The sequence below is a fragment of the Cupriavidus pauculus genome, assembly GCF_003854935.1.
GTDB classification, from domain to species: domain Bacteria; phylum Pseudomonadota; class Gammaproteobacteria; order Burkholderiales; family Burkholderiaceae; genus Cupriavidus; species Cupriavidus pauculus_C.
The window spans coordinates 1416506-1527766 of record NZ_CP033969.1 but is presented as its reverse complement, the minus strand read 5'-3'; the positions used below and the strand labels follow the sequence as shown (position 1 = coordinate 1527766).

Annotated in this window: 105 protein-coding genes (2 of these 105 only partly in view); 51 read left to right on the top strand and 54 right to left on the bottom strand. The window is 67.4% G+C overall.

The window, feature by feature from the left end:
* Together EHF44_RS08740 and EHF44_RS08735 are read right to left on the bottom strand one after the other, a co-directional pair.
* A protein-coding gene (locus EHF44_RS08740) for an ABC transporter substrate-binding protein (protein ID WP_124683383.1) crosses the window boundary here: on the bottom strand, window positions 1–622 show its 5' portion. It extends 338 nt beyond the left edge of the window; the window shows 622 of its 960 coding nt (coding positions 1–622); its start codon is at window positions 620–622; the stop codon falls past the left edge of the window.
* 319 nt (window positions 623–941) lie between these two features.
* Window positions 942–1973: an NAD-dependent epimerase/dehydratase family protein gene (locus tag EHF44_RS08735; protein WP_124683382.1), complete on the bottom strand. Its 1032-nt coding sequence runs from the start codon at window positions 1971–1973 to the stop codon at window positions 942–944.
* 10 nt (window positions 1974–1983) lie between these two features.
* On the opposite strand from EHF44_RS08735, the gene EHF44_RS08730 reads away from it, so the two are divergent.
* Together EHF44_RS08730 and EHF44_RS08725 are read left to right on the top strand one after the other, a co-directional pair.
* Window positions 1984–3039 (top strand): CDP-6-deoxy-delta-3,4-glucoseen reductase, encoded by a 1056-nt coding sequence (locus EHF44_RS08730; protein ID WP_124683381.1) that lies wholly within the window; start codon window positions 1984–1986, stop codon window positions 3037–3039.
* A 261-nt stretch (window positions 3040–3300) separates the two neighbouring features.
* Window positions 3301–4488 (top strand): acetylornithine transaminase, encoded by a 1188-nt coding sequence (locus EHF44_RS08725; protein WP_124683380.1) that lies wholly within the window; start codon window positions 3301–3303, stop codon window positions 4486–4488.
* Window positions 4489–4655: 167 nt separating this feature from the next.
* On the opposite strand, the gene EHF44_RS08720 is transcribed toward EHF44_RS08725, so the two are convergent.
* The 7 genes from EHF44_RS08720 to EHF44_RS08690 form a co-directional block, all read right to left on the bottom strand.
* Window positions 4656–5372, bottom strand: coding sequence for an ABC transporter ATP-binding protein (locus EHF44_RS08720; protein ID WP_124683379.1), 717 nt, complete (start codon window positions 5370–5372; stop codon window positions 4656–4658).
* A 17-nt stretch (window positions 5373–5389) separates the two neighbouring features.
* Window positions 5390–6166, bottom strand: a complete 777-nt coding sequence (locus tag EHF44_RS08715; protein WP_124683378.1) for an ABC transporter ATP-binding protein — start codon at window positions 6164–6166, stop codon at window positions 5390–5392.
* A 13-nt stretch (window positions 6167–6179) separates the two neighbouring features.
* Complete coding sequence (locus EHF44_RS08710) at window positions 6180–7334, bottom strand: ABC transporter permease subunit (RefSeq protein ID WP_124683377.1); 1155 nt, start codon at window positions 7332–7334, stop codon at window positions 6180–6182.
* A 13-nt stretch (window positions 7335–7347) separates the two neighbouring features.
* A complete protein-coding gene (locus EHF44_RS08705) occupies window positions 7348–8283 on the bottom strand; it encodes a branched-chain amino acid ABC transporter permease (protein ID WP_124683376.1) in 936 nt (311 codons plus the stop codon).
* Between the two features lie 219 nt (window positions 8284–8502).
* Complete coding sequence (locus EHF44_RS08700) at window positions 8503–9711, bottom strand: branched-chain amino acid ABC transporter substrate-binding protein (RefSeq protein ID WP_124683375.1); 1209 nt, start codon at window positions 9709–9711, stop codon at window positions 8503–8505.
* Window positions 9712–10346: 635 nt separating this feature from the next.
* Window positions 10347–11324, bottom strand: a complete 978-nt coding sequence (ispH, locus tag EHF44_RS08695; protein WP_124683374.1) for a 4-hydroxy-3-methylbut-2-enyl diphosphate reductase — start codon at window positions 11322–11324, stop codon at window positions 10347–10349.
* Complete coding sequence (locus EHF44_RS08690) at window positions 11324–11815, bottom strand: FKBP-type peptidyl-prolyl cis-trans isomerase (protein WP_124683373.1); 492 nt, start codon at window positions 11813–11815, stop codon at window positions 11324–11326. The genes ispH and EHF44_RS08690 overlap by 1 nt, the downstream gene beginning before the upstream one ends.
* A gap of 382 nt (window positions 11816–12197) precedes the next feature.
* Between EHF44_RS08690 and rpmB the strand changes: the two genes are divergently transcribed.
* The 3 genes from rpmB (at window position 12198) to nadB (ending at window position 14417) form a co-directional block, all read left to right on the top strand.
* Window positions 12198–12431 (top strand): 50S ribosomal protein L28, encoded by a 234-nt coding sequence (gene rpmB, locus EHF44_RS08685; RefSeq protein WP_008644908.1) that lies wholly within the window; start codon window positions 12198–12200, stop codon window positions 12429–12431.
* A gap of 13 nt (window positions 12432–12444) precedes the next feature.
* Window positions 12445–12615 (top strand): 50S ribosomal protein L33, encoded by a 171-nt coding sequence (gene rpmG, locus EHF44_RS08680; RefSeq protein WP_029051226.1) that lies wholly within the window; start codon window positions 12445–12447, stop codon window positions 12613–12615.
* Window positions 12616–12812: 197 nt separating this feature from the next.
* Window positions 12813–14417: an L-aspartate oxidase gene (nadB, locus tag EHF44_RS08675; protein ID WP_124683372.1), complete on the top strand. Its 1605-nt coding sequence runs from the start codon at window positions 12813–12815 to the stop codon at window positions 14415–14417.
* A 109-nt stretch (window positions 14418–14526) separates the two neighbouring features.
* On the opposite strand, the gene nadC is transcribed toward nadB, so the two are convergent.
* The 6 genes from nadC to purN form a co-directional block, all read right to left on the bottom strand.
* Window positions 14527–15390, bottom strand: coding sequence for a carboxylating nicotinate-nucleotide diphosphorylase (gene nadC, locus EHF44_RS08670; RefSeq protein ID WP_124683371.1), 864 nt, complete (start codon window positions 15388–15390; stop codon window positions 14527–14529).
* On the bottom strand, window positions 15387–16541 hold the full coding sequence (gene nadA / locus EHF44_RS08665; RefSeq protein ID WP_124683370.1) for a quinolinate synthase NadA: 1155 nt from the start codon (window positions 16539–16541) through the stop codon (window positions 15387–15389). The genes nadC and nadA overlap by 4 nt, the downstream gene beginning before the upstream one ends.
* Window positions 16542–16682: 141 nt before the next feature.
* A complete protein-coding gene (locus EHF44_RS08660; RefSeq protein ID WP_124683369.1) occupies window positions 16683–17873 on the bottom strand; it encodes a DesA family fatty acid desaturase in 1191 nt (396 codons plus the stop codon).
* 308 nt (window positions 17874–18181) lie between these two features.
* On the bottom strand, window positions 18182–19537 hold the full coding sequence (locus EHF44_RS08655; protein WP_124683368.1) for a mechanosensitive ion channel family protein: 1356 nt from the start codon (window positions 19535–19537) through the stop codon (window positions 18182–18184).
* A 37-nt stretch (window positions 19538–19574) separates the two neighbouring features.
* Complete coding sequence (locus EHF44_RS08650; protein ID WP_124683367.1) at window positions 19575–20969, bottom strand: RsmB/NOP family class I SAM-dependent RNA methyltransferase; 1395 nt, start codon at window positions 20967–20969, stop codon at window positions 19575–19577.
* Window positions 20966–21625 (bottom strand): phosphoribosylglycinamide formyltransferase, encoded by a 660-nt coding sequence (purN, locus tag EHF44_RS08645; RefSeq protein ID WP_124685040.1) that lies wholly within the window; start codon window positions 21623–21625, stop codon window positions 20966–20968. Before purN ends, EHF44_RS08650 begins: the two co-directional genes overlap by 4 nt.
* Window positions 21626–21862: 237 nt before the next feature.
* Here purN and EHF44_RS08640 point away from each other — a divergent pair, with 237 nt between their 5' ends.
* On the top strand, window positions 21863–22522 hold the full coding sequence (locus tag EHF44_RS08640) for a response regulator (protein ID WP_029051234.1): 660 nt from the start codon (window positions 21863–21865) through the stop codon (window positions 22520–22522).
* Between the two features lie 84 nt (window positions 22523–22606).
* On the opposite strand, the gene EHF44_RS08635 is transcribed toward EHF44_RS08640, so the two are convergent.
* Window positions 22607–24397, bottom strand: coding sequence for an ATP-binding response regulator (locus EHF44_RS08635; RefSeq protein ID WP_124683366.1), 1791 nt, complete (start codon window positions 24395–24397; stop codon window positions 22607–22609).
* Between the two features lie 286 nt (window positions 24398–24683).
* On the opposite strand from EHF44_RS08635, the gene EHF44_RS08630 reads away from it, so the two are divergent.
* The 6 genes from EHF44_RS08630 to dut all read left to right on the top strand — a co-directional run bounded on the left by EHF44_RS08630 (window position 24684) and on the right by dut (window position 32316).
* Window positions 24684–25670, top strand: coding sequence for a bifunctional riboflavin kinase/FAD synthetase (locus EHF44_RS08630; protein WP_124683365.1), 987 nt, complete (start codon window positions 24684–24686; stop codon window positions 25668–25670).
* A gap of 121 nt (window positions 25671–25791) precedes the next feature.
* Window positions 25792–28671 carry an isoleucine--tRNA ligase gene (gene ileS / locus EHF44_RS08625; RefSeq protein ID WP_124683364.1) on the top strand — a complete coding sequence of 960 codons (2880 nt, stop codon included), beginning with the start codon at window positions 25792–25794 and terminating at the stop codon, window positions 28669–28671.
* Window positions 28671–29207, top strand: coding sequence for a signal peptidase II (gene lspA, locus EHF44_RS08620; protein ID WP_124683363.1), 537 nt, complete (start codon window positions 28671–28673; stop codon window positions 29205–29207). The genes ileS and lspA overlap by 1 nt, the downstream gene beginning before the upstream one ends.
* Window positions 29208–29472: 265 nt before the next feature.
* Entirely contained in the window at window positions 29473–30672 is a 1200-nt protein-coding gene (gene coaBC, locus EHF44_RS08615) for a bifunctional phosphopantothenoylcysteine decarboxylase/phosphopantothenate--cysteine ligase CoaBC (protein ID WP_124683362.1), read from the top strand.
* A 15-nt stretch (window positions 30673–30687) separates the two neighbouring features.
* On the top strand, window positions 30688–31707 hold the full coding sequence (locus EHF44_RS08610; protein WP_124683361.1) for an LLM class flavin-dependent oxidoreductase: 1020 nt from the start codon (window positions 30688–30690) through the stop codon (window positions 31705–31707).
* A gap of 114 nt (window positions 31708–31821) precedes the next feature.
* A complete protein-coding gene (dut, locus tag EHF44_RS08605) occupies window positions 31822–32316 on the top strand; it encodes a dUTP diphosphatase (protein ID WP_124683360.1) in 495 nt (164 codons plus the stop codon).
* 20 nt (window positions 32317–32336) lie between these two features.
* On the opposite strand, the gene EHF44_RS08600 is transcribed toward dut, so the two are convergent.
* From EHF44_RS08600 to clpS, 4 genes are all read right to left on the bottom strand, one after another.
* Complete coding sequence (locus EHF44_RS08600; RefSeq protein ID WP_124683359.1) at window positions 32337–33182, bottom strand: VOC family protein; 846 nt, start codon at window positions 33180–33182, stop codon at window positions 32337–32339.
* The gene (locus EHF44_RS08595; RefSeq protein WP_172966029.1) at window positions 33182–34195 is read right to left on the bottom strand and encodes a Bug family tripartite tricarboxylate transporter substrate binding protein; all 1014 of its coding nucleotides are present in this window, start codon (window positions 34193–34195) and stop codon (window positions 33182–33184) included. The genes EHF44_RS08600 and EHF44_RS08595 overlap by 1 nt, the downstream gene beginning before the upstream one ends.
* A 195-nt stretch (window positions 34196–34390) precedes the next feature.
* Entirely contained in the window at window positions 34391–36688 is a 2298-nt protein-coding gene (clpA, locus tag EHF44_RS08590; protein ID WP_124683358.1) for an ATP-dependent Clp protease ATP-binding subunit ClpA, read from the bottom strand.
* On the bottom strand, window positions 36685–37011 hold the full coding sequence (gene clpS / locus EHF44_RS08585) for an ATP-dependent Clp protease adapter ClpS (protein ID WP_049815983.1): 327 nt from the start codon (window positions 37009–37011) through the stop codon (window positions 36685–36687). The genes clpA and clpS overlap by 4 nt, the downstream gene beginning before the upstream one ends.
* Before the next feature lie 566 nt (window positions 37012–37577).
* On the opposite strand from clpS, the gene EHF44_RS08580 reads away from it, so the two are divergent.
* Window positions 37578–37787 (top strand): cold-shock protein, encoded by a 210-nt coding sequence (locus EHF44_RS08580; protein ID WP_124683357.1) that lies wholly within the window; start codon window positions 37578–37580, stop codon window positions 37785–37787.
* A gap of 210 nt (window positions 37788–37997) precedes the next feature.
* On the opposite strand, the gene icd is transcribed toward EHF44_RS08580, so the two are convergent.
* Window positions 37998–39248 carry an NADP-dependent isocitrate dehydrogenase gene (icd, locus tag EHF44_RS08575; protein ID WP_124683356.1) on the bottom strand — a complete coding sequence of 417 codons (1251 nt, stop codon included), beginning with the start codon at window positions 39246–39248 and terminating at the stop codon, window positions 37998–38000.
* 125 nt (window positions 39249–39373) lie between these two features.
* Between icd and EHF44_RS08570 the strand changes: the two genes are divergently transcribed.
* From EHF44_RS08570 to EHF44_RS08560, 3 genes are all read left to right on the top strand, one after another.
* A complete protein-coding gene (locus EHF44_RS08570; RefSeq protein ID WP_124683355.1) occupies window positions 39374–39985 on the top strand; it encodes a pseudouridine synthase in 612 nt (203 codons plus the stop codon).
* A gap of 123 nt (window positions 39986–40108) precedes the next feature.
* Window positions 40109–40294 (top strand): hypothetical protein, encoded by a 186-nt coding sequence (locus EHF44_RS08565; protein WP_124683354.1) that lies wholly within the window; start codon window positions 40109–40111, stop codon window positions 40292–40294.
* Window positions 40295–40447: 153 nt separating this feature from the next.
* The gene (locus EHF44_RS08560) at window positions 40448–40897 is read left to right on the top strand and encodes a DUF192 domain-containing protein (protein ID WP_124683353.1); all 450 of its coding nucleotides are present in this window, start codon (window positions 40448–40450) and stop codon (window positions 40895–40897) included.
* 18 nt (window positions 40898–40915) lie between these two features.
* On the opposite strand, the gene EHF44_RS08555 is transcribed toward EHF44_RS08560, so the two are convergent.
* Entirely contained in the window at window positions 40916–41401 is a 486-nt protein-coding gene (locus EHF44_RS08555; RefSeq protein WP_124683352.1) for a YajQ family cyclic di-GMP-binding protein, read from the bottom strand.
* Between the two features lie 107 nt (window positions 41402–41508).
* On the opposite strand from EHF44_RS08555, the gene murB reads away from it, so the two are divergent.
* Window positions 41509–42519, top strand: coding sequence for a UDP-N-acetylmuramate dehydrogenase (gene murB, locus EHF44_RS08550; RefSeq protein ID WP_124683351.1), 1011 nt, complete (start codon window positions 41509–41511; stop codon window positions 42517–42519).
* A gap of 12 nt (window positions 42520–42531) precedes the next feature.
* On the opposite strand, the gene EHF44_RS08545 is transcribed toward murB, so the two are convergent.
* Together EHF44_RS08545 and argF are read right to left on the bottom strand one after the other, a co-directional pair.
* Window positions 42532–42843, bottom strand: coding sequence for a pyrimidine/purine nucleoside phosphorylase (locus EHF44_RS08545; protein WP_124683350.1), 312 nt, complete (start codon window positions 42841–42843; stop codon window positions 42532–42534).
* 79 nt (window positions 42844–42922) lie between these two features.
* The gene (argF, locus tag EHF44_RS08540) at window positions 42923–43846 is read right to left on the bottom strand and encodes an ornithine carbamoyltransferase (protein ID WP_124683349.1); all 924 of its coding nucleotides are present in this window, start codon (window positions 43844–43846) and stop codon (window positions 42923–42925) included.
* Window positions 43847–44286: 440 nt separating this feature from the next.
* Here argF and EHF44_RS08535 point away from each other — a divergent pair, with 440 nt between their 5' ends.
* Window positions 44287–44595, top strand: coding sequence for a DUF3579 domain-containing protein (locus EHF44_RS08535; RefSeq protein ID WP_124683348.1), 309 nt, complete (start codon window positions 44287–44289; stop codon window positions 44593–44595).
* Between the two features lie 151 nt (window positions 44596–44746).
* On the opposite strand, the gene rpsT is transcribed toward EHF44_RS08535, so the two are convergent.
* On the bottom strand, window positions 44747–45013 hold the full coding sequence (gene rpsT, locus EHF44_RS08530; protein WP_124683347.1) for a 30S ribosomal protein S20: 267 nt from the start codon (window positions 45011–45013) through the stop codon (window positions 44747–44749).
* 354 nt (window positions 45014–45367) lie between these two features.
* Here rpsT and murJ point away from each other — a divergent pair, with 354 nt between their 5' ends.
* The gene (gene murJ / locus EHF44_RS08525; protein WP_124683346.1) at window positions 45368–46918 is read left to right on the top strand and encodes a murein biosynthesis integral membrane protein MurJ; all 1551 of its coding nucleotides are present in this window, start codon (window positions 45368–45370) and stop codon (window positions 46916–46918) included.
* Window positions 46919–46935: 17 nt separating this feature from the next.
* A complete protein-coding gene (locus EHF44_RS08520) occupies window positions 46936–47784 on the top strand; it encodes a SirB1 family protein (RefSeq protein ID WP_124683345.1) in 849 nt (282 codons plus the stop codon).
* Between the two features lie 36 nt (window positions 47785–47820).
* Here EHF44_RS08520 and EHF44_RS08515 read toward each other — a convergent pair whose 3' ends face one another.
* Window positions 47821–48516, bottom strand: coding sequence for a VTT domain-containing protein (locus EHF44_RS08515; RefSeq protein ID WP_409558978.1), 696 nt, complete (start codon window positions 48514–48516; stop codon window positions 47821–47823).
* Window positions 48517–48600: 84 nt separating this feature from the next.
* On the opposite strand from EHF44_RS08515, the gene mutL reads away from it, so the two are divergent.
* The 3 genes from mutL (at window position 48601) to EHF44_RS08500 (ending at window position 52104) form a co-directional block, all read left to right on the top strand.
* The gene (gene mutL, locus EHF44_RS08510) at window positions 48601–50577 is read left to right on the top strand and encodes a DNA mismatch repair endonuclease MutL (protein ID WP_124683343.1); all 1977 of its coding nucleotides are present in this window, start codon (window positions 48601–48603) and stop codon (window positions 50575–50577) included.
* Window positions 50578–50589: 12 nt separating this feature from the next.
* Window positions 50590–51543 (top strand): tRNA (adenosine(37)-N6)-dimethylallyltransferase MiaA, encoded by a 954-nt coding sequence (gene miaA / locus EHF44_RS08505; protein WP_124683342.1) that lies wholly within the window; start codon window positions 50590–50592, stop codon window positions 51541–51543.
* Window positions 51544–51609: 66 nt separating this feature from the next.
* Window positions 51610–52104 (top strand): GNAT family N-acetyltransferase, encoded by a 495-nt coding sequence (locus EHF44_RS08500; RefSeq protein WP_124683341.1) that lies wholly within the window; start codon window positions 51610–51612, stop codon window positions 52102–52104.
* Between the two features lie 70 nt (window positions 52105–52174).
* On the opposite strand, the gene purM is transcribed toward EHF44_RS08500, so the two are convergent.
* Window positions 52175–53227: a phosphoribosylformylglycinamidine cyclo-ligase gene (gene purM / locus EHF44_RS08495; protein ID WP_124683340.1), complete on the bottom strand. Its 1053-nt coding sequence runs from the start codon at window positions 53225–53227 to the stop codon at window positions 52175–52177.
* A 205-nt stretch (window positions 53228–53432) separates the two neighbouring features.
* On the opposite strand from purM, the gene hda reads away from it, so the two are divergent.
* The 6 genes from hda (at window position 53433) to panB (ending at window position 58668) form a co-directional block, all read left to right on the top strand.
* Window positions 53433–54146: a DnaA regulatory inactivator Hda gene (hda, locus tag EHF44_RS08490; protein WP_124683339.1), complete on the top strand. Its 714-nt coding sequence runs from the start codon at window positions 53433–53435 to the stop codon at window positions 54144–54146.
* Between the two features lie 98 nt (window positions 54147–54244).
* Entirely contained in the window at window positions 54245–54919 is a 675-nt protein-coding gene (locus EHF44_RS08485; protein ID WP_124683338.1) for an HAD family hydrolase, read from the top strand.
* Window position 54920: 1 nt separating this feature from the next.
* Window positions 54921–56540 (top strand): polynucleotide adenylyltransferase PcnB, encoded by a 1620-nt coding sequence (gene pcnB, locus EHF44_RS08480; protein WP_124683337.1) that lies wholly within the window; start codon window positions 54921–54923, stop codon window positions 56538–56540.
* A 1-nt stretch (window position 56541) separates the two neighbouring features.
* The gene (gene folK, locus EHF44_RS08475) at window positions 56542–57060 is read left to right on the top strand and encodes a 2-amino-4-hydroxy-6-hydroxymethyldihydropteridine diphosphokinase (protein ID WP_124683336.1); all 519 of its coding nucleotides are present in this window, start codon (window positions 56542–56544) and stop codon (window positions 57058–57060) included.
* A 21-nt stretch (window positions 57061–57081) separates the two neighbouring features.
* Complete coding sequence (locus EHF44_RS08470; RefSeq protein WP_124683335.1) at window positions 57082–57723, top strand: deoxynucleoside kinase; 642 nt, start codon at window positions 57082–57084, stop codon at window positions 57721–57723.
* 123 nt (window positions 57724–57846) lie between these two features.
* Window positions 57847–58668 (top strand): 3-methyl-2-oxobutanoate hydroxymethyltransferase, encoded by an 822-nt coding sequence (gene panB / locus EHF44_RS08465; protein ID WP_124683334.1) that lies wholly within the window; start codon window positions 57847–57849, stop codon window positions 58666–58668.
* A gap of 713 nt (window positions 58669–59381) precedes the next feature.
* On the opposite strand, the gene pabB is transcribed toward panB, so the two are convergent.
* From pabB to EHF44_RS08445, 4 genes are all read right to left on the bottom strand, one after another.
* Entirely contained in the window at window positions 59382–61292 is a 1911-nt protein-coding gene (gene pabB, locus EHF44_RS08460; protein WP_124683333.1) for an aminodeoxychorismate synthase component I, read from the bottom strand.
* Between the two features lie 60 nt (window positions 61293–61352).
* Window positions 61353–62492 (bottom strand): molecular chaperone DnaJ, encoded by a 1140-nt coding sequence (gene dnaJ / locus EHF44_RS08455; RefSeq protein ID WP_124683332.1) that lies wholly within the window; start codon window positions 62490–62492, stop codon window positions 61353–61355.
* A gap of 174 nt (window positions 62493–62666) precedes the next feature.
* A complete protein-coding gene (gene dnaK / locus EHF44_RS08450; protein ID WP_124683331.1) occupies window positions 62667–64613 on the bottom strand; it encodes a molecular chaperone DnaK in 1947 nt (648 codons plus the stop codon).
* Between the two features lie 166 nt (window positions 64614–64779).
* Entirely contained in the window at window positions 64780–65340 is a 561-nt protein-coding gene (locus EHF44_RS08445) for a cob(I)yrinic acid a,c-diamide adenosyltransferase (protein WP_124685038.1), read from the bottom strand.
* A 209-nt stretch (window positions 65341–65549) separates the two neighbouring features.
* On the opposite strand from EHF44_RS08445, the gene EHF44_RS08440 reads away from it, so the two are divergent.
* The 10 genes from EHF44_RS08440 to EHF44_RS08395 all read left to right on the top strand — a co-directional run bounded on the left by EHF44_RS08440 (window position 65550) and on the right by EHF44_RS08395 (window position 75425).
* Entirely contained in the window at window positions 65550–66968 is a 1419-nt protein-coding gene (locus EHF44_RS08440; protein ID WP_124683330.1) for an FAD-binding oxidoreductase, read from the top strand.
* A 9-nt stretch (window positions 66969–66977) separates the two neighbouring features.
* Window positions 66978–67868, top strand: a complete 891-nt coding sequence (locus tag EHF44_RS08435; protein ID WP_124683329.1) for a LysR substrate-binding domain-containing protein — start codon at window positions 66978–66980, stop codon at window positions 67866–67868.
* A 203-nt stretch (window positions 67869–68071) separates the two neighbouring features.
* Window positions 68072–69574 carry an FAD-linked oxidase C-terminal domain-containing protein gene (locus tag EHF44_RS08430; RefSeq protein ID WP_124683328.1) on the top strand — a complete coding sequence of 501 codons (1503 nt, stop codon included), beginning with the start codon at window positions 68072–68074 and terminating at the stop codon, window positions 69572–69574.
* Between the two features lie 56 nt (window positions 69575–69630).
* The gene (locus tag EHF44_RS08425; RefSeq protein ID WP_124683327.1) at window positions 69631–70557 is read left to right on the top strand and encodes an ion transporter; all 927 of its coding nucleotides are present in this window, start codon (window positions 69631–69633) and stop codon (window positions 70555–70557) included.
* Window positions 70558–70596: 39 nt separating this feature from the next.
* Window positions 70597–71700 carry a glycolate oxidase subunit GlcE gene (gene glcE / locus EHF44_RS08420; protein WP_124683326.1) on the top strand — a complete coding sequence of 368 codons (1104 nt, stop codon included), beginning with the start codon at window positions 70597–70599 and terminating at the stop codon, window positions 71698–71700.
* 33 nt (window positions 71701–71733) lie between these two features.
* Window positions 71734–72996 carry a glycolate oxidase subunit GlcF gene (gene glcF, locus EHF44_RS08415; RefSeq protein WP_124683325.1) on the top strand — a complete coding sequence of 421 codons (1263 nt, stop codon included), beginning with the start codon at window positions 71734–71736 and terminating at the stop codon, window positions 72994–72996.
* A 128-nt stretch (window positions 72997–73124) separates the two neighbouring features.
* Window positions 73125–73499 carry a CidA/LrgA family protein gene (locus EHF44_RS08410; RefSeq protein WP_124683324.1) on the top strand — a complete coding sequence of 125 codons (375 nt, stop codon included), beginning with the start codon at window positions 73125–73127 and terminating at the stop codon, window positions 73497–73499.
* Window positions 73496–74221 (top strand): LrgB family protein, encoded by a 726-nt coding sequence (locus EHF44_RS08405; protein ID WP_124683323.1) that lies wholly within the window; start codon window positions 73496–73498, stop codon window positions 74219–74221. Before EHF44_RS08410 ends, EHF44_RS08405 begins: the two co-directional genes overlap by 4 nt.
* Window positions 74222–74305: 84 nt before the next feature.
* Window positions 74306–74719 carry a VOC family protein gene (locus tag EHF44_RS08400; protein WP_124683322.1) on the top strand — a complete coding sequence of 138 codons (414 nt, stop codon included), beginning with the start codon at window positions 74306–74308 and terminating at the stop codon, window positions 74717–74719.
* A 13-nt stretch (window positions 74720–74732) separates the two neighbouring features.
* Complete coding sequence (locus tag EHF44_RS08395; RefSeq protein ID WP_124683321.1) at window positions 74733–75425, top strand: helix-turn-helix transcriptional regulator; 693 nt, start codon at window positions 74733–74735, stop codon at window positions 75423–75425.
* Between the two features lie 34 nt (window positions 75426–75459).
* Here EHF44_RS08395 and EHF44_RS08390 read toward each other — a convergent pair whose 3' ends face one another.
* From EHF44_RS08390 to EHF44_RS08380, 3 genes are read right to left on the bottom strand one after another with little or no spacing between them, the layout of a single operon-like run.
* A complete protein-coding gene (locus EHF44_RS08390) occupies window positions 75460–75954 on the bottom strand; it encodes a glutathione peroxidase (RefSeq protein ID WP_124683320.1) in 495 nt (164 codons plus the stop codon).
* Between the two features lie 55 nt (window positions 75955–76009).
* Window positions 76010–77149, bottom strand: a complete 1140-nt coding sequence (locus EHF44_RS08385; protein WP_124683319.1) for a PilT/PilU family type 4a pilus ATPase — start codon at window positions 77147–77149, stop codon at window positions 76010–76012.
* Between the two features lie 9 nt (window positions 77150–77158).
* Entirely contained in the window at window positions 77159–78202 is a 1044-nt protein-coding gene (locus tag EHF44_RS08380) for a type IV pilus twitching motility protein PilT (RefSeq protein WP_124683318.1), read from the bottom strand.
* Window positions 78203–78311: 109 nt separating this feature from the next.
* Here EHF44_RS08380 and EHF44_RS08375 point away from each other — a divergent pair, with 109 nt between their 5' ends.
* Together EHF44_RS08375 and proC are read left to right on the top strand one after the other, a co-directional pair.
* Window positions 78312–79001, top strand: coding sequence for a YggS family pyridoxal phosphate-dependent enzyme (locus EHF44_RS08375; RefSeq protein ID WP_124683317.1), 690 nt, complete (start codon window positions 78312–78314; stop codon window positions 78999–79001).
* A gap of 77 nt (window positions 79002–79078) precedes the next feature.
* Complete coding sequence (gene proC / locus EHF44_RS08370; RefSeq protein ID WP_124683316.1) at window positions 79079–79897, top strand: pyrroline-5-carboxylate reductase; 819 nt, start codon at window positions 79079–79081, stop codon at window positions 79895–79897.
* An 84-nt stretch (window positions 79898–79981) separates the two neighbouring features.
* Here proC and ubiA read toward each other — a convergent pair whose 3' ends face one another.
* The 5 genes from ubiA to recG all read right to left on the bottom strand — a co-directional run bounded on the left by ubiA (window position 79982) and on the right by recG (window position 85209).
* Window positions 79982–80866 carry a 4-hydroxybenzoate octaprenyltransferase gene (gene ubiA, locus EHF44_RS08365; protein WP_124683315.1) on the bottom strand — a complete coding sequence of 295 codons (885 nt, stop codon included), beginning with the start codon at window positions 80864–80866 and terminating at the stop codon, window positions 79982–79984.
* 98 nt (window positions 80867–80964) lie between these two features.
* Window positions 80965–81450, bottom strand: a complete 486-nt coding sequence (locus EHF44_RS08360; RefSeq protein WP_124683314.1) for a Dps family protein — start codon at window positions 81448–81450, stop codon at window positions 80965–80967.
* A gap of 84 nt (window positions 81451–81534) precedes the next feature.
* Window positions 81535–81720, bottom strand: a complete 186-nt coding sequence (locus EHF44_RS08355; RefSeq protein ID WP_124683313.1) for a hypothetical protein — start codon at window positions 81718–81720, stop codon at window positions 81535–81537.
* Window positions 81721–81947: 227 nt separating this feature from the next.
* Complete coding sequence (locus EHF44_RS08350) at window positions 81948–82904, bottom strand: LysR substrate-binding domain-containing protein (RefSeq protein ID WP_124683312.1); 957 nt, start codon at window positions 82902–82904, stop codon at window positions 81948–81950.
* A 121-nt stretch (window positions 82905–83025) separates the two neighbouring features.
* Window positions 83026–85209, bottom strand: a complete 2184-nt coding sequence (gene recG / locus EHF44_RS08345; RefSeq protein WP_124683311.1) for an ATP-dependent DNA helicase RecG — start codon at window positions 85207–85209, stop codon at window positions 83026–83028.
* Window positions 85210–85387: 178 nt separating this feature from the next.
* Here recG and queA point away from each other — a divergent pair, with 178 nt between their 5' ends.
* From queA to secF, 5 genes are all read left to right on the top strand, one after another.
* Window positions 85388–86440: a tRNA preQ1(34) S-adenosylmethionine ribosyltransferase-isomerase QueA gene (gene queA, locus EHF44_RS08340; protein ID WP_124683310.1), complete on the top strand. Its 1053-nt coding sequence runs from the start codon at window positions 85388–85390 to the stop codon at window positions 86438–86440.
* Window positions 86441–86460: 20 nt separating this feature from the next.
* Window positions 86461–87591: a tRNA guanosine(34) transglycosylase Tgt gene (gene tgt / locus EHF44_RS08335; protein WP_124683309.1), complete on the top strand. Its 1131-nt coding sequence runs from the start codon at window positions 86461–86463 to the stop codon at window positions 87589–87591.
* A gap of 219 nt (window positions 87592–87810) precedes the next feature.
* Window positions 87811–88137 (top strand): preprotein translocase subunit YajC, encoded by a 327-nt coding sequence (gene yajC / locus EHF44_RS08330; RefSeq protein WP_124683308.1) that lies wholly within the window; start codon window positions 87811–87813, stop codon window positions 88135–88137.
* Window positions 88138–88346: 209 nt separating this feature from the next.
* On the top strand, window positions 88347–90212 hold the full coding sequence (secD, locus tag EHF44_RS08325; protein ID WP_124683307.1) for a protein translocase subunit SecD: 1866 nt from the start codon (window positions 88347–88349) through the stop codon (window positions 90210–90212).
* Window positions 90213–90236: 24 nt separating this feature from the next.
* Window positions 90237–91208, top strand: coding sequence for a protein translocase subunit SecF (secF, locus tag EHF44_RS08320; protein ID WP_124683306.1), 972 nt, complete (start codon window positions 90237–90239; stop codon window positions 91206–91208).
* 142 nt (window positions 91209–91350) lie between these two features.
* Here the strand turns inward: secF and EHF44_RS08315 are convergent, their stop codons facing one another.
* From EHF44_RS08315 to purB, 8 genes are all read right to left on the bottom strand, one after another.
* On the bottom strand, window positions 91351–92343 hold the full coding sequence (locus EHF44_RS08315) for a response regulator (RefSeq protein ID WP_124683305.1): 993 nt from the start codon (window positions 92341–92343) through the stop codon (window positions 91351–91353).
* Window positions 92340–93470 carry a hybrid sensor histidine kinase/response regulator gene (locus tag EHF44_RS08310; RefSeq protein ID WP_172966099.1) on the bottom strand — a complete coding sequence of 377 codons (1131 nt, stop codon included), beginning with the start codon at window positions 93468–93470 and terminating at the stop codon, window positions 92340–92342. Before EHF44_RS08310 ends, EHF44_RS08315 begins: the two co-directional genes overlap by 4 nt.
* A 10-nt stretch (window positions 93471–93480) precedes the next feature.
* The gene (locus EHF44_RS08305; protein ID WP_253700000.1) at window positions 93481–94890 is read right to left on the bottom strand and encodes a sensor histidine kinase; all 1410 of its coding nucleotides are present in this window, start codon (window positions 94888–94890) and stop codon (window positions 93481–93483) included.
* Window positions 94862–96253 (bottom strand): class I SAM-dependent methyltransferase, encoded by a 1392-nt coding sequence (locus EHF44_RS08300; RefSeq protein ID WP_124683303.1) that lies wholly within the window; start codon window positions 96251–96253, stop codon window positions 94862–94864. Before EHF44_RS08300 ends, EHF44_RS08305 begins: the two co-directional genes overlap by 29 nt.
* A 393-nt stretch (window positions 96254–96646) precedes the next feature.
* Window positions 96647–97237 (bottom strand): YceI family protein, encoded by a 591-nt coding sequence (locus EHF44_RS08295; protein WP_124683302.1) that lies wholly within the window; start codon window positions 97235–97237, stop codon window positions 96647–96649.
* Between the two features lie 78 nt (window positions 97238–97315).
* Complete coding sequence (locus EHF44_RS08290) at window positions 97316–97891, bottom strand: YceI family protein (RefSeq protein WP_124683301.1); 576 nt, start codon at window positions 97889–97891, stop codon at window positions 97316–97318.
* Window positions 97892–97964: 73 nt separating this feature from the next.
* A complete protein-coding gene (locus tag EHF44_RS08285; RefSeq protein ID WP_124683300.1) occupies window positions 97965–98528 on the bottom strand; it encodes a cytochrome b in 564 nt (187 codons plus the stop codon).
* 295 nt (window positions 98529–98823) lie between these two features.
* Window positions 98824–100200, bottom strand: a complete 1377-nt coding sequence (purB, locus tag EHF44_RS08280; protein ID WP_124683299.1) for an adenylosuccinate lyase — start codon at window positions 100198–100200, stop codon at window positions 98824–98826.
* 355 nt (window positions 100201–100555) lie between these two features.
* Here purB and EHF44_RS08275 point away from each other — a divergent pair, with 355 nt between their 5' ends.
* Entirely contained in the window at window positions 100556–101170 is a 615-nt protein-coding gene (locus tag EHF44_RS08275; RefSeq protein WP_124683298.1) for a glutathione S-transferase C-terminal domain-containing protein, read from the top strand.
* A 55-nt stretch (window positions 101171–101225) separates the two neighbouring features.
* Here EHF44_RS08275 and mnmA read toward each other — a convergent pair whose 3' ends face one another.
* The 5 genes from mnmA to EHF44_RS08250 all read right to left on the bottom strand — a co-directional run bounded on the left by mnmA (window position 101226) and on the right by EHF44_RS08250 (window position 105040).
* Window positions 101226–102305, bottom strand: coding sequence for a tRNA 2-thiouridine(34) synthase MnmA (mnmA, locus tag EHF44_RS08270; RefSeq protein ID WP_124683297.1), 1080 nt, complete (start codon window positions 102303–102305; stop codon window positions 101226–101228).
* Window positions 102302–102832, bottom strand: a complete 531-nt coding sequence (locus EHF44_RS08265; RefSeq protein WP_124683296.1) for an NUDIX hydrolase — start codon at window positions 102830–102832, stop codon at window positions 102302–102304. The genes mnmA and EHF44_RS08265 overlap by 4 nt, the downstream gene beginning before the upstream one ends.
* A gap of 58 nt (window positions 102833–102890) precedes the next feature.
* A complete protein-coding gene (gene dapA, locus EHF44_RS08260; RefSeq protein WP_124683295.1) occupies window positions 102891–103799 on the bottom strand; it encodes a 4-hydroxy-tetrahydrodipicolinate synthase in 909 nt (302 codons plus the stop codon).
* The gene (locus tag EHF44_RS08255) at window positions 103786–104049 is read right to left on the bottom strand and encodes a hypothetical protein (RefSeq protein WP_253699999.1); all 264 of its coding nucleotides are present in this window, start codon (window positions 104047–104049) and stop codon (window positions 103786–103788) included. The genes dapA and EHF44_RS08255 overlap by 14 nt, the downstream gene beginning before the upstream one ends.
* 187 nt (window positions 104050–104236) lie before the next feature.
* Window positions 104237–105040: a TorF family putative porin gene (locus tag EHF44_RS08250; protein ID WP_124683293.1), complete on the bottom strand. Its 804-nt coding sequence runs from the start codon at window positions 105038–105040 to the stop codon at window positions 104237–104239.
* A gap of 332 nt (window positions 105041–105372) precedes the next feature.
* Here EHF44_RS08250 and EHF44_RS08245 point away from each other — a divergent pair, with 332 nt between their 5' ends.
* From EHF44_RS08245 to EHF44_RS08230, 4 genes are all read left to right on the top strand, one after another.
* On the top strand, window positions 105373–106497 hold the full coding sequence (locus EHF44_RS08245; protein WP_124683292.1) for a Re/Si-specific NAD(P)(+) transhydrogenase subunit alpha: 1125 nt from the start codon (window positions 105373–105375) through the stop codon (window positions 106495–106497).
* A 157-nt stretch (window positions 106498–106654) separates the two neighbouring features.
* Window positions 106655–106987 carry an NAD(P) transhydrogenase subunit alpha gene (locus EHF44_RS08240; protein ID WP_124683291.1) on the top strand — a complete coding sequence of 111 codons (333 nt, stop codon included), beginning with the start codon at window positions 106655–106657 and terminating at the stop codon, window positions 106985–106987.
* Window positions 106987–108459, top strand: a complete 1473-nt coding sequence (locus EHF44_RS08235) for an NAD(P)(+) transhydrogenase (Re/Si-specific) subunit beta (RefSeq protein WP_409558969.1) — start codon at window positions 106987–106989, stop codon at window positions 108457–108459. The genes EHF44_RS08240 and EHF44_RS08235 overlap by 1 nt, the downstream gene beginning before the upstream one ends.
* A gap of 214 nt (window positions 108460–108673) precedes the next feature.
* On the top strand, window positions 108674–109723 hold the full coding sequence (locus EHF44_RS08230) for a response regulator (protein WP_124683289.1): 1050 nt from the start codon (window positions 108674–108676) through the stop codon (window positions 109721–109723).
* A 54-nt stretch (window positions 109724–109777) separates the two neighbouring features.
* Here the strand turns inward: EHF44_RS08230 and EHF44_RS08225 are convergent, their stop codons facing one another.
* Both EHF44_RS08225 and EHF44_RS08220 read right to left on the bottom strand, forming a co-directional pair.
* Window positions 109778–111040: a THUMP domain-containing class I SAM-dependent RNA methyltransferase gene (locus tag EHF44_RS08225; protein ID WP_124683288.1), complete on the bottom strand. Its 1263-nt coding sequence runs from the start codon at window positions 111038–111040 to the stop codon at window positions 109778–109780.
* A gap of 69 nt (window positions 111041–111109) precedes the next feature.
* Window positions 111110–111261, bottom strand: partial view of a 2-hydroxychromene-2-carboxylate isomerase gene (locus tag EHF44_RS08220; RefSeq protein ID WP_124683287.1) — the 3' portion only. The gene runs 454 nt beyond the window's last position; the window shows 152 of its 606 coding nt (coding positions 455–606); the start codon falls outside the window, past its right edge — the gene reads right to left on this strand; its stop codon occupies window positions 111110–111112.

Sequence of the window (111261 nt, the reverse complement as noted above, 5' to 3'; positions counted from 1 at the left end):
TCGGATAGTCGAGCGTGGTGGCCAGGATGCGGCCCTTGTCCGGGTTGGCGCGCACCGTGGACAGGTACGGCTCGTAGGTCATCGCCGCGTCGTTCTGGCCGGCCACGAACGCCTGCGCGGCGGCCTGCGGCGACAGCGTGGTCAGCTTGACGTCCTTCAGCGTCATGCCGTTCTTCTTCAGCATCCACGCGAGGCCGAAGTACGGCGCGGTACCCGGCGCATCGACGCCGATGGTCTTGCCCTTGAGGTCGGCAAACGACTTCACGTCGCCGCGCACGGCCAGGCCGTCGGCGCCGTACGACTTGTCGAGCTGGACGATCTGCGTGATCGGCACGCCATTGGCATTCCACGCCACGTGCGTCTCGACCGTGGTCGCCGCGCACTGGATCGCGCCCGAGGCCAGCGCCAGGTGCCGGTCCTTCTGCGGGATCATCTTGATCTCCACGTCCACCCCGTGCTTCTTGAAGATGCCGGCCTTGTCGGCCAGCGACAGCGGCGCAAAGCCGGTCCAGCCGCTCATGCCGATGGCAACCGGCGTGTTCTGGGCCTGGGCCGGGGCGGCGGCCACCGTGGCGAATGCCAGGGTGGAAAGGATCAATGCGGCGCGGCGGTGCAGCTTCATGCTGTCGGCTCCCGTTGGGTCTTTTCTGGATGTGGGTCCCGTCTCCTGGACCAGGCGGCGCTGTGTCCGCGCTCGGCCTGACGGGCACTCTAGCAAACCTGTATATACAAGACCAACCCGGTGTTTACCCCGGGCGCCGGCAAAGTGCATCGTCCGCTATGCGGGTGCTGGCGCCCTTTCGGGGTGCATCAGGGGGTGGCGGTGCACCGGGTGGAAGCATGGACATCCGTCCGGCGCACCGTGGCTGTATAGACAGGGTGGCGTGACGGAAGCGTGGCAAGTGTCGTGCCTGGGGAGCAAACCAGCCAGCGGGCGCCGCTCAGCGATCGAAGAACGCCGCCACGGTCGGATACCGCAGCCTGAGCCGCAGCTCGCGCTTCAGCCGGCGGTTGTCCAGCCGGCGGGATTCGCTCATGAAGCTCAGCAGCGTGGGATCGATGGTCTCGCGGGCCTGCTGCCGGCTGATGCGGGGCGGGCGGGGCAGCCCCTTGCGGTCGGCCACGAGGTCGAAATAGTCGGCCATGCGCAGTTCGGTGTCGTCGCTGGCGTGGACCACGCGCTGGGGCCGGCCGCGCCAGAGCGCGGCGATCATCGCGCGCGCCAGGTCGTCGGCGTGGATGTGGCTGGTGTAGACGTCGTCCTGCGGCGCCAGCGCCGGGGTGCGCTTGTGCAGCCGCGCCACGGGCAGGCGGTCGTCGGCATAGATACCGGGGATGCGGACGATGCTGGCGCGCCAGCCGGCATCGCGGCCGAACGCGCGCACCGCCGACTCCGCCGCCACGCGCCGGCGCGCGCGGGCGGTCTGCGGGCGTACCGTGTGGAATTCCTGCACGCGGGCACCGCCGCGGTCGCCGTAGACGCCGGTCGTGCTGGCGTAGACGAAGGCCCCGTTGGCCCGGTGGCGCGCGGACGCCTCGAACGCGCGGTGCCAGCCCCGCTCGGGTAGAATGGCGGCCTCGCCGGGACCGGGGCCGAAGCGCGCAGTGCGCGCCCGGCGCCACGCGGTGCGCCGCAGGGCGGCCAGCAAGGCCCGTGTGCGCGGATCGCCCTCGCCCAGGCCGGGCGGCGGCGCCAGGTTGATGACCCGGTCCGCCAGGCGCGACAGCCGCGCCAGCGTGGCGGGACGATCCAGGTCGGCCACCAGCGGCACCGCGCCGGCCTCGCGCAGCTCGGCCCGCCGGGCCGGTTGCGACGTGACGGCGAACACACGCATGCGCGTGGCCAGCTCCCGCAGGATGCGGGTGCCCACGTCGCCGCAGCCCACGATCAGCAGGCGCGGCCGGCCCAGCCGACGACGCCGGACGCCCCGAGGGGAAGACAACGCCGCTTGCGGCGACAGAATTTGGTTCATAGACCCGATTATGGCTTATCAAGTTACCGTCATGCCGAGTGGCCACAAGTTCGAAGTGGCCGCCGACGAAACCATCCTGGGCGCCGCGCTGCGCCATAGCATCGGCCTGCCCTACGGCTGCAAGAACGGCGCCTGCGGGTCCTGCAAGGGCCGTGTCGTCGAAGGCACGATCCAGCAGGGCGACCACGCTGCCTCGGCACTGACGGCGCAGGAAAAGACCGAGGGCCGCGCGCTGTTCTGCTGCGCCAACGCCACGTCCGACATCACGATCGAATGCCGCGAGGTGCATGGCGCCGGCGACATCCCCATCAAGAAGATCCCGTGCCGCGTCAGTACCATGGAACGGCTGGCCGATGACGTGATCGCGATCAAGCTCCAGTTGCCCGCCACCGAGCGCATGCAGTTCCTGGCCGGCCAGTACGTGGAATTCCTGCTGCGCGACGGCAAGCGCCGCAGCTACTCGATCGCCACGCCGCCGCACGAGGAAGGCCCGATCGAACTGCACATCCGCCACATGCCCGGCGGCGCGTTCACCGACTACGTGTTCGGCGCCAAGGAAGGCATGCCGGCGATGAAGGAGCGCGACATCCTTCGCTTCGAAGGCCCGCTGGGCAGCTTCTTCCTGCGCGAGGAATCGGACAGCCCGATCATCCTGCTGGCGTCGGGCACCGGCTTCGCGCCGATCAAGGCCATCGTCGAGCACGCCGCCTACACCGGCATCACGCGCCCGATGACGCTGTACTGGGGCGGCCGCCGCCCGCAGGACCTGTACATGCACGCGCTGTGCGAGCAGTGGGCGCGCGACCTGCCGAACTTCCGCTACGTGCCCGTGGTGTCCGACGCCCGGCCGGAAGACAACTGGACCGGCCGCACGGGCTTTGTCCACCAGGCCGTGATCGCCGACCATCCGGACCTGTCCGGCCACGAGGTCTACGCCTGCGGCGCCCCGGTCATGGTCAACGCCGCGCGGACCGATTTCACGGCCCAGTGCCGGCTGCACGAGGACGCGTTCTTTGCCGATTCGTTCACGTCCGAGGCCGACCTGCACCCGGCCGGGGCCGCCTGACGCGCGGGCCAAGCCGTTCCGCCGACACAACAATGCCACCCGGGTCTGCCAAATTTCGCTTTGACACCCGGACGCATGCGTCTTATATTGGCCGCCATGAACACCGCCATCCTCCGACGCCGCGCTCGTACGTTGCTCCCCTCCGGGGTGCCGCGCGGCTGACCGTCGACAGCGTCTGTTCAGGTCAACAAGCCACGGGCATCCCCCGTGGCTTTTTGCTTTTGTCCGTCCATCGTTTCATGCCGACCCCAGGAGTCCGCCATGGCATTTGCCGAGTATCCCGTCCAATCGCTGATGTACATCACCAACCGCCCCGAACTGGTCTTCACGGAAGGCAAGGGATCGTGGCTGACGGACCATAACGGCAAGCGATACCTGGACTTCGTGCAAGGCTGGGCCGTCAACGCGCTGGGCCACTCGAACGAAGGCATGATCCAGGCGCTGGAGCAGCAGGCGCGCAAGCTGCTGAACCCCAGCCCGGCGTTCTACAACGAGCCGATGCTGAAGCTGGCCCGCCAGCTGACCGACAACAGCTGCTTCGACAAGGTCTTCTTTGCCAACAGCGGCGCCGAGGCCAACGAGGGCGCGATCAAGCTGGCGCGCAAATGGGGCCGCAAGCACAAGAACGGCGCGTTCGAGATCATCACGATGGACCACAGTTTCCACGGCCGCACGCTGGCGACGATGAGCGCGTCGGGCAAGGCCGGCTGGGACACCATCTTCGCGCCGCAGGTGCCGGGCTTTCCGAAGGCCGAGCTGAACAACCTGGCATCGGTGGAAAAGCTGATCACCGACAAGACCGTCGGCATCATGCTGGAGCCGGTGCAGGGCGAAGGCGGCGTGATCCCGGCCAGCCGCGAGTTCATGCAGGGCCTGCGCGCGCTGGCCGACAAGCACAAGCTGCTGTTCATCGTCGATGAAGTGCAGACCGGCTGTGGCCGCTGCGGTACGCTGTTCGCGTACGAGCTGTCGGGCGTGGAGCCGGACATCATGACGCTGGGCAAGGGCATTGGCGGTGGCGTGCCGCTGTCGGCCCTGCTCTGCAAGGCCGACGTGGCCAGCTTCGAGGCCGGCGACCAGGGCGGCACCTACAACGGCAACCCGCTGATGACGGCCGTCGGAAGCTCGGTGATCGCCCAGTTGACCGCGCCGGGCTTCCTGGACGACGTAAAGGCCAAGGGCGCCTACCTGCGCGAGCAGCTGCTGGCGCTGTCGGCCGAGTTCGGCCTGGGCGGCGAGCGCGGCGAGGGCCTGCTGCGCGCGCTGGTGCTGGGCAAGGACATCGGCCCGCAGATCGTGGAAGAAGCCCGCGAGATGAACCCGACCGGCCTGCTGCTGAACGCCCCGCGCCCGAACCTGCTGCGCTTCATGCCGGCCCTGAACGTGACGCGCGAGGAAATCGACCAGATGATCGGCATGCTGCGCGAGCTGCTGAAGAAGCTGGGCTGAGCCTGAGCCTCGGCCGGAGTGGTCCGGCAATGAGAAACGCCTCGCGGTTGCGAGGCGTTTTTTTTGGTCCTTGCCGACGGCCCTTGCAGCTTGTGCTGCCAGCCCTCTCCCCCGGCCCCTCTCTCGCATTCGGGAGAGGGGAGCAGACCCACCGACGGCTGGCCCGCTTATTCCCCCAGGTACGCGGCGCGCACCTTCGGGTCGTCCAGCATCTGCTTGGCGTCGCCGCTCATCGTGATCAGGCCGGACTCCATCACGTAGCCGCGGTGGGCGGCCTGCAGCGCCAGGCGTGCGTTCTGCTCCACCAGCAGCACGGTCACACCCTGGGCCGACACGGTGCGCACCACCTCGAAGATCTTCTCGACCATGATCGGCGAGAGGCCCATCGACGGCTCGTCCAGCAGCAGCAGCTTGGGCTGGCTCATCAGCGCGCGCGCCATGGCCAGCATCTGCTGCTCGCCGCCGGACATCGTGCCGGCAAGCTGGTTGGCGCGTTCCTTCAGGCGCGGGAAAGTCTCGAACATGCGGTCGATGTCGGCCTTGATGCCGGCCTCGTCGTTGCGCGTGTACGCCCCCATCTGCAGGTTCTCGGTGATCGTCATGCGCGCGAACACGCCGCGGCCTTCCGGCACCATCGCCAGGCCCTGCTTGAGCAGCGTGTAGCTGGGCACGCCCTTGATGGACTTGCCCATGTACTCCACGTCGCCGCCGGCCCAGCCCTGCAGGCCGGTGATGGCCTTCATCGTGGTGGTCTTGCCGGCGCCGTTGGCGCCGATCAGCGTCACCAGTTCGCCGTCCTGGATCTCCACGTCCACGCCCTTGACGGCCTGGATGCCGCCGTAGGCCACCTTCAGGCCGGAAATCTTGAGAATCGTCTGTGTCATGTTGCGTCTCTCCCGCCTTAGTGCGCCGACGCGCCGAGGTAGGCCTCGATCACGGCAGGATTGTTCTGGACTTCGTGCGGCAGGCCCTGGGCGATGACCTTGCCGTAGTCCAGCACGGTCAGCCGGTTGCACAGGCCCATCACGAGCTTCACGTCGTGCTCGATCAGCAGGATGGTCCTGCCATCGTTGCGGATCTTCTCCAGCAGGCCGCGCAGTTCCACCTTCTCGGTCGCATTCATGCCGGCGGCCGGTTCGTCCAGCGCCAGCAGCTTGGGCTCGGTGGCCAGCGCGCGGGCGATTTCCAGGCGGCGCTGGTGGCCGTACGACAGGTTGCGCGACGTGAAATTGGCGTACTTGCCAATGCCCACGTAGTCCAGCAGGTCGTGGGCCATGTCCTCGATGCCCTCTTCCTCGCGGCGCACCGCGGGCGGGCGGAACACGGCGCCGAAGATGCCGGCCTTGGTCCGCACGTGGCGGCCCACCATCACGTTTTCCAGCGCGGTCATGTCGCCGAACAGCCGGATGTTCTGGAACGTGCGCGCAATGCCGGTGCGGGCCACCTCGTGGACGGCCGTGGGCTGGTACGGCGCGCCGTTCAGCACGAACTCGCCCGAATCGGGCGTGTACAGGCCGGTGATCACGTTGAAGAACGTGGTCTTGCCCGCGCCGTTGGGGCCGATCAGGCCGTAGATTTCACCGGGCTTGATCTGCAGGCCCACATCGGACAGCGCCTGCAGGCCGCCGAAACGCTTGTTGACCCCCTGTACGGACAGGAGGAATTCGGATTGGCTCATGTTGTCCTCCTGTTCAGAAACGGCCCACGCTGCCCGCGCGGCGCACCACCGGGCGGTCTTCCTTGCGCGGGGACGGCCAGATGCCGGCCGGGCGATACAGCATCACCACCACCAGCGCCAGGCCGAACAGAAGCTGGCGCAGCACCTCGGCATCGACGATCACGTGGCCGAACAGGCCGGTCTGCATCGGTTCCGCCACGACGCGCAGCAGTTCCTGGAAACCCACCAGCAGGATGCCGCCCAGGATCACGCCCGGGATATGGCCCATGCCGCCCAGCACCACGATGGCCAGGATGTAGATCGATTCCCACAGCGTGAACGATTCCGGCGACACGAAGCCCTGGAACGCGCCGAACACCGCGCCCGAGGCGCCGCCGAACGACGCACCCATGGCAAACGCCAGCAGCTTCATGTTGCGGGTGTTGATGCCCATGGCCTTGGCGGCGATCTCATCTTCACGGATGGCCACCCACGCGCGGCCGATCCGCGAGTTCTGCAGGCGCAGGCAGATGAACACGATCACGATGACCAGGAACACCAGCAGGTAGTAGTACATGAACACCGGCGTGAACTTCATCCCGAAGATCTCGTGCGATTTCGAGAAGTCGAAGCCGAAGATGTGCACCGGGTCTACCGCCGTGATGCCCTTGGGGCCGTTGGTGATGTTGACCGGACGGTCCAGGTTGTTCATGAAGATGCGGATGATCTCGCCAAAGCCCAGCGTCACGATGGCCAGGTAGTCGCCGCGCAGCTTCAGCGTCGGCGCGCCCAGCAGCACGCCGAACGTGGCCGCGATCAGCACCGCGATGGGCAGCACCAGCCACATCGTGAGGTGGACGCCGTTGGGCGCCAGTTGCTGGATCCACTCGAACTGGTTGGCCAGGTGCGGCGACCCGAGCAGCGCCATGCTGTAGGCCCCCACCGCGTAGAACGCGATGTAGCCCAGGTCAAGCAGGCCGGCAAAGCCGACCACGATGTTCAGGCCCAGCGCCAGCATGATGTAGAGCAGCGCGAAATCCAGCACGCGCACCCAGTAGTTGCCGCCAAAGGACTGGACGAAGAACGGCGCGCAGAGCGCCACCGCCAGGAACACCAGCAGCGCGGCCAGCGTCTTGGCCGGCACGCGCGACGGCGCGGCCACGGCCGTGGATGGAATCGGGGTATTCATGGATTCTCTCTCCTCAGGCGCGGTCTGCCACACGTTCGCCCATGATGCCGGACGGACGGAACACGAGCACGGTGATCAGCACGATGAAAGCAAAGACGTCCTGGTAGTTCGAACCGAACACGCCATTGGTCAGGTCGCCGATGTAGCCGGCGCCCAGTGCCTCGATCAGGCCCAGCAGCATGCCGCCCACCATGGCGCCAGCCAGGTTGCCGATGCCGCCCAGCACCGCGGCGGTGAACGCCTTCAGGCCCGGGATGAAGCCCATGTAGAAGTGGGCGTTGCCGTAGTTGGTCGCCATCATCACGCCAGCCAGCGCCGCCAGCGTGGCGCCGATCATGAACGTGGCGGAGATCACGAAGTTGGGGTTCACGCCCATCAGGCCCGCCACCTTCTGGTTCTCGGCGGTGGCGCGCATGGCGCGGCCGAGCTTGGTGCGGTTCACCAGGGCCAGCAGGCCGGCCATGACCATCACGGCCAGGCCGATGATGACCATTTCCTTGCCGGTGATGGTGGCGCCGGTGGAGCCGATGTCGATCGGTTCCGACGGCAGCAGCTGCGGGAACGTCAGCGGGTTGCGCGACCAGATCAGCATCCCCATGGTCTGGAGGATGATCGAGACCCCGATCGCGGTGATCAGCGGGGCCAGGCGCGGCGCATTGCGCAACGGCCGGTAGGCGACCCGCTCGATCGTGTAGGCAAGCACTGCACAGACGGGCATGGCGATCAGCGTGGCGATCACCAGCGTCAGCCATTCGGGCAGGCCGGGGGCGAATTTCTGCAGCCCCATGATTGCCGACAAAGCGGTCAGCGCGCCAATCATCAGGACGTCGCCGTGAGCGAAGTTGATGATGCCCAGAATGCCGTAGACCATGGTGTAGCCCAGTGCGATCAGCGCGTAGATGCTGCCGAGCACCAGACCGTTCACGATCTGCTGGATAAAGATATCCATGAAAACTCCTGCTTCAGCCCCGCTCCGGCCGGCATGGTGTGGATGCCTTGGGAAGGGACGGTAATGTTGGATAGATCGGGTAGGTTGGTAGTGAGTTTGCTGGTGTGCTGCCCGCCCTGTTCCATCCATGGTAAGGATGCTGATAACACGTTGGCGAGACTAAAAAGAACGGCACCGCAAGGTACTCACGGTGCCGTTCGATGGGGCCGGTAAGCCCGATTACATCTTCACGACGTCGAGGACGGACTTCTTCTTGTCCTTGTACTCGTACAGCGTGATGGTGCCTTCCTTCATGTCGCCCTTCTCGTCGAAGGCGATGTTGCCGATCACGCCCTTGTAGTTCGTCTTGGGCATTTCGGCCAGGATGGCTGCCGGTTCGGCGGAGTTGGCGCGCTTCATCGCATCCACGATCACCATGACGGCGTCATAGGTGAACGGTGCGTAGATCTGCACCGGCGAGTTGAAACGGGCCTGGTAGCGCTTCTCGAAGTCGGCGCCGGTTTCCATCTTGGACAGGGCCAGGCCGGCTTCCGAGCAGATGATGTTGGTCACGGCGTCGCCGGCCAGTTCAGCCACCTTGTCGGTACAGACGCCGTCACCGCCGACGATCTTCGACGAGATGCCCAGTTCCTTGGCCTGCTTGGCGAACGGACCGCCGGTGGCGTCCATGCCGCCGTACATGATCACGTCCGGCTTCTTGCCCTTGATCTTGGTCAGGATGGCCTTGAAGTCGGTGGCCTTGTCGTTCGTGGCTTCACGTGCCACGACGTTCACGCCGGCGGCCTTCGCGGTCTTCTCGAACTCGTCGGCCAGGCCCTTGCCGTAGGCGGTGGCATCGTCGACGATGGCCACGCTCTTGGCCTGCAGGCTCTTGGCAGCGTAGTTGGCCAGTGCCGGGCCCTGCTGGGCGTCGGTGGCAACCACGCGGTAGGTCGTCTTGAAGCCTTGCTTGGTGTAGTCGGGGTTGGTCGACGACGGCGAGATCTGGACGATGCCGGCATCGCTGTAGATCTTCGAGGCCGGGATCGACACGCCCGAGTTCAGGTGGCCCACCACGGCCACGACCTTGGCATCCACCAGCTTCTGCGCCACGGCGGTGCCGGTCTTCGGGTCGGCGGCGTCGTCTTCGCCAACCAGTTCCAGCTTGATCTTCTTGCCGCCGATCTCCAGACCGGTCTTGTTCACTTCCTCGACGGCCAGGCGCGCGCCGTTCTCGTTGTCCTTGCCAAGGTGGGCAATGCCGCCCGTCAGCGGCGCAGCGTGGCCGATCTTGACGACGGTTTCACCACCAGCGGCAGCGGCGGGGGCCGCGGCGGCTGCCGGTGCGGATGCTGCCGCATCGGCCGGCTTTTCTTCCTTCTTGCCACATGCAGCGACCAGCGCCACAGCGGCCGCGATCGGCAGAATCTTGGCAAACGTGAATTGCATGAGTGATCTCCTAGGATTCACAAAAACAGGGAAATAACACGCCTCCCGGACGTATTCCCTGGACCGCCTTTGTTTAGTTTCAATTTGAAACGCGCGCATTGTATCCCCTTTCTTTGCGGATGCAATACGCGACGCAACAACCTGAACCATTTACCCGCCAATTGAGCTAGGGAATTTCCCCAATGCACAGATTGGGGCAATCTCCGCCCACTTGGCAGACCCGTCTCCTACGCTTTCAAGAATCATGCCTGCAGCGCCTGCGAAGCCGCTTGCGCGCTGAATCAAGCATTTCCGGCGCCACCTATAATGCCGTCCTATTAATTAGGTATTTCATTCCAAATACCGGGCGCGTTCTCTAATGTGCAGAATGTAGCGCCGCACCATAATAGGGAAAACCCCACTCCCCGGGATTACCCTGATATTGTCTGCGTGTCCGGACAGCCGGTCGGGGATAATCGTCGCAAATGCGCCGCGCACGCGGCAGGGCGCCCGCGCTGACGGGTGGCAAATGTATGCGCGGGCGGGTACGACCGGCCGCACCGCAGCGGTGCAACCGGCCCGGAAAAGCAAAACGCCGCTGGCGGTCAGGCCAGCGGCGTTCAGGGAAACAGCCAGGGCGGCGGGGCCGCCGGGGATCAGGACTGGACCGACACGCTGGCCAGGCCGCGCGGCAGCGGGAACGACATGTTCTCCTCGACGCCTTCCAGCGCGCGCACGCTCTTCACGCCGAACGTGCGCAGGCGCTCGACGATCGCCTGGGCCAGCGCCTCGGGCGCCGACGCGCCCGCGGTCAGGCCGATCCGGCGCTTGCCGGCCACCCACTCGGGCTTGAGCTGGTCGGGGTCGTCGACCATGTAGGCCGGCACGCCCAGGCGGTCCGCCAGCTCGCGCAGGCGGTTGGAGTTCGAGCTGTTCGGACTGCCCACCACGATGACCACTTCCACCTGCGGCACCATGAACTTCACGGCGTCCTGGCGGTTCTGCGTCGCGTAGCAGATGTCCTGCTTCTTCGGCTCGCGGATCAGCGGGAAGCGCGTCTTGAGCGCGGCCACGATCTCGGCGGTCTCGTCCACCGACAGCGTGGTCTGCGTGACGTAGGCAAGCTGGGCCGGGTCCTTGACCTCCAGCCGCTTCACGTCGTCGACCGATTCCACCAGCAGCATGCCGTGCTCGGACTGGCCCATCGTGCCTTCCACCTCGGGGTGCCCCTTGTGGCCGATCATGATGATCTCGCAGCCTTCGGCGCGCATCTTGCCCACTTCCACGTGGACCTTGGTCACCAGCGGGCAGGTGGCGTCGAACACGGTCAGGCCGCGCCGCGTGGCGTCCGCGCGCACTTCCTTCGACACGCCGTGCGCGCTGAAGATGACCGTGGAGCCGGCCGGCACTTCATCGAGTTCGTCGATGAAGATCGCACCCTTCTTGCGCAGGTCGGCCACCACATAGGCGTTGTGCACGATTTCATGGCGCACGTAGATCGGCGCGCCGAACAGCGACAGCGCGCGCTCGACGATTTCGATGGCACGGTCCACGCCGGCGCAGAAGCCGCGCGGCTGCGCCATCAGGATTTCCGCGTCGGCGGCGGTAGTAGGGTCGGGGGCCACGACAGACATCAGAGAATTCCGATCAGCTGGACGTCGAACAGGATTGTCTGTCCGGCCAGCGGGTGGTTGAAATCGAAGAGCGCCGCGGTGTCGCCGTATTCCTTCAGCACACCGGCGTACTTGCCGCCGCCGGGCGCGTTGAACTCGACGAGATCGCCCGGCGTGTATTCCTCCTCGAACGAGCTGTTCTCGCGCAGCGTGGCCAGCGAGACCCACTGCAGCAGTTCGGGATTGCGCGGGCCGAACGCATGGTCCGGGTCCAGCCGGTACGTCATGCGCTGGCCTTCGGGCATGCCCAGCAGCGCCTGCTCCAGCGTGGGCGCCAGCTGGCCCTGGCCCAGCAGCAGCGTGGCCGGCTTTTCCTCGAACGTGCTCACCACTTCGGTGCCGTTCTCGAGGGCGATACTGTAGTGCAGCGTCAGGAAGGAATCGGCCTGGACGGTCTTGCGCGCGGACGCGTCCGCGGCGCCGGCCTGCGCCGGAGTAGTTTGCAAAGTCATGGGAGTCAACCGGTCAACAGCCGCCATTGTAAGCGACTGCACCGTCCGCCGCCCGGGACGCCCCCATCGCTTTCGGGAAATATCGACCCCGGCCGGCCGCGCGGCGCTGGACTTCCGCCGGCCGCCCGATTACAGTGGCGGCCGCACCGCGCCCCGCCGCGGTGCCCTGGAACAAGACCCGCCGATCGGCGTCGCCGTACGTGACGCAAGCGGCACGGCACAACGGCCCGCTTCCGAAACTCTCGGAAGGCATTGATTCGCCGCTCGTTTCCGGTCTATAATGTTCGTTTCGCTGAAGTACCAATCCGCTGCAGTCCGGGCCCGCGCGCCTTTTGTTGATCTGTTGCGAACATTGTCCACGAATAAGATTTAGGAGTGCTTCATGGCACGCGTCTGTCAAGTGACCGGGAAAGCGCCGATGGTCGGCAACAACGTTTCCCACGCAAACAACAAGACCAAGCGCCGTTTTCTGCCCAACCTGCAGAACCGCCGCTTCTTCGTTGAATCGGAAAACCGCTGGGTGAGCCTGCGCGTCTCGAACGCCGGTCTGCGCCTGATCGACAAGAAAGGCATCGACGCCGTGCTCGCAGACCTGCGCGCACGCGGCGAAGTCTAATTAGGAGTACACCATGGCCAGCAAAGGCGGACGCGACAAGATCAAGCTGGAATCGACCGCAGGTACCGGTCATTTCTACACGACCACCAAGAACAAGCGCACCATGCCGGAAAAGATGGAGATCTCGAAGTTCGATCCCATCGCCCGCAAGCACGTGCCTTACAAGGAAACCAAGATCAAGTAATTGATCGATGGTCTTCAGCCAAAAGCCTCGCATTCGCGGGGCTTTTTGCATTGGGGCCCCACCGTGTCGCCGGGCGCCCTTCCATCGGCCGCCAACCCTTGTCAGACAAGGGAAAGATGTCAGTTTTGTGGCAAGCCGGTGTAGACTTCCCCGCTTCCCCCATCACGCTTTCGCCCCCAAAGCGATCCCCCTGCACCATGAACTTCGATGTCGCGATCGTCGGCAGCGGTCTGGCCGGCCTTACCGTCGCGTTGCAGTTGGCCGACACCCACCGGGTGGTCATCCTCAGCAAGCGCGCCATGACGACGGGCGCCAGCGACTGGGCCCAGGGGGGTATCGCGGCAGTGCTGGATTCGGGCGACAGCCACGACGAGCATACGCAGGACACGCTGGTGGCCGGTGCCGGGCTCTGCGACGAGGAGGCCACGCGCTACATCGTCGAGCACGGCCGGGAGGCGATCCAGTGGCTGATTGACCGCGGCGTGCCGTTCACCCGTGACGACCAGGCCGAACTGGGCTTTCACCTGACGCGCGAAGGCGGCCACAGCCGCCGGCGGATCATCCACGCCGCAGACGCCACCGGCCACGCCGTGGTCACCACGCTGGCCGAGCAGGCGCGCCGGCATCCCAACATCACGATCCTGGAAGACCAGTTCGCCATCGACCTGATCACGTCGGCCAAGCTGGGCCTGCCCGGCAACCGCTGCTACGGGCTCTACGTGCTGGACGTGGCCACCGACACGGTGCGGACCATCACGGCCACCCAGACCGTGCTGGCGGCCGGCGGCGCCGGCAAGGTCTATCTCTACACGACCAACCCGGACACGGCCACCGGCGACGGCATCGCCATGGCATGGCGCGCGGGCTGCCGCGTGGCCAACATGGAATTCATCCAGTTCCATCCGACCTGCCTCTACCACCCCTACGCCAAGTCGTTCCTGATTTCGGAAGCCGTGCGTGGCGAAGGTGGCCTGCTAAAGCTGCCCGACGGCACGCGCTTCATGCCCGATCACGACGACCGCGCCGAACTGGCGCCGCGTGACGTGGTGGCGCGGGCCATCGACTTCGAGATGAAGAAGCGCGGCCTGGACTGCGTCTACCTGGACATCACGCACCAGCCCGAGGCATTCCTGAAGGAACATTTCCCAACGATCCACGCGCGCTGCCTGGAGCTTGGCATCGACATCGCGCGCGAGCCGATCCCGGTGGTGCCGGCGGCCCACTACACCTGCGGTGGCGTGGTCACCGACACGGCCGGACGCACTGACGTGGCCGGTCTCTACGCGGTGGGCGAGACCGGCTGCACGGGGCTGCACGGCGCCAACCGGCTGGCGTCGAATTCGCTGCTGGAATGCATGGTGATCGGCCGGGCGGCCGCCGACGACATCGCCGCGCAAGGCAAGGCCGGCGCGCCCGACGTCCAGCTACCCGCCTGGGACGAGAGCCGCGTGTCGGACGCCGACGAGGAAGTCGTCGTCTCGCACAACTGGGACGAACTGCGGCGGATGATGTGGAACTACGTCGGCATCGTGCGCACCGACAAGCGGCTGGAACGCGCGCAGCACCGCATCGGCCTGCTGCGCGAGGAAATCGCCGAGTACTACGCCAACTTCCGCGTCACGCGCGACCTGCTGGAACTGCGCAACCTCGTGGAAGTGGCCGCGATGATCGTCGATGGCGCCTACTCGCGCCACGAAAGCCGCGGCCTGCACTACAGCCGCGACTACCCCGACACGCTGCCCAAGGCGCTGCCGACCGTGCTGCAACCGATGACGGTACGGGCGGCACGGCGGCGGGGGTGAGGGCCGGCGGTTCAAGGCCAGACAAGTCTCACTTTGAACCTCAACGCCCTCTCCCCCACCCCCCCTCCCCCAACCCATCTCCCAGCGGGAGAGGGGAGCAAAACCACCCCTACCCCGCCACCCGCAGCGAGTAATCGGTCGCACGCACGTCCTTCGTCAGCGCGCCCACCGAGATGCGGTCGACGCCGGTTTCGGCGAACTGGCGGATGGTCTCGTAGTTGACGCCGCCCGACACCTCAAGCAGCGCCCGGCCCTGGTTGATCGCCACGGCCTCGCGCATCATGTCGAGCGTGAAATTGTCGATCAGGACGGACTTCGCACCGGCTGTCAGCGCTTCTTCCAGCTCGGCGATCGACTCGACCTCGACCTGGATCGACGCCCGCGTGCCCAGCGCCAGCGCCGCCTGCACGGCGGCCGTGATGCTGCCCGCGGCGGCGATGTGGTTTTCCTTGATCAGGATGCCGTCGTAGAGCGCCAGCCGCTGGTTCTCGCCGCCGCCTACCTTGACCGCGTACTTCTGCGCGAGCCGCAGGCCCGGCAGCGTCTTGCGGGTGTCCAGCACGCGCGCCCGCGTGTCGGCGATCAGGTCCGCATAGCGGCGGGTGGCCGTGGCCACGCCCGACAGCAGTTGCAGGAAATTCAGCGACGGCCGCTCGGCGGTCAGCAGCGCGCGCGCGGGGCCGGTGATCTCGCATACCAGGTCGTCGGGCGCCATCCGCGCGCCTTCTTCCCGATGCCACGTCACGCGCAGCCGCTCGTCCACGGCCTTCATGCACGCTTCGAACCACGGACGGCCGCACAGCACGGCCCCCTCGCGCACGATCACGCGCGCCTGCACCGGCTTGTCGGCCGGCACCAGCAGGCCGGTCAGGTCGCCCGTGCCCACGTCCTCGGCAATCGCGGCGCGCACATTGGCTTCCAGCGCGGCGGCCAGTGCCGGGCCGTAGCTGTCGAACAACGGATTCACGCTCATGCCGGGCCGACTCCCTGGAACAGCGCGCCCTCGCGGGCGAGGTCGGCGGCGGGCCGCACGTTGGCCTTCTGCGCGGCGGCAAAGTCGAGCATGCGGTCGATGCAGGTCACGGCGCGGCGGCCGATGGCCGGATCCACGTGGATCTCGTTGCGGCCCGTCTCCAGCACCTCGGCCAGGTTGGTCAGCGCGTTCATCGCCATCCACGGGCAATGCGCGCAACTCTTGCACGTGGCGCTGTTGCCGGCCGTGGGGGCTTCGATGAACAGCTTGCCCGGCGCGGCCATGCGCATCTTGTGCAGGATGCCGTTGTCGGTCGCGACGATGAACTCCCTGGCGTCGAGCTGCTGGGCGGCCGCGATCAGCTGGCTGGTCGAGCCGACCACGTCGGCCTGGGCCACCACGTTCGCCGGCGACTCGGGATGCACCAGAATCCTGGCGTTCGGGTGCTCGCGGCGCAGCAGGTCCAGCTCGACACCCTTGAACTCGTCGTGGACCAGGCACGAGCCCTGCCACAGCAGCATGTCGGCGCCGGTCTGCTTCTGGATGTAGCTGCCCAGGTGCTTGTCCGGGGCCCACAGGATCTTCTCGCCGCGCGCGTGCAGGTGCTCGACGATCTTCAGCCCGATGCTTGACGTCACCATCCAGTCAGCGCGCGCCTTCACGGCGGCGCTGGTGTTGGCGTAGACCACGACCGTGCGGTCCGGATGCGCGTCGCAGAACGCGGCGAATTCGTCGGCCGGACAGCCCAGGTCGAGCGAGCAGGTCGCGTCGAGATCCGGCATCAGGATCGTCTTCTCGGGGCTCAGGATCTTGGCGGTCTCGCCCATGAAGCGCACGCCGGCCACCACCAGCGTCTGCGCGGCGTGGTCGCGGCCGAAGCGGGCCATCTCAAGGGAATCGGACACGCAGCCGCCGGTTTCCTCGGCCAGGTCCTGCAGGTCGGCGTCGACGTAATAGTGCGCCACCAGCACCGCGTTGCGCGCCTTGAGCAGGCGGCGGATGCGGTCCTTCAGGGCGCTGCGTTCGTCGGGGGTCAGCGCCGGCGGCACCTTGGCCCAGGCGTGGGCCACGCAACTGCCGCCAGCGGCGTTCTCGGCATCCGCGAGGTTCGGTTTCTCGAACTCGACGGTCTTGATCGTTTGTGGGGTCATGTAAGCAGTACTCCTCGTGGCGCCCGTGGGCCGTCGCGCTCGGCCGCGCGATCTATGCCGGAAACATGGGGGAGTGTAGCCAAAAGAAAAGCCCCGCCTGGGGCGGGGCTTTTAGCCATGACGGGCGCGTCGGCGATTGTATCAGGCGTACCGGCGCAGACGCAGCGAAAACTCCTGCAGCGCCTGGATGCCGCTGGCCTCGGCGCGGTGGCACCACGCCTGAAGCTGAGCCAGCAGTTGCTCGCGCGTCATGTTCGAGCGGCCCCAGATCACGGCCAGCTCGCGGCGCATTTCCACGTAGGTGTGCAGCATCTTGTTCTGCTCGGTGATGCTGGCCAGTTGCTGGCGCTGCGGCGCGGCCAGCTTCACTTCCTCGCGGTGGAACCACTTGCGCGCGGGCTTGTAGCTCTTGTACTCGGGCGAGTTGCCTTCCTTGTGCTTGCGCAGCTCGGCACGGTACGCGCTCTTCAGCGCCTTGGCGTAGCGGGCCATCACGTCGTAGCGGTTGGCGATGATCGCCTCCAGCGTGTTGTGGTCCACCGGACGCGCTTCCACCAGGCGAGCCTTGGGCGGGGTCTTCTTGACCTTGGCCAGGCCCACCGACTGCATCGCGCGGATGTACCACCAGCCCACGTCGATCTCGTACCACTTGATCGAGAACTTGGCCGACGTCGGGTACGTGTGGTGGTTGTTGTGCAGTTCCTCGCCGCCGATGATGAAGCCCCACGGCGACACGTTGGTCGAAGCATCCTCGCAATCGTAGTTGCGGTAGCCCCACCAGTGGCCCAGGCCATTGATGATGCCGGCCGCGTGGATCGGAATCCACAGCATCTGCACGGCCCACACGGTCATGCCGATCACGCCGAACAGCGCCAGGTCGATGATCAGCATCAGGCCCACGCCCTGCCAGCCAAAGCGCGAATACACGTTGCGCTCGATCCAGTCGTCAGGCGTGCCGTGGCCGAACTTGGCAATCGTTTCCTTGTTCTTGGCCTCGGTGCGGTACAGCTCGGCGCCTTCCAGCAGCACCTTGCGGATGCCGCGCGTCTGCGGGCTGTGGGGGTCGTCGGCCGTCTCGCACTTGGCGTGGTGCTTGCGGTGGATGGCGGTCCATTCCTTGGTCACCATGCCGGTGGTCAGCCAGAGCCAGAAGCGGAAGAAGTGCTGGGCGATGGGATGCAGGTCCAGCGACCGGTGCGCCATGCAGCGGTGCAGGAAGATGGTGACGCCCGCGATGGTGATGTGCGTCACCACGAGCGTGAAGATCACGATCTCCCACCAGGACCAGTTGGCAAGGCCGTTGGCGGCCCAGTCAAGAATAATGTCGAACAAACTATGTTCTCCGTCGTAAAACGAGTGTTTGCAGCGCGGCACCACCGTGCGGCGCACCTGTCGCGCAGAAAAAGGACTGCAAATTCAGCGATTGCGATAGCTTTCTGGCGCGGGCGCTGCCCTGAGGGGGCGCCAGGCCGAGGCACGAACCGCTGCAATCTGGCGGTTGTCTGGTGTGGGGCAGCGGGGATTCGGTCAACCCGCGACAACCGGCAATTCTACCGGATCGCGGCGGGTGGGACATCCGCTTTTTCCCCGACTTTGATAGGGCCTGCCGCCATTCGTTCCGCAGATGGCGTTGGCGCCACTCAGTCCTGTGGCACCGCGGCCGCCGCCACGGGCTCGCCGGCGCCCGGCAAGATCCGCAGTTCCCGCTGCGGATAAGGAATGGACACGCCATTCGCCTGGAAGATCCGCCAGATTGCGCGATTCATCGCCGACTGCACGCCCAGCTTGCCGTTTTCGGGATCGGCGATGTAGACCGCCGCTTCGTACTCGATACCGCTGTCGGCAAAGGCCACCAGGAACGCGGCCGGGGCCGGTTCGGGCAGCACACGTGGCACATCGCGCACAGCGTCCTGCAGCAGCGCGATCACCGTCTCGGGGTCGCTCGCGTAGTCGGCCTGCACCCGCACCGCCACCCGCACGTTGGTGCCGGAGAACGAATGGTTCTGCACGGACTGCGCCACCAGTTGCTCGTTCGGCACCAGCGTCTCGCCGTCGCCGTTGCGCACCACGGTGTAGCGGGTGCGGATCTGCGACACGATGCCAGTGTACTTGTCCACCGTGATCTGGTCGCCCAGCTTGACCGAGCGGTCCAGCAGGATGATGAACCCCGAGATGTAGTTGCTGGCGATCTTCTGCAAACCCAGGCCCAGCCCGACGCCCAGCGCCCCGCCGAACACCGACAGCACGGTCAGGTCGATGCCGACCAGCGACAGGCTCAGCAGCAGCGACACCAGCAGCAGCAGCGCCTTGGCGATGCGCGTCAGCACCACCTTGAGGTTCGCGTCCAGCGTCCTGGCCCGCATCAGCCGCTCTTCGAGCCAGGAGCCGAACCACAGCGCCACCAGCACGGTCAGCAGGATCCAGATCACGCCCATCAGCGCCTCGGCGATGCTGATCGGGTGCTTGCCGCCCACCGGGAACCGCACCGATTCCATCCAGTGAATCACGTCCGGCAGCAGCCCCACCACGTACAGCGCCATGCCAAGCCAAACCAGCGTGGTCAGCACCTTCTCGACCAGCACCAGCATGCCGTGAAGCTGGCCGCTGGCCGACATCACGCGGCGCAGGATATAGAACGCGAAGTACAGCGCCGTGATGCCGAACAGCGGCACCAGCGCCAGCCTCAGCACGCTGACCGAGGCAAACGGCGCCAGCGCGTAGCGCGCCACCAGCACCAGCAGCCACGCGAACAGCGGGAACATCGCCCGCTCCAGGCTGACCGCGGCCAGCCGCAGCGCGAAGCTGGACGTCTCGTGCCGGGCTTCGAGCCGTTTGATGACGTGGCGCGCCAGCGGCCACGCCACCAGCAGGCATCCCAGCAGGATGCCGATCTGCCAGAAGAAGCCCTGCCCGCCCGCATCGTCGATAAGATCCTGGAGCATCTTGCCCATCACGGAATGCGAGCGCGTCAGCGCCACGAGCGTATCGGCGTTCATCGGGCGGCTTTCGGCAGCGATCCAGCCATCATCCGAATCAGCGCGTGCGTTCCAGCACCGCCGCAAAGAAGCCGTCGGTCTGGTGGATGTGCGGATACAGCGCCAACATGCCGCCTTCGGCCGGCAAGTCACGCACTTCGATCTTCTGCTCGGCCAGCACTTCAGCCACGGGCACCAAGCGGAAATTCTCGTGCTTGGCTAGAAAATCGCGGACGATCGCCTCGTTTTCGGCCTCCAGGACGCTACAGGTGGCGTACACGACACGTCCACCGCCCTTCACGAGCTTGGCGGCCGCTTCGAGGATGGCGCCCTGCTTGGCGGTCAGCTCGACCACCGATTCCGGCGTCTGGCGCCACTTGAGGTCCGGATTCCGGCGCAGCGTACCCAGGCCGCTGCACGGCGCATCGACCAGCACCCGGTCGATCTTGCCGGCCAGGCGCTTGACCTTGGCGTCGCGCTCCGAATCGATCAGCACCGGATGCACATTGGACAAACCACTACGCGCCAGGCGCGGCTTGAGGTTGGCCAGGCGCTTCTCGGACACGTCGAATGCGTAGAGGCGTCCCGTCGAGCGCATCGCCACGCCCAGTGCCAGCGTCTTGCCGCCCGCGCCAGCGCAGAAATCCACCACCATCTCGCCACGGCGCGGGGCCAGCAGGTGGCACAGCAACTGGCTGCCTTCGTCCTGCACCTCGACACCGCCGTTGATGAACAGCGGCAACTGGTTCAGCGCCGGCTTGCCCTTGAGGCGGATGCCCGCGGGCGCCATCGGCGCCGGCTCGGCCACAATGCCTGCCGTCTGCAGTTCCGCCAGCGCCTCTTCGCGCGACAGCTTGGCGGTGTTCACGCGCAGGTCCAGCGGCGCGGGCCGCAGCCATGCATCGCCCATCGCCGTCGTGAACGCCTCGCCATGACGTGCGACAAGGTCGTCATAGAGCCATTCCGGCAAATTGGCCCGCACGCGCGGCGCCAGGCTGGAGCGCTCGATCGTGGTCAGGCGGTCCAGCCATTCGGCTTCGTCGGGATACAGGAACGGCGTCAGCGTGTCGCGGCCCAGCGTGGCGGCCAGGCCCAGCAGGCCCAGGCGACGCGTGGCGGCGCCGGTGCCGCTTTCGGCAAATTGACCGAATTCGACGCGTCGACGCAACACTGCGAAAACTGCTTCAGCGATGATTCCTCGGTCACGATGGCCAAGTTTGCTATTTTCGCGGAAGTAGTGGCTCACCACCGCATCGGCCGGGCGCGCGAACAGCAGCACCTTGCCGAGCACGCGGTCGATGTGCTGCAGATGGAATGCCTGGAGGCTGCCGGGCGTGCGCGGCGCGTGACCGGCCTGCGCGCCCTGCGGCTTGCGAATCGGACTGGCCTTGCCCTTGCTGCTGCGCGGGCGTTGGCGATTGTCCCGGGTGGTCTGGGTATCTTGACGAGTCATGGCTGTTTTCCTGCCTCGGTGGGCGAGATGGCCATGAACCATTGGGGCTCGGCCGGTTGAACTTGAACGACACCGTCCTGCACATGCAGGCGGTCTTCGACGAACCAGCGCACGGCGCGCGGGTAAATCACATGTTCGCTATCGAGCAAACGATCGGCCAGCGACTCGGGCGTGTCGCCTGGCAGAACATCGAGCGCGGCCTGCATCACGATCGGGCCGTGGTCCAGCTGCGGCGTGACGAAATGCACGGTCGCGCCATGCAGCTTCACGCCGGCCTCCAGCGCCTGGCGATGCGTGTGCATGCCGGGAAAGCTCGGCAGCAGCGACGGATGGATATTCAGCATCCGGCCCGCGTAGTGCTCGACAAAGCCGTCGGTCAGGATACGCATGAAGCCGGCCAGCACGACCAGGTCGGGCTGGAACGCGTCGATGGCATCGCGCATCGCCGCATCGAACTGCTCACGATCGGGAAACTGCTTGTGGTCCACCACACCTGTGGCAATGCCGTGGCTGGCGGCGAACTGCAGGCCCGTGGCATCGGGCCGGTTGGACAGCACCGCGGCCACGCGCGCCGGCCAATGCTCGGCTGCGCAGGCCCGGACGATCGCTTCCATATTGGAGCCACGCCCGGAAATCAATATGACAATATTTTTCATCGCCGCGATTCTACCAAGCTGTTGTCCAAACGCTTGCAATCCGTGCTCAATAGGTACTTAATTACCGCGAAACGCGCCTCCCACAACGCTTTGCGTCCGTGTTGCAAGAAAAAACACCCCAGTGTGACGGATTGTGACGCGCACCCCGCTCTGATAGAGTGGGCCCTACGTCCACGCGCCGGATTCCGCGAATACGGTGACAACAAGGACGAAACGGGAAATTAGACGGGAATACGCATGTCGAACGCTGCACCGACTTTGTTGGTGGTCGATGATCATCCTATGGCTCTTTCCGGCACCACCGCCTTCCTGGCGGAGGTGATGCCCGACGTCGCCGTCCATGCCGCCGGTAGTGCCAAGGAAGCTCTCCACTCGCTGAACCAGGGACTCCGTCCCGATATCGTGCTGCTCGATATCTGGCTGAACGATGGCACCGGCTTCGATGCCATGCAGGCGTTCAAGACCGTGATTCCGGGCGCGCGCTTCATCTTCATGTCCGCCGAGGCCACGCCCGAGATCGTCGGGCGCGCACGGGCGCTGTCCGCGTGCGGCTTTGTCGGCAAGCATCTCGATGCCAACGCCTTCACCGCGGCCGTGCGCAAGGTGCTGGCCGGCGATACGAGCTTTCCGTCGGACGAGGCATTGTCCGGCCGCTCGCAATCGTTCGGTCCCGCGCACGGCATTCCGGTCACCCCGGCCGAGCTGGGCCTGACGCCGCGCCAGGGCTCGGTGCTGGCGCTGGTGCTCGAAGGGCTGCCGAACAAGGTCATCGCGCGCAAGCTGGGCCTGACCGAGAACACGGTGAAGGAACACGTCTCCGCCATCCTGCAGCGCCTGGGCGTGCGCACGCGCATGCAGGTGATGTCGCGGATGGAACGCTTCCGCCTGCGCCAGTAAGCGCCACCGCACCATCGCGGGATCGCCATGCAAAACGCCGCCCACTCCGGGCGGCGTTGTTGTTTGCGGCGATGCCTGACGGTCTCAGCCGGCCTGCAGCCAGCGGCGCAGCAGCATGCGCAGGTTGGCCGGGTCCACCGGCTTGGGCAGCACGAAGTAGCCGGCGTCCTCGGCCGCCAGCAGCGCCGCCGATTTCAGGTCGCCGGTCAGCAGCGCGCTGCGCGCCTGCGGCTGCGTGGTCTGCCAGCGTTCCAGCAGGTCCAGCCCGTTCTCGTTGCCGGGCAGGCGCAGGTCGCAGAAGATGATGTCCGGCTTGAGCCCCTTGGCGAACAGCGCATCGGCCTCCTGCCCGTGGGCGGCGCAGGCCACGCGGATGCCCCACGCCTCCATCAGCGCGATCCACGCCTTGCGGATCTGGCTGTCGTCGTCCACCACCAGCACCGTGCCGCGCAGGCGGTCCTGCCGCGCTTCCTCGGCCTGCGCGTTGGCACGCATGGCGCGGACGTTATCGACGGTCTCGGCCGGCACCGGCGCCAGCGCGAACCAGAACACCGACCCCTTGCCCGGCACCGACCGCACGCCGTAGGTGCCGCGCATCAGCCGCACGCATTCCTTGAAGATGGCCAGGCCCAGCCCCAGCCCCTGCGACGGGTCGCGCTGCGGGTTGTGGACCTGGTAGTACGGCGAGAAGATCTCGGGCAGGTGCTCGGGCGTGATGCCGGCGCCGGTATCCCACACTTCCACGCGCACGTGCTTGCGGCGCTGGCGCGCGGTGATCAGGATGCCGCCCCGCCTGGTGTAGCGCAGCGCGTTCTGCACGAGGTTGAACAGCGCGCGGCGCAGCAGCACGGGCTCGGCCATCGCATAGAGTTCGTCGGGCACGCGCGGCGTCAGCGTCAGGCCGCTTTCGCGCGCGTCGGCCGCGAACTGGCTCATCACGTCGTGGATCAGCACGTGCAGCTCGCACGGTTCCAGCGTGGGCAGGACCTTGCGGCCTTCGAGCTTGGACAGGTCCAGCAGCGACCGGAACAACAGGTCGATGGTCTGCGTGCCGGCGGCCACCTGCTCCACCAGCGGATGCAGCGCGCTGGACTGGTTGCGCGCGCGCAACGCTTCCACCAGCATCACCAGCGCATGCACGGGCTGGCGCAGGTCGTGGCTGGCCGCCGCCAGGAAGCGCGACTTTTCCTCGCTGGCGTGCAGCGCGCGCTCCTTTTCCTCCTGGAACTGCTTGGCCAGCCGGCGGCTTTCCGATTCGAGCTGGATGGCGCGCACCAGCGTGTGCTGCAGGTTCAGCGAGTGGCGCGCCAGCATCAGCGCGTAGACGACCAGCAGGATCTGCACAAAGCCGCCATGGCCGGGGAAGGCAAAGTCGGCCAGCAGGATGTTGGGCACCAGGATCGGCACGCCGGCAAAGACGAGGTTCGACGGGATCGGCGACTGGGACGTGGCGCCGCCGGCCAGCACGCCGAGCGTCAGCAGGTACAGCACGCTGGAGAACACCACCGACTCTGTATACAGGTGCAGCACGGCCGAGCTGCCCCAGGTCAGCCCGGTCAGGAACGCGATGGCGCGCATGTTGTTCCACCACTTCCGCGTGTGCGCCGAACGGCTCATCTTGCCGCTGTCGCGCTGGTAACCGAAGTAGAACCAGCTACCCCCGGCGGTGAGCAGCAGCATGATGGCGCACCAGATCAGCAGCGCGGCGTGGTTGGCTTCGCGCCAGAAGGCCCAGGCGGTCAGCGTGGGCAGCAGCACGGAAGATGCAATGGCGGTGGGCGATACGCGGTGGACGGTGGCCAGCAGTTTGGCCCGCGTCTCGGTATCCAGTTGCGGCCCTGGGGGCGGCAGGATCTTGTTTAGCAGCGCGTTCAAGTGTGGCCTGGCATGTAAGGCGACGACATTCCGCTGCAACCCGACCCGGACGGCGGCGACTGTTGCAGGAATCGCGCGGTTCTTGTTCTGAATCGCGCATATCATGCCGGCTTTTGCGGCGCTGCGCCATCGCGGGGTGGCGCATGGCGCCACAATTTCGCCATTTGTGGGCAGCTTGGCGACACTGGCACCAGGCCCGGTCCGGCAAAACCGGGACAAGCGGCGGCAGGGCGGGCCATTCGCCTTATAATGCTCGCTTTCCCTGAAACGCTCGTCCGCCGTCCTCGTGAAAGTCTTCCGCGGCCTGCCCAACGCCGAAAGCCGGGCGCCCTGCGCGCTCACCATCGGCAATTTCGACGGTGTGCATCGCGGCCACCAGTCGTTGCTCGCGCGCGCCCGCGCCGCGGCCGACGCCCGCGGCCTGCCGCTGTGCGTCATGACGTTCGAGCCGCATCCGCGCGAGTTCTTCGCGCCCGAACACGCCCCCACCCGCATTGCCCTGCTGCGCGACAAGCTCGACGCACTGCGCCGCAATGGCGTGGACCGCGTGGTGGTCGAGCATTTCAACGCCCATTTTGCCGCCCAGTCGCCGCAGGCGTTCGTCGAGAACGTGCTCTGGAACGGCCTGCACGCCCGCTGGGTGCTGGTGGGCGACGATTTCCGCTTCGGCGCCCGCCGCGCGGGCGACTTTGCCTACCTGCAGCAGGCCGGCCGCCAGTTCGGCTTCGACGTCGAGCAGATGGGCTCGGTGTCCGAAGGCGGCATCCGGATCTCCAGCTCGGCCGTGCGCCAGGCGCTGGCCGACGGCGACCTGGAGCATGCCCGCCGTCTGCTGGGCCACGGCTACGCGATCAGCGGCCACGTGATCCACGGCCGCAAGCTGGGCCGCAACCTCGGCTTCCCCACGCTGAACCTGCGGATTACGCACAAGCGCCCGGCCGTGAACGGCATCTTCGTGGTGCAGGTGCACGGCATCGCCGACCAGCCGCTGCCCGGCGTGGCCAGCATCGGCGTGCGGCCGACCGTGGAAGACGCGGGCCGCGTGCTGCTGGAAGTGCACCTGTTCGACGTGAGCCAGAACCTGTACGGCAAGCTGGTGCGCGTGGAATTCATGAAGAAGCTGCGCGACGAGGCGCGCTTCCACTCGCTGGAGGCGCTGACCGCCGCGATTGCCAAGGATGCCGACGACGCCCGCGCGTTCTTTGGCCTGGCGGCGCCCGACGGCAGCGGCCGCCGCGACTTCGCCACCTCCGCGACCGACCGAATTAGCTAGCGGCCGGCAGCGCGCCGCCACCGCAGCGCGCCGCCGGGACCCGCCCCGCCTTGCCCAGAATGATCCGCGCGCGGCGGCCAACGCCCGCCGCGCGCCCGACGAATTGCCCCGAGAATCGACCATGTCCGACGACAAACGCGCCAAGCCCGAAAAAAGCAAGTATCCGGTGAACCTGCTGGATACCCCGTTCCCGATGCGCGGCGACCTGCCCAAGCGCGAGCCGCAGTGGGTCAAGCAGTGGCAGGACAAGCAGATCTACAAGAAGATCCGCGCGGCCCGCAAGGGCGCCAAGAAGTTTGTGCTGCATGACGGCCCCCCGTACGCCAACGGCGACATCCACATCGGCCACGCCGTGAACAAGGTCCTCAAGGACATGATCATCAAGGCGCGCGGCCTGACCGGGCTGGACGCCGTCTACGTGCCGGGCTGGGACTGCCATGGCATGCCGATCGAGATCCAGATCGAAAAACAGTTCGGCAAGGGCCTGCCCGTGCAGGAAGTGCAGTCCAAGGCACGCGCCTACGCCACCGAACAGATCGCCCGCCAGAAGAAGGACTTCGAGCGCCTGGGCGTGCTGGGCGACTGGGACAACCCGTACCTGACCATGAACTTCAGCAACGAAGCCGACGAGCTGCGCGCGCTGGGCAAGATCATGGAGAAAGGCTACGTGTTCCGCGGCCTGAAGCCGGTGAACTGGTGCTTCGACTGCGGCTCGGCGCTGGCCGAGGCCGAGGTGGAATACAAGGACAAGGTCGACCTGTCGATCGACGTCGGCTTCCCGTTCGCGGAGACCGACAAGATCGCCCACGCCTTCCACGTGCCGCTGGCCCAGCTTGAAGGCAAGCCGGGCTGGATCGTGATCTGGACCACCACGCCGTGGACAATCCCGTCGAACCAGGCGCTGAACATGCATCCGGAAGTCGAATACGCGCTGGTGGACACGCCGCGCGGCTTCCTGATCCTGGCCAAGGACCGCGTCGAGGAGCAACTGAAGACCTACGCGCTGGAAGGCACCGTGGTGGCCACCGCCCGTGGCGACGCGCTGACCGAGGTCCGCTTCCACCATCCGCTGGCAACGATGGACGCCGGCTACGCGCGCACGGCGCCGGTCTACCTGGGCGACTACGTCACGACCGACACCGGCACCGGCATCGTCCACTCGGCCCCGGCCTATGGCGTGGAGGATTTCCAGTCGTGCAAGGCGCACGGCATGCCGGATGCGGACATCATCAGCCCGGTGATGGGCGATGGCGTCTACGCCAGCACGCTGCCGCTGTTCGGCGGCCTGTCGATCTGGGACGCGAATCCGAAAATCGTGGAAGTACTACGTGAGTCGGGCAACCTGTTCAACTCGCACAAGTACGAGCACAGCTACATGCACTGCTGGCGCCACAAGACGCCGATCATCTACCGCGCCACTTCGCAGTGGTTCGCGGGCATGGACGTGGATCCGGCCGACAACGGCCCGACGCTGCGCGCGACGGCGCTGGCCGGCATCGAGGCCACCGAGTTCTACCCGTCGTGGGGTAAGCAGCGGCTGCACAACATGATCGCCAACCGGCCGGACTGGACGCTGTCGCGCCAGCGCCAGTGGGGCGTGCCGATGGCGTTCTTCGTCCACAAGGAAACCGGCGCGCTGCACCCGAATACGCCCGCGCTGCTGGAAGAAGTGGCCCGGCGCGTGGAAAAGGGCGGCATCGAGGCGTGGCAGTCGCTCGACCCGAAGGAACTGCTGGGCGACGAGGCCGCGCTGTACGAGAAGAACCGCGACACGCTGGACGTCTGGTTCGACTCCGGCACCACGCACTGGACCGTGATCCGCGGCTCGCACCGCGACAAACTGTACGAGCCGTCGGCCGACACGCCCGATGGCCGCCTGGCCGACCTGTACCTGGAAGGCTCCGACCAGCATCGCGGCTGGTTCCACTCGTCGCTGCTGACCGCGTCGATGCTGTACGGCAAGCCGCCCTACAAGGCGCTGCTGACGCACGGCTTCACGGTCGACGGCGAGGGCCGCAAGATGTCGAAGTCCATCGGCAACACGGTGGCGCCGCAGGACATCTCGAACAAGATGGGCGCCGAGATCATCCGCCTGTGGGTGGCATCGACCGACTACTCGGGCGAGCTGTCGATCTCCGACGAGATCCTCAAGCGCGTGGTGGAAGGCTACCGCCGCATCCGCAACACGCTGCGCTTCCTGCTGGCCAACCTGACCGACTACGACCACGCCAGACACGCGCTGCCGGCGTCGGAATGGCTGGAGATCGACCGCTACGCCGTGGCCCTGACCGACCGCCTGCAGAAGGAAGTGCTGTCGCATTACCAGCAGTACGAGTTCCACCCGGTGGTGGCCAAGCTCCAGACGTTCTGCTCCGAAGACCTGGGCGGCTTCTACCTGGACGTGCTGAAGGACCGCCTGTACACCACGGCGGCCGACTCGCAGGCCCGCCGCGCCGCGCAGAACGCGCTGTACCACATCACCCAGTCGATGCTGCACTGGATGGCGCCGTTCCTGTCGTTCACGGCCGAGGAAGCCTGGCAGGTGTTCCAGCACGGCACCGCGCACACCGACACGATCTTCACGAGCACCTACTACGAGGTGCCGGCCGTGGACGACGCCGACGACCTGCTGCAGAAGTGGCACGAGATCCGCGCCGTGCGCGCCGAGGTCACGCGCCAGCTTGAAGCGGTGCGCGTGGAAGGCGACATCGGGTCGTCGCTGCAGGCCGAGGTGACGATCGCCGCGGGCGGGCCGGTGCTGGCCGCGCTGCAGAGCCTGGACGACGACCTGCGCTTCGTGCTGCTGACGTCGGCCGCCAAGGTCACGGCGGCGCCCGAGGGCGGCGACCTGCTGGTGACGGTCACGCCGTCGCAGCACGCCAAGTGCGAGCGCTGCTGGCACTACCGCGCCGACGTGGGCCACAACCCCGCCCATCCCACCCTTTGCGGCCGCTGCGACAGCAACCTGTTCGGCGCCGGCGAGCACAGGAGCCACGCCTGATGGCCACGTCCTCTACCCGTTCCTCGCGCGCCGGTTCGTCGCGCGGCAAGAGCAAGTCGGGCGCCAACGTCACGCCGTGGCTGTGGATGGCCTTTGCGCTGCTGGTGGTGATGATCGACCAGTTCTTCAAGGTCCTGATCACGCGCTCGTTCCAGTACGCCGAGTCGCGGCCGGTCACCAATTTCTTCAATCTCGTGCTGGTCTACAACAAGGGCGCCGCGTTCAGCTTCCTGGCCGACGCCGGCGGCTGGCAGCGCTGGTTCTTCACGCTGCTGGGCGTGGCGGTGGGCGGCTTCATCGTCTGGCTGCTGTACCGCCACACGGGCCAGAAGCTGTTCTGCCTGGCCGTATCGCTGATCCTGGGCGGCGCGGTGGGCAACGTGGTAGACCGCGTGATCCACGGCCACGTGATCGACTTCCTGGACTTCCACTGGCGCAACACGCACTTCCCGGCCTTCAACGTGGCCGACTGCGCCATTACGCTGGGCGCCGTCCTGCTGATCGTGGACGAACTGCGGCGGGTAAGGCGGCACTGAGCAGCGGATTCCTGCCGCCCCGCTCTCCAAAGCCGCCACGCGCGGATTTCCACCGTCCTGCCCCGGTGAGGGCAAGCCTGCCGCAGGCTGGCCAGCCGGACTAGTGCTCCAGGCGACTGCCCTCTCCCCTGGCCCCTTTCCCGCTTGCGGGAGAGGGGAACCGCCCTCCGGCGCCTGCAGCCATCCCGGCAACGCAAGCCCCCCAGCACATCCCCCCCGCCAGCGGTATCATGCGGAACCCCCGATTTTCTGAAGAGCGTTCCCCATGGATTTGCGCGGCAAGCACATCGTCCTCGGCCTGACTGGCGGCATCGCCTGCTACAAGTCGGCCGAGCTGGTCCGGCTGCTGACCAAGGCTGGCGCCACCGTGCAGGTGGCGATGACCGAGGCGGCAACGCACTTCATCACGCCGGTCACGATGCAGGCGCTGTCCGGGCGGCCGGTGTTCCTGTCGCAGTGGGATGCGCGCGTGGACAACAACATGGCGCACATCGACCTCTCGCGCGAGGCCGACGCCATCCTGATCGCGCCGGCGTCCACTGACTTCCTGGCCAAGGTGGCCAACGGCCTCTGTGACGACCTGCTGACCACGCTCTGCATCGCGCGCGAATGCCCGCTGCTGGTGGCCCCGGCGATGAACCGCCAGATGTGGGCCGCCGCGCCGACGCAGCGCAATGCCGCCCAGTTGCGCGCCGATGGCGTGACGATCCTGGGCCCCGGCACCGGCGACCAGGCGTGCGGCGAGATTGGCGACGGCCGCATGCTGGAGCCCGAGGAACTGGTCGACGACCTCGTCGCCTTCTTCCAGCCCAAGCCGCTGCAGGGCAAGCGCATGCTGATCACGGCCGGGCCGACGTTCGAGGCCATCGACCCCGTGCGCGGCATCACCAACCTGTCGTCGGGCAAGATGGGCTTTGCCATCGCCCGCGCCGCCCGCGAGGCCGGCGCCGAGGTGCTGCTGGTGGCCGGCCCTACCGCGCTGCCCACCCCGCGCGGCGTGGCGCGTACCGATATCCGCAGCGCCCAGCAGATGCACGATGCCGTGATGGCGCAGCTGCGCGGCGTGGACATCTTCGTGGCCGTGGCCGCCGTGGCCGACTGGCGGCCGGCCGAGATCGCCCAGCAGAAGCTCAAGAAGGCCAACGATACCGACACGCCGACGCTGCAGTTCGTGCAAAACCCGGACATCCTGGCGGCCGTGGCCGCCCGCGCCGATGCGCCCTACTGCGTGGGCTTTGCCGCCGAGAGCGAGAACCTGGAGCAGTATGGCGAGCAGAAGCGCCAGCGCAAGGGCGTGCCGCTGCTGGTGGGCAACATCGGCCACCATACGTTCGGCCTGGACGACAACGAGATCGTCCTGTTCGATGCCCAGGGCATGACGCGCCTGCCGCGCGCCGACAAGCTGTCGCTGGCCCGCGCGCTGGTGGCCGCCATCGGCCAGCGCCTGCCGCGCAAGTCCGTCTGACACCCCAGCCCTGCCATGAGCGATACCCGTCCCAAGCTGCGCCTGTCGGTGCTGGACCAGAGCCCGGTCATCCACGGCCATACCGCCCGCGACGCGCTGGCCGCCACGGTGGAACTGGCGCAACTGGCCGACGAACTCGGCTACACCCGCTACTGGTGCGCCGAGCACCACGGCCTGCACGGCGTCTGCAACCCGGCGCCCGAGGTCATGCTGGCCCGGCTGGGCAGCGTGACGCGGCGCATCCGCCTGGGCTCGGGCGGCGTGATGCTGCCCTACTACAGCCCGTTCAAGGTGGCCGAGCAGTTCCGCATGCTTGAAGGGCTGTTTCCGAACCGGATCGACTTGGCCGTGGGCCGCGCGCCCGGCGGCGACATGCGCACCGCGCAGGCCGTGGCGATGGGCCAGTACAACCGTGGCGACCAGTTTCCGCAGCAGGTGCAGGACCTGGCGTTTTTGCTGCGTGGCGAGGTACCGCCCGACCACCTGGCCGAGGGCGTGCTGCTGCAGCCGGCCATCGACACGCGGCCCGAACTCTGGGTGCTGGGGTCGAGCGATTTCGGCGGCGCGCTGGCCGCGCGGCTGGGCCTGCGCTTCGCGTTCGCGCATTTCATCAACGCCCATCACGGGGACCTGGTGGCGCGGCAGTATCGCGAGGACTTCGCGCCCGGCTACGATGACGCGCCCTACAGCGCGGCGGCCGTGTTCGTGATCTGCGCCGATACGGAGGCCGAGGCCGAGGCGCTGGCGCGGGCGGTGGACATCCGCCGGCTGCAGATGGCGTATGGCGTGAACGCGCCAATCCCGTCGCTGGCGCAGGCGGCCGATTTCACGCCCACCGAGCGCGACCGCCTGATCATCGAACGCGAGCGGCCGCGCACTCTCTGCGGTACGCCGGCGCAGGTTGCCGAGCGCATGCTGGCGCTGCAGGACCGCTTTGCCGCCGACGAGCTGGTGGTGCTGAGCGTGACGGCGTCGTACCAGGCGCGGCTGCGCACCTATCAGTTGCTGGCCGAGGCATTCGACCTGCAGGGCTGAAGTACCGCCGGGAAGTGTCTGATCGGCCGGGGCGGCGCGGTATCATGCCGCCTTTCCCGATCCACCGATCCAACGATCCCCGGTGCGCCCGGGGTGCCGCAGGAAACCGAATCCATGACCGTAGCCGCGAACCCGACCGTCGAGATCAAGGTGCTCGACGCCCGCCTGAACGACTGGGGCCTGCCCGCCTACCAGAGCGACATGGCCGCCGCCATCGACCTGCACGCGTGCGTCGACGGCCCGCTGACCATCGCGCCGGGCACGGCCGCGCAACTGGTGCCGGCCGGCATCGCCGTGCACATGGCCAATCCGTTCATGTGCGCGACGATCGTGCCGCGCTCGGGCCTGGGCCACAAGAAAGGGCTGGTGCTGGGCAACTCGATCGGCGTGATCGACGCCGACTACCAGGGCCAGATCATGGTCAGCGTCTGGAACCGCAACGCGCCGGGCAGCGACCCCATCGTAATCCAGCCGGGCGAGCGCATCGCGCAGATGATGTTCGTGCCGGTGCTGCGGCCCGTGTTCCAGACCGTCGAGACCTTCTCGGAAGATTCGGCGCGCGGCGCCGGCGGCTTTGGTTCCACCGGCGTGGCGCACGCCAAGGGGTAAGCCCCCGCCCCGGCCGACCCTTAGCGCTGCTCGAAGATCAGCGCGACGCCATTGGCCTCGGCGGCCGGGATCAGCGACACCGTGGGCGACATGTCGACCGCCGCCACGCCCTGCGCCTGCCAGCCACGGCGGGCCGCGGACAGGTCCGACGTTGTCAGCCGGATCGCCGCGTAGCCGGCGGACGATGCCTTGAGCCCCGGCACGTCGGCCGCATCGGCCAGCGCCTGCGGGGCCACGATCACGAACGAGGCCCCGGCGACGTCGAGCATCGCCATTTCGCCAGTCGCCTGCCCGATGGCCGCGCCGGTCAACGTGGCGTAGGCTTCGGCCGTCGCGGCCACCTGCCCGGCCTCCACCACCAGATACGTTGCCGCAATCGCCTGCGCGCCATTGGCGTGCGCCGTCCACTCGGGGCGCCAGAGCAGGTCGGGCGTGCGGTGTTCGCAGACGAAGTAGCGTGCGCCGGGCGCGTGGTCCAGCGCGGTGACGCGGAACGTGGCGGGATGCTCGCTGCCGTCGTCCAGGCGCACCGGGCGCGAGAACTCGATGGGGTCCGACGGCTGGAAGCCGGCCGCGCGCAGCCGGTCGGCCGTGGCAAACGCATCGCGGCTCTTGCACGACATGGCGGCACAGCCGTCGCCGCGCTGCTGGGCGTCCCAGTAATACTGGCGGCTGGGGCTGGGCGCGGTCACGTGCAGCAGTTCCAGGTAGTCGCGCGCCAGCATGATGCAGTGATTCTGCGAGCCCAGCGTGTGAAAGCCGCGCGGCGTCAGCGTGAACCCGAGCCGGCGCCAGCGCGCGGCGGCGGCATCGAGGTCGTTGCAGACGATGACGGCGTGGTCGAACGGGTCCGTCGGCGTGGTCATCAATCGAACTGGATGTTGGCCTTGCGCGCCACCGCCTGCCATTTGTCGTGCTCGTGGCGCACCAGGTGGCCCAGGTCGGCCGGCGAGCCAACGGCAATCTCGAAGCCCTGGGCCGTCAGCGCTTCCACCACCTTGGGCTGGCGGATCGACGCGGCCAGCGCGTCATGGAGCCGCGTGACCGTGTCGGCCTGCATGTGCGCCGGGCCGAAGACGCCGATCCACGAGTACGCCTCGAACCCCTTGTAGCCCTGCTCGGCCACGGTCGGCACCTGCGGCAGTTGCTTGATGCGGCTGGAGCCGGTCACGCCCAGCACCTTGATGGTCTTCGCGGCGATATGCGCCTGCACGGCGGCGTAGCTGCTGAAGAACAGGTCGACTTCGCCAGCCAGCACCGCCTGCACGGCCGGGCCGCCGCCCTTGTAGGGCACGTGCAGGAAGTGCACGCCGGCCTCGGTGGCCAGCGCCTCGGCGGCAAGCTGGTTCAGGCTGCCGATGCCCGACGATGCAAAGCGCACGCCATTCGGGTGGGTCTTGGCCAGGTCGATCAATTCGCGCACGTTCGACGCCGATAGCGCCGGGTTGGCGGCAATCACAAGCGGAAAGCGCACGAGCTGGGTGATCGGCGTGAAGTCCTTGAACGTGTCGTACGGCAGGTTCTTGTACGCGAACGGGTTGATCGCGTGGGTATCGAACGCCATCAGCAGCGTGCTGCCGTCCGGCTTGGCGCGCGCCACGGCGCTGCTGGCAATGAGGCCGCCGGCGCCGGGCTTGTTGTCGACGACCACGGTCTGCCCCAGCGCCGTCTTTAGCCCCGGCTGCAGTTGCCGGGCCACGATATCGACGCTGCCTCCGGGCGGGAACGGCAGGACCATCGAGATGGGACGGCCGCTCGTGGCCGGTTCCGCGGCGTGGGCCATCCGGGCAAGACCGGCAAGGGAGGCCACGGGCAAGGCGCTGGCCGGCAGGGACTTGAGCAGCAGGCGGCGTAGCCGCATGCGGTCGGGAGAAGACATCTGTGACTCGGGCTGGGCGGCCGGACGGCCGCGGAATCGGGAAAAGGCGGCAGGCCGCCGCCGCGTATTTTGCCCGATGATCGCCCAACCTGCTGGGAGAACCGTCGGTGATCGCCCAGAACTGGAACAATCGGACGCAAAAATGGCCGGGACAGGCCCGGCCATCGATTCGGCGATACGGGAGATCGGCCGCGCTCAGACCTCGGCGCGCTGCTCGCTCTCCGGCGCCTCGGGCGGTTCCGGATCGGCTTCCGAGAACGTCAGCTTGATCAGGTCCGCGTCGTCCAGGTCCACCGCCACCTTGCCGCCGGTGACCAGCTTGCCGAACAGCAGCTCGTCGGCCAGCGCCTTGCGGATCATGTCCTGGATCAGGCGCTGCATCGGGCGCGCGCCCATCAGCGGGTCGAAGCCCTTGCGCGCCAGGTACTTGCGCAGCTTGTCCGAGAAGCTGGCTTCCACCTTCTTCTCGTGCAGTTGCTCTTCGAGCTGCATCAGGAACTTGTCCACCACGCGCAGGATGATTTCCTCGTCCAGCGCACGGAAGCTGATCGTCGCATCCAGCCGGTTGCGGAACTCGGGCGTGAACATGCGCTTGATGTCGGCCATCTCGTCGCCCTGCTCGCGCGCCGTGGTGAAGCCGATCGTCGCGCGGTTCATCGTCTCGGCCCCCGCGTTCGTGGTCATGATGATGATCACGTTGCGGAAGTCGGCGCGGCGACCGTTGTTGTCGGTCAGCGAGCCATGGTCCATGACCTGCAGCAGAATGTTGAAGATGTCCGGATGTGCCTTTTCAATCTCATCGAGCAGCAGCACACAGTGCGGCTTCTTGGTGACGGCTTCGGTCAGCAGGCCGCCCTGGTCAAACCCGACGTATCCCGGCGGCGCACCGATCAGGCGGCTGACCGCGTGGCGCTCCATGTATTCCGACATGTCGAAGCGCAACAGCTCGATGCCCATGATGAACGCGAGCTGCTTGGCGACTTCGGTCTTGCCCACGCCGGTGGGGCCAGAGAACAGGAACGAGCCGATCGGCTTGTCGGTCTTGCCCAGCCCGGCCCGCGACATCTTGATGGCCGACGACAGCGCCTCGATGGCCGGGTCCTGGCCGAACACCACCGACTTCAGGTCGCGCTCCAGCGTCTGCAGCTTGCTGCGGTCGTCCTGGTTCACGCTCTGCGGCGGGATGCGGGCGATGCGCGAGACGATATCCTCGATCTCGCCCTTGCCGATCGTCTTCTTCTGCTTGGACTTCGGCAGGATGCGCTGCGCGGCGCCTGCCTCATCGATCACATCGATGGCCTTGTCCGGCAGGTGGCGGTCGGTGATGAACCGGGCCGACAGCTCCGCCGCCGCGGTCAGCGCCGACGCCGCGTACTTGACGCCGTGGTGCTCCTCGAAGCGCGACTTCAGGCCGCGCAGGATCTGCACGGTCTGGTCCACCGAGGGCTCGACCACGTCGATCTTCTGGAACCGGCGCGACAAGGCCGCATCTTTCTCGAAAATGCCGCGATATTCGGTGAACGTGGTCGCGCCGACGCACTTGAGCTGGCCCGACGACAGCGCCGGCTTGAGCAGGTTGCTGGCGTCCAGCGTGCCGCCCGATGCGGCGCCCGCGCCGATCAGCGTGTGGATTTCGTCGATGAACAGGATGGCGTTCGGATTGTCCTTGAGCGACTTCAGCACGCCCTTGAGCCGCTGCTCGAAATCGCCGCGGTACTTGGTGCCGGCCAGCAGCGCGCCCATGTCGAGCGAGTACACGGTGGCCTTTTCCAGGATGTCCGGCACTTCGTTCTTGGTGATGCGCCACGCCAGGCCCTCGGCAATGGCGGTCTTGCCCACGCCGGCCTCGCCCACCAGCAGCGGGTTGTTCTTGCGCCGGCGGCACAGCACCTGCACCACGCGCTCCACCTCGCTGTCGCGGCCGATCAGCGGGTCGATCTTGCCAGCCTTGGCCAGCGCGTTCAGGTTCTGGGTGTATTGCTCCAGCGGGCTTTCCTTGCCGTCGCCGCCCTCGCCCTCGGGATTGCCTTCCCCGTGCTTGGCCGGCTCGGCCTGGTCCTTGCGGATGCCGTGGCTGATGAAATTGACCACGTCCAGGCGGGTAACGCCCTGCTGCTGCAGGTAGTAGACCGCGTGGGAATCCTTCTCGCCGAAGATGGCCACGAGCACGTTGGCGCCGGTGACTTCCTTCTTGCCATTCGACGTCGACTGGACGTGCATGATGGCGCGCTGGATCACCCGCTGGAAGCCCAGCGTCGGCTGCGTGTCCACTTCATCGGTACCGGGCACCACGGGCGTGTTGTCGGCGATGAAGTTCTTCAGACTCGTGCGCAAGTCCTCGATATTGGCCGCGCAGGCGCGCAGCACTTCCGCTGCCGTGGGGTTGTCGAGCAGCGCCTGTAGCAGGTGCTCCACGGTAATGAACTCGTGGCGCGCCTGGCGAGCCTCGACAAAGGCCATGTGCAGACTTACTTCCAATTCTTGCGCAATCATGCTTCCTCCATCACGCACTGCAGCGGGTGGCCCGCCTGCCGCGCATGGGTTGATACAAGCTCGACCTTGGTCGCCGCAATATCCCGCGTGTAGATACCACAAACGCCTTTACCTTCCCGGTGGACGGTGAGCATGATCTGCGTCGCCGTTTCCCGGTCCCTGCTGAAATACTGCTGCAGGATCATCACGACAAACTCCATCGGAGTGTAGTCGTCATTGAGCAGGAGCACCTTGTACATCGCCGGCGGCTTGAGCTGCTGCTCTTTCCGCTCGATGACTGTGCCTGCTTCGCGTTGGGGGGTGTTCGCCAGCCGTGTCGCCATGGCTTTTATTCTAACCCTTACTCACAAGTCTGCAATTTGGGGAACTGGCCCGGTATTCAAGGGCAGCCCGTCGGAAATAGCTGGCACGTGGGCTGCCGCACAAAGGGCGCCCCGCGCACGTTTGCGGTGCAAGCCCCGTGCCTGCCGACCCATGCCGGGGCACGAACGGGCGGCCGGCCGGGCGCCGCGCAGGGGCGTCGCACCACAGCGGCAAAGGTACCATTCCTGGCCGTTTCAATCCTGCCACACCCTTCGCGGAGTGGGGAATCTGCCAGCTTGACAGTATTTTCGTTTGCCAGAAAAATCGTTTGCACATCCCGGGCCTGGCAGCGAGCCAAGCATAAAGTCCGGACCGGATGTTTCCGTGAGCAGGGAGGCCCACGACCGGCGTAGGCAGCCATTTGCGGTGCGTTTTCGGACGAACGCCGACGGCTGGCGACGCGAATTTCATTTGCGCGGCGCTTGCAGACCGTTCCCACCGGGGCGGGCTGGCCGGGCCGCGATGGTGGTTTTCGGCTGGCCATTGGTTTCCCCGCTTGAAATCAGCTTTTTCGTTGGGGGAGTTTATGGCAAGCGGTATCGTCAAATGGTTCAATGACGCCAAGGGTTTCGGGTTTATCAAGCCGGACGATGGCGAGGAAGAACTGTTTGCGCACTTTTCGGCTATCCAGATGTCGGGCTTCAAGACGCTGAAGGAAGGCCAGCGCGTGTCGTTCGAGGTAGTGCAAGGCCCGAAGGGCAAGCAAGCCACGAACATCCAGGACGCGACGGCCTGAGTGCGCCGCGGCCGAACGCGCCATCGAGAGCGGCGTCGGCCAATGCGGATGGGAAGGGGGCAACCCCTTCGGAACGGGATCCTGTGCCACGGCGGGCAATGCCCCGACCGGGGCACGCTGAAACAAGCGCGTACGCCAAGCATCCGGCAAAACGCCCGGCCCATGTGAACCATGTGCCGGGCGTTTTTGTTGGCGTCAGCCGCCAGCGCCTTACATGTTGTCGATCATCACCTGTCCGAAGCCGGAGCACGACACCTGCGTCGCGCCCTCCAGCAGCCGGGCAAAGTCATAGGTGACCTTCTTCGACAGGATCGACTTTTCCATCGCGTCGATGATCAGGTCCGCCGCCTCGGTCCAGCCCATGTGGCGCAGCATCATTTCGGCCGACAGGATCTCGGAACCCGGATTCACGTAGTCCTTGCCCGCGTACTTGGGCGCCGTGCCGTGGGTGGCCTCGAACATCGCCACCGAATCGGACATGTTGGCGCCCGGCGCGATGCCGATGCCGCCCACCTGGGCCGCCAGCGCGTCGGAAATATAGTCGCCGTTCAGGTTCAGCGTGGCGATGACCGAGTACTCGGCCGGGCGCAGCAGCACCTGCTGCAAGAAGGCGTCGGCGATGACGTCCTTGATCACGATGTCGCGGCCGGTCTTCGGGTTGCGGAACTTGCACCACGGGCCGCCGTCCACCAGCTCGGCGCCGAATTCCTGCTGCGCCAGCTCGTAGCCCCAGTCGCGGAAGCCGCCCTCGGTGAACTTCATGATGTTGCCCTTGTGCACCAGCGTCACCGACGGCTTGTCGTTGTCGATCGCGTACTGGATCGCCTTGCGCACCAGCCGCTGCGTGCCCTGCTGCGACACCGGCTTGACGCCGATGGCCGAGGTTTCGGGGAAGCGGATCTTCTTGACGCCCATCTCGGTCTGCAGGAACGCGATCAGCTTCTTCGCCCCCTCGCTGCCGGCGGCCCATTCGATCCCGGCGTAGATGTCCTCCGAGTTCTCGCGGAAGATCACCATGTCGGTCTTCTCGGGCTCGCGCACCGGCGACGGCACGCCCTTGAAATAGCGCACCGGGCGCAGGCACACGTAGAGGTCGAGCTGCTGGCGCAGCGCCACGTTCAGCGACCGGATGCCGCCGCCCACGGGCGTGGTCAGCGGGCCCTTGATCGACACCACGTACTCCTTGACCACGTCCAGCGTCTCGTCGGGCAGCCACACGTCCGGGCCATAGATCCGCGTTGACTTCTCGCCCGCAAACACCTCCATCCAGGCGATCTTGCGGCGGCCGCCGTAGGCCTTGGCCACCGCGGCGTCCACCACCTTGAGCATCACCGGCGTGATATCGACCCCGGTGCCGTCGCCCTCGATGTACGGGATGATCGGATTGTCCGGCACGTTCAGCGAAAAATCGGCGTTGACCGTGATCTTCTCGCCTGCCGGCACCTTGATGTGCTGATACATATGCGTCTCCAACTGCGGATGGGTGATGACTCGATGGCTGGCGCCGGGCCGCGCCGCCCGGCGATGCGATTGTGTTGTGCGAGGCATTGTAACGGCCACCGCCGCCTGGGGGATAATGCGCCGCCATGACCCTGATCGCCCTCAACAAGCCCTACCAGATGATGAGCCAGTTCTCCGCCCACCCCACGCGGGCGACGCTGGCCGATTGTGTCGACCTGCCCGGCGTCTACCCGGCCGGCCGGCTCGACGCCGACAGCGAGGGCCTGCTGCTGCTGACGGACGACGGCGCGCTGCAGGCGCGCATCGCCGATCCGCGCCACAAGCTGGCCAAGACCTATCTGGCCCAGGTGGAGGGCACGCCCGACGACGCCGCGCTGGCGCGCCTGCGTGCCGGGGTCGATCTCGGCGATTTCAGGACGCTGCCGGCGGGCGCGCGGTGCATTGACGAACCTGCCTGGCTCTGGGACCGCGACCCGCCGATCCGCTACCGCGCCGCCATCCCGACCACATGGATCGAAATCCAGATCCGCGAAGGCAAGAACCGGCAGGTGCGGCGCATGACGGCGGCGGTGGGCTTTCCCACGCTGCGGCTGGTTCGCGCGGCCATCGGCGGCATTGCGCTGGCGGACCTCGGGCTCAAGCCCGGCCAATGGTGTCAGGTGGATGACCGCATGCTGGGACTTCCAGCGGGGGCGTCACATGTCCGTCGCGCAATACATGTGCGCAAACGACCGTAAAACGCGGTTACAACTCGTCGCAAAGTCGACGTCAACGCCATAAGATGGCGTGCCGTTGTTGCGAGTGACACGTCTGACACGCGTCGAACCCTCCAAACTTCGGAACCTCCTGAGGTACTCGCAATGAAAAAACTGATCGCTGCCCTGGCTGTTGGCCTGTTTGCTACCGGCGCCTTCGCGCAGGCTTCGGCCCCGGCCGCCGACGCCATGCCGGCCGCCAAGGAAGCCACCAAGCCCGCGAAGACCACCCACAAGAAGCACACCAAGAAGCACGCCAAGAAGGCGGCCGCTTCGGCCCCGGCCGCCTGATACGGCGGGCTGCCGCGCCGCCCCCCGCGGCGGCGCGCATCGCAAGGCAGGCGCCCCGGCGTCCTGCCTTTTTTCATGCCCGGCGCGCGGGCACGGGCGGCATGGCTGCGCTATGCTCTCGCCTGCAGTTGACCTCCAACGACAAGAACCGCCATGCATCCCGTGTTCAAGTACCTGATTGCCGTGGGCGCCACCGCGCTGACGGGCCTGGCCCAGGCGCAATCGGCGCTGCCCGTCATTCCGCTGACGGCCGGCATGTATGCCATCCAGGCCGAGGTGGCCGGCACGCCCGAGGCGCGCGAGCGCGGGCTGATGTACCGCAAGTCGATGCCCGCCAACGCCGGCATGCTGTTCGTCTTCGAGGAAAAGGCCGGCCATTGCTTCTGGATGCGCAACACGAACCTGCCGCTGTCGATCGCCTTCCTGGCCGACGACGGCAGCATCGTGAACATCGAGGACATGAAGCCCCAGACCGAGGACAACCACTGCCCGCGCGCGGCCGTACGCTACGCGCTGGAGATGAACAAGGGGTGGTTTGCGCAGAAGGGCATCAAGCCCGGCGCAAAAATCGGCGGCCTGCCGCAGCCGCGGCAGGCGCAGTAGGGGCGGCTGGGCGGGCGCTCAGTCGCGGAAGTTGTTGAAGTCCAGCGGCGCTTCGCTCACGTCCTTGCGCAGCAGCGCGATGACCGACTGCAGGTCGTCGCGCTTGCCGCCGGAGACGCGCACCGCGTCGCCCTGGATGCTGGCCTGGACCTTGATCTTGCTGTCCTTGATCATGCGGACGATCTTCTTGGACAGGTCGCCGGTGACGCCCTTCTTGATCGTGACGACCTGCTTGACCTTGTCGCCGCTGATCTTCTCGACCTTGCCGTAGTCCAGGAAGCGCACGTCCACGTTGCGCTTGGCCATCTTGTTGATCAGCACGTCCTTGACCTGATCCAGCTTGAAGTCGTCGTCGGCAAAGACGACCAGTTCGCCTTCCTTCTGCTCGACCCGGGCGTCGGAACCCTTGAAGTCGAAGCGCGTGGAAATTTCCTTGTTGGCCTGCTCCACGGCGTTCTTCACTTCCACCATGTTGGCTTCGCACACTACGTCAAACGACGGCATTTCGGTTCTCCTGACACGGCCCGGCGCGCCGCCTGCGGCGGTGGCCAGTCCATACGGTTACGTATAATCGGGGCCTGCCCCGGTCCGGGGTGCTTTCCCCGTCCTTCATGGCAGATTTTCACGAATTTTATCCCCTGCGCCGCCACAATACATTCGGCTTCGATGCGCGCGCGCGCCTGGCGGCGCATATTCGCACCGAAACCGACCTCGTGACCGCCCTGGCGGACCCCCGCGCGGCCGGCATGCCCGTGGTGGTGCTCGGGGGTGGCAGCAACGTGGTGCTGACGGGAGACCTGGACGCCTGCGTGCTGCTGATGGAGATTCCGGGCTACGCCGTGGCCGACCACGGCGACAACTGGCACGTCACGGCCGGCGCGGGCGAGAACTGGCACGCGCTGGTATCCCGCACCGTGGCCGACGGCCTGCCCGGCCTGGAAAACCTGGCGCTGATCCCCGGCACGGCCGGCGCGGCGCCGATCCAGAACATCGGCGCCTACGGCGTGGAACTGCGCGAACGCTTTGCCAGCCTGCGCGCCTACGACCGCCAGGCGGGGCAATTCGTCACGCTCGACCTGGACGCCTGCGCGTTCGGCTACCGCGACAGCCTGTTCAAGCGCGCCGGCCGCGACCGCTACATCATCACGGCCGTGACGCTGCGCCTGCCCAAGGCGTGGCGGCCGGTGCTTAACTACGGCGAACTGGCACGCGAGCTGGAGGGCCTGGCCGCGCCGACGGCGGCGCAGGTCCGCGACGCGGTCATCGCCATCCGCTCGCGCAAGCTGCCCGATCCGGCGCGGATCGGCAATGCAGGGTCGTTCTTCAAGAATCCGGTGGTCCCGGCCGCCCAGCGCCACGCGCTGCTGGCCGATCACCCGGCGCTGGTCAGCTATCCCCAGCCCGACGGCAGCTACAAGCTGGCCGCCGGCTGGCTGATCGACCAGTGCGGGTTCAAGGGGCTGGACGACGGCCCGGTGGGCGTCTATGGCAAGCAGGCGCTGGTGCTGGTGCACCACGGCGGCGGCACGGGTGCCGCGCTGCTGAAGCTGGCCGACCGTATCGCGGATACGGTCCAGGCACGGTTCGGGGTCAGGATCGAGCCGGAGCCGGTGATCCTCTGAGCCCCGGCGGGGTCATTCGAAGTGGCAGACGTAGTCGAGCGTCTCGGTCACTTCGATGTCGAAGCTGCTGTTGCCGGGCACGTTGAACTGCTGGCCGGCGCCATAGGTCTTCCACTCGTCGGCCCCGGCCAGGCGCACGCGGCAGCTGCCCGCGTTGACTTCCATGATCTCCGGGGCGCCCGTGTTGAACGTCAGCGTGGCCGGAAAGATCACGCCCAGCGTCTTGCGCGTGCCGTCGGCAAACAGCACCGTGTGGCTCACGCACTTGCCGTCGAAATACAGGTTGGCTTTCTTGACGACCGACACGTTGTCGAACTGGCTCATCTCATCTCCTCGATTCGGGTTTGCAAGGACGTAAAAAAGGGAGCCCTCGCGGCCCCCTTCCATCGGCTCCGGTGCGCGCTCAGTAGCGGCCGCAGAGCAGGTATTCCATCAGCGCCTTCTGCACGTGCAGGCGGTTTTCGGCTTCTTCCCAGACCACGCTGCGCGGGCCGTCGATCACGGCGGCTTCCACTTCCTCGCCGCGGTGCGCGGGCAGGCAGTGCATGAACAGTGCGTCGTCGGCGGCGCGGTCCATCATCGCCGTGGTCACCATCCAGTCCTTGAACGCGCGCTTGCGGGCGTCGTTCTCGGCCTCGAAGCCCATGCTGGTCCAGACGTCGGTGGTCACCAGGTGGGCGCCCTCGCAGGCCTGCAGCGGATCGGCAAACACCTTTACGCGCGACGCGGCGGAGGCCGGCACCATCGCCGGGTCAAGCTGGTATCCCGGCGGCGCCGAGAACGTGAACGTGAAGTCGAGCCGCTCGGCCGCCTGGATCCACGTGTACGCCATGTTGTTGGCGTCGCCGATCCACGCCACGGTCTTGCCGGCGATGCTGCCGCGCTGCTCGATGTACGTGAAGACATCGGCCAGCACCTGGCACGGGTGGTATTCGTTGGTCAGGCCGTTGATGACCGGCACGCGCGAGTGGGCGGCAAAGCGGTCGATGATGTCCTGGCCGTAGGTGCGGATCATGATGATGTCCACCATCCGCGAGATGACCTGGGCCGCGTCCTCGATCGGCTCGCCACGGCCCAGCTGTGAATCGCGCGTGTTCAGGAACACCGCATGGCCGCCAAGCTGGTGGACGCCGGCCTCGAACGACAGCCGCGTACGCGTGGAATTCTTCTCGAAGATCATGGCCAGCGTGCGGTCGTGCAGCGGGTGCCATGTCTCGTAGTTCTTGAACTTCGCCTTCAGGATCCTTGCGCGGTCCAGCAGGTACGCGTACTCATCGGCACCGAGGTCGCTGAACTGGAGGTAATGCTTGATCGGGGTTGGGCTCATAAAACAAAGAAGGCGACTCGCTTGGGACACGCAGTCCGGAGGCGCGCGCCAAGCGCAAACCTTCAGGACTGGAGCGTGTCGCGGAGCCGCCTTTCGCGTCGCTTACGCAATGTAATTGCAAAGATCATAAGGGATTATTCCAGCTTTGGCGAGCCCGCGCCGTTAACCCGGCAGAGGACCCTGATGGCCGCCGCTGACAGGTTCCCGACAGGATTTCGTCGTATGCGCAAGTCTTATATAAGATATAATACTCGCTGATTCACGCGGGGCCCGGCATACCCATGCCACCGCCCGCCGCCGGCATCAAAAGTGCCCCCGTCGACATGACCGCCCCGCTCCCCGTCCGGACGCGCGCGAACCAATCGCCCGCCGGACCCGTCAAACGGGGCGCCCGTGCCACGGGTTTACCGTCGAGTCACCAAGCAGATCCCCGCAGTCCCATGACCACCCCCCAAGTTCGCGAATATTTCATCCAAGGCGTGACAAAGGAAGGCAAAACCTTCCGTCCCAGCGACTGGGCCGAGCGGCTGTGCGGCGTGATGGCGCAATTCCGACCCGAGGGCGATACCGGCGATCCCCGGCTGACCTACTCGCCGTACGTGCGGCCCGTGATCGTGGCCGGCGTGAAGAACGTGGTGGTCGATACCCGGCTGCGCGAGATCGAGCCCAAGGCGCTGGACTTCGTGCTGAATTTTGCCCGTGACAACAACCTGCAGGTCGTGGAAGCCTGTTCGGTGCATCACGACTGACCGGCCCGCCCGGCACCAGAAAAGCAAAACCCGGCCTACGCCGGGTTTTTTACTGGACGGCCCACCCGAGGCGGATCGTCCGGCAACAAAAAAGCCCGTCAGGAGACGGGCTTTTCGATACCACCGGCCGCCGGAGCGGCCCGGGCGGTTATCAGGCAGCCATCGACTTGATGGCGGCCGACAGGCGCGACTTGTGGCGCGCTGCCTTGTTCTTGTGCACGATCTTCTTGTCGGCGATGCTGTCGATGATCGTCTGCGATTGCTTGAAGATCTCGGCGGCTGCGGCCTTGTCGCCAGCGTCGATGGCCTTGCGGACGGCCTTGACGGCGGTGCGCAGACGCGAGCGCAGGCTGGAGTTGTGGGCGTTCGCGGCGACGGCCTGGCGCGCGCGCTTGCGAGCTTGTGCGGAATTTGCCATGTATCTCTTCCTGAATTCAGAATGCGCGCCCGGGGCGACGCAATAATTTGGGACGCAACAATTAAGTCACATCGTGCGACCCGGGATGTTTCGACAAACGAATCCTGGACGCGACTGTCCTTGCGAATCGGCGATTATACACACATGGCCGCGCCGGAGGCAAGGCCGATCCGCGACACTTGCGCCACGGCGCCCCCGCAGCCGGCAAACCGTGGCCGATCCGTATAATAAGCGCCACAATCGGCACCCCGGCGTGGCGCCGCGGCAACTTTGCGCGCGGCCGGGCGTCTGATCCGCCAGACAAGGCGCCCGGCTTGCCGGCGCCAGGCACCGCAGCTTCCCCCGACCGATACCTTGAACCTCCTCAAAGCGCTCGCCACCATCAGCGGCCTGACGATGCTCTCGCGCATCACGGGCCTGATGCGCGAAATCCTGATCGCCCGGGCCTTTGGCGCCTCGGACATGACCGACGCCTTCAACGTGGCGTTCCGCATCCCCAACCTGCTGCGCCGCATCTTTGGCGAGGGCGCGTTCTCGCAGGCGTTCGTGCCGATCCTGAACGAGTACCACGGCAAGCGCGGCGACGAGGAAACCCACCGGCTGATCGACGCCGTGGCCACGGTGATGGCCTGGGTGCTGGCGGCCGTGTCGCTGCTGGGCGTGGTGGCCGCGCCGATTGTCATGACCGTCGTGGCCACCGGCTTCCGGGGCGACGCCGAGACCTACGACGCCGCCGTATTCATGACGCGCGTCATGTTCCCGTACATCGGCCTGATCTCGATGGTGGCGCTGGCGTCGGGCGTGCTGAACACGTGGCGCAACTTTGCCGTGCCGGCCTTCACGCCGGTGCTGCTCAACGTCTGCCTGATCGTGGCGGCGCTGTGGGTCGGCCCGCACATGGCGCAGCCGATCTACGCGCAGGCGTGGGGCGTGCTGGTGGGCGGCGTGCTGCAACTGGCCATCCAGGTCCCGGCCATGCGGCGCCTGGGCGTGCTGCCGCGCGTGTCGCTGAACCTGCGTGCGGCGTGGTCCAACCCCGGCGCCCGGCGCGTGGCCCGGCAGATGGCGCCGGCGCTGCTGGCCGTGTCCGTGGCCCAGATCAGCCTGATCATCAATACGAATATCGCGTCGCGGCTGGCGGCGGGCAGCGTGTCGTACCTGACCTATGCCGACCGACTGATGGAATTCCCCACCGCCCTGCTGGGCGTGGCGCTGGGCACCATCCTGCTGCCCAGCCTGTCGCGCGCCAGCGCCAACGATGACCGCGAGGAATATTCGGGCCTGCTGGACTGGGGCCTGCGCCTGACCTTCCTGCTGGCCGTGCCGTGCGCGGTGGGCCTCTTCGTGTTCGGCACGCCGCTGACGTCGGTGCTGTTCAACTACGGGAAGTTCGACGCCCACGCCGTGGAAATGACGCGCCAGGCCGTGGCCACCTACGGCGTCGGGCTGCTGAGCCTCATCCTGATCAAGATCCTGACGCCTGGCTTCTATGCGCGGCAGGACATCCGCACGCCGGTCAAGATCGCGGTGCTGGTGCTGGTCATCACCCAGGTGTCGAACTTCGTGTTCGTGCCGATGTTCGCCCATGCGGGGCTGGCGCTGTCGATCAGCTTTGGTGCCACGGTCAACGCGCTGCTGCTGTTCTTCGGCCTGCGCCGGCGCGGCTTCTACCATCCCGCGCCGGGCTGGGGGCTGTTCCTGCTGCGGCTGGTGGCGGCCGTGCTGATCCTGTCGGGCATGCTGCTCTGGTTCTCGCGCAACTTCGACTGGGTGGGAATGGGCGCCACCCCCTGGCTGCGCATCGCGCTGATGGCGGCCTGCCTGGTACTTGCGGCGGCGGTCTACTTCGGTACACTGTGGCTCATGGGCCTGCGCTATGCGGCCTTCCGGCGCCGCGCCGGCTAGTCAGGAACATCGCCCCCATGACCTCCACGAAAGTCCTGGACTATTTCGCCAGCCTCGTGGCCGACGACGACGCCATCCCGCTGACGGAAACCGCGCTCGCGATCGCCCAGGACGCCTATCCGGACCTCGACCTGCAGGCCGAGCTTGCCGCGCTGGACGTGCTGGCGGTGCGCCTGAAGCGCCGGATTGCCGAGGGCACGCCGGCCATCCAGCGCCTGCGGCTGCTCAATCATTTCTTCTACCGCGACCTGGGCTTCGGGCCCAACGCGAACGACTACTACGACCCCGACAACTCCTACCTGAACGTGGTGCTCAAGCAGCGCCGCGGCATTCCCATCTCGCTGGCCGTGCTGTACATGGAACTGGGCCAGCAGATCGGCCTGCCGCTCAAGGGGGTGTCGTTCCCGAACCACTTTCTGGTGCGCATGACCATTCCGGCCGGCGAGGTCGTGCTCGACCCGCTGACCGGCGAGACGCTGTCCCGGGAGCAGTTGCAGGAAATGCTCGACCCGTGGCTGGAGCGCGAAGGCATCACCGGGTCCAACGAGGTACCGCTGGGATTGTTCCTGCAGGTGGCCGGCCACCGCGAGATCGTGGCGCGCATGCTGCGCAACCTGAAGGCGATCTACCTGCAGGAATCGCGCTGGCAGCGGCTGCTGGCGGTGCAGAACCGCCTGGTCATCCTGCTGCCCGATTCGATCGAGGAAGTGCGCGACCGGGGGCTGGCCTATGCCAACCTGGAGTGCTTCCGGCCGGCGCTGGAAGACCTGGAAGCCTATGTGCGGGCGCGGCCCGATGCGGCCGACACCACGCAGATCCGCGACCGCATGCCGGCCCTGCGGATGATGAGCCGCAGCCTGAGCTGACGGCCCACCGGTGAGCGCCCCACGGGCGCCCCGCGCTCAGGGCTTGCGGTCGGCCGGACGGCGGCGCGGGCCGCGCACCAGCTTCCAGAGCCCGCCCAGCACCAGCGGCACGATGGCCGCGCCGATCCCGGCCAGCACGATCAGGTTCAGGTACTGCTTGATGAACGGCAGGTTGCCGAAGAAGTAGCCGGCAAAGACCAGGCCGAACACCCACAGGGCGGCGCCCAGCACGTTGAAGAGCTGGAAGCGCGCGAACGTCATCTGCGACACCCCCGCCACGAACGGCGCAAACGTCCGCACGATCGGGATGAAACGCGCCATGACCAGCGTCTTGCCGCCGTGGCGCTCGTAGAAATCGTGCGTCTTGCGCAGCGCGTTCTGGTCCAGGAAGCGCCACTGGTGGTCAAACACCTTCGGCCCGATCCAGCTGCCGATGAAATAGTTGACGGTGTTGCCGATCACCGCGGCCGCGAACAGCAGGCCGCAGAGCATCCACTCGTTCATGGCCCCGGTGGCGCACATGGCCCCCGCGATGAACAGCAGCGAATCCCCGGGCAGGAACGGCACGACCACGAGGCCGGTTTCCGCGAACACGATGGCAAACAGGATGCCGTAGACCCAGACGCCATAGTCCAGGACGAACTGACCGAGGAATTTGTCGACATGCAGGATCATGTCGAACAGGTGCAATGCGGTATCCAAATTTGACCTCTCTCTCGTGAAGGCCCCCATCATACAAGAGCCATGAAACCGTTCCGGCCCCTGCCGGTCCGGAGTGCGCCGAAAAGGTGTCCGGCCGCACGTATAATCGCCCGCATGCCTGCCGACGCCGCCCTGCCCGAAGCCCGGGCCTCCCTCCGCACCACCCAGCCCGGCCGCCCGATCCGGCCGTTGCCCGATCAACTGATCAGCCAGATCGCCGCCGGCGAGGTGGTGGAGCGGCCCGCGTCGGTGGTCAAGGAACTGCTCGAAAACGCGCTCGACGCCGGCGCCACGCAACTGGGCATCCGGCTGGAGGAAGGCGGCGTGCGCCGCATCGTCATCACCGACAACGGCTGCGGCATTCCCGCCAGCGAACTGCCGGTGGCCCTGATGCGGCACGCCACCAGCAAGATTGCCTCGCTCGACGAGCTGGAATCGGTGCTGACGCTGGGCTTTCGCGGCGAGGCGCTGGCGTCCATCGCTTCCGTGTCGCACCTCGTGCTGACCAGCCGCACGGCCGGCGACGCCCATGCCACGCAGATCAGCGCCGATACCGGCCACGTGCAGCCCGCGTCCGGCGGGGTCGGCACGATGATCGACGTCCAGCACCTGTACTTCAACACGCCGGCGCGCAGAAAGTTCCTCAAGTCCGAGCAGACCGAGCTGGGCCATTGCCTGGAGATGATCCGCCGCGCGGCGCTGGCACGGCCCGACGTCACGATCTCGGTCCACCACAACGGCAAGCCGCTCGAACACTGGAACGCCGGCGACGTGGCCACGCGCACCGCCCAGGTGCTGGGCAGCGACTTCGCGCGCGCCCGGCTGGCGCTGGACGAAGGCGCCGACGCGCTGCACCTGTACGGCTTTGCCGGGCTGCCCACCGCGTCGCGCGGGCGGCCGGACCAGCAGTATTTCTTCGTCAACGGCCGCTTCGTGCGCGACAAGCTGCTGAACCACGCCGTGCGCAGCGCCTACCAGGACGTGCTGCACGGCGACCGCTTCCCGTCGTACGTGCTGTGCCTGGACCTGCCGCCCGAGCTGGTCGACGTCAACGTGCACCCGTCGAAGATCGAAGTGCGCTTCCGCGAATCGCGCGCGGTGCACCAGTTTGTCTACCACGCCGTGCAGCGCTGCCTGGCGCGCCAGGCCGGCGAACAGGGCGACAGCCTGCATTCCGATACCGGCGACGGTGCCGGGCTGGTGCCGATGCCGGCGGCACGTCCGGCCGGCGTGCCCGGCGCCGCGCCGCAGTGGATCAACTATTCGGCCGGCCGCCAGAGCGAGCTGGGCATCGCCCAGCCGCGCCAGGCGTACCTGGGCATGGTGCGCGAGGCTACCGCGCCGGCGTCCGGCGACACCGCGCGGGCCTGGCAGCCGTCCCCGCAGCCGCCGGCCTGGCTGGCCGATGCCCAGGCCGCCCGCGCCGACGAGCCGCCCGGCCTGCTGGACCGCCTGCCGTCGCGCGACGCCGGCCTGCCGGCCACGAACGATGACGATGCCGACGCCGACCATCCGCTCGGCTACGCCATCGCCCAGCTCCACGGTATCTACGTGCTGGCGCAGAACGCGCGCGGGCTGGTGCTGGTCGACATGCACGCGGCCCACGAACGCATTCTCTACGAGCAGATCAAGACCGGTCTCGACGCCCGCGACCTTGCGGTGCAGCCGCTGCTGATCCCGGTGACGCTGCCCGCCAGCCCGGTCGAGATCGGCGCCGCCGAGGAACATCAGGAAACGCTGCAGTTGCTGGGCTTCGACATCGCGCCGGTGTCGCCCACCACGCTGGCCGTGCGCGCGGTGCCGGCGCTGCTGAAGCAGGCCGACGCCGAGGCGCTGGCGCGCGACGTGCTGCGCGACCTGCAATCGTTCGGCGGCTCGCGCGTGCTGGCCGAGCGCCGCAACGAACTGCTGGCCACGCTGGCGTGCCACAGCGCCGTGCGCGCCAACCGCAAGCTCACGGTCGAGGAAATGAACGCGCTGCTGCGCCAGATGGAGCAGACCGAGCGCGCCGACCAGTGCAACCATGGCCGTCCCACCTGGGTCCAGTTGACCGTGACCGAACTCGACCGCCTGTTCCTGCGCGGCCAGTAACCTGCCTGCAAGATGTCCGCGCAGTCTTCCACTCACCCGCCCGTCGTCTGCCTGCTGGGTCCCACCGCCTCGGGCAAGACCGCGGCGGCGCTGGCCCTGGCCGCGCGCCGGCCCGTGGAGATCATCAGCCTCGATTCGGCGCTGGTCTATCGCGGCATGGATATCGGCACGGCCAAGCCGACGCCCGGCGAACTGGCCAGCGTGCCGCACCACCTGATTGACATCATCGACCCGCTCGACAGCTACTCGGCCGCGCAATTCGTGACCGATGCCGAGCGGCTGGTGGACGATATTCGCGCGCGCGGGCGCACGCCGCTGATCGTGGGCGGCACGATGCTCTACTACAAGGCGCTGACGCAGGGGCTGAACGACCTGCCGCAGGCCGACCCGGCCCTGCGCGCCGAGCTGGACGCGCTGGCGGCCGCGCGCGGCTGGCCGGCGCTGCATGCGATGCTGGCCGAGGTGGACCCGGTGACCGCCGCCCGCCTGGCGCCGAACGATGCGCAGCGCATCCAGCGCGCGCTCGAAATCTTCCGCCTGAGCGGCCAGCCGATGTCGGCGCTGCTGGCCCGCCAGGCCGATGCCCGCACGTTCGCCGGCGCCGCCGACGCGCGCTACCGGGTGATCGCGCTGGAGCCATCGGACCGCGCCGTGCTGCACGCGCGCATCGCCGCCCGCTTCGACGCCATGCTCGAAGGCGGCCTGCTGGACGAGGTCAAGGCCCTGCGCGCGCGCGGCGACCTGCACCTGGGCCTGCCGTCGATGCGGTGCGTCGGGTATCGGCAGGTCTGGGAGTATCTGGATGGCGACTGCGACTTCGCCAGCATGCGCGAGCGCGGCATCGCCGCCACGCGCCAACTCTGCAAACGCCAGTTGACGTGGCTGCGCAGCACGCCCGAGCGCGTGTCCGTCGATGCGCTGGCGCCCGACTACGTCGCCCAGGTGGCCCGCGCCGCGGGCTGGTGATCGCGCCAGAGCTGGACGATAATCGGCGTTCACTTTTTCAAGCGCCGATGCTCGGCACGCCCCGCCATGACCCCGTACTCGATCCGCCCCGCCACGCCCGCCGACAGCGCCACGCTGTTCCGCCTGATCTCCGACCTGGCCGAATACGAAAAGCTGACCCATCTGGTGGAAGCCACGCCGCAGAAGATCGAAGCCGCGCTGTTTGGCGCCCGGCCCCACGCGGAAGCGGTACTCGTGGAAGTCGACCAGGATGGCGCCCCGCGCGCCGTGGGCTTTGCGCTGTTCTTCCACAATTTCTCGACCTTTCTGGCCAAGCCGGGGCTCTACCTGGAAGACCTGTTCGTGGAACCGGCCTGGCGCGGCCACGGGCTCGGCAAGGCCCTGCTCAAGCATCTGGCGGCATTGGCCGTGGCGCGCGACTGCGGCCGCTTCGAATGGTCGGTGCTCGACTGGAACCAGCCGTCGATCGACTTCTACCGCGCCATGGGCGCCGACGTGATGCCGGACTGGCGGATCTGCCGGGTAACGGGGGAAGCGTTGCGGGAGCTGGGGGCGGCGTAGGAAAGCCGCGGAGGGAGGTTTCTCCCCTCTCCCGCCATGCGGGCGAGGGGAGCACTACACCGGTGGGGCGTTACACCACCACCGTCTGGGCCTGGCCTTCGGCGCGTTCCTGGATCTCGCCGATCTGCCACACGGCTTCGCCGGCGGCCTGCAGGTGGCGGATGGCGCGTTCGGCGTCTTCCTTGCCGACGATCACCACCATGCCGATGCCGCAGTTGAACACGCGGTGCATTTCGGCGTCGGCCACGTTGCCCTGGGCCTGCAGCCACTGGAACAGCGGCGGCAGCGTCCAGGCGTCCTTCTGGATCACGGCGGTCAGGTTGTCGGCCAGCACGCGCGGCACGTTCTCGGTCAGGCCGCCGCCGGTAATGTGGGCCATGCCCTTGACCGGCAGCGTCTCGATCAGCGACAGCAGCGGCTTCACGTAGATGCGCGTGGGCGCCATGATGGCGTCCTGCAGGCGCTGGCCGTGGAAATCGGCATTCAGGTCCGGCTTGGCCACCTCGATGATCTTGCGCACCAGCGAGTAACCGTTCGAGTGCGCGCCCGACGAGGCCAGGCCCAGCACCACGTCGCCCGGGCGGATCGTCGTGCCGTCGATGATCTTCTTCTTTTCCACCGCGCCGACCGCAAAACCGGCCAGGTCGTACTCGCCGTCCGGGTACATCGACGGCATCTCGGCGGTCTCGCCGCCGATCAGCGCGCAACCGGCCAGTTCGCAGCCGTGGGCGATGCCCTGTATGACCGTCGCGGCGGTGTCCACGTCCAGCTTGCCGCAGGCGAAGTAGTCGAGGAAGAACAGCGGCTCGGCACCCTGCACCAGGATGTCGTTCACACTCATCGCCACGAGGTCCTGGCCCACGGTGTCGTGGCGGTTCAACTGGAACGCCAGCTTGAGCTTGGTGCCCACGCCGTCCGTGCCGGAGACCAGCACCGGCTCCTGGAACTTCTTCGACAGCTCGAACAGGGCGCCGAAACCGCCGATGCCCGCCATCACGCCTTCGCGCATGGTGCGCTTGGCAAACGGCTTGATGCGGTCGACCAGGGCGTCGCCGGCATCGATGTCAACACCGGCATCGCGGTAGGAAAGGCCTGCCTGGCCGGCGGTCGGGGATGCGCTCATGAGAACCTGCTTGTCTTTGAGGAGGGTGAAGTGTGGAATCCGCCGCTTTTTGACGCGCTTCCCGGACCGTTGGGGACAATCGGACGCGGGGCGCGGGCGCGACTCCAGTAAAATCGCGATTTTAACGGATACAGGCTCCCGGCGACCAGTAGGCGGGCGCATCGGCCTGCTAGCGCACCCGCATCGCGCAAGTTACGGATTCGTCATGTCACCGCGTCAAAGTCACAAGCAGCTATCTCTCGAACTGGGCAGCCCGCCCCCTTCGACGTTCGAGAATTTTTTCGTGGCTGCCAACCGCGAGCCCGTGCAGCGGCTGAAGGAACTGCCCGGCCAGGTGGCACGCGAGCAGGCCAACGACCGGCTGGTCTACCTGTGGGGCGACATGGGCTCGGGCCGCACGCACCTGCTGCACGCGGTCTGCGACGGCGCCATCCACGCGGGACTGAACTGCCGCTACCTGAGCCCGCACCACGCACTGGCCGACTTCATCTTCGATCCAGCCTGCCAGGTCTACACGGTCGACAACGTGGAGCTGCTGGACGAGGCGCGCCAGATTGCCGTGTTTTCGCTGTACAACGAAGTGCGCGCCCATGTGCGCTGCGCGCTGATTGTGGCGGGCGGCCTGGCGCCGCGCGCGATGCCAGTACGTGAAGACCTGCGCACACGGCTGGGCTGGGGGCTTGTCTACCAGCTCCAGCCGCTGTCCGACGAGGACAAGATGGCCGCGCTGGTGCAGGCCGCCAGAGAACGCGGGCTGCAGCTATCGCCCGAAATCCCGCACTGGCTGGTCACGCGCCATTACCGCGACATGCCGAGCCTGATGGCCCTGCTGGACGCGCTGGACATGTATGCGCTGGAGCGCAAGCGGGCCGTGACGCTGCCGTTGCTGCGCGAAATGTTCGCCGAATTCCGGGAGTAGCCGACCCGCCCCCCATCCGCGGGGCCGGCCACGCGCCGCCCCACCCCCGCCCGGGCCAGGCCGACCGCCCGCGGCACCTTAATGTAAAATCGCGCCCCATGAATCTGGCACTGTTTGACCTCGACCACACCCTGATCCCGACCGATAGCGACCACGAATGGGGCCGCTTCCTGGTCCGCATGGGCGTCGTCGACGAGGAATCGTATCGTCGCAAGAACGACGAGTTCTACAGCCAATACAAGGCTGGGACGCTCAATATCCAGGAATTCCTGCGCTTCGCGCTGGCCCCGCTGGCGGCCAACCCGCGCGACCGCCTGGACCAGTGGCGCGTGCGCTTCATGCACGAGGTCATCGAGCCCGTCATCACGCCGCAGGCCAAGGCGCTGGTGTACAAGCACCTGGAAGCCGGCGACCTGTGCGCCGTGGTCACCGCCACCAACAGCTTCGTCACCGCCCCCATCGCGCAGGCATTCGGCATCAAGCACCTGATCGCCACCGACCCGGAGACCGTCGACGGCAAGCCCGAGAGCGCCTTCACCGGCGAGGTCATGGGCGTGCCGAGCTTCCGCGAGGGCAAGATCACCCGCGTGGAAAGCTGGCTCAAGAGCCTGGGCGCGAAGTGGGACGACTTCGGCACCACCACGTTCTACAGCGATTCGGCCAACGACCTGCCGCTGCTCGAAAAAGTCAGCGAGCCGATCGCCGCCAACCCCGACGACCGCCTGCGCAACCACGCGGCCGCCGCCGGCTGGCGCATCATGGACCTGTTCTGACGTGATCAAGAAGCTCATCACCCGGCTGCTCGGCAAGCCGGGGCCGAAACAGCGCCGCACCGGCCGCGCCCACATGCCGAACATCGTCGGCGTCGACGAACACCGCATCGATCCGTCCCTGATCTCGCGCAACGCCGTCAAGGTGACGTCCACGCTCCAGCAGGCCGGCTACCAGGCCTTCATCGTGGGCGGCGCCGTGCGCGACCTGCTGCTCGGCATCAAGCCGAAGGACTTCGACGTGGCCACCAACGCCACGCCAGAGCAGGTGCAGGCCCTGTTCCGCCGCTCGCGCATCATCGGCCGGCGGTTCCAGATCGTCCACGTGACGTTCTACGGCGGCCGCGAGCAGGAAATCATCGAAGTCTCCACGTTCCGCGCGCTGGTCGACGCCGTGGCCAGCGAGACGCTGCCCGAGGGCCGCCGCCTGAAGCGCGCGGAGCTGGACAGCAAGACGCATGCGATCGACGCCAGCGGCCGCGTGCTGCGCGACAACGTCTGGGGCTCGCAGGCGGAGGACGCCGAGCGCCGCGACTTCACGATCAACGCGATGTACTACGATCCGGCCGCCCAGACCGTGCATGACTACCATCACGGCATGGAAGACATCCGCGCGAAGACGCTGCGGATGATCGGCGACCCCGTCACCCGCTACCGCGAAGACCCGGTGCGCATGCTGCGCGTGGTGCGCTTTGCGGCCAAGACCGGCTTTGGCATCGACGAGGCCACGCGCCTGCCGATCGGCGAGCTGGCGCCGCTGATCCACAACGTGCCCAGCGCGCGGCTGTTCGACGAGATGCTGAAGCTGCTGATGTCCGGCCACGCCTGGGCGTCGCTGCAGGAACTGCGCAAGGCCGGCCTGCACAAGGGCCTGCTGCCGCTGCTGGACGTGGCGATCGAGCAGCCGATGGGCCAGCGCTTCGTGCAGCTTGCGCTCGACAACACAGACCGCCGCGTGCAGGCGGGCAAGCCGGTATCGCCGGGCTTCCTGTTCGCGTCGCTGCTGTGGCACCACGTGCTGCAGCGCTGGACCAAGCTGCGCGAAGGCGGCGAGCACCCGATCGCCGCGCTGAACACGGCCATGGACATGGTGCTGGAAAAGCAGACCGGCCAGCTGGCCATCCAGCGCCGCTTTGTCACCGATATGCGCGACATCTGGGGCATGCAGCCGCGCTTTGAAAAGCGCGTGGGCCGCATGCCGTACCGGCTGCTGGAATCGCCGCGCTTCCGCGCGGGCTACGACTTCCTGCAACTGCGCTGCCAGGCGGGCGAACAGCCGGCCGAGCTGGGCCAATGGTGGACGGACTTCCAGAACGCCCATCCCGAGGAACGCGAGACGCTGATCGACGCCGTACGGCCCGCGCGCGGCAAGTCCGGCAAGGGCGGCGCACGCGGCGGCGATACCGCCCATGAAGGTGCCGAAGGTGGCGCGGACGCCGGCGACGAAGGCGGCGCGGAGTTCGCCGGCGGCCCCGAGGGCGACGCCCCGGCACGCAAGCGGCGCCGCCGGCGCGGTCCGCGGAAATCGGATAAAGTGTCTTCCCGCAGCGAGGCGGATGCCGCCGACCGGACCGATGGAGGTCAGTCCGAGCCGGATCCCCGCCGCGCCCAGCCGGAGGAATAACATGACGCTCGCCTTCATCGGCATCGGCGCCAATCTTGGCGATGCGCGCCAGGCATTGAAGGACGCGATCGTGTGCCTGGCCCAGCAGGTCGGCATCACGGTCGTGGCCCGGTCTTCGTTCTATCGCACCGCGCCGGTCGACGCGACGGGCGACGACTACTTCAACGCCGTGGTGAAGATCGAGACGTCGTTTACCGCGCCGCAGCTGCTGCGCATCTGCCACCACATCGAAGACCAGTTCGGCCGCGAGCGGCCGTTCCAGAACGCCCCGCGCACGCTGGACCTGGACCTGCTGCTGTTCGGCGCCGATGCCATCAACACCGAGACGCTGACCGTGCCGCACCCGCGCATCACCGAGCGCGCGTTCGTGCTGGTGCCGCTGCTGGAACTGGACCCGGCGCTGGAGATTCCCGGCCACGGCCGCGCGGCCGGCTACCTGCCCGGCGTGCAGGGCCAGCGCATCGAGAAGCTTTCCTCATGCAAGTGCACCCGCTTGCAGGAAGGCAACGCGCCGACCTGAGCGCGACGGAGCATCCCGGCCATGCTCGATCACCTGCGCCGCATCGTCATCGAAGGCCCCGTCGGCTCCGGCAAATCGGCGCTGGCCCAGCGGCTGGCGCAATACCTGCGGGCCGGCGAACTGCCCGACGGCGCCCGCCACAATCCCTTCCTGGAACGCTTCTACCGTGAACCGGCGCGCTACGCGCTGCCGATGCAGCTGGCGTGCCTGAACCAGCGTGCCACGCAGTTGCAGCAGTGGCAGGCGGCGATGCTGGCCGGCCATCGGATGATCACCAACTTCGTAGCCCCGCGCGACCGGCTCTACGCCGCGCTGACGCTGGAGCCCGACGAACTCGCGCTCTACGATGCGCTGGCCGCCCGGCTGGCGCTGCCCGCGCAGCGCGTGGACCTGGTGATCCTGCTGCAGGCCACGCCATCGCTGCTGCGCGAGCGCATCCTGCGGCGCGGGCTGCCGGGCGAAACCGCCATCGACGAGTCGTACCTGCAGCGCCTGCACGACGCCTATGGCGAGCTGTTCCACCGCTACGACGACGCGCCGGTGCTGATCGTCGATACCGCGCATTTCAATCCGGTGGACAACGACGGCGATTTCCGTACACTACTGTCGCGCATCGAGACCATGCGGGGCCGCAAGGCTTTCCTGAATCTCGCCGCGCCCTGAGTCTGCTCCACCCGCCGCTGCAAAGACGCGCCTAAGGCCCCCGGCAGCACGACACGATAACGACAACGGCCGCCGCCGGGGCGTATCCGGCGCTCCACGGCCGCCACTCCTACGGGCACCGCCATGAGTTACCTCCTCGATCCCTCCCGCAAGACCGTCACGATCCCCCGGCTGCAGGCCATGCGCGACGCGGGCGACAAGATCGCCATGCTGACCGCCTACGACTCCAGCTTCGCCGCGCTGCTCGACTACTGCGGCGTGGAGATGATCCTGGTCGGCGATTCGCTGGGCAACGTGATGCAGGGCCAGCAGACCACGCTGCCCGTCACGCTGGAGCACATGGCCTACCACACCGAATGCGTGGCGCGCGGCAACCAGACCGCGCTGCTGGTGACGGACCTGCCGTTCGGCACCTATCCCACGCCCGAGAAGGCGTTCGAGAGCGCCGCCACGCTGATGCGCGCCGGCGCGCAGATGGTCAAGCTCGAAGGCGGCGAATGGCTGGCGCCCATCGTGAAGTTCCTGGTCGAGCGCAGCATCCCGGTCTGCGCCCACATCGGCCTGACGCCGCAGTCCGTGCACGCGTTCGGCGGCTTCAAGGTGCAGGGCAAGACCGAGGCCGGCGCCGCGCAACTGAAGCGCGACGCGCAAGCCCTGGAAGCGGCCGGCGCGCAGGTCATCCTGATGGAAGCCGTCCCCGCCAAGCTGGCCGGCGAAGTCACCGCGCTGCTGAAAGTGCCCACCATCGGCATCGGCGCCGGCGTGGACTGCTCGGGCCAGGTGCTGGTGCTGCAGGACATGCTGAACATCTACCCCGGCCGCAAGGCCAAGTTCGTCCGCAACTTCATGGAAGGCCAGACCTCGATCGAGGCCGCCGTACGGGCCTACGTGACCGCCGTGAAGGACAGCAGCTTCCCGGCGGAAGAACACACGTTTTCGGCTTGAGCGACGGCTCCGGCCAGCCGTGATGGCTCGCTTGGTTGGCTTCCCTCTCCCGCGCGCGTGGAGTAAGCCGGGCGCAAACGTAATGCCGTAGCTTGGTTTGGCTCCCCTCTCACGCCTGCGGGAGAAGGGTCGGGGGTGAGGGCCGGCGCTTGCACGACCATACGGGCGTCTCGCAGGTTGAGCCGCTGGCCCTCTCCCCCGACCCCTCTCCCGCGCGCGGGAGAGGGGAGAAAACCGCGGGCTACGGCACGGGTAATGCCGGGGGTGCTCCCATCTCCCGCGCCCGTGAAGCAAGCCGGGCGCAAGCGTAATGCGGTAGCTTGGTTTGGCTCCCCTCTCCCGCCTGCGGGAGAGGGGCTGGGGGTGAGGGCCGGCGCTTGCACGACCAGACGGGCGTCTCGCGGCCTGACCCTCTGGCCCTCTCCCCCGACCCCTCTCCCGCGCGCGGGAGAGGGGAGAAAACCACGGGCTACGACACGGGTAACCGGGGGCGTTGCTCCCATCTCCCCCGCACGTGGAGTAAGCCGGGCGCAAACGTAATGCCGTAGCTTGGTTTGGCTCCCCTCTCTCGCCTGCGGGAGAGGGGCTGGGGGTGAGGGCCGGCGCTTGAACGACCAGACGGGCGTCTCGCAGGTTGAGCCGCTGGCCCTCTCCCCCGACCCCTCTCCCGCGCGCGGGAGATAGGAGAAAACCGCGCGGAGCTACACGCCTCGTCAATCCCGCTGCCGCCGCACCCTCACCCGCATCACGCCGCGCAGTGCATTGCCGATGACTACCGACTCGGCGCGCAGCACCATGTCCCGTGTCACCGGCGCCTCTTTCACCGGGCCGTCGATTGCCGCATCTCCTTCCTCGATCACCACGGCCCGCATCACGCCGGGCAGGATATCGGCCGACAGCGGCGGGGTCAGCCATTGCCCGTCGACCTTGACGAACACCGACGAGCGCCCGCCTTCCAGCAGTTCGCCGCGTGTGTTGAAGAACAGGCGGTCGAATGCGCCGGCCTGCTCGGCGGCCTGCCAGCCCTGGTCGAAGGTGGCGCGTGCGCTGTGCTTGTGGCGCCGCAGCGGATCTGCCACCGGCAGCGGCGTGTCCCCCAGTTCGACGGCCACCTCGCCCGCCGGCAGCGGGGCCAGCGCGCCGCTGGCGAACGTGACCGCGCCCTGCTTGTCGATTGCCATCCGCAGACGCCAGTCGCCATCGCCAAGCCGGCCCGCTTCGGCCTGCAGCGCCGCGCGCACGGCCGGCAGGTCGATGGCGAAGCCGAACGCGTGGCACGAGCCCGCGATGCGGGCCAGGTGCCGCTCGCGGTGCCGGACCACCCCGTCGCGCGCGTGCATGGTCTCGAATAGCGTGAAGCCCGGATCGTGAGCCGTCAGGAAGCGCGCCTTCCAGCCGCACTCGGCGAATTCGTCGTCGGCCACGCTGTCGTGGACGATGCCGCCGCCCACGCCCATTTCGCCGCGCCGCAGGCCGTCGTCGGCCACCGGCCCCAGCACCAGCGTGCGGATGGCGACGGACAGCCCGAACGCGCCCAGCGTCTGCGCATCGCGCGGGGCGTCGAGCCAGCCGATGGCGCCGGTGTAGAGTCCGCGCGGCGCCGTCTCCAGTTCGGCGATGATCTGCATGGTCCGCCGCTTCGGCGCGCCGGTGATCGACCCGCACGGAAACAGCGCCTGCATGGTCGCCCCGAACGACGTGGCCGGCCGCGCGGTGGCGGTGACCGTCGACGTCATCTGCAGCACCCGGCCGAACGGTTCGACGATGAAGCGCGCCGGCACCTGGACGCTGCCCGGCACGGCCAGCCGCCCGAGGTCGTTGCGGAGCAGGTCGACGATCATCACGTTCTCGGCCCGGTTCTTCGGATCGGCGGCCAGCACCCTTGCCGACCGGGCGTCGGCGTCGGCATCGCCGGTGCGCGGGGCCGTGCCCTTCATCGGCCGGGCCACCAGATGCCCGTCGCCATCGTGCGCGACGAACAGTTCCGGCGACAGCGACAGCACCCAGCCATCGCCGGGCAGCCGGGCCAGCGCGCCGAACGGCACCGGCTGGGCCGCGCGCAGCGCCGCGTAGAACGCCACCGGGTCGCCGAACGCCTGGAAGCGCAGCCGCTGCGTGAAGTTGACCTGGTAGGTGTCGCCGGCCGCGATATAGGCGTGGATGCGGGCGATGGCGTCGGCGTACTGCTGGCGCGACAGGTTGGCGGCCACGCCGAGCACGCCGGCCGGGCCGGGCTGGCGGCGCGCGTCCAGCCAGGCCGCCACCGCGCCGGCGTCGAGCCGCGCCAGCGACCGGAACCACATCAGCCGCAGCGCGCCATCGTGGAACGGCAGCGCCGTGTCGACGTGCACCGGCGCGTCGACCAGATGGCCGCCGTACTCGTAGGGCGCGAACAGCGCGGCGTGCAGGCCGGCCTGCCAGCCCTGCGCCAGCAGCGCGTCCAGCGTGGCGGGGTCGGTGCCGGCCGGCAGCACGTCCTGGCGCGCGAAGCCGGTGTACAGGCGCGACGCGGCCACGCCGGGCGCGTGGGCGTCATCGAGAAGGACGAAAGGATCGGAAAAGTCGGACAAGGCGCGGGCGTGGTGGGTTGTGCGGCGGCGGGCGGGCCATCCTGCACCAACCATACATAAAAAAACCGGCCACGTTGCGCACGTAGCCGGTTTCAGTTTCCAGCCGCCGCCGGATCAGCTGAAGAAGCTCTTCACCTTGTCCAGCCAGGATTGCTCCTGCGGGCTGTGGCGCGAGCCGCCTTCGTGAACCGAGCGGTCGAACTGGCGCAGCAGTTCCTTCTGGGCGTCGGTCAGCTTGACCGGCGTCTCAACGAGCACATGGACGTAGAGGTCGCCAGGATAGCCCGAGCGCACGCCCTTGATGCCCTTGCCGCGCAGCCGGAACGTCTTGCCGGCCTGCGTGCCCTCGGGCACCGGGAAGCTGGCCTTGCCGCCCAGCGTCGGCACTTCCAGCTCGCCGCCCAGCGCCGCCGTGGCGAACGAGATCGGCATCTGGCAGTGCAGGTCGTCGCCGTCGCGCTCGAACACCTCGTGCGGCTTGATGTGCACTTCGACGTAGAGATCGCCCGGCGGCCCGCCGTTGATGCCCGGCTCGCCGTTGCCCGACGAGCGGATGCGCATGCCTTCGTCGATCCCGGCCGGGATCTTGACCTCCAGCGTCTTCTGCGACTTCAGCTTGCCCTGGCCGTGGCACTTGGTGCACGGCTTGGGGATGAACTTGCCGCTGCCGTGGCACTTCGGGCAGGTCTGCTGCATCGTGAAGAAGCCCTGCGACACGCGCACCTGGCCGATGCCGTTGCAGGTCGGGCAGGTTTCCACCGACGACCCCGGCTCGGCGCCCTTGCCGTGGCAGTGGTCGCAGTCGTCCCAGTGCGGCACGCGGATCTGCGCCTCGTGGCCGTGCGCGGCCTGCTCCAGCGAGATTTCCATGCTGTAGCGCAGGTCGGCGCCGCGATACGCCTGCGGGCCGTTGCCCCGGCGGCCACCGGCGGCCGCCTGGCCGAAGATGTCGCCGAAGATGTCGCCGAATGCCTCGGCAAAGCCGCCGCCGCCAAACCCGCCGGCACCAAATCCGCCGGCCATGTTCGGGTCCACGCCGGCGTGGCCATACTGGTCGTAGGCCGCCTTCTTCTCGGGGTCGGAAAGCATCTCGTAGGCTTCCTTGACCTCCTTGAATTTTTCCTCGGCTTCCTTGTTGTCCGGATTGCGGTCCGGATGGAATTTCATCGCGAGCTTGCGATAAGCCTTCTTGATCTCGTCGTCGCTCGCGTTCTTGCCTACCCCGAGCACTTCGTAGTAGTCACGTTTTGCCATGGTGGCTCATACCTGATTGGCCCGGCGGGTCTGGAAAAACCCCGCCGCGCGATAAGCAAAAAAGCCGAGCGCGGTGTCCGACCGTGGTTTGCACCGCAAGTCAGACCACCGTCGCCCGGCGTGGGGGGCGGGCGGCGGCGCCGGCATCACCTGGCGCCGCCGCCCCCGTCCCGCTTACTTCTTGTCGTTCACTTCCTTGAATTCGGCATCCACGACGTTGTCGTCCTGCGGCTGGGCCTGCTGCTGCGCGCCCGCGCCACCGGCCGCGCCCGCGGCGCCGGCTTCGCCAGCCTTGGCCTGCATCTCGGCGTAGACCTTCTCGCCCAGCTTCTGGCTGGCTTCGGACAGCGCCGCCACCTTGGCGTCGATCTCGGCCTTGTCGCCGCCGCGTGCGGCGTCTTCCAGTTCCTTGATCGCCGTTTCGATCTTTTCCTTCTCACCGGCCTCCAGCTTGTCGCCATGCTCGGTCACGGCCTTGCGGGTCGAGTGGATCAGCGCGTCGGCCTGGTTGCGGGCGTCAGCCAGCTCGCGGGCCTTCTTGTCTTCCTCGGCGTTGGCCTCGGCGTCCTTGACCATGCGCTGGATCTCGTCTTCCGACAGGCCCGAGTTCGCCTTGATCGTGATGCGGTTTTCCTTGCCGGTGGCCTTGTCCTTGGCGCCCACGTGCAGGATGCCGTTCGCGTCGATGTCGAACGAGACCTCGATCTGCGGCGTGCCGCGCGGCGACGGCGGAATGCCTTCCAGGTTGAATTCGCCCAGCAGCTTGTTGCCGCTGGCCATCTCGCGCTCGCCCTGGAACACCTTGATCGTCACGGCCGGCTGGTTGTCGTCGGCGGTGGAGAACACCTGGGCATGCTTGGTCGGGATGGTCGTGTTCTTGCTGATCATCTTGGTCATCACGCCGCCCAGCGTCTCGATGCCCAGCGACAGCGGCGTCACGTCCAGCAGCAGCACGTCGGTACGGTCGCCCGACAGCACCGAGCCCTGGATGGCGGCACCCACGGCCACGGCTTCGTCCGGGTTCACGTCCTTGCGGGCTTCCTTGCCGAAGAACTCGCGCACCTGCTCCTGCACCTTGGGCATGCGGGTCATGCCGCCCACCAGGATCACGTCGTCGATGTCGCTGACCTTGACGCCGGCGTCCTTGATCGCGGTGCGGCACGGGTCGATCGTGCGCGAGATCAGGTCTTCCACCAGCGCTTCGAGCTTGGCGCGCGTGATCTTCAGGTTCAGGTGCTTCGGGCCCGAGGCGTCGGCCGTGATGTACGGCAGGTTGATCTCGGTCTGCTGCGAGCTCGACAGCTCGATCTTGGCCTTCTCGGCCGCTTCCTTCAGGCGCTGCAGGGCCAGCACGTCCTTCGACAGGTCGACGCCCTGTTCCTTCTTGAACTCGCCGATGATGTAGTCGATGATCCGCTGGTCGAAGTCCTCGCCGCCCAGGAACGTGTCGCCGTTGGTCGACAGCACCTCGAACTGCTTCTCGCCGTCCACGTCGGCGATCTCGATGATCGAGATGTCGAACGTGCCGCCGCCCAGGTCATAGACGGCGATCTTGCGGTCGCCCTTCTCGTTCTTGTCCATGCCGAACGCCAGCGCGGCCGCGGTCGGCTCGTTGATGATGCGCTTGACGTCCAGGCCGGCGATGCGGCCGGCATCCTTGGTGGCCTGACGCTGGGAATCATTGAAGTACGCCGGCACCGTGATCACGGCCTCGGTCACCGGCTCGCCCAGGTAGTCCTCGGCGGTCTTCTTCATCTTGCGCAGCACTTCGGCGGACACCTGCGGCGGGGCCAGCTTCTGGTCGCGCACACCCACCCATGCGTCGCCGTTGTCGGCCTTGACGATGGCGTACGGCATCAGGCCGATGTCCTTCTGGACTTCCTTTTCCTCGAACTTGCGGCCGATCAGGCGCTTCACGGCGTACAGCGTGTTGCGCGGGTTCGTGACGGCCTGGCGCTTGGCGGGCGCGCCCACCAGGATCTCGCCGTCTTCCATGTAGGCGATGATCGACGGCGTCGTGCGGGCGCCTTCCGAGTTCTCGATGACCTTCGGCGTGTTGCCTTCCAGCACCGACACGCAGCTATTGGTGGTACCGAGGTCGATACCGATGATCTTACCCATAGTGTTCTCTCCTTATTCGCCCTGTCTCTCATCAGGGGCTTGCATACTCGACTGAGGGCGAAATGTGGCCGTCCCGGGCCATTTCAAGGGCGAAATCGGCAATGCCGAGTAAATTTCTCGGTTTTTGGCCGTCTGCGCCCGCCTTCGGACGAATGTTACGTATAAATTACTTTTCGGGGTGCCGGGTGCGCTGCCAGAGCACGTCGCTGCCGCCGCCCGCGCGGTTCAGCACGCGGGCCAGCACGAACAGCAGGTCCGAGAGCCGGTTCAGGTACTGACGCGGCGCCTCGTTGAGCGCTTCGGCGGCGCCCAGCTCCACCAGCGACCGCTCGGCGCGGCGCGCCACGGTGCGGCAGACGTGGGCCTGGGCGGCGGCACGGCTGCCGCCGGGCAGAATGAACTCGGCCAGCCGCGGCAGGCTGGCGTTGTAGTGGTCCAGCCAGGCGTCGAGCTGGGCCACCTGGGGCGGCTGGAGCAGCGTGTAGCCGGGGATCGACAGCTCGCCGCCCAGGTCGAACAGGTCGTGCTGGATATGGAGCAGCGCGTCGCGCACGTCGTCGGGCAGGCCCGGCTCGGTCAGCAGCAGGCCGAGATGGGAATTCAGCTCGTCGACGTCGCCGATGGCGGCGATGCGCAGGCTGTTCTTGCCCACGCGGCTGCCGTCGCCCAGGCCGGTGGTGCCGGCGTCGCCGGTGCGCGTGGCAATCTTGGACAGGCGGTTGCCCATGCCGGTCTCCTTGGTCAATGAGGGTGTGTCCGGGGCCGATCGGCCCGGTCAAGCGGCGCAATTATGGCCTGCTTCCGGCTCGGGCTGGCCGTTTATCGGCCCGGTGACGGCAAAAGCCCACCGATCCGGGGGCGCGCGCGGCGTAGGCCGGTCGTAGAATAGCGGCATTCGACTGCATACAGCGCCATACGGCCCGCCCGGAGACCCGCATGAACCACCCCACCCCTGCCGCCGCCCTGGCGCGCCGTCTGTTCCCGTCCGCGCTGGCCGACGCCCTGTCGGCCCGCTTTGCCGAGCGGTTCTCCACCTCGGCCGGCGTGCGCGACCATCACGGCCGCGACGAGTCGCCGTTTCCGCCCGCGCTGCCTGACGCCGTGGTCTTTGCCCACACCACCGAGGAAGTGGCCGACGTGGCGCGGCTGTGCAACGCCCACGGCGTGCCGCTGATTCCCTACGGCGCCGGGTCGTCGCTGGAAGGCCACCTGCTGGCTGTGGCCGGCGGCGTCAGCCTGGACTTGTCCCAGATGAACCGCGTGCTGGCCGTGCACCCCGAGGACCTGACCGTCACGGTCCAGCCCGGCGTGACGCGCAAGCAGCTCAACCAGGAGATCAAGGACACCGGGCTGTTCTTCCCGATCGATCCGGGCGCCGATGCGTCGCTGGGCGGCATGTGCGCCACCCGGGCATCGGGCACCAACGCCGTGCGCTACGGCACCATGCGCGAGAACGTGCTGGCGCTGACCGTGGTGACGGCCGACGGCCGCGTGATCCGCACCGGCACCCAGGCGCGCAAGTCGTCGGCCGGCTACGACCTGACGCGCCTGTTCATCGGCAGCGAGGGCACGCTGGGCATCATCACCGAGGTCACCGTGCGCCTGTACCCGCAGCCGGAGGCCATCTCGGCGGCCGTCTGCGCGTTCCCGAGCATGGGCGACGCCGTGCGCGCGACCATCCAGACCATCCAGCTTGGCGTGCCGGTGGCCCGCGTGGAGTTTGTCGATGCGCTGGCCATCCGCGCGATCAACCGGCACGACAACCTGACGCTGCCCGAAACCCCGCACCTGTTCTTCGAATTCCACGGCACCGAGGCAGGCGTGCGCGAGCAGGCCGAGACCGTGCAGGAAATCGTCGCCGAGCACGGCGGCCAGGGCTTCGAATGGGCCACCCGCCCCGAAGACCGCTCGCGGCTCTGGAACGCGCGCCACACGGCCTACTTCGCCATGCTGCAGCTCAAGCCGGGCTGCCGCGCGGTAACCACCGACGTCTGCGTGCCGATCTCGCGCCTGGCCGACTGCGTGACCGAGACCGAGCGCGACCTGAACGCGTCGTCGCTGCCCTGCCCCATCGTCGGCCACGTCGGCGACGGCAATTTCCACGTGGCGATCCTGGTGGACACGGCCCGGCCCGAGGAAATGGCCGAGGCCGAGGCGATCAACCGCCGCATCGTCGAACGGGCGCTGTCGATGGGCGGCACCTGCACCGGCGAGCACGGCGTGGGGCTGCACAAGATGGGCTTCCTCGTGCAGGAGCATGGCGAGGACGCGCTGGACCTGATGCGGGCGATCAAGGACGCGCTCGATCCGAACCACATCCTGAACCCGGGCAAGATCTTCAGCGCCACGCGCTGAGCCACGGCCATGGCATCGGTTTTCCAACGTGTGCCGCCGCTGCACCTGCTGATCGCGTTCGAATCGGCGGCGCGGCTGGGCAGCTTTGCCCGCGCGGCCGAGGAGCTGTCGGTCACGCCCAGCGCGGTGTCGCACCGGATCAAGAACCTTGAGGAGCTGTGGGGCGAGGACCTGTTCGTGCGTTCCAACGCCGCGCTGCGGCTGACCGCCGCCGGCACGCGCTACCAGCGCAACGTGCAGGACGCGCTGAAGTCGCTCAACGAACTGGCCCGGCCCGAGTACAACAAGCTGCGCACGCGGCTGCGGGTGGCCATCCCGCCCACGTTCGGCCGCCAGCACCTGGTGCCGCGCCTGCCCGAGTTCAGCGCGCTGTACCCGCATATCGACCTGGAGCTGCACCTGGCGGTGCCGTTCCTGGACGTCAAGGCCGAGGACACCGACATCGAGATCCGCTACGGCACGGGCCGCTATCCGGACCTGAAGACCACGCGGCTGCTGGTGGAGCAGGTGTTTCCGGCCTGCGGGCGGGAATACTACGAACGGGTGAACGGCTTCGCGGTGACCAAGCCCGAGGACCTGCACAACCTGACGCTGCTGCGCAGCCCGCTGGAGCCATGGCGGCCGTGGTTCGAGACCGCCGGCCTGGACTGGCCCGAGCCGCAGACCGGCGCCCAGTTCAACGACATCGGGCTGATGCTGGAAGCCATCGTCTCGAACCAGGGCGTGGGGCTGGTGCGGCAGCGCATGGCGCGGCAGTGGCTGGCGGCGGGCCAGATGGTCAAGCTGCTGGATATCGAGTCGGTGTCGCCGCACGGCTACTACATCGTGGAGCGCGAACAGGCGCCGCTGATGCCCGAGGCGCGCTACTTCATCGACTGGCTGCTCGGGCTGGACTGGTAGCGTCCGAGCCACTACGCTGGAATCGTCCCCCGGCCCGCGGCGGCCGGCATGAACCATTTTGATCGGGTTGCCATGCCGAATTCACGTGCGCCGGGGCCCGCCTGGCGAGGGGCCTGCGCTATAGTCTGCCGTCCCGGCCGTGCACTGGCGCTTCGCGTGTCAATCCCGTGCGCGGCGCCCGGTCCGTCACAGGAGTTGCTGCCATGAACGCCCCGCAAGACGCCCACCCCGTCGCGGAAGTATCCGCCGAGTCGCGCCGCGCCACGCTGCTGGCCCGGCTTGCGGCCATCCTGCCCGCGTCCGCCGTGCTGTGGAAGGCCGAGGACACCATTCCCTACGAGTGCGATGGCCTGGCCGCCTACCGCCAGGTGCCCGACGCCGTGGTGCTGCCCGACACCGAGGACCAGGTCTGCGCCGTGCTGCGGCTGTGCCACGAACTGGGCGTGCCCGTGGTGCCGCGCGGGTCGGGCACGAGCCTGTCTGGCGGCGCCATGCCGATTGCCGGCGGGCTGGTGCTGTCGCTGGCCAAGTTCAAGCGCATCGTGTCGGTCGATCCGTACGCGCGCACGGCCGTGGTCCAGCCCGGCGTGCGCAACCTGGCAATCTCCGAGGCCGCCGCGCCGCACAATCTCTATTACGCGCCCGATCCGTCGTCGCAGATCGCCTGCTCCATCGGCGGCAACGTGGCCGAGAACTCGGGCGGCGTCCACTGCCTGAAGTACGGCCTGACCGTCCACAACGTGCTGCGCGTGCGCGCCGTGACGATGGAGGGTGACGTCGTGGTGTTCGGCTCGGAGGCGCCGGATTCGCCCGGGCTGGACCTGCTGGCCACCGTGATCGGCTCCGAGGGCATGCTGGCCCTGGTCACCGAGGTCACCGTGCGGCTGGTGCCCAAGCCCCAGCTTGCGCAGGTCATCATGGCCAGCTTCGACGACGTGGAAAAAGGCGGCAACGCCGTGGCCGACGTGATCGCGGCCGGCATCATCCCGGCCGGCCTGGAGATGATGGACCGCCCCGCCACGGCCGCCGTGGAGGAATTCGTCAAGGCCGGCTACGACCTGGACGCGGCCGCCATCCTGCTCTGCGAGTCCGACGGCACGCCCGAGGAAGTGGCCGAGGAAATCGGCCGGATGAGCGAGGTGCTGCGCGCGTCGGGCGCCACGCGGATCACCGTGTCGCAGAACGAGGCCGAGCGGCTGCGCTTCTGGAGCGGCCGCAAGAACGCGTTCCCGGCGGCGGGCCGGATCTCGCCCGACTACTACTGCATGGACGGCACGATCCCGCGCAAGCACATCGGCACGCTGCTCAAGCGCATCGAGCAGATGGAGCACAAGTACGGCTTGCGATGCATCAACGTGTTCCACGCCGGCGATGGCAACATGCATCCCCTGATCCTGTTCGATGGCGGCGACGTGGACGAGTGGCACCGCGCCGAGCTGTTCGGCTCCGACATCCTTGAGACCTGCGTGGAGCTGGGCGGTACCGTGACCGGCGAGCACGGCGTGGGGGTGGAAAAGCTGAACTCGATGTGCGTGCAGTTCTCGCGCGAGGAATGCGAGGCGTTCTTCGGCGTGAAGGCGGCCTTCGACCCCGCGCGGCTGCTCAACCCGGACAAGGCCATCCCCACGCTCGCGCGCTGCGCCGAATACGGCAAGATGCACGTCAGGCGCGGCCTGCTGCCGCACCCGGACCTGCCGCGCTTCTGACCGGCGCGTGGCAACGGGATCGGCGCGCCGCCTTTTCCGAAATCCGACCGTCCGATATGCCGAACCGCAACCTCAACGCCCTGAACCGCCAACGCCTGGGCCAGCCCGAATCCGGCTGGCGCCAGCGCTGGTACACGATCATCTTCGAAGCCGACACGCGCCAGGGGCGCCTGTTCGACGAAGTGCTGCTGGTGGCCATCGTCGCCAGCGTGCTGGTGGTGATGCTGGACAGCACGCCGTCCATCCACGCGCGCTTCGGCACGCTGTTCACGGTGCTGGAATGGATGTTCACGCTGCTGTTCACGGCCGAGTACTGCATGCGGCTGGCCGTGGTACGGCGCCCGCTCCGCTACGCGCTGAGCTTCTACGGCATCATCGACTTCATCTCGATCATGCCCACCTGGGCGTCGTTCTTCGTGCCGGAGCTGGCGTTCCTGATCGACGTGCGGCTGCTGCGGCTGCTGCGCGTGTTCCGGATCCTGAAGCTGACCGTCTACTTCGAGGAAGCCGAGATCCTGGCCCGGGCGCTGTCCAACAGCCGCCGCAAGATCTTCGTGTTCCTGGGCACCGTGTTCATCATCACCGTGATCCTGGGCACCGTGATGTACGTGGTGGAAGGTCCCGAGAACGGCTTCACGAGCATTCCGCTCAGCATGTACTGGGCCATCGTGACGCTGACCACCACGGGCTTTGGCGACATCGTGCCGCGCACGCCCGTGGGCCAGTTCATCACGTCGCTGACTATCCTGCTGGGCTACGGGATCATCGCCTTCCCGACCGGCATCGTCGGCGCCGAGCTGGCCGCCAGCATCATCAAGCGGCCGCTGACCACGCGCAGCTGCGAGCACTGCCTGACCGAGGGACACGAGCCCGGCGCCCGCTTCTGCAAGCACTGCGGCACCGAGCTGCCCGAGTACCAGTCCGACTCGAAGCTTGAAGGCGCGATCGACAACGCACCGGGCGCCCGGCCGCCCGACCAGTGACGCCCCGCCCCCCATTCCGACAACGATAACCACGTCCCCATGCAAGCCACTCTCGACGCCTTCCGCGATGCGATCCGCCAGGCCCGCGACAGCCACACGCCGCTGCGCCTGCGCGGCGGCGGCAGCAAGGATTTCTACGGCCAGGCCCTGTCCGGCACGGTGCTGGACACGCGTGCCTACCGCGGCATCGTCGACTACGATCCGGCCGAACTGGTAATCACGGCGCGCTGCGGCACGCCGCTGGCCGAGATCGAGGACACGCTGGCCGGTCATCGGCAGATGCTGGCCTTCGAGCCGCCGCACTTTGCCGCGCCGGGCCAGGGCAGCAGCGCCACGCTGGGCGGCGCGGTGGCGGCGGGGCTGTCCGGGCCGCGCCGCCAGGCGGTGGGCGCGCTGCGCGATTTCGTGCTCGGCGCCCAGTTGATGGACGGCCAGGGCGAGATCCTGAACTTCGGCGGGCAGGTGATGAAGAACGTGGCCGGCTACGACGTGTCGCGGCTGCTGGCCGGGTCGCTGGGCACGCTGGGGCTGATCACCGAGGTGTCGCTGAAGGTGCTGCCGGTGCCGTTCGACGACGCCACGCTGCGCTTTGGCATGGCGCAGGCGGAAGCCATCGACCAGCTCAACAAGTGGGGCGGCAAGCCGCTGCCGATCGCGGCGTCGGCGTGGCATGACGGGGTGCTGCACGTGCGGCTGTCCGGCGCCACGGCGGCCGTGCGCGCCGCGCGCGAGAGCCTGGGCGGCGAGACGGTGGATGCCAGCCACGGCGCCCAGCTCTGGGCGGCGCTGCGCGAGCAGACCCACCCGTTCTTCACGCCGGCGCGCGAGGCCGGCCACGCGCTGTGGCGCATTGCCGTGCCGACGGTGACGCCGCCGCTGGACCTGCCCGGCAGCACGCTGGTGGAATGGGGCGGCGGCCAGCGCTGGTGGCTGGCGCCGGATGCCAGCGCGGCATCGGCCGACCACGTGCGCGCCATCGCCCAGGCCGCCGGCGGCCACGCCACGCTGTTCCGCAATGGCGACAAGGCCGTGGGCGTCTTCACGCCGCTGGCCGCGCCGCTGGCCGCCATCCACAAGCGGCTCAAGGCCAGCTTCGACCCGGCGGGCATCTTCAACCCGCAGCGCCTCTACCCCGGCCTCTGATCGCGCCCCGCGCCAACATCACGATCCCCCACCATGCAAACCACCCTGGCCGAATTCCTGCGCAACACCCCCGAGGGCGAAGAGGCGAAGTCCATCGTCGGCAAATGCGTGCATTGCGGCTTCTGCACGGCCACCTGCCCCACGTACCAGTTGCTGGGCGACGAGCTGGACGGCCCGCGCGGGCGCATCTACCTGATGAAACAGGTGCTGGAAGGCAACCCGGTGACGGAAAGCACGCGCGTGCACCTGGACCGCTGCCTGACCTGCCGCAACTGCGAATCCACCTGCCCGTCTGGCGTGACGTACGGGCGGCTGGTCGACATCGGCCGGCAACTCGTTGACGACCGCCTGGCCGAACAGGGCGTGCAGCGCCCGGCGGGCCAGCGCATTGCCCGCTGGCTGCTGCGCGAGGGGCTGACGCGGCCGGCGCTGTTTGGCCCGGCGCTGAAGCTCGGCCAGGTGGTGCGCCCGCTGCTGCCGCAGGCGCTGCGCAACAAGGTGCCGGCCCATCCCACCCCGCCCGGCACGTGGCCGCGCACCGAGCATCCACGCAAGATGTTGTTGCTCGACGGTTGTGTGCAGCCCGCCATGTCGCCCAACATCAATGCCGCCACGGCCCGGGTGCTCGACAAGCTGGGCGTGCAACTGGTGGTGGCGCCCCAGGCCGGCTGCTGTGGCGCCATCCGCTTCCACACGAGCGATCATGCCGGCGGGCTGGACAACATGCGCGCCAACATCGAAGCATGGTGGCCGCATATCGAGGCCGGCGCGGAGGCCATCGTCATGACCGCGTCCGGCTGCGGCGCGATGGTCAAGGATTACGGCCACCTGCTGCGCAACGACCCGCGCTACGCGGAGAAGGCGGCCCGGGTGTCGGCACTGACGCGCGACCTGTCCGAACTGCTGCCCGACTTTGCCGACGACCTGCACCGGCTGGCCGGCGCCGTGCCGCGCGACGGCCGCCGCGTGGCGTGGCATCCGCCCTGCACGCTCCAGCACGGCCAGCAGATCCGCGGCAACGTGGAGGCGCTGCTGACCCGCCTGGGCGTGGACGTGCGGCTCTGCGCCGACAGCCACCTGTGCTGCGGATCGGCGGGCACCTACTCCGTGCTGCAGCCGGAGCTGTCATACCGGCTGCGCGACGACAAGCTCGACAAGCTCCAGGCCACGTCGCCCGATTCCATCGTCACGGCCAACATCGGCTGCATCACGCACCTGCAGAGCGGCACGGAAACGCCGGTGATGCACTGGGTGGAACTGGTGGACCGGATGATGGCCGGCGTGGCGGTGGGGTGAAGTAGTCCCGATGTTGTCTCCCCTCTCCCGCATCGTGGGAGAGGGGAGCTAATCCGGCGCTGCCGACACCCTTGCACGCGGCTTGTACGGGAGTACCATGTCGGCACTTCGGTTCCCAAGCTGCCCCCATGCTTCAGACTTTCGCGATCCTGCTGGTCTTCCAGACCGTGGGCGAGGTCATCAGCTACGCGCTGCGCCTGCCCGTGCCCGGTCCGGTGATCGGCATGCTGCTCCTGTTTGGCTGGCTCGTCTTCGACAACCGGCTGCTGCCCGTGATCCAGGGGTCGGCCAGCGAGCTGCTCAAGCACCTGTCGCTGCTGTTCGTGCCGGCCGGGGTGGGCATCATGGTCCATGCCAACCGCATTGGCAGCGAGTGGATGCCGATCGTCATCGCACTGGTGCTCTCCACGTGGATCGCCATCGCCGTCACGGCGCTGGTCACGCGGGCGCTGATGCGCAAACCGCCCCGGGAAGCCCCGGCCGACGCGGGAGCGCAGCCATGATGTCGCCGCGCCTCAATGAAATCTGGGTGTACCTGGCCGCCAGCCCGCTGATCGGGCTCACGGCCACGCTGATCGCCTACGTGTTCGCGTTCCGCATCTACGAGCGGGCGAAGTTCTCGCCGCTGGCCAATCCGGTCATGATCTCGGTGGCCATCCTCGTCACCGTGCTGACCGTCACGGGCACGCCGTACAAGACCTATTTCGACGGCGCCCAGTTCGTCCACTTCCTGCTCGGGCCGGCTACCGTGGCGCTGGCGGTGCCGCTGTACACCCAGCTACCGAAGCTGCGCAGCAACGTGCTGCCGCTGCTGGTGGGCCTGCTGGCGGGGTCGGTGGCGGCGGTGGTGTCGGCGGTCGGCATCGCCTACCTGCTGGGCGCGTCGCCGGAGGTGGTGCGCTCGCTGGCGCCGAAGTCGGTGACGATCCCGATCGCGATGGGCGTGTCCGAGAAGATCGGCGGGCTGCCGTCGCTGACGGCCGTGCTGGTGATGGCCACCGGCATCATCGGCGCGGTCAGCGCCACCGGGCTGCTGAATCTGCTGCGCGTGCGCGACTACACGGTGCGCGGCTTTGCCACCGGGGTGGCGGCGCACGGCATCGGCACGGCGCGGGCGTTCCAGGTCAGCCAGGAGGCCGGCGCGTTCTCGGCGCTGGGCATGGGCCTGAACGGCGTGCTGACCGCCATCCTGGTCCCGGTGATGGCCGCCTGGATGCCGCGTTGAGGCCCCTGACAGGCTCCTGACAGCACGCTGTCAGGAGGCGCCGCGCATCATCCGGTCTCCCCAACGACGATGAGGAGCGCCACCATGGCCCAACCATCCAATGCCCTGGTCAACTGGCTCGAAATTCCGGTGACCGACATGCAGCGCGCGATCCAGTTCTACGAGGCGGTGTTCGAGCATCCGCTGCGCCGGGAGACCCTTGGCGACGAGGAGCTTGCGGTGTTCACCCATGTCGATGGCGGCGCGCTGGTGCGCGGCGACCAGTACCGCTCCAGCGCGTTCTACGGGCCGGTGCCGTACCTGAACGCGCCGCAGCTGGACGACATGCTGGCCCGCGTGGCCTACGCCGGCGGCCGGACCGTGCGCGGGCCGGTGCAGCTACCCGACAACATGGGCCGCTACGCCCACATCACCGACAGCGAAGGCAACCGGATCGGCCTGCACGAGCCGGCCACGATGCCGCAAGCGCAGCCGGCCGAAACCGCCGCCGCCTACTGACCCGCCATCCGCCATGAGCCGACGCGCCGACCGCCTCTTCCAGATCGTGCAGGTCCTGCGGGGCCGCCGCCTGACCACGGCGGCGCTGCTGGCCCAGCGGCTGGGCGTGTCCGAGCGGACGGTCTATCGCGATATCCAGGCGCTGTCGCTGTCCGGCGTGCCCGTCGAGGGCGAGGCTGGCATCGGCTATCGGCTGCGGCCCGACTACGACGTGCCGCCGCTGATGTTCACGTCGCTGGAGGTAGAGGCGATGGTGGCCGGCCTGCGCCTGCTCAAGGCGTGGGGCGGCGGCGCGCTGGCCGCCGCGGCCGAGCCGTCGCTGGAAAAGCTGATGGGCGCGCTGCCGCCGCAGCGCCGGCTGGCCGCCCAGCAGAGCCGGATCTTCGCGCCCGAGTACGTGAACCAGCCGGCCGTGCGCGACGCGTTCGACATCGTCCACACGGCCATCGGCGCGCAGCGGCTGCTGCAGATCGATTACCGCGACGCGCAGCAGCGCGACACCGTGCGCGTGGTGCAGCCGCTGGGGCTGTTCTTCTGGGGCAATGTCTGGCTCGTGGCGGCGTGGTGCACGGCGCGCGAGGACTACCGCAGCTTCCGGCTCGACCGCTGCCGCCAACTCACCATGCTGGCCGAGCACTTCCAGGAAACGTCCGAACGCTCGCTCAACGGCTTCCTGCGGGCGGTCAGCAACGATTGCCACGGCTGACCGTGGCGGTGGCGGCGATACAGGGCAGGGGCGCTCAGGCGCCCGGGTCGCTCAGCAGCGTCTCGATGTCGGCGCGGATTTCGTCGGGCTTGGTCGTCGGCGCGTAGCGCTTGAAGATCGTGCCGTCGCGGCGCAGCAGGAACTTGGTGAAATTCCACTTGATCGCCTGGGTCCCCAGCAGGCCCGGCTTCTCGGAGGTCAGCCACTTGTAGAGCGGGTGGGCGTCGGCGCCGTTCACGTCGATCTTGGCGAACATCGGAAACGTGACGTGGAAGCGCGACTCGCAGAACGCGCCGATCTGCTCGGCATCGCCAGGCTCCTGCTTGCCGAACTGGTTGCACGGAAAGCCCAGCACGTCGAAACCGCGCGTCTGGTAGGCGTCCTGCAGCGCCTGCAGCCCAGCGTACTGCGGCGTGAACCCGCACTCGCTCGCCGTGTTGACGATCAGCAGCACCTTGCCGCGGAAGTCGGCCAGCGGCACCGGCTGGCCCGCCAGCGAGCTGGCTTCGAACTGGTAGACGTTTTGCATCGTCGGTCTCCTGGTGGGGATGGGCGCAAGGATACCGCGCCCGGCTCCCGGCGCGTCAGATCACGTTCAGGTGCTCGGTGCCGGCGCCCAGGTCGGCGTCGCGGTGGCGCGTGCTGTGCAGCTTGATCATCAGGCGCAGGTCGTTCAGCGAGTCGGCGTTCTTGAGCGCGTCCTCGTACGTGATCTTGTCGGCCTCGTACAGCTCGAACAGCGCCTGGTCGAACGAGATCATGCCCTGCTCGCGCGATTTCTTGATGACTTCCTTGAGCTCGTGGATCTCGCCCTTGAAGATCAGGTCGGCCACCAGCGGCGTGCCGATCATGATCTCCACGGCCGGCACGCGGCCCTTGCGGCCGGCGCGCGGCAGCAGCCGCTGCGAGATCATCGCCTTCAGGTTCAGCGACAGGTCGATCAGCAACTGCTGGCGCTTTTCCTCGGGGAAGAAGTTGACGATCCGGTCGATGGCCTGGTTGGCGTTGTTCGCGTGCAGCGTGGCCAGGCACAGGTGGCCCGTCTCGGCGTACTGCATCGCGTACTCCATGGTCTCGCGGTCGCGGATTTCGCCGATCAGGATCACGTCGGGCGCCTGGCGCAGCGTGTTCTTGAGCGCGATGTGCCACGACTCGGTGTCGATGCCCACCTCGCGCTGCGTGACGATGCAGTTCTGGTGCGCGTGCACGTACTCGATCGGGTCCTCGATCGTGATGATGTGGCCGTACGAGTGCGCGTTGCGGTGGTCCAGCATCGCCGCCAGCGACGTCGACTTGCCCGACCCCGTGGCGCCGGTGACGATCACCAGGCCGCGCTTGGACATGACGATGTCATGCAGCGACGGCGGCAGGTCCAGGTCCTCCACCGACGGGATGCGCGTGTTGATCGTCCGCACCACCATGCCGGCCCGGCCCTGCTGGATGAACGCCGATACGCGGAACCGCCCGGCGTTGGGCGCCGTGATGGCGAAGTTGCACTCGCGCGTGTCGTCGAACTCCTTCACCTGGCGCTCGTTCATGATCGATCGCACCAGCCCCAGGGCCTGCGTCGGGTTCAGCGGCTGCTGCGACACCGGCGTGATCTTGCCGTCCACCTTGATCGCGGGCGGGAATTCCGACGTGATGAACAGGTCCGAGCCGCGGTTGTTCACCATCAGCTCCAGCAGGTCGTTGATGTACTTCGAGGCGCTTTCGCGGTCTAGCATGCTGGCTCCTTATCCCATGAAGGCGTCAGGATTCTTGGCAATCGCCCGCGCGTCGTTGTAGTTGATCATGCCGCGCTTGATCAGGTCGCTCAGGCACTGGTCCAGCGTCTGCATGCCCAGGCCGCTGGACGTCTGCATCATCGAGTACATCTGGGCGATCTTGTTCTCGCGGATCAGGTGCCGGATGGCCGGCGTGGCGATCATGATCTCGTGCGCGGCGGTCCGGCCGTTGCCGTCGCGCGTCTTGAGCAGCGTCTGCGAGATGACCGCTTCCAGCGATTCGGACAGCATCGTGCGGACCATGTCCTTTTCCTCGGGCGGAAACACGTCCACGACCCGGTCGATGGTCTTGGCCGCCGAGCTGGTGTGCAGCGTGGCAAAGACAAGGTGGCCCGTTTCCGCGGCGGTCAGCGCCAGGCGGATGGTTTCCAGGTCGCGCAGTTCGCCCACCAGGATCACGTCCGGATCCTCGCGCAGCGCCGAGCGCAGCGCGTTGGCGAACGAGTGCGTGTGCGGCCCGAGCTCGCGCTGGTTGATCAGGCTTTTCTTGGAGTTGTGGACGAATTCGATCGGGTCCTCCACCGTGAGGATGTGGCCCATGTCGTTGTCGTTGCGGTGGTCCACCATCGCCGCCAGCGTGGTCGACTTGCCCGAGCCCGTGGGCCCGGTCACCAGCACCAGCCCGCGCGGCTTCATGCACAGGTCGGCAAACACGGCCGGCGCGTGCAGGTCGTCGAGCGTCAGTACCTTGGAGGGAATCGTCCGGAACACGGCCGCGGCGCCGCGCTGGGTGTTGTAGGCGTTGACCCGGAAGCGGGACAGCCCGGCGATCTCGAAAGAGAAATCGACCTCCAGCCGCTCTTCGTAGGATTTGCGCTGCACGTCGCTCATGATGTCGTACACCATGGCGTGGACGTCCTTGTGCGTCATGGCCGCGACGTTGATGCGGCGCATGTCCCCGTGAATACGCACCATCGGCGGCATGTCTGCCGAGAGGTGAAGATCGGAAGCCTTGTTCTTGACCGCGAAGGCCAGAAGCTGTGCGATGTCCATCTATAATGACCCCACCCTGAACAGGCCCTGGCGGTACACCGTTTGCCGGGCCTTTACCGGTTTATTGTTGTACTTCTGTTTGTACTTCTTGGAATTATTCCGCTGGATTATGTCTGTAATCGCCGCCAACTTGCAAGCCGTGAACCATGACATCGCGGCGGCCGCACAACAAGCCGGCAGGGCGCCCTCCGACGTCATGCTGCTGGCGGTTTCCAAGACTGTTTCGGCGGCCCGGGTGCGCGAGGCGGTGGCGGCCGGGCAGCGGGCATTTGGCGAGAATTACGTCCAGGAAGGGGTGGAAAAGATCGCCGCGCTGGACGACCTTCGCGGCCAGCTCCAGTGGCATTTCATCGGCCCCCTGCAGAGCAACAAGACGCGCCCGGTGGCCGAGCAGTTCGACTGGGTGCATGCGATCGACCGGCTGCGGATTGCCGAGCGGCTGTCGGCCCAGCGGCCGGCCGGGCTGCCGCCGCTGCAGGTCTGCATCCAGGTCAATATCAGCGACGAGGACACCAAGAGCGGCGTGGCGCCGGCCGAGGTGCCCGCACTGGCGCAGGCTATCGCCCAACTGCCGAACCTGCGCCTGCGCGGGCTGATGGCCATCCCGGCGCCGGCGTCGGACCCCGCCGCCCAGCGCCAGCCGTTTGCCGCGCTGCGCGGGCTGCTTGACCAACTGCGCCAATCCGGGCTAAACGTGGACACGCTGTCGATGGGCATGTCCGCCGACATGGACGCGGCCATTGCCGAAGGCGCCACGCTGGTGCGCATCGGCACCGCCATCTTCGGCGCGCGGCAGTAGCACGCCGCCAGCCCCCCGACACCGCACCACGCACCACGCCGGTCGACACGCATCGCACCGGCCTACCAGGAAACTTCATGCTCGATTCCCTTACCTTCGGCTTCCTTGGCGGCGGCAACATGGCCGCCGCGCTGATCGGCGGCCTGGTGGCCCGTGGCGTGCCCGCCGGCGCGATCCGCGTGGTCGACCCGTCCGCCGACGTGCGCCAGCGGCTGGCCCAGACCGGCGTGCAGGCCATGGCGGCGCCCGACGCCACCTTTGGCGTCAGCGACGTGATCGTGCTGGCCGTCAAGCCGCAGCATTTCCGCGACGCCATCGCGCCGCTGGTGCCGCTGCTGGCCGACAACCTCGTCATCAGCGTGGCGGCCGGCATCCGGCTGCAGGACATGGCCCGCTGGCTCGGCCGCAGCCGGCTGGTGCGCGCCATGCCCAACACCCCGGCGCTGGCCGGCATGGGCATGACCGGGCTGGCCACCGCACCGGGCCTGGCCGAGCGCGACCGGGCCATCGCCACGGCGGTGGCCGAGGCCGTGGGCCAGTGCGTCTGGGTCGATGGCGACGACCAGATCGACGCCGTCACGGCCATCTCCGGCAGCGGCCCGGCCTACGTGTTCTATTTCGTCGAAGCGATGGAGCGCGCGGCCCGGGAGCTGGGGCTGTCGGCCGAGCAGGGCCGCAAGCTGGCCGTCGAGACATTCCGCGGCGCCGCCGCGCTGGCCGCCGAATCGCCCGAGCCGGTTTCACTGCTGCGCGAGCGCGTGACCTCGAAAGGCGGCACCACCTATGCCGCCCTGACCGCCATGGACGCCGGCGGCATCGCCGAAGCCTTCGTCAAGGCCATGCATGCCGCCGCGGCGCGGGGCAAGGAAATGGGCGCGGAGTTCGGGAAGGATTGAAGGTTGGGGGCGTAGTCTGAAGCCCGCAGGTTTTTCCCCTCTCCCGCCTTGCGGGATAGGGGAGCAAACAAACGCGACCCTGCCCTACTTCACCAGATACGCCGCCAGCGTGCCCCCAAACACGCACGCGCCGAGCCAGTTGTTGTGGCGGAATGCGGCGAAGCATTGCATGCGGTCGCGGTTGCGGATCAGCGTGTAGTGGTAGCCGGCCATCGCGGCTGCCGCGGCCAGGCCGGCGTAGTAGGGCCAGCCCAGGTCCAGCAGCGCGCCCGCCCAGGCCATCAGCCCCAGGAACGCCGCGTAGCAGATCATGATCGCGGCCACGTCGAAGCGGCCGAACGTGATGGCCGATGTCTTCATGCCCAGCAGCAGGTCGTCGTCGCGGTCGACCATCGCGTAGGCGGTGTCGTACGCCACGGCCCAGAACACGTTGGCCAGCAGCATCAGCCACGCCACGAACGGCACCTGCGCCTGGATGGCGGCAAACGCCATCGGGATGCCAAACCCGAACGCGATGCCCAGGTACGCCTGCGGGATCGCAAAGAAGCGCTTGAAGAACGGATACGTGCCGGCCAGCACCGCCGCCACCACGGCCAGCCACTTCGTCAGCCCGTTCAGCGGCAGGATCAGCGCGAACGCCACCAGTGCCAGCACGGCCGCCACGGCCAGCGCCTCCCAACTGGCGATCAGCCCGGCGGTCAGCGGCCGCTCGCGGGTGCGCTTGACGTGGCGGTCGAAGTCCCGGTCCGCCCAGTCGTTGATGGCGCAGCCGGCCGAGCGCATCAGGAACGTGCCGGCAAAGAAAATGCAGAAGATCTGCCACGTCGGCGGGCCTTCCGCGGCCATCCACAGCGCCCAGAGCGTGGGCCACAGCAGCAGCAGCGTGCCGATCGGCTTGTCGATGCGCACCAGCCGCGCGTAGAGCGCGAGGCGGCCAGGATGGTGGGGAGCGGCGGACGGATGGGACATGGCGGAGGCGGACTTCAGGAAATACCAAGCAAAAACGCGCCTCGGCACGGGTCCGAGGCGCGTTGTACCGGTTCAACCGGTGACGGGCATGACGGGGATCAGGCCAGCAGCGAGCGCAGCATCCACGCGGTCTTCTCGTGCGTCTGCATGCGCTGGGTCAGCAGGTCGGCCGACGGCTCGTCGCCGGCTGCGTCGATGACCGGGAACAGCGAGCGCGCGGTGCGCACCACGGCTTCCTGGCCTTCCACAAGCTTGCGGATCATGTCCGTGGCCTCGGGCACGCCCTCTTCCTCGGCGATCGACGACAGCTTGGCGAATTCGCGATAGGTGCCCGGTGCCGGGTAGCCCAGCGCGCGGATCCGCTCGGCGATCGAGTCCACAGCCAGCGCCAGTTCGGTGTACTGGGTTTCGAACATCGTATGCAGCGTGTTGAACATGGGACCCGTCACGTTCCAGTGGAAGTTGTGGGTCTTGAGATAGAGGGTGTAGGTGTCGGCCAGCAGCTTGCTCAGGCCTTCCGCGATCTTCTTGCGGTCCTTGTCCGAAATACCGATGTTCACGCTCATCTCATTCTTCTTTGCCATTTTTCTCAGCTCCATTCTTGGTCAGGCCACGAGGATCGACCGCCCGCGCATGGCGGACGAACAGCGGCCATTATCGTATCAGGTTCACGTCACAAGGACGGACAGCCCGCGGGCCGCGTCCATGAACATGACCATCGCGCCCAGCGCCACGACGGCCATGCCGATTTCCTTGCGGACCACCTTGCGGCGCAGCCGCGCGGTATCGCCTGCCTTGCCCGCCTGCGCGCGCAGTTGCCGGAATTCGCTGACGAACAGCCCGAGCATTGCCATGATGATTCTCCTGAGTCCATGGGGGCTGCCGTCATGTCCGCCTGGCATGCGTGCAACCGATGGACGAAGTGTAGTCATCGGCTATGAATGTGACTATTTGATACTTTTTAACTATGGGATAGTCCGGGACTATGTCCGGGTCGTGAACAGGGTCTTGGTGCAGGGGCCGGACGGCAAAACGGCAGGGTCGCCCCTGCCGTTCTCGCATGGCCGAAGCCTGGCGCGTATCAGGCGGCCACGGCCTCGACGGGTTCCGCCTCGCCGATCTTGCGCACGCCCGGCAGGTCGCAGGCGGCCACGGCATTGGCCAGCGCCTCCATGGCGGGCAGCCGGGTGAAGCTCTTGCGCCAAGCCAGCACCACGCGGCGATCGGGCACCGGATCGGCAAACGGCACGTACGACAGCATGTCGTTGCGCGGCTTCAGGTCCGGCACCGACGTGCGCGGCAGCACGGTGATACCGACGCCGCTGGCCACCATGTGGCGGATGGTTTCGAGCGACGAGCCCTCGAAGGTCTTCTGGATGCCGTCCGCGGCCTGCGAGAACCGCGACAGCTCCGGGCAGACGCCCAGCACATGGTCGCGGAAGCAGTGGCCGCTGCCCAGCAGCAGCATGGTCTGCTGCTTGAGTTCGTCCGGATCGACCATGGCCTGCTCGGCCAGCTTGTGGCCGCGCGGCACGGCCACCACGAACGGCTCGTCGTAGAGCGGCCGGACGGTCAGGCCGGAATCGGGAAACGGCTCGGCCATGATCGCGCAGTCGATCTCGCCCTGCTTGAGCAGCTCGATCAGCTTGTTCGTATAGTTTTCCTGCAGCATCAGCGGCATCTGCGGGACGGTGTCGATCATCTGCTTGACCAGCGCCGGCAGCAGGTACGGCCCGATCGTGTAGATCACGCCCACGCGCAGCGGGCCGGCCAGCGGGTCCTTGCCCTGCTTGGCGATTTCACGAATCGCCATGGTCTGCTCCAGCACGCGCTGGGCCTGGGCGACGATCTGCTCGCCGATGGCGGTCACCGATACCTCCGAGGTGCCGCGCTCGAAAATCTGCACGGTCAGCTCGTCTTCCAGCTTCTTGATGGCGACCGACAGCGTCGGCTGCGATACGAAGCACGCCTCGGCCGCCCGGCCGAAATGGCGCTCGCGCGCTACGGCAACGATGTACTTGAGTTCGGTGAGCGTCATGATTAATCAAATCTGGTTAGGCGATAGATTTTAACTTCGAATCCGCCGTCTGTCAGATCGCAGAAGCAATGTCAGTCTTGCGCCACTTTTTCGGACTGATCAGACAGGGAGCGGGCGCAACCTACGCCTTCAGGAAGTGCTCGCGCCCGCCCAGCCAGCGCGACAGATGGGCCTCCACGTCCTCGGGGAACTGCGCCAGCATCATTTCGGCGGCCGCCTGCGCATAGTCCACCAGCCACGCGTCGGTCTCCAGATCGGCAAAGCGCAGCATCGCCTCGCCCGACTGCCGCGCACCCAGGAATTCGCCCGGCCCGCGGATCTGCAGGTCGCGGCGGGCGATCTCGAACCCGTCGGTGGTCTCGCGCATCGTCGCCAGCCGTTCACGCGCGTTGGGTGACAGCGGCGCCTGATACATCAGCAGGCAGACCGATTCGGCGCTGCCCCGCCCCACCCGGCCGCGCAACTGGTGCAGCTGCGCCAGCCCGAAGCGCTCGGCATGCTCGATCACCATCAGCGAGGCGTTGGGCACGTCAACCCCCACCTCGATCACGGTCGTCGCCACCAGCACGTGCAGCCGGTTGGCGCTGAAGTCGTCCATCACGGCCGCCTTCTCGGCAGGCGGCAGGCGGCCGTGGACCAGCCCCACGCGCAGGTCCGGCAGCGCGGCCATCAGCGTTTCGTACGTTTCCTGCGCGGTCTGAAGCTGCAGCGCCTCGCTTTCCTCGATCAGCGGGCAGACCCAGTAGACCTGGCGGCCCTCGGCCGCGGCGTGGTGGACGCGCTCGATGACCTCGTCGCGCCGCGCATCGTTGACCAGCCGCGTGACGATTGGCGTGCGGCCCGGCGGCAATTCGTCGATCACGGACACGTCCAGGTCCGCGTAGTAGGTCATGGCCAGCGTGCGCGGGATCGGCGTGGCCGACATCATCAACTGGTGCGGCACCTTCTCGTCGACCGGCCCCGGCGCGCCGGGCTCGCCGGCCTTCCCGCGCAGCGCCAGCCGCTGGGCCACGCCGAAGCGGTGCTGCTCGTCGACCACGGCCAGCCCCAGGTTGGCAAACTTCACGCCGTCCTGGATCAGCGCGTGGGTGCCGATCACGAGCCGCGCCTCGCCCGATTCAGCGCGCGCCACGGCCTCGCGCCGCGCCTTGGCCTTGAGGCTGCCGGCCAGCCAGGCCACGGGCACGCCCAGCGGCTCCAGCCACGCCGACAGCTTGCGGAAGTGCTGCTCGGCCAGGATTTCCGTGGGCGCCATCAGCGCGGCCTGGTAGCCGGCGTCGATGGCCTGGCACGCGGCCAGCGCGGCGACGATGGTCTTGCCGCTGCCCACGTCGCCCTGCAGCAGCCGGTGCATGGGATGGGGACGCGCCATGTCCGCCGCGATCTCCTCCACCACGCGCGCCTGCGCGCCGGTGAGCCGGAACGGCAGCGCCGCCAGGAAGCGCGTGAGCAGGCCATCGTCCCGGCGCGGCATCGACGGGGCATTCTTCTCGCGCCGCGCGGCCTGCGAGCGGCGCAACGAGATCTGCTGCGCCAGCAGTTCGTCGAACTTGATGCGCACCCAGGCCGGATGCGAGCGGTCGGCCAGCGCCGCCTCGCTTTCCTGCGGCGGCGGGTTGTGCAGCAGGCGCAGGCAATCGGGCAGCGGCGCCAGCTTCAGCGATGCCAGCGGGCCGCGCAGCACCGCCTGGGGCAGCGTCTCGGGCATCGGCGTGCGCGACATCGCCCCGCCGATGGCCTTGCGCAGGTACGCCTGCGAGATGCCGGCGGTGGCGGGATAGACCGGGGTCAGGCGGTCGGGCAGCGGCTCGTCTGGGGTCACGGGGCGCACGGTCGGATGGACCATCTCGGCGCCGAAGAACCCGCCGCGCACCTCGCCACGCACGCGCAGCCGCATGCCTTCGGCCATCTGCTTGGTCTGGCTGCCGTAGAAATTCAGGAACCGCAGCGTCAGCTCGCCGGTGTCGTCAGCAATCTTCACCACAAGCTGGCGGCGCGGGCGGAACGTGACCTCGTTCGACACCACCTCGCCCTCGACCTGCGCGGCCAGGCCCATGCCGGCGCGGCGGATGGCGTCGCGGATCGGCTCCAGCGTGGTTTCGTCCTCGTAACGCAGCGGCAGGTGCAGCACCAGGTCAACCGGGCGCCGCAGGCCCAGCTTGGCCAGCCGGGCCATGGCGGATGACGGCTTGGCCTTGTCCGCCGCACCGGTGCCCGGCTTGCCGGCCTGTCCTGCGGCGGGCCGGGCCGGCTTGGCGGCGGCGGGCGCGGGGTCGTCTAGGGGGTCGGTGGCGGTGCCTGGCATCAGCGCGGAAATATGAAAGTCACAAGCGGGGCGCGGGCGAAGCCGGCCGCCCAAGCCTTACAATGTCGGATTCGCCGATTGTACCCATGCCGTACCGATCACTGCGGCGGTACCACGCAAGGACTGCCGCCCAGCCCCCTATTGCCTTCGGTACGGCGCTGCCTTGCCCGCTGAACCCATGCTGACCCTGTCCGATTTCGATTTCCCGCTGCCGCCCGAACTGATCGCGCAGTCCGCCCTGCCCGACCGCAGCGCCAGCCGCCTGCTGGTGGTGGAACGGACAGCGCCCGCCGATACCGCCGACGCCGTGCGGCTGGTGGACCGCGCGTTCAGCGACATCCTGGACTACCTGCGCCCGGAAGACCTGCTCGTCTTCAACGACACGCGCGTGATCAAGGCACGCTTTTTCGGCCAGAAGCCGAGCGGTGGCCGCGTGGAGGTGCTGGTCGAGCGCGTGGTGGACACCCACACGGTGCTGGCCCAGGTGCGGGCCTCGAAGACGCCCGCCGAAGGCAGCCAGCTCCTGCTGGCCGATGACGCCTTCGCGGTCACGGTGGGGCCGCGCGTCGACCAGTTCTTCACGCTGCACTTTCCCGAGCCGGCGCTGGACCTGATCGAGCGCTACGGCCGGCTGCCGCTGCCGCCGTACATCACGCACGACCCCGACGCCTACGACGAGACGCGCTACCAGACCGTCTACGCGCGCAACCCCGGTGCCGTGGCCGCGCCCACGGCCGGCCTGCATTTCGACGACGCGCTGTTCGCGCGGCTGGACGCCGCCGGCATCCGCCGCGCGTTCCTGACGCTGCACGTGGGCGCCGGCACGTTCCAGCCGGTGCGCACCGAGAACCTGGCCGAGCACAAGATGCACTCGGAGTGGTACAGGATCACCCCCGAACTGGCCGATGCCGTGCGCGAAACCCGCGCGCGCGGCGGCCGGGTCATCGCCGTGGGCACCACGTCGCTGCGCGCGCTGGAATCGGCCGCGGCCCCGGACGGCACGCTGCACGCGGGCCACGGCGACACCGACATCTTCATCACCCCCGGCTACCGCTTCCGCGCGGTGGACGCGCTGATCACCAACTTCCACCTGCCAAAGTCGACGCTGCTGATGCTGGTGTCGGCGCTGGCCGGCGTAGAAGCCATCCGCGCCGCCTACCGCCACGCCGTGGCACAGCGCTACCGCTTCTTCAGCTACGGCGACGCCATGCTGCTGACCCGCCGCGACTGACCGCACCCGAGAACCGAATCATGCTGAACTTCGAACTGCTGACCACCGATGGCAACGCGCGCCGCGGCCGCGTCACGCTGAACCATGGCGTCGTGGAAACGCCAATTTTCATGCCCGTGGGCACCTACGGGTCGGTCAAGGCGATGTCGCCGTTGGAGCTGAACGAGATTGGCGCCCAGATCATCCTGGGCAACACGTTCCACCTGTGGCTGCGCCCCGGCCTGGACGTGGTCGAGACGCACCAGGGCCTGCACAAGTTCGTCGGCTGGGACAAGCCCATCCTGACCGATTCAGGCGGTTTTCAGGTGTTTTCGCTCGGAGAACTGCGCAAGATCACCGAGGAAGGCGTCAGGTTCGCGTCGCCGGTGAATGGCGACAAGCTGTTCCTGTCGCCCGAGATCTCGATGCAGATCCAGCGCACGCTGAACTCGGACATCGTCATGCAGTTCGACGAATGCACGCCGTACGAGATCGACGGCCGCCCCGCCACGCACGACGAGGCGGCCCGGTCCATGCGGATGAGCCTGCGCTGGGCCAAGCGCTCGCGCGACGAATTCGACCGGCTGGCCAACCCCAACGCGCTGTTCGGCATCGTCCAGGGCGGCATGTTCGAGGATCTGCGCGACGAGTCGCTGGCCGGGCTGTCGGAGCTGGACTTCCATGGCTACGCCATCGGCGGGCTGTCGGTCGGCGAACCCAAGGCCGACATGATGCGGGTGCTGGAGCACGTGGGCCCGCGCCTGCCGGCCCACAAGCCGCACTACCTGATGGGCGTGGGCACGCCGGAAGACCTGGTGGCCGGCGTGGCGCACGGCGTGGACATGTTCGACTGCGTGATGCCCACACGCAACGCGCGCAACGGCTGGCTGTTCACCCGCTTTGGCGACGTGAAGATCCGCAACGCCGCGCACCGCAACGATCCGCGCCCGCTGGACGAGCAGTGCGGCTGCTACACCTGCCGCAACTTCTCGCGCGCCTACCTGCACCACCTGCACCGGGTAGGAGAAATCCTGGGCGCGCGGCTGAACACCATCCACAACCTCTATTACTACCTGGAATTGATGCGCGAAATGCGCACCGCCATCGAGGAACACCGCTTCGAGGCGTTCCGCCGCCGGTTTGCCGAAGACCGGGCGCGCGGCACCAGATGACAATGTTTTAACGATCAGACAGGCAGCGCGAACTTTTGGCCCGCAGCCTGTCGAATCACTGCCCGCGCCGGGGTTGCGCGGGGCGCTTCTGCTTCGTCTGCAAAGTACTTGCAAAGCACCCGAACAAACCCGTAATTCGCCCTAGAATGCCAAGGCGGGACAACAACCGGGTGATAGAATGCCCGATTCCCTGATTGACCTTTGTGACGGAGAAGTAACGTGCTGATTTCGAACGCTTTTGCGCAGACCGCCGGTGCCGGCGGCGCGGCCGGTGGCCTCATGAGCTTCCTGCCGATCATCCTGATGTTCGCGGTGCTGTGGTTCATCATGATCCGCCCGCAGATGAAGCGCCAGAAGGAAGCGAAGGCAATGCTGGAAGCGCTGGCCAAGAACGACGAAGTCGTCACCGCCGGCGGCATCCTGGGTCGTGTCACGAAGGTCAACGAGAATTACGTGACGCTGGAAGTGGCCGAAGGCATGGAAATCACCGTGCAGAAGAACGCCGTGACCAACGTACTGCCCAAGGGCTCGCTGAAGTCGCTCTGATCGGACGGTCTCCTCCTCCTGATCCGGCACACGTCGAGTGGCGCCCCGTCGCTACGCCGACCCTGCCCTGCGCAGCCGCCTGAACCAGCCCGGCGGGTCCTCCCGGACCCGTGTCGGGGCTGCCAGGCGGCTGTTTGCCAACCGGTCCGCCGAACCGGCGCGCGTTTTGCGCGGCTTGTCGGCATGCCAACCGCAATGACTGGCCAAAGATGAATCGCTATCCGCTTTGGAAATACATCGTGATCCTGGTGGCCCTGGCCATCGGCATCATCTACACCCTGCCGAATTTCTTCGGCGAGGCCCCTGCTGTCCAGGTATCGTCCGCCAAGGCGACGGTCAAGGTGGACCTCTCCATGCAGAAGCAGGTGGAGGACATCCTGGCCCAGCACCAGCTGCAGCCCGACGGCGTGTTCTTTGACGTCGCCGGCCAGTCGGGCTCGGTCAAGGCTCGCTTCCGCACCACGGACGAGCAGTTGAAGGCCAAGGACGCGCTGACCCGCGCGCTGAACCCCGACGCCAACGACCCGACCTACGTGGTGGCGCTGAACCTGCTGTCGGGCTCGCCCCGGTGGCTGACGTCGCTGCACGCGCTGCCGATGTACCTGGGCCTGGACCTGCGCGGTGGCGTGCACTTCCTGCTCCAGGTGGACATGAAGGGCGCCGTCGACAAGAAGCTGGACAGCCTGTCCGGCGACACGCGCACGCTGCTGCGCGACAAGAACGTGCGCCACGGCGGCATCGACCGCGACGGCGACCGCCTGACCGTGCGCTTCAGCAACGCCGACGACGCCAACCGCGCGCGCGGCATCCTGGCCGACAACCTGCGCGAACTGGCGTTCTCGATCGACGGCAACAACGTCGTGGGCGTGTTCACCGAAGCGGCCCGCAAGGCCGTGCAGGACGCGGCGGTCAAGCAGAACATCACCACGCTGCACAACCGCGTGAACGAGCTGGGCGTGGCCGAGCCGGTGATCCAGCAGCAGGGCGCCGACCGCATCGTCGTGCAGCTGCCGGGCGTGCAGGACACCGCCAAGGCCAAGGACATCATCGGCCGCACCGCCACGCTGGAAGCGCGCCTGGCCGATCCGGACGCGCCGCGCAACCCGCGTCCGGGCGATCCGGTGCCGTTTGGCGACGAACTGTTCACCCAGGGCAATGGCGCGCCGGTGATCCTGCGCAAGCAGGTGATCTTCACGGGCGACCGCATCGAGAGCGCGTCGGCCGGCTTCGACCAGAACCAGCGTCCGTCCGTCAACATCAAGCTCGACGCCCAGGGCGGCCGCGTGCTGCGCGACGTGTCGCGCGAGAACATCGGCAAGCCGATGGGCATCGTCCTGTTCGAAAAGGGCAAGGGCGAAGTGCTGACGGTGGCGACGATCCAGTCCGAACTCGGGTCCAGCTTCCAGATCACCGGCTCGTACTCGACCGAGGCCGCGAACGACCTGGCGCTGCTGCTGCGCGCCGGCTCGCTGGCCGCCCCGATGGAGATCATCGAGGAACGGACCATCGGCCCGTCGCTGGGCGCCGACAACATCAGGAAGGGCTTTGACTCGGTGGCCTACGGTTTTGCCGCCATCGCCGTCTTCATGGTGCTGTACTACATGCTGTTCGGGCTGTTCTCGGTGGCCGCGCTGGGCATCAACCTGCTGCTGCTGATTGCGGTGCTGTCGATGCTGCAGGCCACGCTGACGCTGCCCGGCATCGCGGCCATCGCGCTGGTACTGGGCATGGCCATCGACGCCAACGTGCTGATCAACGAGCGGATCCGCGAGGAACTGCGCGCGGGCGCGTCGCCGCAGATGGCCATCGCCATCGGCTTCGACCGCGCCTGGGCCACCATCCTGGACTCCAACGTGACCACGCTGATCGCCGGCCTGGCGCTGCTGGCTTTCGGCTCGGGCCCGGTGCGCGGCTTTGCCGTGGTGCACTGCCTGGGCATTCTGACGTCGATGTTCTCGGCGGTGTTCTTCAACCGCGGCCTGGTCAACCTCTGGTACGGCCGCAAGAAGAAGCTCCAGAGCCTGGCCATCGGCCAGATCTGGAAGCCGGACGCCGACGCGCCGGTGGCCAAGTAAGCCAGGACACATCAGGACAACATCATGGAATTCTTCCGCATCAAGCGCGACATTCCGTTCATGAAGCACGCGTTGATCTTCAACGTGGTCTCCTTCCTGACGTTTGCCGCCGCTGTCTTCTTCCTCTGGCAAAAGGGCCTGCACCTGTCGATCGAATTCACCGGCGGCACGGTGATGGAGGTCAACTACCAGCAGGCCGCCGACCTGGAGAAAATCCGGGGCCAGGTGGGCAAGCTGGGCTACACCGACGTACAGGTGCAGAACTTTGGCACCTCGCGCGACGTGATGATCCGCCTGCCGCTGCAGAAGGGCCCGGACGGCAAGCCCGTCACGTCGGCCCAGCAGAGCGAACAGGTGATGGGCGCGCTGACCGCCGCCTCGCCCGACGTGAAGCTGCAGCGCGTGGAGTTCGTCGGCCCGCAGGTCGGCAAGGAACTGGCCACCGACGGCCTGCTGGCGCTGCTGTGCGTGGTGGCCGGCATCGTGATCTACCTGTCGTTCCGCTTCGAGTGGAAATTTGCAGTGGCCGGCATCATCGCCAACCTGCACGACGTGGTGATCATCCTGGGCTTCTTCGCGTTCTTCCAGTGGGAGTTCTCGCTGTCGGTGCTGGCGGCCATCCTGGCCGTGCTGGGCTACTCAGTGAACGAGTCGGTGGTGATCTTCGACCGGATCCGCGAGGCCTTCCGCAAGTACCGCAAGATGAGCACGCGCGAGGTGATAGACCACGCCATCACCAGCACGATGTCGCGCACGATCATCACCCACGGCTCGACCGAAATGATGGTGCTGTCGATGTTCTTCTTCGGCGGCCCGACGCTGCACTACTTCGCGCTGGCGCTGACGGTCGGTATCCTGTTCGGCATCTACTCGTCGGTGTTCGTGGCCGCAGCGCTGGCCATGTGGCTCGGCGTGAAGCGCGAGGACCTGGTCAAGGGCGAAAAGAAGGCCGACGTGACGGACCGCAACGACCCGAACTACGGGGCACAAGCCTGACGGGCTCCGTCCCGCGGCATGAAAAAAGGCACCTGCGGGTGCCTTTTTCTTTGGGTGCCGCGCCCTTGGCATCAGTTCCTGAACCTGATGGCCAAGGTGAGCAAGCGCGGGACTTCAACGCTGCAACAACAGCCGGACCGCCCTACGCCTCCGTCAACTCCTCGATCCACACCGCCAGCCGGTCGGCCGAGAACGATTCGGTGCGGGGGGTGGTGCGGGCCGAGATGGCGTCGCCTTCGCGTACGAGTTGCAGGGCGCCGCCCGCTTCTTCCAGCCACAGCAAGGCGGCCAGCCAGCCGGCGTGCTCTGGCGATACCTCTTCGGCTACCGGCCGGGAGACGAACTCGTTGAGCGTGGCGGGCGAGGTCCAGGTAACCACGTCGCCGTCGCGGCGCACGCTGGCGCCCAGCGATTCCGCCAGCACGGCGGCCATGTCGCCGGCGCCGCGGTTAGCGGTGCGCAGGGCGGCCAGCTTGTTGCTGACGGCGTGGCCGAACGATCCGCTGCGCTTGCTTTCGGCGCCTACCAGGTCGGCGTAGTCCAGGCGCTGCCAGTCCGGCTCGGCGTTCCTGGCGCCGGCCAGCGACGTGCCGGACAGGTAGGTTTCCACCGGCTGGAAGCGGCCCGGGCCGATCAGGCTGGCGCACAGCGCGTGGATCATGCCGACCCGCGTGGCGACGGTCTGCTTCTGCAGCACCATCAGCTTCTCGCGCACCAGCTGGTCACGTTCCTTGCGCAGTCCGGACAGTTCCAGCGCCTGCTTCAGCTCCATGCGCAGCGCGGTGATGTCCCACGGCTTCTTGATATAGCGATGGATCTGGCCCTGGTTCACGGCCTCGACGGTCTGGTCCAGTTCCGAATAGGCCGTGGTCAGGATCCGCACGATATGCGGATAGCGCTCTCGCGCGTAGCGCAGCAGTTCGTTGCCGTACTCGCCGGGCATGCGCTGGTCGGACACCAGCACGGCCAGGCTGTCGGCGTGGGCGTCGAGCAGCGTCTTGCCCTCCTCCACGGACTGGCCGGTCACCACCGGCGCAAGCTGGCCGATGGCCCGCTGGAAATACTTGACCGCAGTCGCTTCGTCGTCGACGAACAGAATCGCCGGGGGTGCCTGCGTAGTATTCGGTTCGCTCATCGATCACTCCTGTGCATACGATTCTTGAAATTGGGGAAATCGAGGGTAACGGTCGTGCCGGCGCCCGAGGCCGACGCAATCCGGATGCCGCCACCGAAGGACTGCATCACCCGGTTGCAGAAAATCATGCCCATGCCACTGCCGCCCGCCGACGCATGCGTGGTCACCGGATCCACCAGCAGCCGGCCCATGACCTCGGGCGGGATGCCGGGCCCGTTGTCGGCGATGCGGATCTCGGGCCGGTCGCCAGCCACCACCACGAAACGTAGCGAGGGGACACTCACATCGGCCAGAGCGCGCAGCGCATTGCTCATGACCGACGACAGCACCAGCGCCACGCAGTTCGGCAGCGTGGGCACGGGGAAGTCGCCCTCCATCTCCACGTGCACCCAGCTACGCTGGTTATCGGCAAAAGGATAGGTATCCAGCAGGGATGCGACGAGCGCCCCCGCGCTGACCTCCTGTCCGACACCGCGCGCCGGCACCGCCCCGCCGGCGCTGCTGCGCACCGACTGCAGGAACGACGACAGCACCGCCAGGCAATACTGGGCGTTGTCATGCATGGCACTGGCCGCCCGCCCGATCTCGGCCTGCCGCGCCTCGCTGTACTCGCCGCCCACGCGCGACTCGATGCCGAGCGCGAAATTGGCGATCGCCGCGAGCGGCGTGTTCAGTTCGTGCGCCAGGAACGCCAGCGTCTCGTCGATGGCCATCAGCCGCTGCTGGCGCACCGCGCGTTCGCGGTAGCGCTCGCCGGCCAGGCGCAGGATGTCCCGCACGTCGGCCACGCCGATGGGCTTTTCGAGTATCCGGAACACCTCGCCGGTGTTCACGGTCTCCAGCAGCATGTCCTTGTCGGCATAGGCCGTGACCAGGATGCGCACGATCTGGGGGAATTCCTGCGCCACCTGCCGCAGCAGGTCGCCGCCGTCGCGGCCGGGCATGCGGAAATCGGTCACCAGCACCGAGATGCGCGCGTGGTGCGCGCGCAGGATGCCGACGGCCTCGTCGGCGCCGGTGGCCGACAACACCTCGTACTCGCTACCGACCGCGCGCGCGAAATACTTGCAGGCCATCTCCTCGTCGTCGACGTAGAGAATGGTGGGCCGCGTCTGCGTGGTGTCCATCGTCACTGCCTTACTCCGCCCGCGGGAGGTCGAAACTGAAGGCGGCCCACTGGCCGACCTCGCTTTCGGCGAACAGCACCCCGCCGTGGCGCTCGATCACCGCATAGCTGATCGACAGCCCCAGGCCCAGCCCCTGCCCCACTTCCCGCGTCGTGAAGAACGGCTCGAACACGCGCGCCAGGTGCTCGGGCGCGATGCCCGGACCGTTGTCCTTGACCGTCACGTGCAGGCGCTTTTCCTGCCAGCGCACCGTGGTATGGATGGCCGGCTCCTTGGTGCCGGCCTTGCGCATCGCCAGCGCGGCGTTCGAGAACAGGTTGATCAGCACGCCGATAATGGCGGCTTCGTCGCCCATCACCAGCGTGTCGTCGGGCATCTCGCGCGTCATCTTGACGCCGCGCAACTCGTGCGCGGTCAAGCGCTGCGACGAATCCAGCGCCTTCTCGAACAGGAACGGCGTGCCTTCCACCTCGGCCCCGGGCTTGCGGTAGGCAAAGGTCTTCAGGTCGGACACGATATGCTGGATGCGCTGCATGCCCTGCTTGGCATCGACCAGGCACTCTTCCAGCATCGGCTCGGACTTGGCCGCCGGCTCCTCCATGGCCACCTCGATGGCCATCAGGCAGAAGTTCACGGGGTTGTTCACCTCGTGCAGCAGGCCGGCCGCCAGCGTACCGATGGCCGCCATCTTTTCCTGCTGGAGCATCTGGCCCTTGATGTCGACGAGCTTGCGGTTGATGACCTCCAGCTCGGTATTCTTGTCCGCCACCTCGGCCTTGAGCCGGAACAGCATGAAGCGCGCCCGTTCGTTGAAGAACGTGTACACACCGCTGGCCGCCGCCGCGAACAGCAGGAACAGCGAGTTGACGATGAACGTGCCCATCGGCTCGATACCGCCGGGGTGCAGCAGGCAGGCCGCGGCGTAGAGCACGTACGACAGGATGCCGAACACCAGGTTCTGCCATAGCCCGAACGGCAGCGCGATGCCCGACGCGAAGATCGCCAGGTTCAGGCCGACGTAGTACGGCGATTCCACCCCTTCGGTGCGCGAGATCATCCAGGCGATCATGATCTGCGGCAGCAGCAGCCACGTCATGGTCAGCCACGGCGCAAAGCGGCGGCCGGCCTGGCTGTACAGCGCCACCACCACACCGGCGATCAGCAGCGACACCAATACGCGGGCGATGGCGAACGGCACCTGCAGGTGCGGGTACTGGCCGTAGTCGAGCCCCACGCCCAACATCACCAGCGCGATGGCCGTGTACGCCCCGCCCCGGCTGAACGCCAGGCGGAAGTCGGCCAGTTCGGACTGGTAGCCGGCGTAGAGCTGGTTCGAGCTGACGGGCCTGGCCGCCGGCGCCGCCTCTTCGGCGTCCGCCACGTCGGCCACGTCAGCTGACAGTGGCTTCGGCGAAGACATTGACGCCGGTTTCATCGACATAAAGTCGGTGGGCATGCGAGTTCTCCGGCAAGACCGAGGTCATCCCTGCCTCGTCTCGGTAGATCAGATACCACTCCAGCAGGTGTTCCATCCCGAACTTCTCGGGGTTGTCGGAGTGGACGTTGGTGACCAGCAACTGGCCGCCCGGCCGCGAGCGCGACGCAAAATACTGCAGCAGCCGCGCGCAGACCTTGTCGGACAGGTAGTCGAACAGCCCGGCGCAGTAGACGGCGTCGAATTCGCGCAGGCTCGGGTCGTCCATCGCAATGCGGCGCTTGAGCAGGTCGTGCACGGACTGGTGCACCATCTCCACCGACACCTTGCGGCCGGCGCCCGCCGCCGAGCGCTCCACCGAGGCGCGGGTGTATTCCAGCGTTTCCTCGCTGAAGTCGATCAGCTGGAACGACAGCAGCTCGGGATTCGGGTATTCACGGACAAAGCGCTGGATCTCGAACGCCGGGCCGCAGCCCACGTTGAGCACCCGGAACGGCCGGCCCTCGGCCCGCGCGCGTTCGGCCTGCCGGGTCAGGAAGTCGACCAGCAGGTCGATCCGGTTGCGGTGGGCCGTGGCTACCGCCGCCTTCAGGAAGGCGGTATTGACGATCTGGAAGTAGGTGGTGGGACCCTGCTGCGGATCGCTCAGGATCTGGTTCACCATCTCGTAGTCGCCCGCGTAGCCGAGCGGCTTGGTGAACGTGCGGTAGACGAACGGCGCGCGCAGCAGCAGCGGGTGCAGCGCCGCCTGGGCGTAGGTACGGTGCACGGGCGCCAGTTCCTGGTCCACCCGCTTGGCCTCGTCCTCCAGCCAGTCGAGGTAAGTCTTCACCTTGCCCATCAGCGGCGTGGCCAGTTCGTAGAACACGTCCTCGCGCAGCCGGCCTTCCTTCTTGGGCAGCGATTCGGTCAGGTCCACCTGTTCCACCCAGCGCGAGACTTCGGACAGGAACGCCCGCATCTCGTTGACCACGATCTGGTAGTCGCGCCGGATGTTGAAGCGGGTGTCCCAGTCCTGGACGAACAGCTCGGCCTCACGCGCGACCGATTTCGGTGCATCGTTGACGTCTGTCAGTTCGCGCCACTCGTCGATCAGTGTCAGCGACACCACCGCGGTCAGGCCGGTGTTCACCAGGCTCATGACCACGGCCTTGCCCAGGTAGGCGTTCTTCGCGCCCATCCGCACGCTCAGCTCGCTCAATACTTCGCTGACCTGGACAATCGAGTAGGGATTGTAGATTTCCATCACCAGCGACTTGCGCTGGAGATTGATGATCGTGCCCCGCACCTGCTCGCCCTGCGAGTTGCGGAAGCTAACTACCGGATCGATTTGCGTTTTGGAGTACACGGTATCGCGCCAGGGAAATCCGAGAAACGCTGCGGGACACGGCGCCAGCAGGCGTCGGCCGGGTACAGCTCAAGGCAAGGGTCTTGCGGCGAAACTACCTGTCAGGGAATGCAGCCAATGCTCATATCGATGCGCGTGACCAGTTGCGGGGCGCGCGCCGCCAGGGGTGTTTCGGGGACGGAGCGACGCCGCCCCAGAGGGTGGGACTGCGGCGACCCATTGTACTGTGGCAATTCTTCACCGCACAACAGTGCACCTGCTGCATGAAGTGGGGTATGCAAAGCGCAAAAAAAATGAGCCAACAGGATAGTTGGCTCATTTTTCTACTTTGTATTGGAGAAATAACATTTCTCCATGACGGCATCCGCCGGCGGCGGATGCGTCGCGGCATGATCAATCGGCCTTGACCGCTTCCACCTGAATGGCCAGGCTCACGTCCTGCTTGAAGCCGTACTTCACGCCGTAGTCGATGCCGAAGTCGGCGCGGTTGAAGTGGGCCACGGCGTCGGCGCCGCAGGCTTCACGCTTGAGCATCGGGTGCTGCATGCACTTGAATTCCTTGATCTCCAGCTTCACCGGCTTCGACACGCCCTTCAGCGTCAGCACGCCGTCCACTTCGGTCGGCACGTCGCCCTTGAACTTCGAGAACTTGCCCTTGTACGTGGCATCCGGGAATGCCTGCACGTCGAACATTTCCGGGCCCTTGGCGTGCTCGTTGAGCTTGCCGTTGCCGAAGTCGATCGACGCGGCGTCGATCTTGATGTCGACCGTGCCGGCCTTGCCAGCGCGGTCCAGCGTCACCACGCCGCTGGACTTGTCGAACTTGCCGCGCCACTTGGACAGGCCGCCCATGTGGTCGGCCTCGAAGCTCGGGTACGTGTGGGTCGGGTCGATGTTGTACGTCGTGGCGGTCGCCATGGCGGCGCCGGCGGCAAACGTGGCGGAGGCAGCCGCGGCGGCGGCGATCAGGGTGCGCATCTTCATGTTGAGTCTCCCGTCAAAAAGTTGGAGAGGAAGGTCAGGAATAACGGCCAAGGAGCGTCGAGCGGGACAGTGCCCGCCTCAGCCCTTCTTCGCCGGGGTCACGAGGTGGAACTTGATCTGGACGTCGTCGGCCACGACGGAAGTATCCTTCCATTCGCCATCGCCGATGTTGAACGTGGTGCGCTTGATGGGCAGCACGCCGTCGAACACCTGGGCGGTGCCGTCCTGGCGGTACGTGGCCGGGACGGTCACGTCCACGGTCTTGCCCTTGATGGTCAGCTTGCCGGCCACTTCGTACTTGCCGGCCGCGCCGGCCTTGATGCTGGTCGACTGGAACACCGCCTTCGGATACTTGGCGGCGTCGAACCAGTCGCGGCCCTTGACCTCCTTGGTGGTCTCGGCGTCGCCGATCTCGAACGACGACACGTCGATCTCGACCTTGGCCGACGACGTGGCCAGCTTGGCCGGATCGAAGTCCAGCGTGGCGTCGAACTTCCTGAACTTGCCTTCCATCGGCACGCCGATCTGCTTGGCGGTGGCCGTGACCGTGCTCTTGGCGGCGTCGATCTGCGCCCAGGCAAGGTTGGCGGCCAGCGCGGTAGCTGCCAGGGTGGCCGCCACGATCATCGTGCCGGGACGGGTCATGCGTTTCATCTGAGACTCCAGTGGTGGCTGGCCATCGCGGCCGGTTGGTCAGGCGGAAAGCAGGCAAACGGTGCGCTGCCGCTCAGCGCAGGAACGGGATCATGCGGCCCAGCGTGCCATCGCGGTCCACGATCTGGTGCTTGACGGCCGCGGCCGCGTGCACCACGACGATGGCCGCCATGCTGTAGTTCAGCCAGATATGCACCTGCTTCAGGATGGGCTTGAGCGTGTCGCTGGCGTCGATCAGCGCCGGCAGCTTCCACAGGCCCAGGTACACCACCGGCACGCCGGCGGCCGAGCTGTACAGGTAGCCGGTGATCGGCACGATCAGGATCAGCAGATAGAGCAGATGGTGCGCGGCGGCGGCGGCGCGGGCCTGCCAGGCCGGCGTGCCGGGCGCCACGGGCGGCGCGGCGTGGGTGGCGCGCCAGATCACGCGCAGCACGGCCACGGCGAAGATCGTCACGCCCAGCCACTTGTGCCACGAGAACAGCTTGAGCTTGGTCGGCGTCAGCCCCGGGATGCTGGTCATGTACAGGCCCAGGCCGAACGCCGCGAAGATGCCGAATGCAATCAGCCAGTGCAGCCCGATGGCGGTGGCGGTGTACTGCGCCTGGCCCCCCGGCCCGGTTCCTTGGTAGCCCATCTCGGTGAATCCCTTCGATCCTTGTTGTTGATGCGGTCTGCTGGCGTCGCAGCGCGGTCTCGTCCCGGACCGGTCCCTCACGCGCCAGCAATTCTCGCATTATTGAGTGAGCGGCAGCGGCTGGGAAGGGTCGAAGTTCATGAAGTTATTCAAATGATTTGATGTGGTGACGTGTCGCACCCTGCGCTCGGGAACCCACGCGATGCCAGGCCAGCCCGCGCAAACGAAAAGGGCCGACCCGAAGGTCAGCCCTGTTGTCTGGTCGCCACGGCAACCGTGGCGCGGCAAGACGGCGTCAGATGCGGTTGGCCAGTTCCACGGCCTTGCCGATGTAGCTGGCCGGCGTCATCGCCAGCAGCAGCTGCTTGGCATCGTCGGGAATCGCCAGGCCCTGGACGAACGTCTGCAGCGCCTCGCGCGAGATACCCTTGCCGCGCGTCAGCTCCTTGAGCTGCTCGTACGGGTTGGGCACGCCGAAGCGGCGCATCACGGTCTGCACCGGCTCGGCCAGCACTTCCCAGCAGTTGTCCAGGTCTTCGTCCAAGCGTTCCGGATTGGTTTCCAGCTTGCCCAGGCCGCGCAGGCAAGCCTCGTAGGCCAGCAGGCTGTAGCCGAATGCCACGCCCATGTTGCGCAGCACGGTGGAATCGGTCAGGTCGCGCTGCCAGCGCGAGACGGGCAGCTTTTCCGACAGGTGGCGCAGCACGGCGTTGGCCAGGCCCACGTTGCCTTCGGAGTTCTCGAAGTCGATCGGGTTGACCTTGTGCGGCATCGTCGAAGAGCCAATTTCGCCGGCCTTGGTCTTCTGCTTGAAGTAGCCCAGCGCGATGTAGCCCCAGACGTCGCGGTTCAGGTCCAGCAGGATCGTGTTGGCACGGGCGATGGCGTCGAACAGCTCGGCCATGTAGTCGTGCGGCTCGATCTGGATCGTGTACGGGTTGAACGTCAGGCCCAGGCGCTGCTCGATCACCTGCTTCGAGAACGACTCCCAGTCGAACGACGGGTAGGCCGACAGGTGCGCGTTGTAGTTGCCCACCGCGCCGTTCATCTTGCCCAGCAGTTCCACGCGCTGCACGCGCTCGATGGCACGGGCCAGACGGGCCGCCACGTTGGCGATTTCCTTTCCCAGCGTGGTCGGGCTGGCCGGCTGGCCGTGGGTGCGCGACAGCATCGGCTGGGTGGCGTTGAGCTTGGCCAGTTCCACCAGGCGGGCGTGCACGCGCTGCAGTGCCGGCACGATCACGCCGTCGCGGGCGCCCTTGAGCATCATGCCGTGCGACGTGTTGTTGATGTCTTCCGACGTGCAGGCGAAGTGGATGAACTCGCTTGCCGCTTCCAGCTCGGCGTTGCCCTTGACCTGCTCCTTGAGCCAGTATTCCACGGCCTTCACGTCGTGGTTCGTGACCGCCTCGATCTCCTTGATGCGGGCGGCATCGGCCTCGGTGAAGTTGTCGACCAGGGCCTGCAGGCGGGCTTCGGAATCGGCCGAGAACTTCGGCACGTCGGGCAGGCCGGCCTGGGCCAGCGCGATCAGCCAGTTGACCTCGACCTTGACGCGGTTGCGCATGAAGGCCGCTTCCGACAGCCACTCGCGCAGCGCGTCGGCCTTGGCGGCATAACGGCCATCGATGGGAGACAGGGCGGTGAGCGGCGAAAGGGACGACGTGGACATGCTGGCAACCGGAGAAAAGAGGATTCGGGGGGCTTGTGCGGGGGCGCGGAAAAGCGGCGGATGCGCCGCCCGGCACTGCCGTGCAGAAGCCGACAGGCAGCCGATGCAAGACGGCCGCCGAACGCGCAACGCGGGATTTTACCATCGCCCCCGGCCCCGTGCGCGCTCGCGGCGCGCCGGCGTTGGGCAGCGTGCGCAAGCCCGCATTGGCGCCGCAATCCCGGCACTCCGCATGTATACTCGCGCTCGCTCATCCGTTAGCCTGTTATGAAGTCCATCGGGCACGCCGACGCGCCTGCCAGCGCCACCGTGCCACGAGCGCCGATGCACTTCATAACAAGCTCAAGGGGAGAACATGAAGCTGTATGCGTCCCACACCAGCCCGTACGCGCGCAAGGTGCGTGTGGTGCTGGCCGAGAAGAAGATCGACTACCAGATGATCGAGGAAAACGTCTGGTCGCCCGACACCACCATCGGTCAGTTCAATCCGCTCGGCAAGGTCCCGTGCCTGATCATGGAAGACGGCGGCGCGGTCTTCGATTCCCGCGTGATCGCGGAATACGCCGATACCCTGTCGCCCGTCAGCCGCCTGATCCCGCAGGGCGGCCGTGAACGCCTGGAAGTGCGCTGCTGGGAAGCGCTGGCCGACGGCCTGCTGGACGCCGCGCTGCTGGTGCGGCTGGAAGTCACGCAGCGCGAGCCGTCCGAACGCAGCGAAAGCTGGGTGGCCCGCCAGCGCGGCAAGATCGACGCCGCCCTGGCCGCCATGTCGAAGGGCCTGGCCGACAAGCCGTGGTGCACCGGCATCCACTACACGCTGGCCGACGTGGCCGTGGGCTGCGCGCTGGCCTACCTCGATTTCCGTTTCCCGGACATCGCCTGGCGCGACCAGTACGAGAACCTTGTCGCGTTCCAGGACAAGATCGAAAAGCGCCAGTCGTTCATCGACACCGCGCCGCCGCAGGGCTGACCGCCCCGCCGCACCATGAGAAAAGGGGCCGTCTGGCCCCTTTTTTCCATCGCAGCTACTGGATGATGCCCCCGCCCAGGCATACCTCGCCGTCGTACAGCACGGCCGACTGCCCGGGCGTCACGGCCCATTGCGCCTCGGGGAACGACAGCCGCAGCGCATCGCCCTCCGCCTTCACCACCGTGCACGCCGCATCGCTCTGGCGATAGCGGGTCTTGGCGGCCATCGTCGCGCCGGCGGCGGGCGGCTCGCCGGCCACCCAGGACAGGTCCGCGGCATCCAGCTCCGGCTGGAGCAGCCACGGATGGTCGTGCCCCTGCACCACGTACAGCGTGTTGGCCGCCATGTCCTTGCGCGCCACGTACCACGCATCGCCGTTGCCATCCCGGCTGCCGCCCAGGCCGATGCCCTTGCGCTGGCCCAGCGTGTAGAACGCCAGGCCGATGTGTTCGCCGACGACCTTGCCTTCGTCGGTCAGCATCGGGCCCGGTCTGGTCGGCAGGTAGCGGTTCAGGAAGTCCCGGAACGGCCGTTCGCCGATGAAGCAGATGCCGGTCGAATCCTTCTTGCGCGCGTTCGGCAGGCCGATCTCGGCGGCAATCTCGCGCACGCGGGTCTTCGGCATCTCGCCCAGCGGGAACATGGTGCGCGACAACTGCGCCTGGTTCAGCCGGTGCAGGAAGTAGCTCTGGTCCTTGGTGTGGTCGAACGCCTTCAGCAGCTCGAACCTGCCGCTGGCGGCCTGGCGCACGCGCGCGTAGTGGCCCGTGGCGATCAGGTCGGCGCCCAGCGACATCGCGTGGTCCAGGAATGCCTTGAACTTGATCTCGGCGTTGCACAGCACGTCGGGGTTCGGTGTGCGGCCGGCCGAGTACTCGCGCAGGAAATCGGCGAACACGCGGTCCTTGTATTCGGCGGCAAAGTTCACGGCCTCCACGTCCACGCCGATCACGTCGGCCACGGACGCCACGTCCAGCCAGTCCTGCCGCGTGGAGCAGTACTCGCTGTCGTCGTCATCCTCCCAGTTCTTCATGAACAGGCCGATGACCTCGTAGCCCTGCTGCTTGAGCAGCCATGCCGTGACCGACGAATCGACGCCGCCCGACATGCCCACCACTACCCGCTTGCCGCTCACGATGCCACCTCCGGCGCCGCGCCCGTGGCCGTGGCGGCCGGGGTGGCGATGGCCGTGGGATGCGCATGCAGCACATCGAGCGCAAAGCGCTTGCCGGCCAGGTAGTCGTCGACCACGACCATCACCAGCGGCGAGCGGTGCTGGCTGGCGCACGCGCGGATTTCCTCGGCGGTCATCCAGACCGTGCGGACGATGCCGGTATCGAGTTGCCGGCCGGCGTCGAGCGCGCCCAGGTCGCCCGTGAAGGCAAAGCGGATGTAGGTGGTGTCGCCGCCGTCGCGCGACGAGCGGCCCCGGCTCATGTAGCAGCCGATCAGCGCGCGCGGCTCGAACGTGTGGGCCGTCTCTTCGAGCGTTTCGCGGATCACGGCGCGCACCAGGCTCTCGCCCGGTTCCAGGTGGCCGGCCGGCTGGTTGAAGCGCAGGCCGTCCGCCGTTTCTTCTTCCACCAGCAGGAAGCGGCCGCCCCGTTCGATCACGGCCGCAACCGTGACGCTGGCATTCCATTCACGTGACATGATGCACATTTTTTAAGCAATCCGGCATTCTACCGGTTGCCGTCGGAACGTGCATGGCCGGACGGGCTCAGGCGGCCGCGGCGTCGACCATTGGCGGCAACTGGGCCAGTACCGCGTCGATCTGGGCGGCCAGGGCCTGCGACGCCGGCATCAGCGGCCGGCGCACCTCGGCCGTGGTCAGGCCAATGCGCTGCAGCGCGGCCTTGACCGGCGCGGGATTGGGCTCGGCAAACATCAGCGCGATCAGCGGCGACAACTGCTCGAACAGCGCGCGGGCCGCCGCCTCGCGCCCGCCGCGCGCATCGTGCAGCAGGCGCACGAACAGGTCCGGCCGCACATGGGCCGCCGCCGGCACGATGCCCTGCCCACCCCGCAGCAGGTGGTCGAGCATCGACGCGTCGTCGCCACAGAACACGTCGATGCGGTCCTGCAGCGCCAGCGTGCGCAGGCCCGACGGCTCGCACTCCTTGATCGCGACGATCTGGGGGTGGGCGGCCAGCCGCCACGCCAGATCGGGCGAGATCGTGCAGCCGGTGCGGCGCGGCACGTTGTAGAGCATCAGCGGCTTGCCGGTGCGCGCGGCCACGCTGCGCAGGTGCCAGGCGATGCCTTCGTCGGACACGCGCAGGTAGTACGGCGGCGGCACCAGAAATCCGGCCAGCGGCAGGCGGTCCAGGCGGCGTACCTGCTCGCACACCGCGTGCGTGGCCACGCCGCCGACGCCGGCCATCACCGGCAGCCGGCCCCCGGCTGCCTCGCACACGGCGGCGGCCAGCATGAAGCGCTCGGCATCGGTCAGCAGGCCGCCCTCGCCCGTCGTGCCGAGCACGATCAGGCCGTCCACGCCGGCGGCGGCGTAGTGGGCCGCCAGCCGCTGCGCGGCGTCGAGGTCGATCTGGTCGTCGCGCAGCGGGGTCACCATCGGCAGCCAGAGCCCGTCCGCGATGGCGCCGCGCCGGGCGTCAGTGCGTGCCATGGTCGTCCCCGAGGATCGACGCCACGCCGAACTGGGCCGCCGGCAGCGCCTGCATGATCGCGTGCATGGCGGCGTCGCGCTCGGCGCGTTCCACCTCCACATGCAGCGTGGTCTCGCCGTGGCGATGGTCGACCTCGACCACGTAGATGCGCGCCATGCCCCCGATGGCCCGATGCAGCGTCTGGCGCAGCGCGAACACCTGCGCGGAAGACACGGCCAGGCGCAGGCGGATCCATGCCTCCTGGGGCACGGCGCGGCGCCGCGGGACCGAGGCAAACGCCACGGCGAGACTCGATGACTGTCGCATGAAGCGCGGACCCGCGCGGGGCGGGTCGTCTGTTGGAGATGGGTTCATGCTAGGGAGACCGGCGTCAATTTGATGCAGCGTTTGTGCCGGCGGGCATCAACAACGCATCAAAATGGCCAGCCGGCGCGGGTCAGAACGTCTTGGTGATCGACGCAAACGCGGTGGCCTTGCCCAGGTAGCGTCCGCGCGTGTTGGTGTACGCAGTGCGGCTGGCATTGGTGTCGAGATAGGCCACGGCCAGCGCGAACCCGTTGCCCAGGTCCTTTGTCACGCCGATCTTCCAGTCGGTGTAGGACGCATCGCCAAAGTGCCGCACGCCCTGGTAGCCGACGTGGGCGTTCAGCGTCAGGCCCCAGACGTTCAGCGGCACGTTGGCGGTCAGGTCGACGTAGTAGCTGTTGCGGCTGTCGGCAAACCCGAACAGGTTGGTCAGCGCGTGCGAGTACTTCAGCGACAGCGGGCCCCAGCCCACGCCGGCATAGATTTCGGTCGTGTACGGGCGCGTGGCCGTGTAGCCGCCCGGGTAGTAGTACTCCAGCACGCCGACGTCGTAGCTGATGTCCTGCCCGCCGAGCCGGGCCGCGTTGCGGAAGCCGCCGTAGAAGTCCATCTCGACCGGCGCCGAGACCGATGCGTCGGCATCGCCCAGCCAGCTGATGCTGGAATTCCAGTTGCCCAGATAAAAGCCACTGGCATGGGCGTAGTCGAAGCCGCCCTGCACGGCCGGCCGCAGGTTGGTCTGGCTGATGCCGCGGTAGCGGTAGTCGGATACCACGGACACGTTGGCGGTGAAGCTGTGCGGCGACGCGGGCGCGGCGGCGTCGGCCGCATCGGCGGGCGCCTGCTGGGCGAAGGCTTGGGAAACCGGTGCGGCAAGCAGGATGGCGGCGGCCAGCGTGGCCGGCGCCGAGGTCATCAGGCGGGTTGCGATCATGAGTGGGAATCGTGGATAAGGACGCCTCGAATGAGACGTTGGCGCCACGATACGCAGCCGGCCGTCAAATCGGCATCAAGATTGGCGGCCTCGCTGAAGCCTTCCGATAAAGACGACTGGCGGCGTCAATTCGATGTGCATCAAAAGCGCCATTTCATGAGCCGCAAAAATAAGTCGCGCCCCCCGCACAAAACACTGACCGCCCGGTCACCATCGAACGTAAGTTTCGGGTAAGCTGCGCAAAAATTGGTGCAGTCTTTTGCATTGCACCAACGGGCGAGGACGTTGGCCCGACCACGATTACGAACGACGCCAGACAGGAGAAATTGACGATGCATATCGGTATCCCGCTCGAGACGCGGGCAGGTGAGACGCGTGTCGCCGCCACCCCGGAGACCGTCAAGAAGTATGTCGCCCAGGGCCATCAGGTTACGGTGCAGGCGGGCGCAGGGGTACGCGCCAGCATTCCCGATGCGGCATTCGAGGCGGCCGGCGCCCGTATCGGCGGCCCGGCCGACGCGCTGGGTGCCGAACTCGTCCTCAAGGTCCGCGCCCCCGACGACGCCGAACGCGCCCAGTTCAGGCCCGGCGCGGTGCTGGTGGGCATGCTCAACCCGTTCGATATCGAGAACAACGCCCGCATGGCCAGCGCCGCGATCACCGCGTTCGCGCTGGAAGCCGCGCCGCGCACCACGCGCGCGCAGAGCATGGACGTGCTGTCGTCGCAGGCCAACATCGCCGGCTACAAGGCCGTGCTGGTGGCCGCCCACCATTACCAGCGCTTCATGCCCATGCTGATGACCGCCGCGGGCACCGTCAAGGCGGCGCGCGTGCTGATCCTGGGCGCCGGCGTGGCCGGGCTGCAGGCCATCGCCACGGCCAAGCGGCTGGGCGCCGTGATCGAGGCGTCAGACGTGCGTCCGGCCGTGAAGGAGCAGATCGAATCGCTGGGCGCCAAGTTCCTGGACGTGCCTTTCGTGACCGACGAGGAGCGCGAGATTGCCCAGGGCGTGGGTGGCTACGCCCGCCCGATGCCGCCCGACTGGATGCGCCGCCAGGCCGAACTCGTGCACCAGCGCGCCATCCAGGCCGACATCGTCATCACCACCGCGCTGATCCCTGGCCGCCGGGCCCCCGTGCTGCTGGCCGAGGACACCGTCAAGCAGATGAAACCCGGCTCGGTCGTGGTGGACCTGGCCGCCGCGCAGGGCGGCAACTGCCCGCTGACCGTGGCCGACGAGGTGGTGGAACGCCATGGCGTGACGCTGATCGGTCACACCAATCTGGCCAGCATGGTGGCCGCCGATGCGTCGGCACTCTACGCGCGCAACGTGCTGGACTTCCTGAAGCTGATTGTCGACAAGGACGGCCGCTACACGCTGAACCTGGAAGACGACATCGTCGCCGCCTGCCTGATGTGCAAGGACGGCCAGGTCGTCAGGCAGCAGGCCGCCTGACATCCCGCCCCAACAGTGTCCGTGACGCGGCCCGAGCCGGCCGCGCCACGGCGGCCGCATCCCGGCGTGCCCGATCCCGCAGTGCTGAAACTTGCAGTTCCCTGGACAGCCGGGCGCACCGCAGCGCAAGTATTCAAAAGCAACGGAGGAGAAGTCGATGGAGATGGTGAACCACACGGTGATCAACCTGATCATCTTCGTGCTGGCAATCTACGTGGGGTACCACGTGGTGTGGACGGTCACGCCCGCGCTGCACACCCCGCTGATGGCCGTGACCAATGCGATCTCGGCCATCATCATCGTCGGCGCCATGCTGGCGGCCGGCCTGACCGAAGGCGGCGTGGGCCGCGTGATGGGCACGCTGGCCGTGGCGCTGGCCGCGGTGAACGTGTTCGGGGGCTTCCTGGTGACCCAGCGCATGCTGGAGATGTTCAAGAAGAAGGAGCCGCGCGCCAAGGCCGGCGCTGAAGCCGCCAGGGAGGGTGCGTGATGGAAGCCATCAGCATGAACCTCGTGACGCTGCTGTACCTGGTGGCGTCGGTCTGCTTCATCCAGGCGCTCAAGGGCCTGTCGCACCCGGCATCGGCCCGCAAGGGCAATGCGTTCGGCATGATCGGCATGGCGGTGGCCGTGGTGACCACGCTGGTGCTGATCGTCAAGCTCAAGAACGAGTTCCTGGCGGTGGGCGCGGCGCAGTCGTCGGTCGGCACCGGGCTGGCGCTGATCTTCGGCGCGCTGGTGGTGGGCGGCGGCATTGGCGCCTACGTGGCGCGCAAGGTCGAGATGACCAAGATGCCCGAGCTGGTGGCGGCCATGCACTCGCTGATCGGCCTGGCGGCGGTGTTCATCGCCGTGGCGGCCGTGGCGGAGCCGGCGGCGTTTGGCATCACGCCGGCCGGGTCGCACGCGATTCCGGTGGGCAACCGCATCGAACTGTTCATCGGGTGCTTTGTCGGGGCCATCACGTTCTCCGGCTCGGTCATCGCGTTCGGCAAGCTGTCCGGCCGCTACAAGTTCCGGCTGTTCCAGGGCGCCCCGGTGGTGTTTGCCGGCCAGCACTGGCTGAACCTGCTGCTGGCCATCGCCATGATCGGCTTCGGCATCATCTTCTTCCTGTCGCAGGCGTGGCTGCCGTTCCTGATCATGCTGGCCATCGCGTTCGTGCTGGGCGTGCTGATCATCATCCCGATCGGCGGCGCCGACATGCCCGTGGTGGTGTCGATGCTGAACTCGTACTCGGGCTGGGCGGCGGCGGGCATCGGCTTCTCGCTGAACAATCCCATGCTGATCATCGCCGGCTCGCTGGTGGGGTCGTCGGGTGCCATCCTGTCGTACATCATGTGCAAGGCGATGAACCGGTCGTTCTTCAACGTGATCCTGGGCGGCTTTGGCGCCGACGCCTCGGCCGGCGCGGCCGCCGGAGAGCAAGCGCAGCGCAACGTGAAGTCCGGCTCCGCCGACGACGCCGCGTTCGTGATGAGCAACGCCGAGACGGTCATCATCGTGCCCGGCTACGGCCTGGCCGTGGCCCGCGCGCAGCATGCGCTGAAGGAGTTGACGGAGAAGCTCACCGAGCACGGCGTGACCGTGAAGTACGCGATCCACCCCGTGGCGGGCCGCATGCCGGGGCACATGAACGTGCTGCTGGCCGAGGCCGAGGTGCCGTACGACCAGGTCTTCGAGATGGAGGACATCAACAGCGAATTCGGGCAGGCCGACGTAGTGCTGGTGCTGGGCGCCAACGACGTGGTCAACCCGGCCGCCAAGACCGATCCGAAATCGCCCATCGCCGGCATGCCGATCCTGGAAGCGTACAAGGCCAAGACCATCATCGTGAACAAGCGCTCGATGGCGGCCGGCTACGCGGGCCTGGACAACGAGCTGTTCTACATGGACAAGACCATGATGGTGTTCGGCGACGCCAAGAAGGTGGTGGAAGACATGTTCAAGGCCGTCGACTAATCTGCCGTTAATCTTCGCGACCGTCACGGTGCCATTCTGGCCGCGTGAATAAAGCAACGCGCAGACCTGTCATCAACGAAATCGAACGACTGCGGCCAGCAACCAACGCTGGCCGCGTCCTTTTTGGCCGTCGGGTTGCGCGCGCAGGCTCAGGCGCTATACTGGCTTGCCCCGTTCTTTTTCCCCTGCGGCAGCGGCCAGATTCGATCGCACCATGACCTTCCCCGCGCATGACCGGAACCTGTCGGTTTTCCATCACCCCGTCCTGACGGTGCTGGTGGACGATAGCAAATCGTTTATCGACAGCCTGGCTTTCCAGATGGATGCATCGCGCGCGGTGGTCAGCTTCACCGATCCGCGCGACGCGCTGGCGTGGATTCGCGATGCCTATGCCACGCGGCACCCCGCCTTCCTGCCCGTGCGCGTGACGCACGACGACCTGACCTTCCTGTCCGAGCGCCGCACGGTGCAGCTGGACGTCGACCGCATCCACCGCCAGATCCATGACGTCCACCGCTTTCTGCAGCCGGGCGTGATCGTGGTGGATTACTCGATGCCGCAGATGGACGGCCTGGAGTTCTGCCAGGCGCTGGAAGACCTGCCGTGCAAGACCATCCTGCTGACCGGCACGGCCGACGAGAACATCGCCGTGCAGGGCTTCAACCACGGGCTGATCGACCGCTACGTGAAGAAGCACGACCCCAACATGGTGGCGCGCCTGAACGACGAGATCGACGCGCTGCAGCAGCAGTACTTCGCGGCCATCTCGCGCACGCTGCGCGACCTGCTGACCCGCCATTCGTACGCGTTCCTGTCGGACCCGGTCATGGCCGACCGCGTGCGCCAGACGGCGGCGCGCTACGGCTTTGTCGAGTTCTACCTGTTCCCCAACCCGGTGGGCATGCTGCTGCTGACCGCGCAGGGCCACGCCACGCTGATGGTCATCGAGACCCGCGCCGGGCTGATGAGCCAGGTGGAATCGGCCGAAGCCTACGAGGCCCCGGCCGCGCTGATCGAGGGGCTGCGCGAGGGCCGCATCGTGCCGTTCTTCTGGCCCGGCAACGGCATGTACACGCCGGCCTGCGTCGACTGGGAACAGTACTGCCTGCCCGCCGAACGCTGCGAGGGCAACGAGGAATACTTCTACGCGCTGTTCGACCTGCCGCGCCACATGCTGCAGGAGCCGGTGGTCAGCCTGCAGAGCTTCCTGTCGGAATTCTCGCGCAACGCCGATGCCATGACGGGACGGAACAAGCTGGCTTGAGCTTCGGAGCTTTGGAGCTTCGGAGCTTCGGAGCTTTGGGCCTCTCGCCGGCCTTTACTCCTTCCTGCCTGCCTCCCGATTGCCCCCGCGCACCATGTCGAACCGGAACAGCCGGCATTCGATATTGCCGTTGAACAGCGGCGTGCGGCGCGATTCCTTGAGGCGCAGGCGCTTGGGAAAGCCCAGGTCGCCCGTGAACACCCAGGCCTGCCAGCCGGCAAAATGCTGCTTCAGCGTCGTGGCAAACGCGCTGGCGAACTGGTTGGCGGCGGCCTCCTCGGCTTCGTCGCGCGGAGCGTCCATCGGCGCGTCGCGGCGGCTGCCGCGCACCGCGATCCGCTCGCCGTAGGGCGGATTCATCATCAGCAGGCCAGCCTCGGCAAACGGTGGCTGCACGAAGCGTGCGTCCACCTGCTTGAGCTGCGCGTCGCCCGGCAGCCCGGCACGCTGCCAGTTGGCATCGGCCATCGACAGCATGTCCGTCGAGATGTCCGAACCGGCGATCTGCAGCGTGGCGCTACGGCTTGCGGCCGCCTCGCGGGCGCGCTGGGCGTCGGCGCGCAGCGCCTGCCAGGCCTTCGTGTCGGCGCCCTTGAGCCATTCGAACGCGAACGTGCGACCTACGCCCGGCGCGATGCCCAGCGCCACCTGCGCCGCTTCCACCAGGAACGTGCCGCTGCCGCACATCGGGTCGAAGAACGGCCGGCTGGTGTTGCCCGGCGTCCAGCCAGCCAGCCGCAGGATGCCCGCCGCCAGGTTTTCCTTGAGCGGCGCCTCGCCCTTCTCCATGCGCCAGCCGCGCTTGAACAGCGGCTCGCCGGTGGTGTCCAGGTAGAGCGTGCAGTCGGTCTCGCTCAGGTGCGCGTAGATGCGGACGTCGGGGCTGACCGTGTCGACGCTGGGCCGCGCGCCCAGCCGCTCGCGCATTGCGTCGCAGACGCCGTCCTTGACCCGCAGCGCCGTGAAGTTCAGGCTGCGCAGCGGCGACTTGTGCGACGTGATATCGATCCGCAGGCTCTCGTCGGGCGAGAACCACTGCTCCCAGCGCTGCTGCCGCGCCAGCGTGTAGATGTCGTCCTCGTGCCGGTAGCCGCGCTGCGCCACGCGCAGCAGCACGCGGCTGGCGATGCGCGAATGCAGGTTGACCGCATAGGCGGCCGACATGCCGCCCGAGAAGCTCACGCCGCCCGGCAACTCGCGGTGCACCTCGAACGGTGCCGCGGCCGCCACGGCCGGATACTGCGCGATCTCGCGCAGCTCCTCGGCCAGTGCCGATTCGAGGCCACGCGGGCAGGGAGCAAAGAAGGCTTGGGTCATGGCGAGGGATTCCTGAAAACAAAAACGTCCGCGACGGCGGACGGGTCAAGCGTGGGTCCGGGTTGCCGATCAGCCTGCCGCGAGCGCGCGGTCCAGGAAATCGAGCCGGTCCTGGCCCCAGTACGGCTGGCCGTCATGGATGAACCACGGCGCGCCGAACACGTTGGCCGAGATCGCATCCTGGGTATTCTGGGCGTAGGCCGCCTGCACGGCCTGCGCCT

Excerpts from the sequence above, each read along its gene's own strand:
- EHF44_RS08690 (WP_124683373.1), bottom strand. The coding sequence starts at position 11,815 with ATGACTTTGCAAACTACTCCGGCGCAGGCCGGCGCCGCGGACGCGTCC.
- EHF44_RS08400 (WP_124683322.1), top strand. The coding sequence starts at position 74,306 with ATGGCCCAACCATCCAATGCCCTGGTCAACTGGCTCGAAATTCCGGTG.
- EHF44_RS08235 (WP_409558969.1), top strand. The coding sequence starts at position 106,987 with ATGGAAGCCATCAGCATGAACCTCGTGACGCTGCTGTACCTGGTGGCG.
- EHF44_RS08315 (WP_124683305.1), bottom strand. The coding sequence starts at position 92,343 with ATGAGCGAACCGAATACTACGCAGGCACCCCCGGCGATTCTGTTCGTC.
- secF (WP_124683306.1), top strand. The coding sequence starts at position 90,237 with ATGGAATTCTTCCGCATCAAGCGCGACATTCCGTTCATGAAGCACGCG.
- EHF44_RS08380 (WP_124683318.1), bottom strand. The coding sequence starts at position 78,202 with ATGGACATCGCACAGCTTCTGGCCTTCGCGGTCAAGAACAAGGCTTCC.
- EHF44_RS08560 (WP_124683353.1), top strand. The coding sequence starts at position 40,448 with ATGCATCCCGTGTTCAAGTACCTGATTGCCGTGGGCGCCACCGCGCTG.
- EHF44_RS08425 (WP_124683327.1), top strand. The coding sequence starts at position 69,631 with ATGCCGAACCGCAACCTCAACGCCCTGAACCGCCAACGCCTGGGCCAG.
- EHF44_RS08225 (WP_124683288.1), bottom strand. The coding sequence starts at position 111,040 with ATGACCCAAGCCTTCTTTGCTCCCTGCCCGCGTGGCCTCGAATCGGCA.
- ispH (WP_124683374.1), bottom strand. The coding sequence starts at position 11,324 with ATGTCTGTCGTGGCCCCCGACCCTACTACCGCCGCCGACGCGGAAATC.
- purN (WP_124685040.1), bottom strand. The coding sequence starts at position 21,625 with ATGAAAAATATTGTCATATTGATTTCCGGGCGTGGCTCCAATATGGAA.
- EHF44_RS08440 (WP_124683330.1), top strand. The coding sequence starts at position 65,550 with ATGAACCACCCCACCCCTGCCGCCGCCCTGGCGCGCCGTCTGTTCCCG.
- EHF44_RS08240 (WP_124683291.1), top strand. The coding sequence starts at position 106,655 with ATGGAGATGGTGAACCACACGGTGATCAACCTGATCATCTTCGTGCTG.
- purM (WP_124683340.1), bottom strand. The coding sequence starts at position 53,227 with ATGAGCGCATCCCCGACCGCCGGCCAGGCAGGCCTTTCCTACCGCGAT.
- EHF44_RS08700 (WP_124683375.1), bottom strand. The coding sequence starts at position 9,711 with ATGCAATTCACGTTTGCCAAGATTCTGCCGATCGCGGCCGCTGTGGCG.
- rpmG (WP_029051226.1), top strand. The coding sequence starts at position 12,445 with ATGGCCAGCAAAGGCGGACGCGACAAGATCAAGCTGGAATCGACCGCA.
- EHF44_RS08535 (WP_124683348.1), top strand. The coding sequence starts at position 44,287 with ATGACCACCCCCCAAGTTCGCGAATATTTCATCCAAGGCGTGACAAAG.
- EHF44_RS08230 (WP_124683289.1), top strand. The coding sequence starts at position 108,674 with ATGACCTTCCCCGCGCATGACCGGAACCTGTCGGTTTTCCATCACCCC.
- panB (WP_124683334.1), top strand. The coding sequence starts at position 57,847 with ATGAGTTACCTCCTCGATCCCTCCCGCAAGACCGTCACGATCCCCCGG.
- dapA (WP_124683295.1), bottom strand. The coding sequence starts at position 103,799 with ATGGCACGCACTGACGCCCGGCGCGGCGCCATCGCGGACGGGCTCTGG.
- mutL (WP_124683343.1), top strand. The coding sequence starts at position 48,601 with ATGCCTGCCGACGCCGCCCTGCCCGAAGCCCGGGCCTCCCTCCGCACC.
- EHF44_RS08610 (WP_124683361.1), top strand. The coding sequence starts at position 30,688 with ATGAGCGATACCCGTCCCAAGCTGCGCCTGTCGGTGCTGGACCAGAGC.
- argF (WP_124683349.1), bottom strand. The coding sequence starts at position 43,846 with ATGAGCCCAACCCCGATCAAGCATTACCTCCAGTTCAGCGACCTCGGT.
- EHF44_RS08310 (WP_172966099.1), bottom strand. The coding sequence starts at position 93,470 with ATGGACACCACGCAGACGCGGCCCACCATTCTCTACGTCGACGACGAG.
- EHF44_RS08720 (WP_124683379.1), bottom strand. The coding sequence starts at position 5,372 with ATGACACAGACGATTCTCAAGATTTCCGGCCTGAAGGTGGCCTACGGC.
- EHF44_RS08595 (WP_172966029.1), bottom strand. The coding sequence starts at position 34,195 with ATGTCTTCTCCCGACCGCATGCGGCTACGCCGCCTGCTGCTCAAGTCC.
- EHF44_RS08265 (WP_124683296.1), bottom strand. The coding sequence starts at position 102,832 with ATGTGCATCATGTCACGTGAATGGAATGCCAGCGTCACGGTTGCGGCC.
- EHF44_RS08570 (WP_124683355.1), top strand. The coding sequence starts at position 39,374 with ATGACCCTGATCGCCCTCAACAAGCCCTACCAGATGATGAGCCAGTTC.
- purB (WP_124683299.1), bottom strand. The coding sequence starts at position 100,200 with ATGTCCACGTCGTCCCTTTCGCCGCTCACCGCCCTGTCTCCCATCGAT.
- glcF (WP_124683325.1), top strand. The coding sequence starts at position 71,734 with ATGCAAACCACCCTGGCCGAATTCCTGCGCAACACCCCCGAGGGCGAA.
- EHF44_RS08730 (WP_124683381.1), top strand. The coding sequence starts at position 1,984 with ATGGCTTATCAAGTTACCGTCATGCCGAGTGGCCACAAGTTCGAAGTG.
- ubiA (WP_124683315.1), bottom strand. The coding sequence starts at position 80,866 with ATGTCCCATCCGTCCGCCGCTCCCCACCATCCTGGCCGCCTCGCGCTC.
- EHF44_RS08350 (WP_124683312.1), bottom strand. The coding sequence starts at position 82,904 with ATGACGCTCACCGAACTCAAGTACATCGTTGCCGTAGCGCGCGAGCGC.
- nadC (WP_124683371.1), bottom strand. The coding sequence starts at position 15,390 with ATGAGCGTGAATCCGTTGTTCGACAGCTACGGCCCGGCACTGGCCGCC.
- EHF44_RS08500 (WP_124683341.1), top strand. The coding sequence starts at position 51,610 with ATGACCCCGTACTCGATCCGCCCCGCCACGCCCGCCGACAGCGCCACG.
- EHF44_RS08275 (WP_124683298.1), top strand. The coding sequence starts at position 100,556 with ATGAAGCTGTATGCGTCCCACACCAGCCCGTACGCGCGCAAGGTGCGT.
- EHF44_RS08360 (WP_124683314.1), bottom strand. The coding sequence starts at position 81,450 with ATGGCAAAGAAGAATGAGATGAGCGTGAACATCGGTATTTCGGACAAG.
- EHF44_RS08485 (WP_124683338.1), top strand. The coding sequence starts at position 54,245 with ATGAATCTGGCACTGTTTGACCTCGACCACACCCTGATCCCGACCGAT.
- EHF44_RS08245 (WP_124683292.1), top strand. The coding sequence starts at position 105,373 with ATGCATATCGGTATCCCGCTCGAGACGCGGGCAGGTGAGACGCGTGTC.
- rpsT (WP_124683347.1), bottom strand. The coding sequence starts at position 45,013 with ATGGCAAATTCCGCACAAGCTCGCAAGCGCGCGCGCCAGGCCGTCGCC.
- EHF44_RS08470 (WP_124683335.1), top strand. The coding sequence starts at position 57,082 with ATGCTCGATCACCTGCGCCGCATCGTCATCGAAGGCCCCGTCGGCTCC.
- EHF44_RS08715 (WP_124683378.1), bottom strand. The coding sequence starts at position 6,166 with ATGAGCCAATCCGAATTCCTCCTGTCCGTACAGGGGGTCAACAAGCGT.
- dnaJ (WP_124683332.1), bottom strand. The coding sequence starts at position 62,492 with ATGGCAAAACGTGACTACTACGAAGTGCTCGGGGTAGGCAAGAACGCG.
- EHF44_RS08385 (WP_124683319.1), bottom strand. The coding sequence starts at position 77,149 with ATGCTAGACCGCGAAAGCGCCTCGAAGTACATCAACGACCTGCTGGAG.
- icd (WP_124683356.1), bottom strand. The coding sequence starts at position 39,248 with ATGTATCAGCACATCAAGGTGCCGGCAGGCGAGAAGATCACGGTCAAC.
- EHF44_RS08395 (WP_124683321.1), top strand. The coding sequence starts at position 74,733 with ATGAGCCGACGCGCCGACCGCCTCTTCCAGATCGTGCAGGTCCTGCGG.
- EHF44_RS08710 (WP_124683377.1), bottom strand. The coding sequence starts at position 7,334 with ATGAATACCCCGATTCCATCCACGGCCGTGGCCGCGCCGTCGCGCGTG.
- EHF44_RS08650 (WP_124683367.1), bottom strand. The coding sequence starts at position 20,969 with ATGACTCGTCAAGATACCCAGACCACCCGGGACAATCGCCAACGCCCG.
- EHF44_RS08435 (WP_124683329.1), top strand. The coding sequence starts at position 66,978 with ATGGCATCGGTTTTCCAACGTGTGCCGCCGCTGCACCTGCTGATCGCG.
- dnaK (WP_124683331.1), bottom strand. The coding sequence starts at position 64,613 with ATGGGTAAGATCATCGGTATCGACCTCGGTACCACCAATAGCTGCGTG.
- murB (WP_124683351.1), top strand. The coding sequence starts at position 41,509 with ATGGCAGATTTTCACGAATTTTATCCCCTGCGCCGCCACAATACATTC.
- EHF44_RS08375 (WP_124683317.1), top strand. The coding sequence starts at position 78,312 with ATGTCTGTAATCGCCGCCAACTTGCAAGCCGTGAACCATGACATCGCG.
- EHF44_RS08735 (WP_124683382.1), bottom strand. The coding sequence starts at position 1,973 with ATGAACCAAATTCTGTCGCCGCAAGCGGCGTTGTCTTCCCCTCGGGGC.
- EHF44_RS08580 (WP_124683357.1), top strand. The coding sequence starts at position 37,578 with ATGGCAAGCGGTATCGTCAAATGGTTCAATGACGCCAAGGGTTTCGGG.
- hda (WP_124683339.1), top strand. The coding sequence starts at position 53,433 with ATGTCACCGCGTCAAAGTCACAAGCAGCTATCTCTCGAACTGGGCAGC.
- EHF44_RS08565 (WP_124683354.1), top strand. The coding sequence starts at position 40,109 with ATGAAAAAACTGATCGCTGCCCTGGCTGTTGGCCTGTTTGCTACCGGC.
- EHF44_RS08545 (WP_124683350.1), bottom strand. The coding sequence starts at position 42,843 with ATGAGCCAGTTCGACAACGTGTCGGTCGTCAAGAAAGCCAACCTGTAT.
- dut (WP_124683360.1), top strand. The coding sequence starts at position 31,822 with ATGACCGTAGCCGCGAACCCGACCGTCGAGATCAAGGTGCTCGACGCC.
- EHF44_RS08405 (WP_124683323.1), top strand. The coding sequence starts at position 73,496 with ATGATGTCGCCGCGCCTCAATGAAATCTGGGTGTACCTGGCCGCCAGC.
- EHF44_RS08640 (WP_029051234.1), top strand. The coding sequence starts at position 21,863 with ATGTCGAACGCTGCACCGACTTTGTTGGTGGTCGATGATCATCCTATG.
- EHF44_RS08445 (WP_124685038.1), bottom strand. The coding sequence starts at position 65,340 with ATGGGCAACCGCCTGTCCAAGATTGCCACGCGCACCGGCGACGCCGGC.
- lspA (WP_124683363.1), top strand. The coding sequence starts at position 28,671 with ATGGCCACGTCCTCTACCCGTTCCTCGCGCGCCGGTTCGTCGCGCGGC.
- clpS (WP_049815983.1), bottom strand. The coding sequence starts at position 37,011 with ATGGCGACACGGCTGGCGAACACCCCCCAACGCGAAGCAGGCACAGTC.
- secD (WP_124683307.1), top strand. The coding sequence starts at position 88,347 with ATGAATCGCTATCCGCTTTGGAAATACATCGTGATCCTGGTGGCCCTG.
- proC (WP_124683316.1), top strand. The coding sequence starts at position 79,079 with ATGCTCGATTCCCTTACCTTCGGCTTCCTTGGCGGCGGCAACATGGCC.
- miaA (WP_124683342.1), top strand. The coding sequence starts at position 50,590 with ATGTCCGCGCAGTCTTCCACTCACCCGCCCGTCGTCTGCCTGCTGGGT.
- clpA (WP_124683358.1), bottom strand. The coding sequence starts at position 36,688 with ATGATTGCGCAAGAATTGGAAGTAAGTCTGCACATGGCCTTTGTCGAG.
- tgt (WP_124683309.1), top strand. The coding sequence starts at position 86,461 with ATGCTGAACTTCGAACTGCTGACCACCGATGGCAACGCGCGCCGCGGC.
- EHF44_RS08725 (WP_124683380.1), top strand. The coding sequence starts at position 3,301 with ATGGCATTTGCCGAGTATCCCGTCCAATCGCTGATGTACATCACCAAC.
- nadB (WP_124683372.1), top strand. The coding sequence starts at position 12,813 with ATGAACTTCGATGTCGCGATCGTCGGCAGCGGTCTGGCCGGCCTTACC.
- rpmB (WP_008644908.1), top strand. The coding sequence starts at position 12,198 with ATGGCACGCGTCTGTCAAGTGACCGGGAAAGCGCCGATGGTCGGCAAC.
- glcE (WP_124683326.1), top strand. The coding sequence starts at position 70,597 with ATGCAAGCCACTCTCGACGCCTTCCGCGATGCGATCCGCCAGGCCCGC.
- folK (WP_124683336.1), top strand. The coding sequence starts at position 56,542 with ATGACGCTCGCCTTCATCGGCATCGGCGCCAATCTTGGCGATGCGCGC.
- EHF44_RS08555 (WP_124683352.1), bottom strand. The coding sequence starts at position 41,401 with ATGCCGTCGTTTGACGTAGTGTGCGAAGCCAACATGGTGGAAGTGAAG.
- EHF44_RS08410 (WP_124683324.1), top strand. The coding sequence starts at position 73,125 with ATGCTTCAGACTTTCGCGATCCTGCTGGTCTTCCAGACCGTGGGCGAG.
- recG (WP_124683311.1), bottom strand. The coding sequence starts at position 85,209 with ATGCCAGGCACCGCCACCGACCCCCTAGACGACCCCGCGCCCGCCGCC.
- nadA (WP_124683370.1), bottom strand. The coding sequence starts at position 16,541 with ATGACCCCACAAACGATCAAGACCGTCGAGTTCGAGAAACCGAACCTC.
- queA (WP_124683310.1), top strand. The coding sequence starts at position 85,388 with ATGCTGACCCTGTCCGATTTCGATTTCCCGCTGCCGCCCGAACTGATC.
- EHF44_RS08355 (WP_124683313.1), bottom strand. The coding sequence starts at position 81,720 with ATGGCAATGCTCGGGCTGTTCGTCAGCGAATTCCGGCAACTGCGCGCG.
- EHF44_RS08655 (WP_124683368.1), bottom strand. The coding sequence starts at position 19,537 with ATGAACGCCGATACGCTCGTGGCGCTGACGCGCTCGCATTCCGTGATG.
- coaBC (WP_124683362.1), top strand. The coding sequence starts at position 29,473 with ATGGATTTGCGCGGCAAGCACATCGTCCTCGGCCTGACTGGCGGCATC.
- EHF44_RS08295 (WP_124683302.1), bottom strand. The coding sequence starts at position 97,237 with ATGAAGATGCGCACCCTGATCGCCGCCGCCGCGGCTGCCTCCGCCACG.
- EHF44_RS08390 (WP_124683320.1), bottom strand. The coding sequence starts at position 75,954 with ATGCAAAACGTCTACCAGTTCGAAGCCAGCTCGCTGGCGGGCCAGCCG.
- EHF44_RS08290 (WP_124683301.1), bottom strand. The coding sequence starts at position 97,891 with ATGAAACGCATGACCCGTCCCGGCACGATGATCGTGGCGGCCACCCTG.
- EHF44_RS08250 (WP_124683293.1), bottom strand. The coding sequence starts at position 105,040 with ATGATCGCAACCCGCCTGATGACCTCGGCGCCGGCCACGCTGGCCGCC.
- ileS (WP_124683364.1), top strand. The coding sequence starts at position 25,792 with ATGTCCGACGACAAACGCGCCAAGCCCGAAAAAAGCAAGTATCCGGTG.
- EHF44_RS08520 (WP_124683345.1), top strand. The coding sequence starts at position 46,936 with ATGACCTCCACGAAAGTCCTGGACTATTTCGCCAGCCTCGTGGCCGAC.
- EHF44_RS08285 (WP_124683300.1), bottom strand. The coding sequence starts at position 98,528 with ATGGGCTACCAAGGAACCGGGCCGGGGGGCCAGGCGCAGTACACCGCC.
- EHF44_RS08305 (WP_253700000.1), bottom strand. The coding sequence starts at position 94,890 with ATGTCTTCGCCGAAGCCACTGTCAGCTGACGTGGCCGACGTGGCGGAC.
- pabB (WP_124683333.1), bottom strand. The coding sequence starts at position 61,292 with ATGGTTGGTGCAGGATGGCCCGCCCGCCGCCGCACAACCCACCACGCC.
- EHF44_RS08600 (WP_124683359.1), bottom strand. The coding sequence starts at position 33,182 with ATGACCACGCCGACGGACCCGTTCGACCACGCCGTCATCGTCTGCAAC.
- EHF44_RS08515 (WP_409558978.1), bottom strand. The coding sequence starts at position 48,516 with ATGGGGGCCTTCACGAGAGAGAGGTCAAATTTGGATACCGCATTGCAC.
- EHF44_RS08430 (WP_124683328.1), top strand. The coding sequence starts at position 68,072 with ATGAACGCCCCGCAAGACGCCCACCCCGTCGCGGAAGTATCCGCCGAG.
- EHF44_RS08705 (WP_124683376.1), bottom strand. The coding sequence starts at position 8,283 with ATGGATATCTTTATCCAGCAGATCGTGAACGGTCTGGTGCTCGGCAGC.